Raw genomic sequence first — 111,471 nt, forward strand, 5'->3', positions numbered from 1 at the left:
ATGATGCCGACGACCGTGTGCAGGATCGTCGCGGCGACGCCGAGGCCGGCGAGGGCGGTGTCGCCCAGGTGGCCGACGAGGGCCGTATCGGTGAGGAGGAAGAGCGGCTCCGCGACGAGTGCTCCGAACGCGGGCACTGCGAGCGTCAGGATGCTGCGGTCGAGGGTGCGAGCGTCGGTGCGGTCACGCGGGGAGGGGCCGTCGGATGCGCGCACCAGGTCATTGTCGCAGAGCGTCGGCAAGCCGACCGCGCTACCTGTTCGCCCTGAGATGATCCCAGCGTCAGTGTCGGTGGTGTGTCCTAGCCTGAGAGGCATGTCACAGACGGACGACCTCGCCTCCACCGCTCCCGCATCCGAGCAGCTCCCCTCGGGCATCGACCTGGAGGCGCTCGACGCCTCGGTCCGCCCCGCCGACGACCTGTTCCGGCACACCAACGGCAAGTGGATCGCCGCCACGGAAGTGCCCGCGTACCTGCCGGCCTACGGCAGCTTCATCCAGCTGCGCGAAGACGCCGAGAAGGCGGTCCTCGACATCCTCGAGAGCGGCAAGGACGCCGAGCCGGGTTCAGAGCTCCGCAAGGCCGCCGACGCCTACGCGGCGTTCATGGATGAGGAGAAGCTCGAGGCCCTCGGCTTCGACCCGGTCCGCCCCGACATCGACCGCGCCCTCGCCGCCTCCTCGATCAACGAGTTCCTCGCCGTGCTCGGCGACCTCGAGCGCACGGGCCTCGGCTCCTTCGTGTCGGCGTACGTCTACCCCGACCTCAAGTCGCCCGCCGAGTACGCCCTCTACTTCGAGCAGTCCGGCCTCGGCCTGCCGGATGAGAGCTACTACCGCGAGGAGCAGTACGCGGAGATCCGCGAGCAGTACCGGGCGCACATCGCCCGCATGCTCGGCCTCGCCGGTCTCCCCGACGCGGAGGAGCGCGCCGCGCGGGTCTTCGCTCTCGAGACCGAGATCGCGGGGCTCCACTGGGACGTCGTGAAGTCGCGCGAAGCGGAACTCGCCTACAATCCGCGCACCTTCGACGAGCTCAGCGCCGCCTACTCCAACGTCGACTTCGCCGACTGGACGGGCCGCTGGGGTGCACCCGCCGGGGCCCTCGACCGCGTCATCGTGCGTCAGCCCGACTTCTTCGAGGGCGTTGCCGGCCTCCTCACCGAAGATCGCCTCGAGGCCTGGCGCGACTGGCTCGTCTGGGGCATCGCATCCCAGTACTCGGGCATCCTCGCCCCCTCGACCTCCGCAGCCAACTTCGAGTTCTACGGCAAGACCCTCCAGGGCACGCCGGAGCAGCGGGAGCGCTGGAAGCGCGGCACGGGCCACGCCGAAGGCAAGCTGGCGGAGGCCATCGGCAAGGCATATGTCGAGCGGCACTTCTCGCCGACCGCGAAGGCCAAGATGCTCGAACTCGTCGGGTACCTCACCGGCGCGTACCGCGCATCCATCACCGAACTCGAGTGGATGAGCCCCGAGACGCGTCAGCGCGCCCTCGACAAGCTCGAGAAGTTCGTCACGAAGATCGGCTACCCCGACCGGTGGCGCGACTACTCCGACCTCGAGATCAAGGACGACGACGTCGTCGGCAACTCGCGCCGCGCATCCGTCTACGAGGCCGCCTACGAGTTCGCGAAGCTCGGCACCCCTGTTCGGCGCGACGAGTGGATGATGCCACCGCAGACCGTCAACGCCTACTACTCGCCGGGCGAGAACGAGATCGTCTTCCCAGCCGCCATCCTGCAGCTGCCGTTCTTCGACGAGCACCGTGACCCCGCCGCGAACTTCGGCGCGATCGGTGCCGTCATCGGCCACGAGATCGGGCACGGCTTCGACGACCAGGGCTCGAAGTACGACGGAGACGGCCGCCTCGAGGACTGGTGGACCGCCGACGACCGCGTCGCGTTCGAGCAGCGCACGCGCGCCCTCATCGACCAGTACAACGAGCTCTCCCCGGAGGGCACCGAAGGTCAGAAGGTCAACGGCGAGCTCACGATCGGTGAGAACATCGGCGACCTCGGCGGACTCGGCATCGCCTGGAAGGCGTACCGCGCCTACCGCGCCCACGCTGGCTTCAGCCCAGACGACGAAGACACCATCGACGGCCTCACCGCCGCGCAGCGATTCTTCCTCAGCTGGGCGCAGGCCTGGCAGCAGAAGGCTCGGCCCGAATACGCCAAGCTGCTGCTCGCCGTCGACCCGCACTCGCCGGCCGAATTCCGCTGCAACCAGATCGTGCGCAACGTGGATGCCTTCTACGACGCGTTCGACGTCACCGAGAACGACGCCCTCTGGCTCGCCCCGGAGGCACGCGTCACCATCTGGTAGCAGGCCCAGGCGGCCCACGCCTCGACAAGGACACCCCTCGTGACGGAGCCGACTCCATCGCGAGGGGTGTCCTCGTCCCCGCGCGTACCTCGCCGACGAGGGGTTACTCGACGCCGTTCGGCGTCCAGATGTCACCGACCTTCGACAGCATGACCAGCGCCCCGGAGCCCAGGTAGGTGGATGCGACAGCATCGCCCGCGCACAGGTCCACCGAGTCCGCCGCGTACACCGCCGACGAGGTGATGCGGTCTTCTGCATCACCGAAGAGCAGCGCGAACGAGCCGTCGGCGACGGGAAGCGTGCCATCGGCCAGCTCGAAATTGCCCGCGTCGATGCCGGTGCTCTCGGCGAGCGTGTCGACCGTGTCAGCAGGGCAGGCGATGACGGCGCCAGTCGCACCGCTTGGCAGGAGCGCCCCGAAATCGAGCGTCCCACCCATCTCGTTCTCCGTCAGCGCGTCCGCAATCGCCGTGCCCGGCGCCTGCATCCCCTCATCAGGCGCGACGTCGCCATCCTGCCCGCCGCCCGCGCATCCGCTGAGCGCCAGCAGCGCAGTCAGGGCAGCGGCGGCAGTGAGCAGTTTCGAACGGTGATCGCGGAGCATTCGCAAGGGTTCCCATCGACGGAGCGTGCACCTGGCCGTCGGCTCGGAACGCTCGCCGCGGGTTCCGACGAGGCGCGGCGCCCGAGCTTGCCAGCGCCCGACGATTGTCCCTCGCGAGTTCGAGGATGAGCGTCAGCCGGTCCGCGTGGCCGTGCATTCGGCGGTCGAGCCGCTGCACCCGTCATCTCGGTCGCCGGCTGCGCTTTCGGGCTGGCAGAGTCACCTCGTTGAGGGAAACTTCCCACAAGACAGAGAGTTTCCCATCCCGAGTCGCGCCCGCGTCCGGTATGGGCATGGCACCGGAACGAAGATCGACGCGAGGACCGGGGCCTCGAGTCCGGGGCAGGCCGAAGGGCCGCGGAACGGGTCACCCGAGCCAGGGCGCGGGCAGAGGCTTCGGTGCTAGGACGTGTGGACGGGGCACTCGAGGGCCCCATCGTCTTCCGCGTCGGCGACGCGGGGAAGCGGCGTCGGGAGAGCGGGTGCTGCGGGCGTCTTCGGGGCTGCGCGCTCGACGGTGATGCCGAACAGCAGCTCGATGGCGTCGAGGTACTCGTCGCCGCGGCCGGCACGGGCGAGCTCCTTGGCGCGCACTGACGGGCTGTGCAGGAGCGTGTTCGCGAGGCGACGCAGGGCGGCTTCGGCGACCCCGGCATCGTCCTTGCTGGCAACGCGCTCGGTCTCTGCGCGTGCGATGTCGGTGATGTGCGAGCGGAGCGCGGCGATGCCCTCGGCAACGCTCGTCTCGGCCTGCTGCTCGACGAACTCGCTGGCGGCGCGCGAGACGATGCAGCGGGCTTCATCTGCTGCGCCGAGCTCCTCGAGGGGAGCGTGGATGCGGATGGTCTCGAGGTCGAGCACCGAGACGCCGTCGAGGCGCCCGACGGCCGGGTCGACGTTTCGGGGCATGCCGAGGTCGATGATGAGCGTCGACTCGGCGCAGCCGGGCGCGAGGCGGGCTCCGAGTATGAGGTCGTAGTCGATGACCACCGTGTCGGCAGTTGAGCAGGTGACGACGAGGTCGGCGTTCGACAGGTACTCGGGGAGGTTCTCGCGGTCGATGACGAAGACCCCGTCTCGCTCCGCGAACTTGTGGGCGCGGTTCGAGGGGGAGTAGACACCGACGCGCGTGACGCCGCGGTCCTGGAGCGCCTTCAAGGAGGCGGCGGCGTACGAGCCGGTGCCGACGAGCACAACCTGCGCTGTGCTCCAGTCAGCGATCTGAGACGCCGCGAGCTCGAGGGAGAGGCGAACCAGCGAGCGGCCGGCGCTCTGCAGCTTCGTGCCCGACTTGATGCCGCGCGACGTGGTGGACGCCGACTGGAAGAGGCGCTCGAGCTGGGAGGTCGACATTCCGGCGGCGCGCGATTCCTCGAGCGCTCGGCGAACCTGGCCGGAGATCTCGCCCTCGCCGACGACGACGGATTCGAGGCCGCTCGAGACTGCGAAGAGGTACTCGGGCACCTGGGTGTCGTGGATGACGGCCATGTTGGCGCGGAGCGTCTCGACCGAGACGTCGAGTGCCGATGCGATGGTCGGCATGAGCTCCGGGGCGACGGGCTGGGCCGTGTCGATGTCGAGGTAGATCTCGAAGCGGTTGCAGGTGGCCAGCACGATGGCTCCGTCGACACCGGGGGCGCCGCGGAGCGCGGACTCTAGTTCGCCGTCCTCGCGGGCCGCGAGCTTTTCAAGAACTGGGAAGCTCGCGGTGCGGTGATTGGCACTCAGACACAGCAACACGATTACTTATTGTAGAAGTTCTTGGCGCATCCGCTTCTGAGCCATACCTTCCCTTAATCTGCTTGCGGTCCGGGAATAGGTCGAGATGCGCGCGGTGGCAGGCTGTGTTCCCCGCTCGAGTGCCGGGTAGAGAATGGTGTGGTGACCGAGACAGCTCCCGCACCCCTCCCACTCAGCGATTCGCACCCCCTCTCTTCCGGCCTCACGGCCGACGCGCCGCTCATCCGGGCGGCACGCGGCGAGCGCCCCGAGACGCTGCCGGTGTGGTTCATGCGGCAGGCGGGGCGTTCGCTGCCGGAGTACCGCGAGCTGCGCACGGGGATCGAGATGCTCGATTCCTGCCTCCGCCCGGAGCTCGCCGCGGAGATCACGCTGCAGCCCGTGCGCAGGCACGGTGTCGACGCGGCGGTCTTCTTCAGCGACATCGTGGTGCCGCTCAAGCTCATCGGCGAGGCCGTCGACATCGTGCCGGGCACGGGCCCGGTCTTCGAGAACCCGGTGCGGACCTCGAAGGAGGCGCACGAGTTCGCGGCCCGCGTTCGGGAGCGCATCAGTCCGGAGCTGTTCGCTCCCATCTCGGACGCGGTGTCCCTAACGGTCGCGGAACTCGGCGCGACCCCGCTCATCGGCTTCGCAGGCGCCCCGTTCACGGTCGCCGCGTACGTCGTCGAGGGCGGCCCGTCGAAGGACCATCTCCGCACACGCACGCTCATGCAGGCGGACCCCGAGGCGTGGGCTGACCTCTCCGGCGCGATCGCCGAGCTCTCCGCCGCCTTCCTGGAGGCGCAGGTCCGGGCTGGCGCGAGCATCGTGCAGCTGTTCGACTCCTGGGCGGGGTCGCTGAGCCGCGACCGGTACCAGACGTCGATCGCCGCCTCGAGCGGGCTCGCGCTCGAGCGCGTGAAAGCCCTGCGGACCCCCGGCGGTGAGCGTGTTCGCACCATCCACTTCGGCGTCGGCACGGCCGAGCTGCTGCCGGACATGCACGCGATCGGCGCCGATGTCATGGGTGTCGACGACCGCATCACTCTGGATGCGGCCTCGCGTCGACTCGGAGGCAACGTGCCGCTGCAGGGCAATGTCGACCCAGCCGTGCTCGGCGCGGGTGACGCGGTGCTCCAGGCGCACGTGCGCGACGTGGTCCGACGCGGCAACTCCGCGCCAGCCCACATCCTCAACCTCGGCCACGGGGTCCCCCCTTCGGCAGACCCTGCCGTCCTGACCGGACTCGTGGAGTTCGCGCACTCCTTGCCGAATGGCGGTCGGGTCGAGTGAACCAGCGACACCCGGCGCAGCCCGAACTCCTCGTCATCGGCGGAGGCATCGCCGGGATGCTCGCCGCGAGGCGCGCCGCGAGCCGCGGCGTCCGGGTGCTTCTGGTCGAGGCCCGAGACCAGCTCGGCGGAATGATCCGCCGTGCCCACCTCGGCGACCTGCCGATCGACATCGGCGCTGAGGCGTTCGCGACGAAGGGTGGCGCCTTCGCGGCACTCCTCCAGGAGCTCGGGATGCTCGACGACGTCGCCGAACCGCGCGCGCTCGGATCCTGGGTGGTGACAGACGGCACGGCCGCGCCCATGCCGGCGGGGGGACTTCTCGGGATTCCCGGCGAGGCGTCGCTGCTCGACGCCGAGGCTCGGGCGGCCGTGCACGCGGCGGTCGGAGACGCAGGCATCGCCGAGCTCGAGCGCGATCGGCGGCTCGATCCGGAGATCGGTGCCGACGCGCGCAACCTCGAGGCGCTGGTCCTCGCCCGCATGGGGCCGATCGTGCTCGGACGGCTCGTGGCGCCGGTCACTCGCGGCGTCTACTCGCTCGACCCTTCGGACCTCGACCACCGAGTGCTCGTCCCCGGCCTCGCCGATCGCCTCCTCGAGCACGGCTCGCTCGCAGGCGCCGTCGCAGCGCTGCGCAAGAGCGCGCCCCCGGGTGCTGCCGTGCGCACCGTCACAGGCGGGATGCACCGGGTCGTGGCGCTGCTCGAGCGCGAGCTCGCCGAGCTCGGCGTCGAGGTGCGCCTCGGCACGCGCGTCGTGGTCATGCGGGAGCACGCGGGGCTGTCTTCCGGCGACGAGTCCTGGAGCGTGGAGCTCGAAGACGGGGCGAGCGTGCTGGTGCAGCGCATTCTGTCGACGGTCGCCGTCCCGACATCGGAGCCGGCGTCACCGGGCGAACGCCCCGTGCCGGCCGAGGTCGTCGCCCTGCTCGTCCGCGCCCCGCAGCTCGATGCCCGACCGCGTGGAACCGGAGTGCTCGTCGGCGACCCGAGCACGAGCATCCGCGCGAAGGCGCTTACCCACGTCACTGCGAAGTGGGCCTGGCAGGAGGCGGCGGCAGGCGCGGGGATGCACGTGCTCCGCCTCTCGTACGGCCCCGAGGTGAGCGGGGGAGCCGAGCCGCTCACCGGTGGACTCGACGACGATCAGCTTCTCGCCCTCGCCTGCGCCGACGCCGGTCGCCTGCTCGGAACCGCCATCGCCGCCGACGATGTCGTGGCCATGGCGAGGCAGGTGTGGCATCTTCCAGCTCCTGCGGCACGGCTCGGCCGCGCTGAGACGCTGCGCGGCGCACGCTCGGCGGCGGAGGCGTCGGTCGGTCTCGCGCTCGCGGGCACCTGGATCGACGGCACGGGGCTTGCGAGCGTCGTGCCCGGTGTGCTCCGTGCGGTCGACGGGCTGTTCCCCGCGGACGCACAGGCTTAGCGCGAGTTGAGATGCCGAGCGGGGCTAGGCTTGATTCGTGGCTTCACAGCGCCCGATCGACCGGTCGCGGGCGCACCGGCGAACGATAGGAGTTTTCATGAAGAAGTTCGTGTTTGTGCTTGGCCTCGGTGCCGGGTACGTCCTCGGGGCTCGCGCGGGACGCAAGCGCTATGAGCAGATCTCCTCGGTCGCGCACACGGTCTGGGACACCAAGCTCGTCCGCGCCAAGCGCGCCGAGGTCGACGAGATCTCCCGCAAGCTCGCTCCGAAGGTCGCAGACGCGGCCGTCAGCGGCGCGAAGCTCGTGACCGCGCAGGTCACGAAGGCGGTCAAGGACAACGGCAAGAAGGGCTCCTCCTCGAAGTCGAAGCCACCGGCCCCCACCGGCACGGTCGGCAACCCGAGCAGCGACGCATCCTAACCAGCACTCCCAGCAGAGAGCGACACACTCATGTCTGAGTCGTCAGAAAAGACGCCGATCCGCGGGCCCTTCCCCGGCATCGGCCGCACGAGGGCCAACCCGAAGTCGAGGGCGAGCCTCGGCACGCTCGTGACCGACGTCCCCAAGCTCCTCACGAAGCTCGTGCGCGACGAGGTCGAGCAGGGCAAGCGGGAGCTCATCTCGACGGGCACGAAGTACGGCATCGCGGTCGGCCTGTTCGCCGCCGCGGCGTTCTTCGCGCTCACCCTGTGGGCAGTGCTCGTGACCGCTGCCGTCCTCGGGCTCAACACGGTCTTCGCGCCGTGGCTCTCCGCGCTCATCGTGGCAGGCGCGTTCCTGCTGCTCGTCATCGTGCTCGGCCTCGCCGGCTACGTCGCGCTCAAGCGCGCGGGCAAGCTCGCGCCGGAGCGAACGATCGCCAGCGTCAAGCAGGATGTCAACGCAGTGAAGGGGCTCGGACAGTATGAGTGAGCAGAACGGCGAGGCGACCCTCGCGAAGAAGGAAGACAAGCGCAATGACGGCCAGCTGAAGGCCGATATCGAGAAGACCCGGCGAGAGCTGGCGGCGACGCTCGACGCGATCGAGGTGAAGGTCGACCCGCGCATCCGCGGTCGCGAGCTCCTCAACTCCACGCGGCACAGCATCCAGCGCCTGAAGGAAGACAATCCGCTGCTGCTCGCGGGTCTCGCGACCGGTGCAGCGGTTGCCGTGGCCGGCGGCATCACGGCCGCCGTCACGCTGTACCGCCGCTCGCGCTGAGCTGCCCGGCGCTCGTCACGCGCACCCCGAATCATTCCTCGACATTTCGTAGAATAGGACCATGACCCACTCGAACGAGGTCCCGGCTTACGCGGCCGAGCCCAACGCAACGTCAGCAGTCCCCGCAGAGCAGGCAGAGCAGGCCGCTCCAGAAGCGCATGCGGGCAACGAAGAGCAGGGTGGGGGCACGACGCTCACGGAGTACACGATGATCTCCGTGTTCCGTCGCGAGACCCTCAACGAGCTCGTGCTCTCAGGGCGAGACGCCATCAAGGCCGTCGACGAGCTCGATGGCATCGTGGCCGAGCTCGCAGAGAACGGCGTCAAGGTTCGCGGCTTCTACGACGTCTCCGGGTTCCGACACGACGGCGAGCTCATGGTGTGGCTGCACGGCGAGGCGCCGGAGAGCCTGCAGTGGGGTCTTCGACAGATCCGCCGCAGCGAGCTCATCGCACCGCTGACCCCGTCGTGGCAGATCGTGGGCGTGCATCGTGCGGCGGAGTTCAGCGCACGCCACATGCCCGCGTACATGCTTGGCAAGGAGCCGCGCCAGTGGGTCACCGTGTACCCGTTCGTGCGCTCCTACGAGTGGTACCTGCTTCCAGAGGATGAGCGTCGCCAGATGCTCGCCGAGCACGGGCGCGCAGGCTCGTCCTACACGTCGACGCTCACCAACACGGTCGCGGCCTTCGGCATCAGCGACTACGAGTGGCTGCTCGCCCTCGAGGACGACAACCTGCTCAACCTCGTCGACATGATGCGCGATCTGCGCCAGACGGACGCTCGGCGGCACGTGCGCGAAGAGGTGCCGTTCTACACGGGTCGCTTCGTGCAGACCTCCGAGATCGTCGAGGTGCTGCAGTGACCGACGTCGCCCCGCGGCAGACCGGCGAGCGCACTCCCGGACGCAAGCCCAACCCCGCGACGTTCACGCGCGTCGAGGTCAACGCGGCCGTCAGCGCAGCCTCCGACGCCGCCAGGTTCGGGCCGGAGCACACGACCGAGCCCGTCGCGTACGACGGCATCCTGCTCGCCTCCTTCGGCGGACCTGAGGGGCAGGACGAGGTCATCCCGTTCCTGCGCAACGTCACGGCCGGTCGCGGCATCCCGGACGAGCGCCTCGAGGAGGTGGCCCACCACTACCGCCACTACGGCGGCGTGAGTCCCATCAACGAGCAGAACCGCCAGCTGAAGGCGTCCATCGAGCGAGAGCTCGAGCGCCGCGGCATCGACCTGCCCGTCTTCTGGGGCAATCGCAACTCCGAACCGTACTTCAACGACGTGCTCCTCGATGCCCGCGAGGCGGGCTGCTCGACGCTCATCGCGATCGCCACGAGTGCCTACTCGTCGTTCTCGAGCTGCCGCCAGTACCGCGAGGACTTCGCGGATGCGCTCGAGGACTCGGGCCTCGGCGGTCAGCTGACCATCGACAAGGTGCGCGCCTTCTTCGACCACCCCGGATTCGTGGCGCCCTTCATCGAGGGTGTCCGCGACGCGGTGCTCAGCCTCGCGCAGGAGCACAGCGAACTCGACCTCGCCACCGAGGTCGAGGTGCTCTTCACGACGCACTCGGTGCCCATGGCAGACGCCGAGAACTCGGGCCCTCCCGGCGCCGGCTTCGGCGAGAGCGGCGCGTACGCAGCTCAGCACCTCGCTGTCGCCGAGGTCGTCGCCCTTGCGGCGCAGCAGGAGCTCATCGAGGACACCACGCTCGCCGGCCGGGTGCCGGAGCAGCTCTCCTGGCAGCTCGTCTACCAGTCGCGCTCCGGACCGCCCTCGCAGCCCTGGCTCGAACCCGACATCAACGACGTCATCGAGGAGCTGCCCTCGAAGGGCGTCAAGGCGGTTGTCGTCGTGCCGATCGGCTTCGTCTCCGACCACATGGAGGTGCTCTGGGACCTCGACAACGAGGCGAAGGACTCCGCGGCGGATGCGGGACTCGCGTTCCGCAGGACCCCCACGCCCGGCATCCACGCCAAGTACGTCGAGGGCCTCGTCGACCTCGTCCTCGAACGTCGCGACGCGATCCCCGTCGGAGAGCGCCCGGCGATGACCACCATCGGCCCCTGGTTCGACGTGTGCCGCCCCGGCTGCTGCGCGAACAAGCGCCTCGGCTTCAAGCCGGCGGTGTCCGGACTCCTGCCGTGACGCTCCGGATCGGCACGAGGGGCAGCGCCCTGGCGGTCGCGCAGACCTCGACCATGGCGCGGGAGCTCGAACGCATCACGGGCGAGCCGACCGAGCTCGTGCGCGTGACGACACACGGCGACGTGACCCGCGCGGCGCTGTCGTCGCTCGGCGGCACGGGCGTGTTCGCGAGTGAACTCCGCGACGCACTCCTCGCAGGTGAATGCGACCTCGTCGTCCACTCCCTGAAGGACCTCCCGACGGCCAAGGCCCCCGGCCTCACCGTTGCCGCCTACCCGGTGCGGGAAGACCAGCGCGACGCGCTCTGCTCGCTCGGTGGCGCATCCGGTCTCACCCTCGAGCAGCTGCCGCACGGCGCGAAGGTCGGCACCGGCTCGCCACGTCGCGTGGCGCAGCTGCTGACGCTGCGGCCAGACCTCGAGATCCGCGACATCAGAGGCAACGTCGAGCGGCGACTCCGCTTCGTGACCGACGGTGAGCTCGACGCCGTGGTGCTCGCAGCGGCGGGCCTGGAGCGCCTCGGGTTCGCAGCGGCGATCACCGAGCGCTTCGACCTCGAGACCTTCCCGAACGCCCCAGGCCAGGGATGCCTCGGCATCGAAGTTCGCGACGGCGAAACTCCTGCCGGCGTCTCCCAGCTCGATGACCCGACGGCGCGCGCTGCGGTCCTCGTCGAACGCGGCATTCTCGCGACACTCGAGGCCGGTTGCGCCGCCCCCGTCGGCGCCTCCGCGCGATACGCCGACGGAAAGCTCGAGGCGTGGGCTACCGTGTATGCAGTAGACGGATCTTCGCGGGTGTCCAGCAGACGTGCCGTGGAGGTCTCCGACCCCCGCGCACTCGACGCCGCCCAGGCAGAACTGGTCACGCTCATCTCGACGGACCTCTTCGATCAGGGTGCGCTCGCGCTGATGGCCTGAACGGAGGAGCCACGATGGATGCACCGCTGAAGGGCTGGAAGATCCTCGTTCCCCGTGGAGGCGTCTGGGGCGGCGACGTGGCCGAAGCTGTTCGGGCCCGCTCCGCCTTCCCGATCACTGCCCCCCTCATCAACTTCGCGAGCCCCAACGAGAGCGACTCGAGGGTGCTTGCCGAGAAGATCCGACTGCTCGAGAGCGGTCACTACAACTGGGTGGCCGTCACGAGCGCCACCGCAGCGGACGTCATGCACTCGCTTGGCGTGAAGGTGCCGGACCACACGCTCATCGCAGCGGTGGGGGAGACGACGGCCGCGTCGCTCACGACGGCTGGCTACCGAGTCGACTTCGTCCCCACGCACGACAACTCCGCGAAAGGCCTGCTGCTCGAGTGGACCGAGGCGGCGCGCCACCAACCTCCCATCTCCGTGCTCTGGCTGCGTTCGGAGGTCGCACGTCCCACGCTTGCTGAGGGGCTCGCGAGGCGCGGGCACCTCGTCGACTCGGTCGTCGCGTACCGCACGGTGGGCGTGCCCGCCGCGGAGAGCATCCAGTACGACATCCGCAACAGCCGGATCCGAGCGATCCTGGTGACGAGCGGATCCGTGGCCGAGCAGGTCGACAAGCAGTTCTCGCCCATCCCCGACGAGATCTACATCGCCGCGATCGGCCCGCGCACCGCGAAGGACGCCAGGCAGCTCGGCCTCCGCGTCGACGTCGTGGCGAAGCAGCGCTCGGTCGCGTCGCTGCTCGACGGCCTCGAGTGGCTCGCGAGCGGCAGCGACATGCCAGTGACCGAGGCGATCGATCTCAAGGCGGTCCGGGCGTTCGAGGCCGAGCTGCAGGCAGAGCACGACAACCAGCCCGTGCCGAAGGAAGACATCCCCGCGCTCGACGAGGGTCGCGGTCAGACTCCCGGCGACCGCTGAGCTGCTCGATCGCAGCACGGCGCCGGAATCGGAATGAAGGCAGGGTCGGATCGCGGTCGCGAAGCCGACGCTGAACGTTGAGGAAGGACACGATCGCATGATCTCCCCGAGCCGCAGGCCCCGCCGTCTGCGCCAGAGCGACGCCGTGCGCCGCCAGGTCCGCGAGGTGCGAGTGCACCCGAACGACCTCATCCTGCCCCTGTTCGTGCGCGAGGGGGTCAGCGAGCCCATCGACATCTCGTCGATGCCCGGCGTGCAGCAGCATTCGCTCGACTCGCTCCGTCGCGCCGTCGATGAGGCGGCGGGGCTCGGTGTGGGCGGGGTCATGCTCTTCGGCGTGCCGGAGACACGTGACGCGGTCGGTTCGGGCGCCACCGACCCGAACGGTATCCTCAACGTCGCGGCGCATGTGCTCGCGGAGGAGTTCGGGGATGCCATCGTCGTGCAGACGGACCTCTGCCTCGACGAGTTCACCGACCACGGGCACTGCGGGGTGCTGGATGCCGCCGGCCGCGTCGACAATGACACGACGCTCGAACGCTACGACGCGATGGCGATCGCCCAGGCAGACGCGGGCGCCGCGATGCTCGGCATGTCCGGGATGATGGACGGCCAGGTCGCCAGCGCGCGCGCGGCCCTCGACGCGGCCGGGCACACCGACGTCGCGATCGTCGCCTACTCGGCGAAGTACGCGTCCGCCTTCTACGGCCCATTCCGCGAAGCCGTGGACTCGCAGCTCCAGGGCGACCGCCGCACCTACCAGCTCGACCCGGCGAACCGTCGCGAGGGCATGCGCGAGGCGCTCATCGACATTGACGAGGGCGCGGATGTGGTCATGGTGAAGCCTGCGGGCTCGTACCTCGACGTGCTCGCCGACGTCGCCGCGGAGTCGATCGTTCCCGTCTGGGCGTATCAGGTCAGCGGCGAGTACGCCATGATCGAGGCGGCCGCCGCGAACGGCTGGATCGACCGCGACCGCGCGATCGCCGAATCCATCACCTCCATCCGCCGCGCTGGGGCCGACGCCGTGCTCACCTACTACGCGAGCGAGCTCGCCCGCACCCTGAACCTGCAGGCGGGCACTGGAGTGTCGGCGGCCCATGGCAGAGTGGACGCACGATGAACCACGCAGCCTCAGCAGCCCTGTTCGCCCGCTCCCTCGACGTCACTCCGGGCGGTGTGAACTCCCCGGTCCGTGCCTACGGCTCGGTCGGCGGCACCCCTCCTTTCGCAGCTTCGGCCACGGGCCCGTACCTGACCGACGTCGACGGCAACGAGTACGTCGACCTCGTCAGCGGATGGGGCCCCATGCTGCTCGGGCACGCGCACCCGGCGGTCGTCGCCGCCGTGCAGGACGCCGCGGCCCGCGGGCTCTCGTTCGGCGCGCCGACTCCGGCTGAGACCCAGCTCGCAGAGCTGGTCGTCGAGCGCATCGCCCCGATCGAGCAGGTGCGTCTCGTCTCGACGGGCACGGAAGCGACCATGACGGCGCTTCGCCTCGCTCGCGGGTACACGGGCCGCGACCTCATCGTGAAGTTCGCCGGCTGCTATCACGGGCACTCCGACGGTCTCCTCGCGGCGGCCGGTTCTGGGCTTGCGACGCTCGCGCTCCCCGGTTCTGCCGGGGTGCCAGAGGCCATCACGTCGCAGACCATCGTCGTGCCGTTCAACGACCTTGAGGCCGTGCGTGCCGCGTTCACCGAGCATCCGGGCGAGATCGCCGCCGTCATCACGGAGGCGTCGCCCGCCAACATGGGCGTCGTGCCGCCTGAGCCCGGCTTCAACCGCGCGCTCGCAGAGCTCTGCTCGGCCGAGGGTGCACTGCTCGTCTGCGACGAGGTGCTCACGGGCTTCCGCACGGGCCCTGCCGGCTGGTGGGGTGAGGAGCAGAAGAGCGAGGCCTCGGGTGGGTGGCAGGCCGACCTCTACACGTACGGCAAGGTCATCGGCGGCGGCATGCCCGTCGCGGCGCTCGGCGGCTCACGCGAGATCATGAGCCACCTCGCCCCTCAAGGCCCCGTCTACCAGGCGGGCACCCTCTCGGGGAACCCGGTTGCGGTTGCGGCCGGCATCGCGACGCTCGCGCTTGCCGACGCCGACGTGTACGCACGGGTCGACGCCGCCGCGGAGCGCATCCGCACTGCCACGTCGGAGGCGCTCACGGCAGCCGGAGTCGCCCACTCGGTGCAGAACGTCGGCAACCTCTTCAGCTTCACCTTCGGCGACGGCGCGGCGCTCGGCTGGACCGGCACCGGAGGAGGCCCGCGCAACGAAGACGAGGTCAAGCGCCAGGAAGCCTGGCGCTACCCGCCGTTCTTCGCCGCCATGCTCGACGCTGGGGTCAACCTGCCGCCGAGCGTGTTCGAGGCGTGGTTCGTGTCGGCTGCCCACGATGACGCGGCCATCGAGCGAGTCCTCGCGGCGCTGCCCGCCGCAGCGAAGGCCGCGGCAGACGCCGTGGCACCAGAGTAGGGGCGCGTGGAAGAGCTCTCGGAGTGGGTGCTCGGCCTCCGCGGCTCCGGGTGGAGCTTCGCGGTGGCCGCGCTCGTGCTGCTCATCGGCGGCGTCGTCACGTTCCTGCCCAGCCAGTCGCTGGTCGTCGCGCTCTCCGCGCTGACGGCCGGGGACCAGGGCTGGACGGCGCTCATCAACCTGTTCGGCCTCTTCGTCTTCTGCGTCGCCGGCATGGTGCTGGGCGACATCGGCACGTACTGGCTCGCGCGAGGCATCGGCTTCGGCAAATGGAGTTGGATGAACGGGCGACGGCTCACCGCCGTGCGCACACGGGTCGGCGACCAGCTCAAGACCCGGCCGAAGTGGGTCATGGTGACGGTCAGGCTCCTGCCGATGGGCCGCATCGCGACCGTGCTCGCCGCATCCGACGCCCGCATGCCCATGCCGCGGTTCCTGCCGCTCTCCGTGCTGGCCAGCGCCGTGTGGGTCGGCTACGCGGTGCTCATCGGCGCGGCGTTCGGTTCGTGGAGTCAGAGCAACCCGCTCCTCATGATGGCGCTTGCCGTGGTCACCGCCATCGCCCTTGGCGTGCTCGCGCAGCTCGTCAACGGCTGGTTCGAGAAGCTCGCGGAGCGCCGGAAAGCGCACCACGTCGCCAGCTGAGCCCGTCCCTGAAACCCATCCCGAAAGAGGCCACTCGGTGAGCGAGGCCCGTGGTCTGCCTGGCCGGCGGCCGGGCAGGGCGGGTGCGCTGCTTAGGCCGCGTCCGCCTTGCCGCGAAGCTCGGCGAGCTCACGCCCGGACTGGGTTGCCTTCGTCTCGGCGTCCGACTTGAGGTCGGCGGCGAGGTCAGCGAACTGGTCGAGTGCCGGGTTCACGCCGACGAGCGTGAAGGGGCGCTGGACGACGCGGAGGTCAAGACCCCAGACGTCCTCGAGCAGACGCGTGAGGTACGGCGTGGAGTGGTCCCAGCCGGCCTTCGGGGTGCCTTCGTCGTAGTTGCCACCGAGGACGGTCGCGAGCGTCGCCGGCTTGCCGTTGAGGGTCGTGCTGCCCGGGTTGGTGCGCGGGTCTGTGTAGGCGAGGTCGAACCAGAGCTTGAAGTGCTGGGAGACGCCGTAGTTGTAGAGGGGGACGGTGAAGAGCAGGGCGTCGGCGTCGATGAGCTCGTCGGCCAGCTGCGTGGCGAGGGCGACAGCGGCGCGCTGCTCCTCGGTGCGGTCCTCTTCCGGGGTGAAGCCTGCGTAGACGGCGTTCTGCCAGGCGTCGGCGGGGATGGGGGAGTCGACGAGGTTGCGGCGGGTCACGACGGAATCGGGGTGGGCTGCAACCCATTCGGCCTCGACGAGGTCGCCGAGCGCACGGCTCGCGGAGGTGGCGGGCATGAGGCTCGCGTCGATACGCAGCAGGGACATGGTGCTCCAATCTGACTCACAGAGTCACTCTGAAAACCAGAGCGACTCTGTGGAGGTTAGCACGGGTACACTGACGGCATGGCAGAGAACGTGCAGGTGCACAGCGCGGCAGCGTGCGACGGCGCCATCTCGCTTGCCTTCACCCTGCTCGGCAAGCGCTGGAACGGCATGATCATCGACGTGCTCGGCTCCCAGCCGCTGACCTTCGTCGCCCTGCGCCGCGCTGTGACCGGCATCAGCGACGCTGTCCTCTCCGATCGTCTCAGCGAGCTCGCGGCCGCGGGCCTCGTGGAAAGAACCGTCAGCAACGGGCCGCCTGTCTCGGTCAGCTACGAGCTCACGACGGCAGGCAAACGCCTCATCCCGGTGCTCAAGCAGCTCGGCACGTGGGCGTCAGAGAACCTCGAACCGGCACGCTTAAGCTGACTCGCACCCCGGGGCTATGGCCCCGAAGCGGGCCGAACGGGTCACAGGTCGCCGCGGACGCGCACAACCGTCCTGCCACGCACCTTGCCGTCCAGGATGGGCTGCGCGTGGTCGAGCGCCTCTTCCAGGGCGATGACCTCCGTCATCGACTCCAGCAGCTCGCTGTCGAGCTCGAGGAGCCGGTTCCACGCCTCCGCCCGCACCTCGACGCTCTGCACCACCGAGTTGATTCCTCGCAACGTCACGCCCCTGAGGATGAACGGCATCACCGTCGTCGGCAGGTCGGTGCCCTGTGCGAGGCCGCATGAGGTGACGATCCCCTCGCGTCTCGTCCGGGCGAGCACGTTGGCGAGTGTCGTGGAGCCGACCGCGTCGACGGCGCCCGCCCAGCGTTCGGTCTGCAACGGCTTGCCCACCGCATCCGACAGCTCGCGCCGGTCGATGATCTCGGCCGCGCCGAGCCTCCGCAGGTAGTCACCCTCCTGGTCCCCGCGGCCCGTGGAGGCCACCACTCGGTAGCCGAGGCCCGCCAGCAACGCGATCGCGACGCTGCCCACCCCGCCGGCCGCGCCGGTCACGAGCACGTCGCCATCACCAGGCTCGACCTGCTTCTCCAGTGCGAGCACCGAGAGCATCGCCGTGTAGCCGGCCGTGCCGATCGCAGCACCGTCGATCAGCGACATCGCCTCCGGCAGGTGGATGAGGGACTCGTCGTCCATGAGGCACAGTTCGGCGAGGCCACCGTGCCGGGTCTCGCCGAGCCCAGCGCCGTTCAGCACCACTCGATCGCCGGGCACGAAGTTCTGGGTGCGGGACTCGCGCACGACCCCGACGACGTCGATGCCGGGGACAAGCACATCCGCCCGGCTCACGCCGGGCTTCCCCGCGAGCAGCAACGCGTCCTTGTAGTTGAGGCTCGTATAGGCGACGTCGACCAGCACCTGGTCACGCCGCAGGTGACCGCCGCCGAAGAGCTCATCGTCGAGCTCGTCGAACGCGACATCGATGCGAGGCTTGCCCGCCGCGTCAGTGGACTTCGTCGTCAGGTATCCGCGAACCATGGCGCCATCGTAGGTGGCCAGTCTCCGAACTCCACCTCTGCGACACTGGCTGACATGATCACGGTTCGCACCTTCCCCGAACTCAGCGCGGCCGAGCTGTGGGGCATCCTGCACCTGCGCTCGAGCATCTTCGTCGTCGAGCAGGACTGCGTCTACCTCGACCCGGACACCGCCGACTTCGCAGAGGGCACCCAGCACGCGTTCGTCGGCGACGACCCCCTCTACCCCCACAGCTACGCGCGCCTGCTGCCGCTCGGCTGGCCGGACGAGCACCTCCCGACCGACGCGCGCGCGATCGGCAGAGTCGTCACCGCCGAGAACTCAAGGGGCCTCGGATACTCGGCCCAGATCATCCGTCACCTCATCGAGATCGCCGACAGCGAGGGGGTCGCAACGGCCCTCAACGGGCAGGCGCACCTCGAAGCCTGGTACGCGCGATTCGGCTTCGAACGGTGCGGCGACACCTTCATCGAGGACGACATTCCCCATGTCCCGATGGTGAAATACACATCGAGCCCCCACTCATGATTTACTCGCTCGTAACAAGCATGAATCAGTTCGTCGCAGTGCCGCGGCTAACTTGAGATCCGGGCGCCGCTGCGCGGCGCTCGCTCTCTGCTTACGTATAAAGGAGCACCATGAGTAACCTTGCCAAGTCGTCTCCCTCCAGGAAGCTGCGCATCACCACAGGAATCGCCGCCATGAGCGTCGGCGTGTTCATGCTGGCCGCGTGCTCTTCGACGACAGATGGTGGCGAACCAGCCGCGGACGGCGACGCCGCTGCCGCGGTCTGTGGCCCGGACACGGCTGAGACCGTAACCGAGGTCTCGCCCGTCGAAGCCCCGACCGCTCAGGAGCGCTCCGAAGCGCTCAAGATCGGCTCGCTGCTTCCGCAGACCGGAACCCTCGCCTTCCTCGGCCCGCCCGAGATCGCGGGCGTCGACCTCGCCGTCGCCGAGATCAACGCATCGCCGTCCGGCGTGCTCGGCGGCAACATCAGCGTCGTCCACCGCGACTCTGGCGACACGTCGACCGACATCGCCACGCAGTCGGTCACCGACCTGCTCAGCCAGAACGTGTCCGCCATCGTCGGCGCCGCATCGTCCGGCGTCTCCATGACGGTCATCGACCAGATCACCGGCGCGGGCGTCGTGCAGGTCTCCCCGGCCAACACGTCGGCCGAGTTCTCCACGTACGCAGACAACGGCTTCTACTTCCGCACCGCCCCCTCGGACATCCTCCAGGGTCGCGTCAACGGAAACACGATCGTCAACGACGGCAACGCATCCGTCGGCATCATCTACCTGAACGACGCCTACGGCTCGGGCCTGTCCGAGAGCATCACCACGGCCGTCGAGGCCGCCGGCGGCGAGGTCGTCGCCTCTGAGGCCTTCAACGAGGGCGACAGCCAGTTCTCGGCACAGATCGACGCCGTCACGGCAGCCGACCCCGACGCGATCGCGCTCGTCGCGTTCGACCAGACGGCGACCATCGTCCCGCAGCTCATCGGCACCAAGGGCTTCCCCGCCGACAAGCTGTACATGGTCGACGGCAACATGGCCGACTACTCCGCTGACTTCGAAGAGGGCACGCTGAACTGCGCCAAGGGCACCATCCCCGGCGTCGTCGCCTCCGACGACTTCCGCGCGAAGCTCCTCGGCATCGACCCCGACCTGAAGGACTACACGTACGGCGCTGAGTCGTACGACGCCGTCATCCTCGCTGCCCTCGCGGCGCAGGCCGGTGGGGCAGCTGACCCGACCACCATCAAGGACAACATGCAGAAGGTCTCCGTCGATGGTGAGAAGTGCACCACTTACGCCGACTGCGTCACGCTCCTCGAAGCTGGCACCGACATCGACTACGACGGCGTCTCCGGCCCGATCTCGTTCGACGAGAACGGCGACCCGTCAGAGGCCACGATCGGCATCTACCAGTACGGCAGCGGCAACACCTACTCCAACATCGGAGAAGAGGCTGGCCAGCTCTAAGCTGACTCGCTGAACGAGGGCCCGGGATGCACGCATCCCGGGCCCTTCCGTGTGCCCAGGAGGTGCATCCGCTCACCCCTGCCGTGCCGTGCCCTGCTCGCTTGCCACCACCGCTCCGCCACCGCTGCCAGCCGAATGGCCCCTCTGGTGCGCTGAGAAGGGCGATTCGGCTGGCAGCGGTGGGTCGTGATGGGTCGGTGGTGGAGCGCGCACGCAGAAGGGCGGGACGGACCAGCTCGCGCTGGTGTCCGCCCCGCCCTTGCGAGGGTGGATGCTGGCGGCTAGTGGGCCGCGTCGCCGTCCTTCGCCTGCTCGTCCGCGGCGAGGGTGCCGAGGTAGAGGGCGATGACCTTCGGGTCGTTGAGCAGCTCGCGGCCGGTTCCCGTGTACGCGTCCTTGCCCTGGTCGAGCACGTAGGCGCGGTCGCAGATCTGCAGGCAGCGGCGTGCGTTCTGCTCGACCATGATGACCGAGACGCCAGCGCGGTTGATCTGGCGCACGCGCAGGAACGTCTCGTCCTGGCGCACTGGCGAGAGGCCCGCGGAGGGCTCGTCGAGCAGCAGTACCGACGGGTCCATCATGAGGGCGCGGGCCATGGCGACCATCTGGCGCTCACCGCCCGAGAGCGAGCTGGCGCGCTGCTTGCGACGCTTCCCCAGCTCGGGGAAGAGGTCCGCGACGAACTCGAAGCGCTCGTTGAAGACCTTGGGTCGCAGGAAGAGCCCCATCTCGAGGTTCTCCTCGATGGTGAGCGACGGGAAGACGTTGTTGTTCTGCGGCACGAGGCCGACGCCCTTAGCGACGAGCTTGTCGGCGCGCAGGCCGGTGATGTCCTCGCCCTTCAGCATGACGCTGCCGCCGCGGATCTTGATCTGCCCGAAGATGGCCTTGAGCACCGTCGACTTGCCGGCTCCGTTGGGGCCGATGATGCCGATGAGCTCACCGGGGTAGGCGTCGATCGAGCATCCGTTGAGGATGTTCACGCCGGGCAGGTAGCCGCCGACGAGGTCGATGGTCGACAGCACTGCGTCGCCTCGCGGCGCGGTCGATGCCGGTGCAGCGGATGCGGTGGGCTGCGTCTCGCTCATTTGCCGTCACTCTCCTTCGTCTCGGGCGCTGTCTCGGCCTTGGTCTCGGCGATCTCCTCGGCGATCGAGGTCGTCCCGAGCACCTCGGCCTCGTACTCGGCGGCCGCCTCGACGCCTTGTTCCTCGGCGATGCGCTCGACTTCCAGTTCCTGGATGTCGAGGTCGCCGAGGTCCTGGTCGTGGTGCGCGCCGAGGTACGCGTCGATGACGGCCTGGTCCTTCATGACCGTCTCGGGTGGGCCCTCTGCGACGATCTGGCCCTCGGCCATGACGACGACCCAGTCGGAGATGTTGGTGACCATGTGCATGTCGTGCTCGACGAACAGCACCGTGGTGCCGTCGTTCTTGAGCTCCTTGACGTGGCCGAGCAGCGACTGCACGAGCGCCGGGTTGACGCCGGCCATGGGCTCGTCGAGCATGATGAGCTTCGGGCTGCTCATGAGCGCGCGGGCCATCTCGAGCAGCTTGCGCTGTCCGCCCGAGAGGGACGCCGCGTAGTCCTCGCGCTTCGCGTCGAGCTTGAAGCGAGCAAGGAGCTCGTCTGCCTTCGCCGTGATCTCGGTCTCGCGCTCGCGCCACAGCGGCTTGAAGAGCGCGCGCAGCATGCCCTCGCCGCCCTGCTGGTCGGCGCCGAGCAGCATGTTGTCGAGCACCGTCATGCGGCCGAGCGACTTCGTGAGCTGGAAGGTGCGGACCATGCCGGAGCGCGCCACCTTGAAGGCTGGCACGTTCGCGAGCGAGGTGCCATCGAACGACCAGGTGCCTGTGTTCGGCTTGTCGAAGCCCGTCAGCAGGTTGAACATGGTCGTCTTGCCTGCACCGTTCGGACCGATGAGCGCGGTGATCTTGCCGCGCGGGATCTCGAGGTGCTGCACATCTACTGCCGTGTTGCCGCCGAACTGGCGGGTGACGCCGTCGGCGATGACGATCGGGTCGACCTTCTTGCAGCCGGGTCCGACCTTGCCGTCGACGAACTCGTGGGTGGGGAGGATGCCCGCTGGTGGGCTCGTCTGCTCAGGCACTGAAGCTCAGCTCCTTCTTGTTTCCGAAGATGCCCTGGGGTCTGAAGACCACCAGCAGCATGAGCGCGATTCCGACGATGATGAAGCGGAGCTGGGCGCCCTGCGTCATGGAGAGGAAGGTGATCGCCCCGGATTCGATGAGTCCGTTGATCACGCCCTGCGTGAGGGAGAGGACCACCCAGAAGATCATGGCGCCCACGATGGGGCCGAAGATCGTCGCGGCTCCACCGAGGAGCATGATCGTCCAGATGAAGAACGTGAGGCCCGTCGTGTAGTTGGCGGGCTGCACGGCTCTCGGCAGGATGAAGATGATGCCGGCCAGCGAGCCGAGGAGACCTCCCGTGATGAGGGCCTGCATCTTGTAGGCGAAGACGTTCTTGCCGAGGCTGCGCACGGCGTCCTCGTCCTCACGGATGCCGCGGACCACGCGACCCCAGGGGCTGCGCATGAGGGCCCACACGAGGAGCGTCGCGAGGAGGACGATGCCCCAGCCGACGATGCGGGTCCACCAGTCGTACGCGTTGTACGTGAAGGGACCGAAGCCGTAGGTGCCGTCCGGGATCGGGTTGATCGCCGCGAAGGTGCCCTTGAAGCCGTTGAGGCCGTTGGCGGCACCCGTGACCGAGGTGAGGCCCGTCGTCGTCACGATGTACCGGAGGATCTCGGCGGAGGCGATCGTCACGATGGCCAGGTAGTCAGCTCGCAGCCGCAGTGTCGGGACACCCAGGATGAACGAGAAGATCACCGAGACCACGATGACGCACAGCACGGCGGCCCAGAGCGGCCAGCCGAGGCTGATCGTCGGGATCGCGAACGCGTACGCGCCGATCAGCATGTACGCGGCCTGACCGAAGTTGAGGAGGCCGGTGTAGCCGAAGTGGATTCCGAGGCCGATCGCGGCGAGCGCGTAGGCGGCGGTGGTGGGGCTGAGGAGCTCGCCGACGGCGTTGCTCAGGATGTTTGACCAGTCCATGTTCGTCTCCTAGCCGACTCGCTCGCGGCGGCCGAGAATGCCCTGGGGCCTGACGAGCAGGACCAGGATGAGGATGAGGAGCGCCGCCGCGTACTTGAGGTCGGCGGGGATGAAGAGGGTCGAGAGCTCGACGAAGATGCCGACGACGAGCGATCCGACGAGCGCGCCATACGCGGAGCCGAGGCCACCGAGGGTGACGGCGGCGAACATCAGCAGCAGCACCTGGAAGCCCATGTCCCACGACGACTGGCGGTACAGGGCGAGCATGACGCCGGCGAGGGCGGCGAGGCCACCTGCCGTGGTCCAGACGATGCGGATGATGCGGTCGACGTTGATACCGGATGCGCTCGCGAGCGACGGGTTGTCGGAGACGGCTCTGGTTGCCTTGCCGACCCTGGTGCGGGTCAGGAACAGGGCGACGAGCAGGAGGGTGACGATCGAGATGCCCATGCTCAGCAGCGAGCCTGTCGTGATGCGCACGGGGCCGAACTCGACGGCCCCGCTGAGACCCACGGAGCTCATCGGGAGGATCGCTCCGCCGAAGAACAGCTGGTAGATGTAGCGCAGCGCGAGGCCGAGGCCGATGCTCACGATCATGGCGGGCACGAGGCGCACGCCGCGCTTGCGCAGTGGCTTCCAGAGCGTCGCATCCTGAACCCAGCCGAAGGCCGCGCCGAGGAGGACGACGATGATCATCGCCACGAAGATGTTGAGCCCCATGGAGACGGAGAAGAGCCAGGCCATGAGGCCACCGAACGTGACCAGCTCGCCGTGCGAGAAGTTGTTCAGCCCGGTCGTGCCGAAGATCAGCGTGATGCCGATCGCGCCGAGCGCGATGAGCAGGCCGAAGTTGAGCCCCGCGACGAGGCGCTCGATGAGCTGCGAGCCGAAGTTGCTGCTCTGCCTCGTGTCCTCGCCGAGCGCGAAGAGGCGACCGACGTTGGTCGTCGACCACTCGTCCTCCGTGACCTCGGCCGTCGCCCCGTCTTCGTTGCGGAGGTCCACGCCGTCCGGCAGCGTCTCCGTGTCGAGCGTCACCGTGTAGTTGCCGGGGCCGGGGACGGGGACGCGCCAGCGTCCGTCCTCACCCGACTCCACCGTCTCGGTGTAGCCGTCGCCTTCGACGGTGAGCGAGACGCCCTCGACGGGTTCGCTCTCGAAGTTGAGGATGCCGCTGATCGAGTACGCCGACTCCTCCGGGGGCTCGGACTCCGCGTTTGCGGGTCCGGCCATCGAGAAGACGCCGAGGAACGCGAAGAGCGACATCGCGAGGGCCGCGAGCATTCGGTGCGTTTGGGTGAGCCGGGAACGCCCGGCGGTCGCTGAGCGCGATCCGGCTGGCGGAAGCGGACTGAGGAGAAGGGGCACGGAGTACCTCCAGTGCGAGTCGGGCTGGGCACGACGACTGAACGAGATTCTGGAACTGCTATTGCTGCGAGCGAGGATTCGCCACTCTGCGAATCTACGGATGATTTGTATCGGCAATGTTTCTTTGCCGCTACACACGATAGCGGTGCGGGCGTGCCGCTGTGCGCCGTGAGCCGCGCGAACGCGCAATTTTGTTCTACGTCACCACAAATGTGGCGGTCCGGCGCGTTCCAGTGTGCCGCCGCCGCCAAGATCGGGGATGTCTGAAGATCGCCCACGTGCTCGGCGTGTCACCGACCGGAAGGTGGTCCGTCAGGTCGTCGAGAGGGTCGGCGGATGCGGCCGACTCGGCCCTGGCCCGATCCTCCGGTCAGGAAACCGCCCTGTCTGGGACCGCCGCGAGCTGGTGCTCGGCGCAGAGCAGCTCGTTCGCGCCGCAGTCTTCGCAGGCGACGAAGCGCTCGCGGCACGAGGCGTCGCTGCAGTTCTGCGTGCGGTGCGTGGGCGCCGCGCACTCCCGGCAGCGCCCGAGAATCTCGGTGTTCGGCCCGAACTCGAGGTGCTCGCGCGCGTCGAAGACGGCGAGCGATCCCTTCCAGAGGCCTTCGTCGCCGAACTGCTCGGCGTAGCGGACGATGCCGCCGTCGAGCTGGTACACCTCGCTGAAGCCGCGCTTCATCATGAGCGCGGAGAGGACCTCGCAGCGCACGCCTCCCGTGCAGTAGGTGACGACGGGCTTCGACTTCAGCTCGTCGTACTTGCCGGACTCGAGCTCGGCGATGAAGTCACGGGTTGTGCCCGTCTCTGGCACGACGGCGCCCTCGAAGCGGCCGATCTGGGCCTCGATGGCGTTGCGTCCGTCGAAGAAGACGACGTCGTCGCGCGACTCGACCAGTGCGTGGAGTTCGTCAGGGGCAAGGTGGGTGCCGCCGCCGACCACGCCGTGCTCGTCGACCTCCAGTTCCCCGGGCGCCCCGAAGCTCACGATCTCGTCCCGCACCTTGACGCTGAGGCGCGGGAAGTCGAGGCTCTGTCCGTTCTCATCGAGGCCGGTGCCCTCCGACCACTTGTAGTCGGCGTCCTTGAATGCCGCGTACTCGCGGGTGGTGCGCACGTACCGCTTGAGCGCGTCGAGCTCCCCGCCGAGGGTGCCGTTGATGCCGTCCTTCGAGATCAGGATGCGCCCGCGCAGCCCCAGCGACGCCGCGAGGTCTCGCTGCCAGAGGCGGATCGCCTCCGGATCGGCGAGGGGCGCGAAGGCGTAGTAGAGCACGATCTTGGGGACAGCCATGCGGTCGATTTTAGGTGAGCGGCGGGGCTCCGAGCGTCGAGGGGGCGCGGATGTCGGTGGGTCTGCGTACCCTTGCCGCATGCCAGATCGGGTCATGACGCTCTATCGGCCGGCGCTGCCGGTCGATGTCGTGCAGACCCTGTCGCCGCTCATGCGGGGCCGGCGCGACCCGACCTGCTGGATGCACCCGGTCTCGAGGGACGTGTGGCGCACGTCGCACGCGCTCGCGGGCGGGGCGACGACCGTCTTCCGGCAGGCGCGGGACGGGGTCCGCATCGTGTCGTGGGGCGAGGCCGCGGAGATCGCGGTCGACGAAGCCCCGGTCCTCCTTGGTCGCGATGACGACTGGAGCGAGCTGCGCCTCGAGGCGCTCCCCGAGCTGGCGGATGTGCGGCGTCGCAACGAGGGGCTCCGGCTCCCGAAGTCGGGGGCGGTCTTCGAGGCGCTCAGTGCCGCCATCATCGAGCAGAAGATCACGGGCCTCGAGGCGCATCGAGCGTGGGACATCCTGCACCGCGACTACGCGGATGCCGCGCCCGGCCCGGCCGGCCTTGTGCCGCGCCACCTGCGGCTTCCGCTCACACCGGAGCAGTGGCGGCGCATCCCGAGCTGGGACTGGCATCGGGCGGGCGTCGATCACTCCCGGACGGGTACCGTCATCCGCTCCGCGACGGTCGCGTCGGCGCTGGAGCGCACGGCGAGCCTGCCAACCGGGTCGGAGGAGCCACTGCGCCGCCTCCGCTCGATCGTCGGCGTCGGCGTGTGGACGGCAAACGAGACCGTGCAGCGCTCGCACGGTGACCCGGACGCGCCGAGCTTCAGCGACTACCACATCCCCAACATGGTGGGGTGGGCGCTCGCGGGCTGCGACGTCGACGACGACGGCATGCGGGAGCTGCTCGAGCCGTGGCGGGGGCATCGCGAGCGGGTCGTGCGCCTCATCAAGCTGGCTGGCAACCCGCGCCCGAAGCATGGCGCGCGCATGACCGTGCAGGACCACCGCTTCCACTGACGGGGGTCGTTCGCCCACGGCTGACGCGGTTTTCAGCAAACTTTCTGGCACTCGGCCTGGTCGAGTGCTAATTTTCTGAGCAAGGAAGTTGACACCAGTCGACTCAATTTCACCGCAGTCGCTCACGATCGTGAGAGTGCGTACAAGGAAGGGAAAACGACATGGCACGCGTCTTCGATCCGTTCCAGGAGATGGAACGACTTTTCCAGGGAGCGCCGAACAGTCCGCGTTCGATGCCCATCGACCTCTACCGTGAGGCCGACCACTACATCCTCACCGCCGACCTGCCCGGCATCGACCCCAGCTCGATCGACGTCGACCTCGACGGCCAGCAGCTCACGATCCGCGCCGAGCGCAGCACCGTGAACGCCGAGGGTGCCAAGTGGCTCGTGCGTGAGCGCAACGGCGGCAGCTACCTGCGCCAGTTCACGCTCGGCCAGGGCCTCGACACCGAGCGCATCGCCGCGAGCTACGAGCACGGCGTGCTGACCGTGACGGTTCCCGTCAGCGAGCGCGCGAAACCGCGCAAGATCGAGATCGAGACCGGCACGAAGGTCGAGACCATCCAGGCGTAGCCGACAGGCGACGCAGCAGAAGGGGGGCAGTGCGATCTCACACTGCCCCCTTCGCGATGTCTCAGACGGAACGCAGGCCCTTGCCTGACTCCTCGGAGTCCCGCGCGAGTTCCGCGGCCGCCGCGAACCGGGCTCGAAGCGCCGCATCAGGCGCCGGCTCCAGGTGGGCGATGGTCTCGACGGGCCAGTCGGGGCGGCTGCCGGTCGCGATCCAGGCGGCCTGGCGGGCTGCGCCGTCGGCGACGTACTCGCCGGGCGCGGGGATCTCGACGGGAACCTCGAAGAGGGTCGGGGCGACGGCGCGCACGCCCTCGCTCAGAGCGGCGCCGCCGATGAGCATGACGCGCTTCGCGTCGACGCCGAGCGCGCGGTGCGCATCGAGGGCCTGTGCGAGGCTGCCGAGCATGCCCTCGACCGCGGCGCGGGCGAGGTTCTCGCGTGTGAAGGATCCACGCGTCATGCCGAGCAGGGATGCTGTCGCGTCCGGCAGGTCAGGAGTGCGTTCGCCGTCGAGGTACGGCACGAACGCGAGCCCGCCGGAGCCCACGGGGGCGGACGCGGCCAGCCGGCCGAACTCTGCGTGGTCCACGCCGAGCACGGTTGCGGTCGTGTCGATGACGCGCGCCGCGTTCAGCGTGGCGGACAGGGGGAGGAACTCGCCCGTCGCGTCGGCGAATCCCGCAAGACCGCCGTTCGGGTCGACAACCGGCCGCTCGGCGACCGAGAACACGGTGCCGGAGGTGCCGATGGAGACGACCACGTCGCCGGCACGGGCGTTGAGACCGAGCGCGGCACCCGCGTTGTCACCGGCTCCCGCGGCGACGAGCACGCCAGCCGGGGTCTTGCCGGCGACCTCGGACGGGCCGAGCACGCGCGGGAGGATGACGTCGTGGCCGAGCGCCGCGACGAGCAGCTCGCGGTCGTAGTCGCCGGTGAACGGTGACCAGTAGCCGGTTCCGGAAGCGTCGGAGCGGTCGGTCGTGAGCTTCGTCAGGTCGGGGCCGAGGGGGCTCTCGTCGGCGGGGCCGTAGCCGAGGAGCCGCCACGTGAGCCAGTCGTGGGGGAGTGCGACGGCGGCGACACGCGCCGCGTTCTGTGGCTCGGCATCCCGAAGCCAGCGGAGCTTCGTGATGGTGAAGGAGGCGACCGGTACGAGGCCCGTGCGCTCGACGAGCGTCTCCTGCCCGAACTCCGCGATGAGGTCACGGGCGGCAGCCGCGCTGCGCGTGTCGTTCCAGAGCAGCGCGTCGCGCACGATGTGGCCATCGGTGTCGAGCGCGACCATGCCGTGCTGCTGGCCGGCGACGGACAGCGCTGCGACGTCCTCGAGCCCGCCAGCCGCTGCGGTCGCGTCCTGGACGGCGGCCCACCAGTTCTCCGGGTCCACCTCCGTGCCGGGGGCGTGCGACGCGCGACCCTGGCGGATGAGCTCGCCCGTCACGGCGTCCCGGATGACGAGCTTGCAGCTCTGCGTACTCGAGTCGAAGCCGGCGACGAGCATGGTGGTCTGCTTTCTGTAGTGCTGGGGTGGGGTGCACGACAGAGCTGGGGCGGATGCATGCGCGTCGTTGGACGTGCGTGCATCCGCCACAGCTCTGTCAGGGGGACGGGGGAGTCCGTCGGGCGAGGGGCGGGACTAGCCGCGGGCGCCCATGAGGTGCTCGAGTGCGAGCTGCTGCAGGCGCACGAAGCCGAAGCCCTTGCCGTTGAAGTACGCGTTCGCGTCGAAGTCCTCGTATGCGGAGCGGTCGGCGAGGAAGTCGTCGTACGTCTCGCCCTCGCCGAGCGTGTTGGTGGAGAGCTCGTCGACGCGGGACGCCGCGAGAGCCTCCTGCACCTCGGGGTCGGCGCGGAATGCCGCCGCGCGCTCCTTGAGGAGCAGGTAGGTGCGCATGTTCGCCGCTGCCGACTCCCACACGCCCGTCTCGTCCTCGGTGCGCGAGGGCTTGTAGTCGAAGTGGCGCGGGCCCGTGTAGGTCTGGCCGCCGTTGGGGCCGCCGTTCTCGAGCAGGTCGACGAGCGCGAACGCGTTCTGCAGGTCGCCGTGACCGAACACGAGGTCCTGGTCGTACTTGATGCCGCGCTGGCCGTTGAGGTCGATGTGGAAGAGCTTGCCCTGGTAGAGGGCCTGCGCGATGCCGGCGGCGAAGTTGAGGCCAGCCATCTGCTCGTGTCCGACTTCAGGGTTCACGCCGACGAGCTCTGGACGCTCGAGCGTCTCGATGAAGGCGAGGGCGTGGCCGACCGTGGGGAGGAGGATGTCGCCGCGGGGCTCGTTCGGCTTCGGCTCGATGGCGAAGCGGATGTTGTAGCCCTTGTCGGTGACGTAGTCGCCGAGCAGGTTGACGGCCTCGCGGTAGCGCTCGAGGGCCTGGCGGATGTCCTTCGCGGAGTCGTACTCGGCGCCCTCACGGCCGCCCCACATGACGAACGTCTCGGCGCCGAGCGAGGCGGCGAGGTCGAGGTTGCGGAGCACCTTGCGCAGCGCGAAGCGGCGCACGTCGCGGTCGTTCGACGTGAAGCCGCCGTCCTTGAAGACGGGGGCGGAGAAGAGGTTCGTGGTGACCATGGGAACGACGAGGCCCGTCGCGTCGAGTGCTCCGCGGAGGCGGGAGATCTGGGAGTCGCGCACCTCGTCGGTCGAGCCGAACGGGAAGAGGTCGTCGTCGTGGAACGTGAGTCCGTAGGCGCCGGCCTCGGCGAGCTTCTCGACGACGTGCACGACATCGAGGTCGGCGCGCGTCGGGCCGCCGAACGGGTCGGTGCCGTTGTAGCCGACGGTCCACAGACCGAACGAGAACTTGTCTGCGGGGGTGGGGGTCAGAGGCATGAGGGTCCGTTCCAGATATCGTCGTTGATAAGTTCTAGAGAGCAACATATAGCATTCTGCGGTCGCAGATCCACCATCAGTTGTCGTTGAGATGCATCTCAGCCGCCTGCGACCGCCAGTTTTGTCACGAATCCGAAACGGGGTTGCACAACTGCACCCAAGTGGGTATATGTTTGGCGCGACAACTTAGGGCAAGACATTTCAGAGAGGAAATGACCTTCATGTCAGCAACGAAGAAGTTGCTCGGTCTCGCAGTCGTTGGAGGCCTCGCACTCGGCCTCACCGCCTGCGACGCGCCAGCAGACCCAGCAGCAACCGGCGAAGCAGGAGCAGCAGTCGAGGTCGAGAGCGTCGGCATCTCCATGCCGACCCGCGAGCTCGAGCGTTGGATCAACGACGGCGCGCAGCTCCAGAGCAAGCTCGACGAGGCCGGCTTCACCACCGACCTCCAGTACGCCGAGAACGACCCGGACACGCAGATCTCGCAGATCCAGAACCAGATCGCCTCCGGAGTCGACGTGCTCGTCGTCGCCGCCATCGACGGCTCGGTGCTCGCACCGGTCCTCCAGGACGCGGCTGACGAAGGCATCACGATCATCGCCTACGACCGCCTCATCAACGACACCGAGAACGTCGACTACTACGCGACGTTCGACAACTACGCGGTCGGCAAGCTGCAGGGCGAGTACATCGTCGACACGCTCGACCTCGAGAACCAGCCGGGCCCGTTCTACCTCGAGCCGTTCGCCGGCAGCCCCGACGACAACAACGCGAAGTTCTTCTTCTCTGGCGCATGGGATGTCCTCAAGCCGTACATCGACGAGGGCAAGCTCGAGGTCGCCTCGGGCAAGGCGCCCGCGTCGAACGACGACTGGGCCTCAGTCGGCATCCAGGGCTGGGAGAGCGCTGGCGCTCAGGACGAGATGGAGAACCGTCTCGCCTCGAACTACAGCGACAAGAAGGTCGACGTCGTCCTCTCCCCGAACGACAGCCTCGCCCAGGGCATCTCGGAGGCGCTCGTCTCCTCCGGCTACACGCCCGGCTCCGAGTGGCCCATCCTCACGGGTCAGGACGCTGACAAGGCCTCCGTCGTGAACATCCTCGCCGACAAGCAGTCCATGACGGTCTGGAAGGACACCCGCCTCCTCGGCGACCAGGTCTTCGCCATGATCGAGTCCCTCAAGGCCGGCACCGAGGTCGACGTCAACGACACCGAGAGCTACGACAACGGCGTCAAGGTCGTCCCCTCGTACCTCCTCGACCCCGAGGTCGTCACCAAGGACAGCGTGCAGGAGAAGCTCATCGACAGCGGCTTCCTCAAGGCATCGGACGTCGGACTCTAACGAGTCACCGACACACACACGGAACGCGCTCGGGCTGGCTGTGCCCCCACACCAGCCCGAGCGCGCTTCCGTGACAGCTCGCGCCTGAACGCGCAGAGCAACACCGAGCGTTGCAGCTCGGAAAGCGAGACGGAGCAATGGTGCAAGACGACAAGATCCTGAAGATGTCGAACATCGTGAAGGAATTCAGCGGTGTGCGGGCCCTCTCGGGCGTCAACATCGAAGTCCAACGCGGCGAGGTGCACGGCATCTGCGGCGAGAACGGCGCTGGCAAGTCGACGCTCATGAAGGTCCTGAGCGGCGTCTACCCCCACGGCACCTTCGAGGGGACCATCGAGTTCGATGGCCGCGAGGTGCGGTACAAGAACATCAACGACAGCGAGCACGACGGCATCGTCATCATCCACCAGGAGCTCGCCCTCAGCCCCTACCTGTCGATCGCGGAGAACATCTTCCTCGGCAACGAGGTGCAGCGCTTCGGCATCATCGACTGGGACGAGACCAACCGCCGCGCGGCAGAGCTGCTGAAGCGGGTCGGCCTCAACGAGAACCCCGCCACCGTGATCCGCGAGATCGGCGTCGGCAAGCAGCAGCTCGTGGAGATCGCCAAGGCGCTCTCCAAGGACGTGAAGCTCCTCATCCTCGACGAGCCCACCGCCGCCCTCAACGACGAAGACTCCGCCCACCTGCTCGGCCTCATCGAGCAGCTGCGCGAGCAGGGCATCACCTCGATCATCATCTCCCACAAGCTCAAGGAGATCCGACGCATCGCAGACCGCGTCACGATCATCCGCGACGGAGCCACCATCGACTCCATCGACATGAGCGAAGAGGACGCGACCGAGGGGCGGATCATCCGCGCCATGGTCGGCCGAGAGCTCAGCTCCATGTTCCCGCCCCGCGACGCGGTCATCGGGGAGGAGAAGCTGCGCGTCGAGAACTGGACCGTGCACCACCCCGCCGACCCGAGCCGCAAGGTCGTCGACGACATCTCCTTCCACGTGCGCGCCGGCGAGATCATCGGCTTCGCGGGCCTCATGGGTGCGGGCCGCACGGAGCTCGCGATGAGCATCTTCGGCCGCAGCTACGGCACCAACATCTCCGGCGAGGTGTACAAGTCGGGCCAGCTGATCTCGACGAAGACGATCGACGAGTCCATCAAGAACGGCCTCGCCTACACCACGGAGGACCGCAAGCACCTCGGCCTCAACCTCATCGGCGACATCCAGGCGAACATCTCCGCCGCCGCCGCCAAGAAGGTCGCCCGCTGGGGCGTCGTCGACGGCATCAAAGAGAACGGCGTCGCCGAGGGCTACCGCAAGTCCATGAACATCAAGACGGCAAGCGTCGCGACGCTCACGGGCAAGCTCTCCGGAGGAAACCAGCAGAAGGTCGTGCTCAGCAAATGGCTGCAGACCGACCCGGACGTGCTGTTCCTCGACGAACCCACGCGCGGCATCGACGTCGGCGCCAAGTACGAGATCTACGGACTCATCAACAAGCTCGTCGAACAGGGCAGAGCCGTCGTCGTCATCTCCTCCGAGCTCCCCGAGCTGCTCGGTCTCGCCGACCGCATCTACACGATCTCCGAAGGCCGCCTCACCGGCGAAGTCACCAAGGAGAACGCAACCCAGGAACTCCTCATGCAGTACATGACCGCTGGAAAGGACGAGTCGTGACCACCACGAACACCGAGGCCGCGAGCGAAGCAGGCACCCGCAAAGTCAGGATGTCCGTCGACGTCCGCCAATACGGGATCCTCGGCGCACTCGCCGTCATCATCATCCTGTTCCAGATCCTCACCGGCGGAAAGCTGCTGCTCCCCGCCAACATCAACAACCTCATCCAGCAGAACGCGTACGTGCTGATCCTCGCGGTCGGCATGATCATCGTCATCATCGCCGGCCACATCGACCTGTCAGTGGGATCGGTCGTCGCCGTCGTCGGCGCCATCACGGCCATCGCCATCACCCAATGGGGCCTGCCGTGGTTCGCGGCCGTGCTCATCGGCCTCGCAGCCGGGGCGGTGATCGGCGTCTGGCAGGGATTCTGGATCGCCTACGTGGGCATACCCGCGTTCATCGTGACGCTCGCCGGCATGCTCCTCTTCCGAGGCCTCACGCTCGTGCTCCTCACCGGCGGCACCATCAACGCCCTCCCCGACGAGTTCGTCGCCATCGGCAAGGGCTCCCTGCCCCAGTCCATGGGCACCATGCTCGGCGGACACGACGTCGTCACCATGCTCATCGCGCTCGTCGTCGTCGCAGCCGTCATCGGAAGCCAGCTGCGCACCCGCGCCCGCCGCAAGAAGCTCGACCTCCCCGTCGAGCCGGGGGCCGCCCTCATCGCGAAGCTCGCGATCGTCGCGGTCGCCGTCCTCGCCTTCGCGTGGCTCCTCTCCGCGCACAAGGGCCTGCCGATCATCCTGATCATCCTGGCCGTGCTGATCATGCTCTACACGTTCATCCTCCAGCGCACCGTCTTCGGCCGGAACGTCTACGCCATGGGTGGCAACCTCTTCGCGGCCAAGATGAGCGGTGTGCGCACCGAGCGCGTAAACTTCCTCATCTTCGTCAACATGGGTGTGCTCGCCGCCCTCGCTGGCATCGTCACGACCGCCCGCGCAGGAGGCGCCGTCGCCTCCGCCGGAAACACGTACGAGCTCGACGCCATCGCCGCTGCCTTCATCGGCGGCGCGGCCGTGACCGGTGGAGTTGGTACGGTTATCGGCGCAGTCATCGGCGCGATGATCATGGGCGTCCTCAACATGGGACTTTCGATCCTCTCCGTCGACTCGGCGTGGCAGTCGGTCATCAAGGGCCTCGTGCTGCTGCTCGCAGTCGCCATCGACGTCCTCGGCAAGCGCCGGGGCGGACGCAGCTGATCAGTGCTCCGCCGCCCGCGCCCACCCGGCGCTGGCGGCGGAGCGGCTCGGCCGAGCGCCGACGTGCACGAACCAGGACAGCAGAAGACCAGCATCACCACGACGACGAGCGAGAGAAGAGGACGCGCATGCCCACCGATCGCGTCGCGTCGTCGAACCTCTCCCTCATCCTCGAGCGCCTCCACCGCGGCGGCCAGGCCTCCCGAGCCGAGCTGACCCGCGAGACAGGCCTCAACCGCTCCACCATCGCCGCGCTCGTCGCAGAGCTCGCGGATCGGCGCATCGTCGAGGAGCAGGAACCGGTCGCCACGAACCTCGTCGGACGGCCCAGCCCCGTCGTCAACCTGTGCGACAAGATCGTCGCCGTCGCCGTCGTCCCCGAAGTGGATGCGCTCAACGTCGGCGTCGTGAGCTTCCGCGGCGAGCTGCTGAAGCGCATCCGCTTCGAGACCGAGAAGCCGCCGACCGCCAAAGAGGCCGTCGCCATCGTCAAGGCGCTTGTCGAGGGCCTCAGCGAGAGCCTCGACACCCTCTACGAATGCGTCGGCATCGGCGTCGCCGTGCCCGGCCTCGTCCGCGCCTCCGACGGCTTCGTGCGCTGGGTGCCGCACTTCGAGTGGCGCGACGTGCCACTCGCCGAGCAGCTGCAGCAAGCCACGGGCCTCCCCGTCCTCGCCGCGAACGACGCCAACCTCGGCGCCGTCGCCGAGCACATCTTCGGCGCGGGCCGCGGCATCAGCAACATGCTCTACATGAACGGCGGCGCGAGCGGCATCGGCGGCGGCATCATCGCCGACGACCGACTCCTGCACGGTGTCGCCGGGTACGCGGGCGAGTTCGGCCACAACCTCGTCGCCACCCCCGCGGCGCTCGGCAACTCAGGCGATGACGAACTCGAACGCGTCGTCAGCAGGCGCCGACTCCTGGCCGCGCTCGGCACGAAGAGCGCGAGCGACGACGAGCTCGAGCGCATGCTCCAGCAGAGCATCGACCCCGCAGTGAAGCTCGAGACGCACCGCCAGCTCGGCGTGCTCAGCGTCGGCGTGCGCAACATGATCAACATCCTCAACCCCGAACGCGTCGTCCTCGGCGGGTTCCTCGGCGTGCTCCTCGACCTCGAACGCGACTACTTTCTCGAGATCCTCGCCGAGCACACCCTCGCCCCGAACTACGGCGAAGTCGAAGTGGTGCGCGCCGGACTCGGCAGCGACCTGCTCTTCATCGGCGCCGCGGAACTGCAGTTCCAGGCGCTCATCGAACGCGCCCACCTGCACCGCTGACGCGGCGCGGCTCTGCGCCGCGCGCTCGGCCACGGCGCCTCGCCCGCTTCTCGGGATGGGTTTCTCGCTCTATTGCGGGAAACTTCCCCCAACGAAGCGAGATTCCCATCCCGAGATTGCGTGATCCGGCTCCGAGGCGGATCCGTCATCGCGCCCTGCGACTCGGGATGGCATGCACGCATGCGGATGGCGTGCACGCCATCCGGAAGCGCGAAACCCATCCGCAGACGGCATTGGCGGCGTCCGCCCCGGTGCGGCCGCGCGCTTGGCCACGGCGCCTCGCCCGCTTCTCAGGATGGGTTTCTCGCTTTATTGCGGGAAACTTCCCCCAACGAAGTGAGGTTCCCATCCCGAGGGCGGCGGACCGTCGGGACTGGAGGCCGAAAACCCGGCCGACACTCCCGACTAGGCGGGGTTGCGGACCTCGGGGAACGCGATGACCTGGCCGGAGTAGCAGAAGCCGCCGCCGAATCCGAGGAGCAGGGCCGGCCCACCTGGCTCGGCGACGCCCGCTTCGACCTGCTTGGCGAGGGCGATGGGGATGGATGCGGCTGAGGTGTTGCCCGAGTAGACGACGTCGCGCGCGACGACCTCGTCGGCCAGGCCGAGCTGCTTGCCGAGCGCGTCGATGATGCGCAGGTTGGCCTGGTGCGGGACGAACGCGACGAGCTCGTCCGCTCGCACGCCGCCCTTCGCGAGGGCGTCGATCGCGACGTGCTGCGCCTGGGTGATGGCCCAGCGGAAGACGCTGCGCCCTTCCTGCTCGAAGCGGCCGGAGGGCTGCTGGATGCGCACCAGGTTGCCCAGCTCGGGCTGCGAACCCCAGGCGACGGGTGCGATGCCGGGCGTCTCGCTGCGCTCGAGGACGACGGCGCCTGCGCCGTCGGCCATGAGGATGGCGGTGGTGCGGTCGGTCCAGTCCATGAAGTCGCTCATGCGCTCTGCACCGATGATGAGGGCACGGCTCGCGGAGCCCGCTTGGATCGCCTGGTCGGCGACGGCGAGGGCCTGCGAGAAGCCGGCGCACGCGGCGTTGAGGTCGAACGCGACTGGGTGCGTGGCGCCGATGCGCGTCGCCACCTGGGCGGCCGTCGACGGCGAGCGGTCCATGGCCGTCATCGTGGCGACGATGACCATGTCGATGTCGGTGCCATGCACGTCCGCCGAGAGCAGCGCCTTGACGCCGGCGGCTGCCGCGAGGTCGGTGACGCTCTGCCCCTCTGCGGCCAGGCGTCGCTCGCGGATGCCGACACGCGAGGTGATCCACTCGTCGCTGGTGTCGAGAGTCAGCGACAGCTCGTCGTTGGTGACGACGCGCTCTGGCGACTCGTAGCCGACTCCGACGATGCGCGAGTGCACTGGCTGAGGCTGGGAGAAGGAAAGCATGATCAACGCAGAATCCTACCCTCCGGTCAGTGATCGTCTCTGTGGGTGGTGTTCGGAGCGTGGGGGCTCACCGGATTGCGCGCCGGAGCGGCAGGCGGCGGGCCAGAACGCGGCAGCTTGGCAGCCCGGTAGCGCGTCCGCGCGTCAACCGCGGGGCAGTGTCCCGATCTGGTCACCGGCCTCGTTGAAGACCACGAGCGAGTCGCCGTCGACCTCGGCGGTGCTCGCACCGAGCAGCCAGGTGTCGACGCCCTCGCAGAACATCATCGTCGAGGCGAGCGCCCCGAACTCGACCGTGCCGTCGGTCTCCGTCCACTCGCCCATGAGTCGGTTGCAGCCGTCGTTGCCCGTGACCTTGCCGTCGTCGGCGAGGTTGAGGCCCGGCTCGCCCTGGCCGCTCGAGTTCGGGGTGCCCCAGGTGCCGGCTGCGGATGCGGCGGGAGCCGCACATCCGGTGAGGAGCAGGAGAGCCGCTGCCGCGACTGCGATGCTGACGCCGATGGTCTTCACGAGGACTCCGATGCTCAAGGGGGATGGCCACATCGTAGCGATTAGGCGCGGACGATCGGAGGGCCCCTCGCGGGCATCGTGTGACGGAGCGGACGCACTCCTCGGGCGCGCAGGCCGTGCGGTTCACCGCGGAGGAACCGCCCTCCCAGGGGCACACGAGCGAGCGGATACCCTGTCGGCATGCCCGAACTGACCCCAGAACAAGTGGTGGCCCTCAAGGAGCTCGCGATGGGGTGTGCTCGCCGCGGGGACAGCCAGACGCTGCTGGAGCTCATCGACCAGGGCATGCCCATCGATCTGCAGGATGCGGCCGGCAACACCGCGCTGATGCTCGCCGCGTACAGCGGTCACGCGGGCACGGTCGAGGCGCTCATCGGTCGCGGGGCCGACGTCGACCTGCGCAATGCGCGTGACCAGTCGCCGATCGCTGGTGCTCTCTTCAAGGGCGAGGATGAGATCGTGCGGCTGCTTCGGGATGCGGGTGCCGACCTCGACGCGGGGACGCCGTCCGCGCGCGCGACCGCGGACATGTTCGGACAGGCGCACCTGCTGGCCTGATCACCCCAGGGCGGTGGGCGAAACCTGACCGGCCGGACTGTGTCGTCGCGTTCGGTGAGCCCGGAACAAGCGCTTGCCCCCGGGCGTTCGAATGAACGTGACCACTCTGACGCCGCACGCACCCCCGAGCGATGCCCTCGATCGGGCCCTCGCGTCGCTCGAATGGACGCTCGTCGCCTCGTACCGGCACCAGCTCACGTCCGGCGAGCCGTTCGCGCGACGCCACGATGGGCCGGGATTCGTCTACGTCTTCGACGGTGTCGCGCGTCTCACGGTGCAGGGCGCGCCGAGCGAGGATCTCGCGGCGGGGGAGCTCGTGTTCTTCCCGCGCGCGCACTCGACGTCGGTGCTGGCGACGGGTGACGTCGAGTTCATCGACGTGGGTTTCGAGGCGGCCCCGCTCGCGCACGCTGCGGCCGAGACGCTGCCCGCCGCGTTGGTCGTGCGCGACTTCGCGCGGCAGGAGCCGTCGATGGTGGCCCTCATCGATGGCATGGCGTGCGCCTGGGGCCGTGACAGCGAGTCCGCTCGGCGAGGGGGCGCGACCGGGCACCCTCGCGCGGGCGACGCCGTCATCTGCAGCCGCATCGCGACGACCATCGTGTCGACGGCCCTTCGGGCCTGGAACGAGGCGGGATGCGCGCCGGCGGGCTGGCTGCGTGACGTCACCGAGCCGCGCATCGCGGCCGCGCTCGAGGCACTCCACCAGGAGCCGGGCCGCCCGTGGACGCTCGACGATCTCGCGAGGGTCGCGAGGATGTCGCGTTCGGCGTTCGCCCTTCGCTTCCAGGAGGCGGTCGGGGAGACACCCATCGGGTACCTCACGCGTGTGCGCATGGAGACGGCGAAGGGGCTGCTGCGGAGCGAGCTGACGATCGGCGCGGTCGCGAGCGGGCTGGGCTATGAGTCGCAGGCTGGCTTCAGCCGCGCGTTCCAGCGCCACACCGGGTCGACTCCGGGTCGCTGGCGGGTCGAGGCGCGGTCGGGGGCAGTCCAGCGGGGGCGCGCGAGCGCGTAGCGGGCATCCGCTCCAAGGCGTGGCCTGGACGCCGCGCGAGTGGATGCTGGCGCCCGCGGCACCCTCGCGCAGCCGACGCCAGCATCCGGAGCGACCTCAGTCGGCGCGGCCCGGGAACCGCGCGCTGCCGAAGATCAGGCCGCCGACGACCGCGGACGCCGAGGCGACGACGAGCGCGGGCGTGACGCCGATCAGGTCGATGAGGAGCCCACCGACTCCGGCGCCCAGGGTGATGGCGAGCTGGAACCCTGCGACGGAGAGCCCACCGCCCGACTCCATGCGGTCGGGCACGAGCCGGCCCATCCAGGTGCCGAGCGTCGTCAGCCAGCCGCCGAACCCGATGCCCCACGTGGTGACGGCCACCGCCACGAGCCACACTTCGCCGGGCGCGAGCGCGACGACGCCGATGGAGACGCCGATGAGCAGCGGCACGGCGAAGCGGAGCACCGCGAGGTGCCGGTCGACGAGGAGGCCGACGAGGAAGTTGCCTGCGACGCCTCCGACCCCGAACGCGACGAGCAGCGCGGCCACGCCGACGCTGTCGAGACCTGGGACGCGGTCGATGGCGAGGCGGATGTACGTGAACGCGACGAAGTGCCCGAGGACGGTGAGGATGTGCCCCGTCAGGCCGACGCGGATGCCCGGGACGCGCAGGGTGTCGACCAGCGAGCGCAGGCCGCCGCTCGACGCGGTCGGCGGCACGTGGGGCAGCGCGACGCGCAGGGCGATGGCGACCGCCACGGTCACGATGGCGACGCTCGCGAAGATGAGGCGCCAGTCCATGATCGTCCCGAGGTAGCTGCCGAGCGGCACGCCGGCGACGGTCGCGACCGTCGTCCCCGTGTTGACGAGCATGATGGCGCGCCCCAGGTGCCTGGGCTGCGAGAGGCTCGCGGCGATCGCGATCGACATGGCCCAGAAGGCGCCGAGCGCGGCGCCGAGCAGGAGGCGCGCGACGAGCAGCAGCACGAAGCCGGGCGCGACGGCCACGATCGCGCTCGAGAGCGCCGCGGCCCCGGCGAGGATCACGAGGAGGGTGCGGCGGTCGAGGCGGGGGACGAGGATGCCGATGGTCGGGGCGGTGAGGAACCCGACGAACGCGGTCACCGTGACGGTCTGACCCGCCTGCCCCTCGGTGATGCCGAGCGACGCGGCCATCGAGGGCAGCAGGCTCGGTGGCAGGAACTCGGCGAGGACGAGCACGAAGCTCGTCGCCATCATGGCCGCGATGGCGGCCCACGCCGTCTTCGCGGGAATCTGCGTCCGTGGCGCCTGCGTCGCGGGGACGATGGGGATGGTTCCGGTGGTCATGCCCTCACCCTCGCCGAAGACGGCGTCTCGTGGTTGATCGTGCGTCCGCGGGAGGTAACCGAACGTCCCGCATCCCGAGTGGCGCAGGAACTGGAAAGCGCCCGCAGGTCAGTTGCGTGCCTTGCGGGGGATGACGACCTCGCGGATGAGCAGGATGATGCCTGCGGAGATCGGGATGGCGACGAGCGCGCCGAGCAGGCCGAGCAGCGTGCCGCCCGCGAGGGCCGCGATGAGCACCACGGAGCCGGGGATCTGCACGGCCTTCGACATGACGCGCGGCGTGAGGATGTACGCCTCGACCTGCATGTAGACGAGCATCGAGATGAGCACGATCAGCGCCGAGATCGGCGACGCGAAGAGCGCGATGATCGTCATGACGACGGTCGTGATGATCGTTCCGATGAGCGGGATGAGCGTGATGAAGAACACGACGACGGCGACGATGAAGGGGTACGGGGCGCCGACCGCCCACAGCAGCAGGCCGCTGAAGACGGAGTTGATGAACGCGAGCACGACCATGCCGCTCAGGTAGGAGCCGACGGACGCCATGATGCGCTCGGCGTAGTCCTCGAAGCGCGGTCGCACCGACGCGTCGATGAGCGAGTAGCCGGCCTGCTTCATCTTCCCGAGCGTCGCGACGAAGTTGATGACGAGGATGAAGATGAAGATGCCGCTCGAGACCCCGTTGACGATGGTCGTTCCGACTTGCAGCGCGCCGCCGCCGACGGTGGCCCAGGTATTGGGGTCGACGAGCGTGTCCTGAGCCCAGTCGAGGGCGTTCTGGGCGGCGCCGTTGGTCGCCTTGTTGACGTCGTCGAACCAGCCCTCCGCGATGAGGCGGTCGATCTCCTGCGGCACGGTCGTCGCGAGCTGCGTGATCTGCGAGACGAGGATGGGGACGACGACCCAGACGAGGCCGACGACGATCGCGGTGAAGGCCAGGATGACGACGACGATCGCCATCCCGCGCTTCAGTCCCTTTCGCTGCAGCCAGCGCACCAGCGGGTCGAGGCCGAGCGTGATGAAGAACGCCACGAAGATCGACACGAGCACGGAGGACAGCTGCATGACGGTGGTCGCGAGCAGCGCCGCGAGCAGCAGTCCGATGGCGACCCAGAAGCCCCACATGACGGGGTTCCTGCGGAACAGGTCGGCGGACGTCTTGGACAGTGCCGGTCGGGTTGGGTCGGACATCGGTGCCTCCTCGGCAACAAGGGGATGCGCTCACCAGGGAGGGCGTCTGCTCGCCAAGGCTAGGGCACGTTCGGGGCGCACGGTTATGTATGCACAAGCTGGCAATGCCTGGGAGGTGCTTGCCCGGAAGCCACCTAATGCATACATTGAGGGGTGTTCGACCGAGGAGGTTCCATGCGCGCCAGTGATCGGGTCTACGCGGTGCTCCGCGAGGAGATCCTCGCGGGCGCGCTCCCACCCGGCACCGTCCTGACCGAGGTGGAGCAGGGACGTCGCCTCGATGTCTCCCGCACACCGGTCCGCGGCGCCTTCACTCGGCTTCTCGCCGACGGCTTGGTCCGCAGTCAGTCGCCCAGGGTCCTCGTCGTCTCCGAGATCAGCACCGAGCGGGTCGTGCAGCTCTACGAGCTCCGAGAGGCGCTCGAGACGCAGGCCGCGGCGCTCGCGGCCATGCGCCGTGAAGCAACGCAGTTCGAGGCCATCCGCACCCGGCTGCTCGGGGCGCCGCAGCTGCTCGAGCTCGGTGACGCAGGTGTCATCGAGTACTTCGAGTTGGTGGATGCCCTCGACCGCGCCATCGACGAGGCCGCCGCCAGCGAGTACCTGAGCGTGGCGCTCGAGTCGTGCCGCCTCCACTCATCACGAGTACGCAGGCTCTCAAGCCATAATCCGGAACGACTCCGGGAAGCGGCGAGCGAGCATCTCGGCGTCGTCGACGCGATCCTCGCGAGAGATCCGCGCCTCGCGTCGCACGCGACCCACTTCCACCTGCATCGCAGCCTCACGACCGCCCTCGCCTCACTGCAGGCGCATGAGCCGCCGCCGACCGCGCCGCACCCGACCCTGTCTCAGCCATCTCCTTCCGAAGGGATCCTCTCCACGTGAACCTCCACGACGTCCGAGTCCACCGCAGCGACGAGAACCTCGAGCGCCACGACCAGCTGGCGTGGAAGATCGCCGAAGTCGCGGCCGACCCCGTCACCGTCCAGGCAGACGTGACCGACATGGTCATCAACCGGGTCATCGACAACGCCGCCGTCGCAGCAGCCTCCCTCACGCGCGCCCCGATCGTCGCGGCCCGTGACCAGGCGCTCGCGCACGGCGTCTCCCGGCACGGCGCCGGTTCGACGCTCTTCGGGCTCGAGGATGCGCAGCGCACGTCCCCGGAGTGGGCGGCCTGGGCGAACGGCGTCGCCGTGCGCGAGCTCGACTACCACGACACGTTCCTCGCCGCCGAGTACTCGCATCCGGGTGACAACATCCCGCCGATCCTCGCCGTCGCCCAGCACCTCGCCGGCCAGCGGGCGATCTCCGGCGAGCAGCTCGTGCGCGGCATCGCGACGGGCTACGAGATCCAGATCGACCTCGCCAAGGGCATCTGCCTCCACGAGCACAAGATCGACCACGTCGCTCACCTCGGCCCGTCGGCCGCGGCCGGCATCGGCACGCTCCTCGGCCTCGACACGGAGACGATCTTCCAGGCCGTCGGGCAGGCGCTCCACACGACCACGGCGACGAGGCAGTCGCGCAAGGGTGAGATCTCGACGTGGAAGGCGCACGCGCCGGCCTTCGCCGGGAAGATGGCCGTCGAGGCCGTCGACCGCGCGATGCGCGGACAGACCAGTCCGACCCCTATCTACGAGGGCGAAGACGGGGTCATCGCCTGGCTCCTCGGCGGCGTGGATGCGCGCTACCAGGTGCCGCTCCCCGCCGCGGGGGAGTCGAAGACCGCGATCCTCGACAGCTACACGAAGGAACACTCGGCCGAGTACCAGGCGCAGGCCTGGATCGACCTCGCCCGTAAGCTCCACAACGAGCACCCGCAGCTCGCGACGGCTCCCGACCGGATCGAGCGCATCCTCATCCGCTCCTCCCACCACACGCACTTCGTGATCGGCTCCGGCGCGAACGACCCGCAGAAGTACGACCCGACGGCCAGCCGGGAGACGCTCGACCACTCCATCCCGTACATCTTCACCGTCGCGCTGCAGGACGGCGCCTGGCACCACGTCGGCTCCTACGCGCCCGAGCGCGCGGGGAGGCCGGACACGGTCGAGCTGTGGAAGCGCGTCGTGACCGAGGAGGACCCGGAGTGGACCCGCCGCTACCACTCGCTCGACATCGCCGAGAAGGCGTTCGGCGGCAGCGTCGAGATCACGCTCACCGACGGCACCGTCATCCGCGACGAGATCGCGGTCGCCGACGCGCACCCGCTCGGCGCGAGGCCGTTCGCGCGGGCCGAGTACGTCGACAAGTTCCGCACCCTCGCGACCGGAGTCGTCGACGAGGGCGAGATCGAGCGGTTCCTCGACACCGCGCAGCGCCTCCCGGAGCTGGCACCCGGGGAGCTCGGCCAGCTCGGCTTCGTCGCCCTGCCCGGCACGATCGAGTACACCGAGGGTGGGGGGATCTTCTGATGCTGTACGCCAAGACCAGCCCCGCCGACAAGCGTGCCGCGTTCCGCGCGAGCCTCGCGAGCGGCGATCTGCTTCGCTTCCCCGGCGCCTTCAACCCGCTCTCGGCCCGCCTCATCGAGCAGAAGGGCTTCGAGGGCGTCTACATCTCGGGCGCCGTGCTCTCCGCCGACCTCGGGCTGCCCGACATCGGCCTCACGACGCTCACCGAGGTGGCCGGTCGCGGCAAGCAGATCGCCCGCATGACGGAGCTGCCCGCCATCATCGATGCCGACACGGGCTTCGGCGAGCCCATGAACGTCGCGCGCACCGTGCAGGAGCTCGAGGATGCGGGGCTCGCCGGCATGCACATCGAAGACCAGGTCAACCCGAAGAGATGCGGACACCTCGACGGCAAGCAGGTGGTCGACGAGGAGACCGCGCTCAAGCGCATCAGAGCGGCGGTGGATGCGCGGCGCGACGACAACTTCCTCGTCATGGCACGCACCGACATCCGGGCCGTCGAGGGGCTCGACGCCTCCATCGACCGAGCCAAGAAGCTCGTCGATGCGGGCGCCGACGCCATCTTCCCCGAGGCCATGGCCTCGCTCGAGGAGTTCGAAGCCATGCGCGCCGCGGTGGACGTGCCGCTGCTCGCCAACATGACCGAGTTCGGCAAGAGCGAGCTCTTCACGGTGCAGCAGCTCGCCGACGTCGGCATGAACCTCGTCATCTGGCCCGTCTCGACCCTGCGCATCTCCATGGGCGCGACGGCGGGCGCGCTCGACGAGCTCATCAGCAACGGGACCCTCACCGGCAAGCTCGACGAGATGCAGCACCGCTCGGAGCTGTATGACCTTGTCGACTACGAGGGGTATAACCACTTCGACAGCGGAGTATTCAATTTCAGCGTTCAGGAAAGGCCAGGTCAACGATGACTGAGCAGGAGATCTACAAGGGCCTCGCAGGGGTGCCCGTCGACTACAGCGCCATCTCGAAGGTCAATCCGGAGACGAACTCCCTGCTCTACCGCGGCTACCCGGTGCAGGAGCTCGCGGCGCAGAAGAGCTTCGAGGAGGTCGCCCTGCTGCTGTGGGGCGGTGAGCTGCCGAGCGAGGCCGAGCTTGCCGAGTTCGTGGCGCAGGAGCGGGCGGGTCGTGCGCTCGCGGACAATGTGCGTGCCGTGATCGACGCGCTGCCGACGTCGGCGCATCCCATGGACGTGGTGCGAACGGCCGTCAGCATCATCGGCGCCAACGACCCGGATGCGGAGGACCCGTCGGCGGATGCGGAGCTCGCGAAGGCGAAGGCGCTGTTCGCCGCGCTGCCCGCGATCGTCGCGTATGACCAGCGGCGCAGGCACGGGCTGGAGCTCGTCGAACCGCGCGATGATCTCGACTACTCGCAGAACTTCCTCTGGATGACGTTCGGTGAGGAGGCCGCCCCCGAGGTCGTCGACGCCTTCCGCGTCTCGATGGTGCTGTACGCCGAGCACTCGTTCAACGCCTCCACCTTCACCGCCCGAGTGATCACCTCCACGACGGCCGACCTCTACTCGGCGGTCGTCGGCGCCGTGGGCGCGCTCAAGGGTGCGCTGCATGGCGGCGCGAACGAGGCCGTCATGCACACGTTCGACGAGATCGGCGAGGCCGCCAACGTCGAGGCGTGGCTCGACGACGCGCTCGCGAGCAAGAAGAAGATCATGGGCTTCGGGCACCGCGTCTACAAGAACGGCGACTCACGCGTGCCCACCATGCACGCGGCGCTCGAGCGGCTGGTCGAGCACTACGACCGCCGCGACCTGCTCGAGTTGGCCGAGGCCCTCGAGAAGAGCTTCGGCGAGCGGAAGGGCATCAAGCCCAACCTCGACTACCCGGCTGGCCCCGTCTACCACCTCATGGGGTTCGACACCCAGACCTTCACGCCGCTCTTCGCGGCGGCGCGCATCACCGGATGGACGGCTCACATCATGGAGCAGGCGGCGGCCAACTCGCTCATCCGCCCACTCGCGGTCTACAACGGCGTCGATGAGCGCCACCTCGACGGCTGACCCGCGGCGCTCGCTCAGCGCGGACGGATGCTGGCCGACGTCTCGAGGAGCCTCGGCGCGTCGAGACGGTACAGCCCCCACGTGCCGCTGCGCTCATAGCTGAGGTATCCGCCGTCGACGAGGATCCGCAGGTGGTGCGAGGCGGTCGACTGCGCGCATCCGAGGGCGGCGACCAGCTCGGTCACCGTCGTCGGCCGGTCGGGGTTCGCCGCGACGAGCGAGAGGATGCGCAGCCTCGTCGGGTCGGCGAGCACCTGGAGTCCGTGAGCCAGCGCGTTGGCGCCCGCAGCGTCGAGCGGAGCCGCGGATGCGGCACCGGGCCACGCGAAGTCAGGAGTCGGAGTCACGACCGCGCCCGCCTGCCTGCCCGAGGCGCAGCTTGGTGCACAGGTACTGAAGCGTGCGCAGCTCGTCGGGATCGAGCGCGCTCGTCATCCGGTCCTGGATGTTGCGCATGTGGGTGCGCGCCGCGCGTGTGAACTCGGCGCGGCCATCCGGGGTGATCTCGATGAGCGTGGAGCGCAGGTCGAGGCGGTCGTCGATCTTGACGAGGAGGCCGCGCTGCACGAGCCGGTCGACGAGCCTCGAAACGGACGACTGTGTGATGAGCACGTTGCGGTTCAGGTCTCGCAGGCGGATGCGTCCCTGCGGTTCGCGGACGACGTTGAAGAGCACGTCGTACTCGTTCATCGACATTGAATTGCTCGCGAACTCGCCACGCAGCTCACGCATGATGGAGACCTGCGCACGAAACAGCGATTCCCAAGCCTCTACCGGGTTGCTTGTCGTCGGCATCGGGCCTCCTGCTTCTTCGTCTCGGCAGCTTCCGTCGAGTGTACTGGCCAGTACATTGCTCGGCTGAATCCGGCGCGACGATGGGGCAGGACTGCCCGTATCCGGGTGCTCCGATGCGGAGTAGCGACCGGTTCGGCGTGCGCTCAGAGGCGGTCGGGTGACTGCGCGTTCGGGTACAGGACATCGACGTCGGCGTGGCGGTCGAAGCGGTACCCGGTTCCGCGCACCGTGCGCACGATGTCGCCATACGCGCCGAGCTTCGAGCGGAGGCGTCGGACGTGCACGTCGATGGTGCGCTCGTTCGGTCGTTCCTCGTCGCTGTCGCGCCAGAGGATGTCGATGATCTCCGTGCGGTCGACGGTCCGGCCCTCGCGAAGCACCAGCGCCTGGAGGAGCTCGAATTCCTTGTAGGTGAGGCCGGCGTTCTCGCCGGAGACGCTCACGCGCTTGCGGGTCGTGTCGATCGTGACACCCTCGGCCGGGTCCGGCTGGTGGTCCTCCTCGACACCGCGCGCGGCGAGCGCCTGCGGGTCCTGGAGCGCGAGGCGGACGACTTCGACGTCGCGACCGCCCGCGCCCTTTGGGGCGAGCGCCACGGCTGCGTGCGTCTCAGCGTGCGGCGCGACCTCGGCCGTGACGCGCTTGAGCGCTTCGACGAGCTCGGTGAGCGTCGTTCCGTCGAGGGTGGCCTTGGCCTCGTCGAGGCCGACGTAGAGAACGAAACCGCGCGCTTCAGGCGCGGCGGGGACCGCCTGGACGTAGGCGGGGCGGGGGGTTTCTGGGATCTGGGTCACGGCATTCAGGGTGCGGGGGCGGCGGAAGTCGGTTGCGAGAGACATTGGATGGAGTCCTTGGAGGTGATGATGCTCGAAGCGCCCGCGTGTCGGCGGGGCTGGTTCGCGACGGTTCGCGAACGATGCCGAGGGGCTGGAGCCTCGGCGGGATGCGACCGGGTGCAGAGAGCAGGGCGGTCACGCTGGCACAAGGGGCGCAGTGTTCCTTCTTCGAGAGCGAGCTTCACGGAGAAGGGGGCGAAGAATGCGGCGACTCGACGAGCAGAATTCGGAGTCAGCGACACATTCGACAGGACATCGCGGTGCTGGGCATCATCATGCCAGCGGTTCCCGTCGCCGAGAAGGCGGTCAGGGTGCGCGATGGGTTCGTCATGCGGCCAGTATGTTTCTTCGTGACCGCGCATGTCAACAGGTGACGTGAAGTTTATTCCGCGACACCGTAGAGGCGGTCGCCAGCGTCGCCGAGGCCTGGGACGATGAAGCCGTCCTCGTTCAGTCCCTCGTCGAGCGCTCCGACCACGACGGTGACGTTCCGGCCGTCGAACGCCTCGCGCATCCGCTCGATGCCCTCCGGCGACGCGACGATGCAGATCGCCGTCACGTCGACCGCGCCTGCGTCGAACAGGAAGTCGATCGCGGCGACAAGTGAACCGCCGGTCGCGAGCATCGGATCGAGTGCGAAGCACTGGCGGTTCGCGAGATTCTCGGGAAGTCGCTTCGCGTAGGTCTCCGGCTGCAGCGTCTCCTCGTTGCGACGCATCCCGAGGAAGCCGACCTCGACGTTCGGGACGAGCTTGAGGAAGCCGTCGAGCATGCCGAGGCCAGCGCGGATGATCGGCACGACCAGCGGGACGGGATCGGTCATGCGGAGCCCCGTGGTCTTCGCGACGGGCGTCTGCAGTTCGTAGGACTCCGTGCGCACGTCACGGGTCGCCTCGTAGCTGAGCAGCGTCACCAACTCCTCGACGAGCGAGCGGAACTGCTGCGACGAGGTCTTCTGGTCCCGCAGCACCGAGAGCTTGTGGGTGATGAGCGGGTGGTCGGCTACGTGCAGGCGCATGAAATACAGAGTAACGAAGCCGGAGGCATTCCGGTGACATCCGCGCAGGCCGGCGGCCCCCGGCGGTGGGAGGATGGGCGGCGTGTCACTTCACGTCGACGAGCGCCTGCACGAGCTCATGGGAATCGCCCTTGGCGAGGCCGAACTGGCGCTCGCGAGCGAGGACGTGCCCATCGGGGCCGTCGTCACCGACGCATCCGGCGCCGTCATCGCGACGGCCCACAACGAGCGCGAGCTGACCGGCGACCCGACGGGTCACGCCGAGGTGCTCGCCCTGCGCCGCGCAGCTGAACGGCTCGGCACGTGGCGGCTCGACGGATGCACGCTCGTCGTCACGCTCGAGCCGTGCGCCATGTGCGCGGGCGCGATCCTCTCCGCCCGTATCGGCACCCTCGTCTACGGTGCCTGGGACGACAAGGCGGGTGCCGTGGGGTCGCGCTATGACCTCGTGCGCGATCGACGGCTCCCAGAACGCGCCGTCGTCATCGCGGGAGTGCGCGAGGTGGAATGCGCGGCCCTCGTGCGGGGATTCTTCCGTGACTGACTCCCCGAGTGCTGTCGGCTAGTCGACGGAGCGGATGACGATCGACTCGGTGCTGACGTGCACGTTGTGGCGTTCCGTCACGTCCGGCTCCACGAAGATCGCCTCCGCGTGAGGCGCCGCCTCACGGACGAGGGCGCGCAGCTGGGCGAGGACGGGGGGAAGGTCGAGCACCTGGGGGAGGTTCAGCACGGAGACGCGCACGCCGACGAGCGTGACTCGGTCATCGACTTCCACGCTGCGCACCTGGAGCACTTCACCCACGTGCGGGTTTTCGAGCAGCAGTTCGCGGATGTGTGCGGCGAGTTCCGGATTCGGCACGAGTTCCCCTTCGACGGTGACGAGTAACGGCCAGCATACCGAGACCACCCTGACGGCTGTCAGAGCAGGTGCTGCATTCGAGCGTTGTCGGTGGTGCATCCGTACAATCCGGGTATGACGGCACTGACATACGCGTTCCTCGGCGGCGGCAACATGAACGGCGCGATCCTGCGCGGGCTGCTGGATGCGCCCCTCGGCGAGGGCGCGCGCGTCCACGTCACGACGAGGTCGGCGGCTTCGGCCGCCGCCGCTGAGCGCGACGATCGGGTCTCGACGACCGCGCTCGAGAACGACCCGCGGGCGAACCTGGCCGCAGTCGAGCGCGCGGACGTCGTCGTCCTGGGCGTCAAGCCTTACCTCATCGGGGAGCTCCTCGACGAGATCGCGTCCTCGCTCAAGCCGGATGCCGTGGTCATCTCCGTGGCGGCCGGCGTGCGCCTCGAGAGCCTGGCCGCCCGGTTGCCGGAGGGTGCCCAGATCGTCCGATCGATGCCGAACACGCCCGCGAGCATCGGACTCGGCGTGACGGGTCTCGCCGCCAACGCGTCGACCAGCGAGGAGTCGCTCGCCGTCGCGGTCGCGCTCTTCGAGAGCGTGGGACGCGTCGCCACCGTCGGCGAAGACCGCATCGACGCGCTCGCGGCTGTCTCGGGCTCTGGGCCCGCGCACGTCTTCCTGCTGATCGAGCAGTACCTCGAAGCGACGAAGCGCCTGGGCTTCGATGAAGACCTCGCCAAGGAGCTGGTGGTCGGAACGTTCGAGGGGGCCGTCGGCATGGTCGTCCGCGACCCGGACACCGAACCGGCCGAGCTGCGCCGGCGCGTGACCAGCCCCAACGGCACCACCGAGCGCTCCGTCGCCGAGCTGCAGGACGGCGACCTCGCGGGCCTCTTCGAGCGGGCGTTCGCCGCCAACCAGCGACGCTCGGCCGAGCTCGCCGCGGAGAACTCCTGAGCGTCCCCACGCTTCTCCCGCACGGCGGCGGGCCGTGGGGCCAGGGATGCGTAGGCTTGATGACTTGAACGAACAGCGGGAGGGGCGGCCATGAGCGGTCGGAAGCATGTCTTCACGGAAGACCTGTACCTCGTGCTCGGCGTCTCCCGCAGCGCGTCATTGGAGGAGATCCGACGAGTCGGGCGCGCGAGGCAGCGGGAATCGCATCCCGACCTCGGTGGAAGCTCCGACGACTTCGTGCGGGTCCGCCTCGCGGTCGAGGTGCTCACCGAGGAGAGCACTCGCCGAGAGCATGACGCCTGGCTCTCCGGCGGGGGCTCGCGCCGCGTCCGCTCACAGCAGCGAGCTCAATGGGCTCCGACGAGCAGACGCTCGGCGGGCGGCGGCGGCCGATTCCGCACGCCGCCTCGCTCCGGAGCGACGAAGGAATCCGCCACCTCAGCCCCGCGCCGCAGCGCGCACGCGGAACCCGCGACCCGCGACGCCCCGCCCCCTGCCCGCATCCCAGCCCAGAACTTCGACGTCCGACGCATGGCCTGGTTCCGCACGCGCTGGCCGGAGCACCCCGTGTACTGGCCGCCGGCGGCGGCCGCTCCGCGTCCGTTCACGCGGCGCGAGCTGACGGCAGTCTCGGTGCACGCGGCCATCGTCGTCATCGGCGCCCTCCTCCTCGTGCTCGACGTGTCGTTCGCCCGGCTCACCGTTCCGACGTTCGGGCCTGGCGCGGAGCCGACGATGTGGCCCGCCGTCCTCCTCTACGTGGGGTTGAGCGCGGCCTGGCTCGTCCTGCGGCTCAGGGTCCGCGCGAATCGCTGGGCACTGACCATGTGGCTCGCGACCCTCGTCATCGCCATCGCGGCGGGCGTGCTGTCGGCGACCCTCGGCGTCATGTCCCTGTTCGCCACGACGGCAGGCATGCAGAACCCGGCCTTCGCGAGCCTGCTCGTGCAGGCCGCCATCTACCTCGCCGCCGCCGTGTCCGGCTACTTCGCGTGGTCGAGTCTCGCGCAGCGGCGCATCGCCGTCACCAGGGAACGGCTGCTGGTGCAGCTCGCGAACGAGTCAGCCCCGCCTGCCGCTGGTGGCAGGCGGGTCTGGGGTGAACCAGGCCAGACGGCCATGGATGCGGGCGGCACCGCCGGCGGAACGAACCCCATGCGCGCCTTCCTCGCCCAGCGCTCCGTCGGCGAGCCGCTCGCTCAGCTTCTCCGCATCCCGGGCGTTCGCGTCGTGCACGGGCTGCGCGTCCCCGGCCAGAATGCCGGTTCGATCGCGCACGCCATCGTCAGCGGACGCAGGGTCGCGCTCGTCAACGACGAGCTGTGGGCGCCCGGCACGTACGGCATCTCGCGTGACGGTGAGCTCACGCACAACGGCGTCGCCTTCTCCTCACCCGCGGCCGAGTTCCCGCACGCCGTCGAGCGCTTCCACGAGCTGTTCGGGGAGATGTCCGAGGTTCGCGGCTGGATGACGGTCGTCGCGGAACGCGAGGGGCCCCTCGAGGTCGACAACGCGCTCACCTGGCAGCGAGTTCGCCTCGCCACGACGGAGTCGCTGCTGCGCGAAGTCGGCGACTGGCTCGCCGGCGACGGCAACCGGGTCGACCGGCTGCTGCTGCGTGACCTGATCGCGCACAAGCGCTGACCCGGCCTCCGTCGCGCAGCCGACAGACAGCGCCACGGAATCATTCGTGCGACCGATCCCACGGCATCCACCGCTGAGTAGCGTCGAAGCATGAGCAACCACAGCATGACTCCGACCCCGACCGGCAGTGCTCCGCTCACCGAGCAGTCCGCCTCCGGCAGCAGCAGACTCACGTACGACCACGCGTTGAGCCCGATCGGCCGCGGGAAGGGGTGGTGGAGGGGCGTCCTCTTCATCGCGTTCCTCATCGTCGGCTTCTTCGTGACGTCCATGACGATCGGCGCCGTGGGCATCCTCATCTCCACCCTCACCGGTGAACTCAGCCCGGAGGCGCTCGGAGACGCGGTTGAGAGTGGCGTCATCCCCATGACGCCCGCGATCTTCGTCACCAACAACCTCGCGCTCGCGGCGCTCCTCCCGCTGGCCTACCTCGGCCAGCGGATGCTGTTCGGCGTCCGGCCTGGCACCATCTCGTCGGTCACCGGCCGCTTCCGCTGGGCCTGGTTCCGCAGGCTCGCCCTGGTGATCGTTCCGGTCTTCGCCGTCTACTCGGCCGCGCTGTTCCTGCTCGAGCCCGCCGAGCTCAACATCGATGGCACGGCGATGCTCATGCTCGTCTTCGTGCTGCTCACGACGCCCTTCCAGGCCGCCTCCGAGGAGTACGTGGCCCGCGGCGGCTTCCAGCGCGCGGCCGGCTCGTGGTTCGCTGGCCCGCAGCTTTCCTTCATCGTCGGAACCGCCGTCTCTGCGACACTCTTCTGCCTCGCGCACGGCGCGGGTGACTGGTGGCTCATCGGGTACTACTTCTTCTTCGGCGTGATCATGTCGGTCACCGTCAAGTACACGGGCGGGCTCGAGAGCGCCGTGCTCATCCACTCCGCGAACAACGTCATGCTGTTCATCCCGGCCGTGCTGACCGGCCAGCTCAGCGAGGGCATCGACCGCTCCGCGGGTGCGGGTGGACCGATCATGCTCCTCCCGGCCGCGTTCCTGGCCATCGTCGCCGCCTTTGTGATCTGGCGTGCGAAGAAGGACGGCATCGAGACCACGACGGCCCCGCTCGTCACCGCGAAGCAGCGTCGCGAGGCCGAGGCTCGGGCCGCCTACGAACTGCACGCTCAGCAGCAGGCGCAACTCGCACAGCAGGCCGCGCAGCAGCCGATGCAGACCTACGGCGACGCGCCGAATCAGGCCTACGGTCAGGCTGCGAGCCAGCAGCCCGGCCAGGTGCCGAACCAGCACTACGGCCAGGCCCCGAACCAGGGTCAGCCGCAGCCGGGTTCGACGACGCCGGCTGGCACGAACCAGCGTCCCGAGTAGCGCCGGTCGCCCGGCCGAACCCCCGGTACGACGAAGCCCCTCGAGATGGAACCAACGTCCGTCGCGAGGGGCTTCTCCACGTCAGCGGGCGTCGAACGCGTGCTTCGCCTCGGCCGCTAGGCTCGGTTCGCGGAACACGGCGAGGGCGGTCGCCGCGAGCATCCGAGCCCCGTCAGCGATGGTCGCCGAGGCGTTCGGACCATCCGCGGCCTCGGCGAACTCCCTCGTGTGGGTGACCCCGCCAGGGATGAGCTGGATCATCGGGTGAATCGACGGGACGACGTGGCTGACGTTGCCCATGTCGGTGGACCCGGTGATGGGCTCCTCCGTGACCGGCCGCCCGATCCGCTCGTAGGCCGAGTGGGCGAGATCCGCGAGCACCGGGTTCGAGATGAGCGAGTAGTAGGCGGGGGTGTTCTCCTCGATCAGCACCGAGGATCCCGTCGCGAGCGCGGCACCTTCGAAGCAGGCACGCACCCTGGGCACGATGTTCTCCAGCAGATGGTCCCGCTCGTTGGCGCGCACGAAGATGCGAAGCGACGCACGCTCGGGGATGATGTTGGGCGCCTGCCCACCGTCGGTGACGATGGCGTGCACGCGGGCATCGTCGGTCAGCTGCTGCCGCAGCAGGCCGATCGCCGTCAGCGACAGCGTGGAGGCGTCGAGCGCGTTGATGCCCAGCTCCGGGCTCGCGGCGGCGTGGCTGGCGCGCCCCGTGAACGTGACGTCGAGCGCCACCCGGGACAGCGTCGAGCCGCCGACGGTGTTCGTCGCCGCCGGATGCACCATGATCGCGAGGTCGATGCCGTCCAGCACCCCTCCCTCGATCATCGGGACCTTGCCAGCGGCCCCCTCTTCGCCTGGGCTGCCGATCACGACCAGGTGCGCAGGGGTCCCGGGGGTGGCCGTGAGCGCGTCCTTCAGCAGGATCCCCGCGCCGAGCCCGCTGGCCGCGATGATGTTGTGTCCGCAGGCGTGGCCGATGCCCTCGAGGGCGTCGTACTCGCAGAACACGGCGATCGTGGGGGTCTCGTCGCCCGCATCCGGGGTCGACCAGCGGCCGACGAATGCCGTGTCGAGGCCAGCGAACCCGCGTTCGACCGCGAACCCGGCCGACTCGAGCTCGGACGTGAGCCGCGCCGCGGCGTGCACCTCGGTGAAGCGGATCTCCGGGTTGGCGTGCAGGTCGGCGGCGACGTCGACGAGCAGGGGCAGTCGGGCCGGCAGGTGTGCGCCGAGCTCGTCGACGATGGCGGGCACGTGGTCGGTGCGGATGTTCATATTCGGTGTTCCTCCACTTGGTTCGGGGTCGGAGTCGGGTCGACGGGCGCGCAGATCAGCCGCCCATCATGAGGGAATGGCCGGGGCCGACGGGCAGCTCGAAGAGGCCCCACACGAGCAGCTGCAGCAGCCAGACGCCCCAGATCGCGATCGTGAACGGCATGACCAGGCTGAACAGGGTGCCGAGGCCGCCCTTCGGCGCCCACTTCTGCATGAGGCCGAGGACGACCGGGAGCAGCGGGTTCATCGGCACGAGCGGGTTCGAAGCCGAGTCGGTGATACGGAACGCCGCCTGCACGTAGGCGGGGTCGACGCCGTTGAGCATGAACATGGGCACGAAGATCGGCGCGAGCAGGGTCCACAGTGCGGAACCGCTCGTGAGCAGCAGCGCGGGGACGAACACGAAGACGCTGAAGATCATGAGGCCGCCGATGCCGCCGAGGCCTGTCGCCTCCAGCGCGTCCGCCCCGCCGGTGGCGAGGAGCAGGCCGATCTGCGACCACGAGAACCAGGCGATGGCCTGGGCCGCCGTGAAGATGACGACGATGAACGGCACGAGCTCCTTCACCGCATCCGTCATCATGCTGGGGATCTGCGCCCAGCTCGTGAGGGTTCCTGCGATGACGCCGTACGTGATGCCGCCGATGAGGAACATGAAGAGGATGAAGATGAGGATGCTCGACATGAATGGCGAGCGCAGGATGGCGCCGCCCTCGCCCTGCAGGGCTGAACCCGGCAGCAGGAGGAGGACCACGAGGACAGCCAGGTAGGCGACGATCGCGACCGCCGCGATGAGGAGCGCGCGACGTTCCGTGCTGGTGACCGGCTTCGTGGTGGAGTCCGGAGTGAGCGAGCCCGGGAGGAGCTTCGTCTCCGGGGGCACGTACGTGCCGAGCTTCGGTTCGAGGAACCGCTGGCAGACGAACGTGATCGTGATGGACAGGATCACGGTCGACGACGCGAAGAAGTAGTAGTTCGCGAGCACCGACACCTCGGCGCCCGGGTCGACGATCTGGGCGGCGCTCGTCGTGATGCCCGACATGAGCACGTCGGTGCCAGCGGGGACGACGTTCGCGCTGAAGCCGGCGATGACGGCGGCGTACGCGGTGATGAACCCGGCGAGCGGGTGCCGACCCGCGGCGAGGAAGGCCGCGGCTGCGAGCGGGGGCAGGATGATGACGGCCGTGTCCGACGCCAGGTTGCCCATGAGGCTCACGAAGACGACCACGTACGTCACGGCCCACTTCGGCGCGGAGAGCACCGTGGCGCGCATGAACGTGCTCAGCAGGCCCGTGCGCTCCGCGACGCCGATGCCGAGCATGACCGTGATGATGAGGCCGAACGGCGGGAAGGTGATGAAGTTCTCGATCGCCGTCGAGACCGCGTACACGAGGCCCTCCGCCGAGAGGATGCTGCGGATGGGGATGACCTCGCCCGTCGCCGGGTCGATGGTGCTCGCCCCCAGTCCTGCCGCGATGGCCGACGCGATGGCGACGAGGCCGGCGAGGATGAGGAAGAGGAAGAACGGATGGGGGAGTCGGTTGCCGATGCGCTCAACGCCGCGCAGCATCCTTCCGCTGAGCCCTGGCGCCTCCGCGAGCGTCAGCTCCGTGGTGTCAGTCCGAGTCATGTGCACTCCGATGTTCGAGGGGACTTCGCTGTCCTGAGTGTTCTGATTCTGCTTTACGGCTTTGTTACGGTGGTCGCATCGGGCCAGATATTGGTCCAATATGTTCGATATGGATCTCCAGACGCGAGAAGTGTCCCCGGTGCTGTCCGAATCGGACCTCGCGCTCATCGACGTCATGCAGGAGGATCCGCGCGCACCGTGGGCGCAGATCGGTCAGACCATCGGGGTCAGCGCTCCCACCGCCCGCCGCCGCTGGGAGCGGCTCCAGGCCGACGATTCCGCCTGGGTCACGACGCACGTCGGCTGGAACTCCGGGGTCGTCACCGCCATCGTCGCGGTGCAGTGCCGACCAGGGGCCGTCGAGACCGTCATCGAGGCCTTCGTCACGCATCCGCGGGTCGTGACGATCGCCGAGATCACCGGCGACCACGACCTCATGCTCACCGTCCTCGTCCCGGACGTGCACGAGCTGCGCCGGTTCCTCCGTCTCGGACTGACCTCACACGCCGACGTCGCCCGCATGCGCACCATGCTCGTGACGCGGATGTTCCTGGATGGCTCGCACTGGCGGTCCGGGTTCGGCGCCTCCTCCCGGCAGGTGGAGGCCCGAGACGGCAGCACGTCCCCCGCCGCGCCGCTCTCGCCCGCCCTCGCGAAGGCCATCAGCATCCTCGAGCGCAACGGACGAGCGCCCAGCAGCGAGCTGGCGTCAGCGCTCGGCGTCTCTGAGGCGCACGCGAGGCGGTTCGTGCACCGCGCCGTGCGGTCCGGGCACATCGTGCAGCGCATCGACGTGCAGCTCGAGCAGCCCCGCTGGCCGTACTCGCTGGTGCTGTGGATGGTCGTCCCGGCCGGCCGGCTGTACGCGGCCGCCGCGCGCATCAGCGAGCGGCAGTCCGTGCGCGCGTGCGCCGCGCTCGCGGGAGGCAGCGCGAACCTGTACGTCGTCGTCTGGCTGAGCTCGTTGGCGGAAGCGCCAGAGGTGGAGATGCAGATCGTGCAGGACGCCGACGTTCGGGTCGTCGAACGCAGCATCATGCTCCACTACAGCAAGCGCATGGGGCACGTGTTCGACGGCAGCCAGCGCCGCACCGGCCACGTGCCCTGGGTCGACGGTGCGGCTACGTGAGGGCGGCGAAGCGCTCCACGTCGGAAGCCGAACCCGAGACGATCACGAGGTCGTGGTTCGATACCACGGTGTCGGCCATCGCGTAAGTGAACGGCTTGCCGGGGCTCTTCACGCCGACGACCGTCACGCGGTACTTCGTGCGCACCCCGGACTCCATGAGCGGCACCCCGCGGATCGCCTTCGGCGGGTATAGCTTCACGAGCACGAAGTCGTCGTCGAACTGGATGAAGTCGAGCATCCGACCCGAGAGCAGGTGCGCGATGCGCTCGCCGGCCTCGCGCTCCGGGTAGATGACGTGGTGCGCGCCGATGCGGCCGAGGATCTTGCCGTGCGTCGCCGACATCGCCTTCGCCCAGATCTGCGGCACCTTGAGGTCGGACAGGTTCGCCGTCACGAGCACGCTCGACTCGAGCGATGTGCCGACGGCGACGACGGCGACCGCGAACTCGTGCGCGCCGATCTGCCGCAGGGCCTCGATGTTGCGCGCATCCGCCTGGACGGCGTGCGTCACCCGCTCCGCCCACTTCTGGACGAGTCCCTCGTCGGTGTCGACCGCGAGCACCTCTCGCCCCTGACGCTGCAGCTGGCCCGCAGTCGCAGCGCCGAATCGGCCGAGGCCGATGACGAGCACCGGCGCATTGTGTGGAATCGGCTCACCCAACGATGATCCTTTCTTCGGGCAGCCGGAAGAGCTGCTTGTGCTCGCTGGAAGCGAGGGCTGCGGCCATGGTGACCGTGCCGACGCGGCCGAGCCACATGGTGATGGAGAGAATGTACGCGCCCTGCTCCGGCAGGTCGCCGGTGAGGCCCGTGGAGAGGCCGCAGGTCGCGAACGCGCTGATCGCTTCGAAGAGCGCCTCGTCGAACGGCACCGAGGCGAAGTGCATGAGCGAGATGGACGAGACGGCCACGATCGTCGCGCCCCACAGCGTCACGCTGACGGCGAGGCGGAGAACGTCGTTCGGGATGCGGCGACCGAACGCCTGGATGTCGTTGACGCCCTTGGCCTCGGCGAACGCGGCGAGGAAGAGGATGGCCAGCGTGGTGACCTTGATGCCGCCAGCGGTGGATGCACTGCCACCGCCCACGAACATGAGCATCTGCATCGCCAGCATCGTCGCCGGGTCGGCGTTCGCGAGGTCGATCGTGGAGAACCCGCCTGAGCGGGTCATGGCAGACATGAAGCCCGCCGTCATCGGACGGAACACGGGCTCCTGCGCCCCGATCGTCGCGGGGTTGTCGCCTTCGAGGACGTAGATCGCGATCGCGCCGAGAACGAAGAGCAGCACCGTCGTGGACAGTGTCAGCTTCACGTGCACGGAGATGCGCTGCTTCGTCTTCACCCAGCGCGTGAGCGCGAAGATGACGGGGAAGCCGAGGCTGCCGAGGAACACTGCGGTCGCGAGGCAGGCGAGCATCCACGCATCCGTCGCGAACGGCTCGATGCCGGTGCTCGTCGGCATGAAGCCCGTGTTGGTGAACGCGGACGTCGCCCAGAAGAAGCCGTCGAGGATCGCATCCCACAGCGGCTCCCCGGCGATGAGCAGGCGGGGGATGATGAGCAGCGCGATGAACGTCTCGATGATGACGAGCGAGATCGCGACCGTCGCGAGGATGCCGCCGATGTCGCCGAGCTTGACGGCCTGCGACTCGGAGACCGGGCCAGCGTGCGTGCGCAGCGCGTTGCTGTCGCTGGCGGCGACGAGCTTCTGCCGCAGGCCGAGGCGCCGGGTGACGATCGCGCCCATGATGCTCGCCAGTGTGAGCACGCCGATCGCGCCGACCTGCATGCCCAGGAACACCATGAAGTGGCCGAAGCCGGACCAGTGCGTCGCCATGTCCACCACGGAGAGGCCCGTGACGCAGATCGTCGAGACCGCCGTGAAGAGCGCCTCGTGGAACGGAGTCACCGTTCCGTCGGCGGACGAGATGGGCAGCATGTAGATCGTCGTCCACAGCAGGATGATGCTCGTGAAGATGATCACCGCGAACCGCGACGGCGTGTGGTGGGCGAAGTCGTCGATCTTCCGGCCGACGGCGGAGACGATGCGCCGCAGCAGCCCATCCGTGTCCACGGGAGCGGGGATGCTCGAGGCCCGCGGTGTGCGCATCACATCCCCACTTCACAGCACAGTCGACCGACGCCTCACGTGCGCGAGGCGTCGGTCATGCTACTCCTCGCGCGTGGAATCGCGAATACGTGGCACGGGATGATTCGCTCTGCACCTTGTTTCTGCAGTGCTCTGGGCCATAAGGTATTCAACTGACACTCACTTCACTTCCGTAACGCGCGGATCATCCGTCACCTTGGAGCTGCAACACATGGCAAACGACCTGTCTGATGTGCGGTTCCTGACCGTTGCCGAGGTGGCGGAGCTCATGCGGGTCTCGAAGATGACGGTGTACCGACTTGTGCACTCCGGTGAACTTCCCGCGGTGCGGTTCGGCCGCTCGTTCCGGGTGCCGGAGTCGGCAGTCTCCGAGGCCATCAAGCAGTCCGGCCGCGGTGACGAGTTCGGTCAGCACACCGCTTGAGTCCTGCTGGACCCTGGGTTTTCTTTCGAACACAGGGTTACCGCCAGGTGACGTGTAAGCTGGCGCCAGCGATGCCGCAGCCCACCGCTGCGCGCACCTCGTACTTGTAGATAAAGGATGTTCCTATGGGTTCAGTAGTCAAGAAGCGCCGCAAGCGCATGGCGAAGAAGAAGCACCGCAAGCTGCTTCGCAAGACTCGCCACCAGCGTCGCAACAAGAAGTAGTCGCGACGACGCAGAGCGCCGGGCCCTCGGGTCAGGCGTTTTCTGCGTTAAGGCGCGGGTTTGCTCTGGCCGTGAGCGGGCTTGTGGTCGCTCCCGCGCGTCTTGACGACCACAAGACCGCTCTCGTCCGCGTGGTGTCTGCGAGACTCGAGGGCATGACGGATGCACGCGTTCCGACGATCACCTTCCTGGGCAAGCCGGGTTGCCATCTCTGCGAGGACGCGGAGCCGGTGGTGCGGGAGGTCGCCGCCCGCCACGACGCTGAACTGTCGGTGCTGAGCATCCTCGACGACGCAGCCTTGCAGCAGCGCTTCGGTGAGCTCATCCCGGTCGTGCTGATCGATGGCGTGCAGCATTCGCAGTGGTTCGTCGAGCCCGAGCGGTTGGATGCGGCGGTGGCTGCCGCCGCTGCCCGGGGGTGAACGCGGGCCGATCTCGAGGGGGCCGGTCATCGGCCTCAGCCCGTCAGCGCGGGCTCGGTGCTGACACGGCAGACGACGTCGCCGAGGCGAAGTCGGGCGCCGCTCGGAACGCGGTAGACGACGCCTGGCGAGAAAGTGGAGTTGCTGGCACCGCTGAGGTGCACTCCGTGCGTCGAGTGGTAGTCGGTGACGAGGATGCGTCCGGACCGGTCGAGGTCCACGAGCGCATGGGTGCGCGACACGGTGTTGTCTCGACTGTCGACGCGGACCGGGATGCGGCCGTCAACGGGTGACGGGTTGCGGCCGACCGCGGCGCTGCCGACCAGTACCGCACGGGAGCTGTCCTCGAACTCGATGACGAGGGCCCGGGGCGCTGTGGGCAGCCGTGCCGTCGTTCGGCGCGACCATCGCCGCGGCCGTCGCTCGGGTCCAGGCCTTGAGATCGGCTCGGTGGTGGGTCCGGCATTCGGCCCGGTCTCCGGGTCGGCCCTCGTCTCGGTTCCGTTGGCTCGCGCGAGCGCCGGTGCCCCTGCCGTCCCGGCATCCAGCCCGGCGCCCGTCCCTGCCCTCGACGCCTGCGACGATGCACGACGCAGCGCCCGGCGCCCGGAGCGCGGCTCGGTGACGGCTGGCTGGTCCGGCTCGGGGTCAGCGCGCCTCTGCAGGGAGATGCCGCCTCGAAGCAGCGGTTCTGGTGTGCCGCACCTCCGGCACCTGGTCTCGGCTGCCGACGCGGCTGCGGCGCAGGCGACGCACGTGCCGGTGATGACGGTGAGGTCGGGCTCGCTCCCAGCATCGGTCTCCGGCAGTCCGTCGGCGCTGATCGCCTGCATGATCGCAGATGGATGCACGGCGAACTCCTGCATCCGGTTCCCCTCGTGCAGCTCGAGTCGGATCGCGCGGGCGAGGGTCTGCGCGAGGCGTGTGCATCGGGCGACGACGGCTGCAAGCGCGGCATCACGGTCGTCCGCGGAGATCTCAGCCGGGGTCGAGCTCCACGACAGCATGCCGCCGCCACTCGCATCGAGGCGCGCGGTGACGCGCGGCCACGTGGGGACGGCCTCGCCCGGTTCTGGCCGGCGACTCGTGCGTCTTCCCGCCATCAGAAGCTCACCCCGCGCGCGTCGAGGAACGGAAGCGGATCGACGCGTTCGCCGTCGACGAGCACTTCGAAGTGAAGGTGGCAGCCGGTGGACTGGCCGCTTGTACCCGTGATGCCGATCTGCTGACCGGCGGTGACGACCGCCCCCACTCCGACGAGGTAGCCGTCCGATTCCATGTGGAGGTACTTCGTGACGAGCCCTCCGCCGTGGTCGACTCGGATGGTGCCGTTCCCGGAGCTGTCGGGTTCGGCTTCGACGACGGTCCCGGACTGCGCGGCCCAGATCTGCCCGCCGCAGCCGCCCGCCGCGAGATCGATGCCGTTGTGCATGCGCCATTCGAAGTCGGTGGGGTGGAACCGGTTCCCGAACGTGTCGGTGAGCCCGCCGTCACCGGGTGCCGCCCAGCCCGAGGGGCTCAGGTTCGCGGTGCTTCCACCGGCGGCCGCGGCAGCCGCGCTTGCCGCCCCACACCCTCCGTCTGCGTCCGGACTCGCTCCGCTCGCGGGCGGCATCCCCGTGCCCAGCCCAGTGCTGGTTCCGCTGATGGTCTCGCTCACGGCAATGGCGGCCTGCCAGTACTTGGCATAGTGCTGCGGGTCTGCGTTTCCCTGGACGCGATGGGCGGCCTCCGACGGTGCGAGCGCGTCACGCTCGGCAACTGCGAGCAGGGCGTTGAAGAAGCTGCCGGCGCTTGCGTGCGGGTCCATTCGGTCGGCGTAGCTTCCCCACGCGCCGTTGTCGCGTTGCTGGAAGAGCCCTCGTGAGTCGGGACCGGCCGCGTCGCCGTGGTCGAGCACCTGCAAGGTCGATTCGCCGATGGCGGTCATGACCCCGATGACCTGGTCGCGGACCCCGAGGCCGGCCTCGCGACCCGCGGTCAGGATGTGTGCGGCATTCGAGAGCTGCGCGCCAGCGAACTCGGCCGGCTCGCCGTCGATCGTGGTGCTGACGGTGAGCCGCGACGCTGAGATCGGGTCGGCTTGGATGGCACCGGCGGCGCCTCCTGAACCGACCGTGCCGGTCTCCGTCTCAGTGCCGAGCGGAACGACCGGCACCGAGAACCCGGAGGTGGCGCAGGCCGCCGCACTCGCGAGCGATGCGCTCGCGATCGTCGTGAGGACCAGGGCCCCGAACAGCAGCGCCGGCGCGAGCAGGATCACGATCGCGATTCCCCACCATGCACCGGTTCGCGCGCTCACGAGGCTCCGTCCGGTGGCGCGATCTGGCTGACGAGCCAGGGCCCGGAGCCGTCGCGCACGAGCAGGAGCCGATAGGAACCGCCCTCGGTCGAGACGGCGACGCGGGCGAGGTAGCCGCTTGCGTCGCGTTCGACCGCGATGTTCCCGGCAGCGGTCAGCGCGGGGATGGATGCCGGGTCGACGGAGCTCAGCGCGACGACCGCCGCCGTGGTGAGGTGGGGTTCGAGCCCCTCGAGCCAGTCCCGCTGGGAGACATCGCGACGCAGGTACGCCGCCATGGTCGCGGCAGCGACGCTGATCGCGTCGGCATCCGACTCGTCATCGTGTGTCGGCGACGGCTCTGGGTCCTCCGCTTCGATGTGCTCGCCCCGCGACCCATCCGTGAGCTCAGACGACCGGTCCGACAGCGTCTGCCGGCTCGGCGATGTCGTTGGCGGCCCGTCGGCTGTCGAGCATCCGCTCACTCCCACGGCCAGCGCTGCCAGCGCAGCAACTGCGATCTTCCGGCGCATCGAACACCCCTTCCCAGCCACAGCTCGGCTGCGACGAGCACCAATCTAGGTCGCTCGGAGCGCCCCGAATTCGGCCTGTGGATAACTCCCTGCGGTCCCTTCGGCCGTGCGTAGAGTCCATTCCTGTACCGAGCCGGCACCAGCACCGACGAGCCATCTGAGGGCGTCGACGGTTCGGCTCAGACACCGGGGCGAGGCACGGCGCGCAGACTCGATCGCTTGTGGTCCGACCCCGGCGGCGCCCGACCCCGCCTACCTGGGTCGCTCTTCGGCGCGCGTTCTCGCGCCTTCATCTCGACAGGAGACCTCTGATCATGACGACCGTCGCACTCGCGATCTTGCTCGACACCACCGCGCACCTGGCGACGCTGCCCGACCCTGACCCGGTGCAGCCTCCGGGCACCGAGGGCCTCACGACCCTGCTCGGCTGGGTGAAGTGGATCGGGCTCGCGGTGTGCGTGCTTGGCCTCATCGCCGCCGGCACGATGATGGCCATCCAGTCGCGCAGAGGCGAGGGCGGCGAGCACGCGGGCAAGATCGGCATGGCGCTAGGCGGGGTCATCATCATCTCGGCGGCGACGAGCCTCGTCGGCTTCTTCGTCTGACATGCGGCGGGCGAGCATCATGCCGAACAGCAGGCAGAGGCCGCGCCGATCTGGCCGCCTCAGCTCGGGCACGTCATGGGTACGTCCTGGCTTCGTCGTGGCCGCCCTCGGCGTCGCGCTCCTTGTGGGTGCCGGTGTCGTCGTCTCAGCCCTCGCGGCGTTCGGGGGTGAGGCTCCCGGTGGGGGTGCGGATGCGCGGGCCGAGTCCGCGACCTCCACGCCGACGCTCGACGCGAGCGTCGGTCCCCAGCCCGTCGCGGCTGGCGACACGCTGTCACCCAGCCATTGCGGGCTGCCCGAGCCTGGGGCGCCGGGCCCCGCCGAGGCGGGGGAATGGCGACTCGCGATCGCGCCGGAGACCGACTGGCGGGATGTCGACGTGAACCTCGCCCCGAGCGCACCGGCCGCGGGTCCGGGAGAGACGCACGAGGATGGGTTCGCATCCTGTTTCCAGCGTTCGCCGGAAGGTGCGCTGTTCGCGGCCGCAAACTTCCTCATGCAGTCGAACACCGCGGGGCTTCGGGCCCCGCTCCTTGAGTACGCCCTGGCGCCTGGACCCCACCGAGACACGATCCTCGCAGAGTCGAAGTCGGGGGCTGAGTCGGGCTCCGAGGGTGAGCTCATCCGGCTCCAGATCGTGGGCTACCGGATGCTCGCCTTCGACGGCCAGGCCGCGCGTGTCGACGTCGCGCAGCGCGTCACCGTCGATGGCATGAGCAACTTCATCGCCGCCGTCGTCGACCTCCAGTGGGTCGGTGGCGACTGGCGGATCCCGACCGACGAGCCGCATCCGGTGCGCCTGCAGGCGCTCAGCGACGTCGGCGGCTACGTGCGGTGGGGCGCCTGATGGCTGACTGCGGGCTCGGCGATTTCGAGTGCTATTCGAAGGAGATCGCCTCGACGGTGTGGAGCCGAACACGTGAGGCCCTCCAGAACGACGTCAACGAGTGGGTGGCCGAGCAGATCTCGACGCTCGGCACCATGTGGGTCGACGTGCCGACACCCGACCTCGGGACGACGGGGGCCGCGGCGGGTTCAGCTGTCGCCGCGCCGACCGGCGACGTCGAAGCGCACCTCGGCACCGTGCTCGGGTACGTCGGCTGGATCTCTGGCACGGTCGCCGTCATCGGGCTCGTGTTCCTGGCCGTCATGGTGGGGCTCCGCATCCGCTCCGGCGACGGGGTTCCGTTCCACGGCCGCCTGTTCGCCGTGCTCGCGGGCGGTGTCCTCATCGCGGGCGCCTCCTCATTGGTGTCTGCGCTCATCCCCACGGCCCCGGCGGCGTCGACCAACACCGCGACGTTCCTGCAGTCCTCGACGTGGTGGATCGCGGGTGTCTGCGCCATCGTCTCCGTCATGATCGGCGGCGCGCGCATGGCGTGGGAGCAGCGGGCGCGGCCGGGGCAGGAACTCCTGAAGAGCCTGCTCACGCTGGTGGTCGTCGCAAGCGTCGGCCTCACGATCGTGTGGCTGCTCGTGCGTGCGGGGGACTCGTTCTCGACCTGGATCATCGACGAGTCGCTCGAGTGCGACCTCGACGGGGCCCCGAACTGCTTCAAGGACAACGTCGGCGTCATGCTCGGGGGATCCGTCGCGGGCCTCGCCGGCGGTGCTGCCGGGAGCTCCGGCGGAGCGATCGCGAGTGGGGTCAGCAACGGCCTCTTCATCGGCGTGATCGTCGGGCTCGTCTCGGTGGTGCAGGTGCTCCTCATGATCGTGCGAGGCGGGATGCTCGTCATCCTCGCCGGAATCCTGCCGCTCGCCGCCTCTGCGACGAACACGGAGCTCGGCAGAGGGTGGTTCCAGCGCTGCGTGGCCTGGCTGACCGCGTTCATCCTCTACAAGCCGGCCGCGGCAGTCGTCTACGCCGCCGGCTTCCACATGAGCGGGGCCGCCCCGACCTCGGAGGGCAGCGCCGTTCTGACCACCTACACGGGGCTCGTCATTCTCGCCCTCGCCATCGTCGCGCTCCCCGCGCTCATGCGCTTCGTGACGCCCATGGTCGGGGCGCTCGCCTCGAGCGGCGGGGGCGCATCCATCGCCAACGCGGTCGCGGACCGCGTACCGGAAGGCGCGCGACCCCGGCCGAGCACTGCGCCGCAGGGCAGCAGCGCTTCGCGGGCGGTAACCGGGGCGCCACGGAGCGGGGCGCGGGCACCAGGGGCACCGGCGACGCCGCCCCGATCTCCGTCGACCCCGGGGTCACCGGTGCCGTCGCCGGGGTCCGCGAGGACCCCCGCGTCCCCGGGAGCAGGGTCAGGAGGCGGTGCGGTGGCGGCAGTCGGCAAGGCCGCGGGTGGTCCATACGCTGCGGCGGCGCTCACGGCCGTCCAGCCCGTGAAGAAGGCGATCGAATACGGCACGGACGCCGCGATCACAGTCGCGGAGCGGACCACAGGAGAGGAGCCGAGCGGTGGTCGATAGCTCGATGGCACGACAGGTGCGCACGTACGGGAACTGGCGGAAGCCGACCTCCGCAGGCCTCCTCGGGCTCGGCTCCGTGGGCACGGCGCTCCTCCTGGGCGGGCTGGTGCTCGTGGTCGTCGCCGTCATGATCTCCGGCATCGTCGCGGCGCTGATCGTGGCGACGGCGATCGGCGTGTGCCTGCTGCTGCTCGTCGTGCGTGACGCGCACGGCGAGAACACGCTGTCCCGCCTCGGGGCCCGCTCAGGGTGGGCGCTGTCACGGGCGAGGGGCGAGGCGAGCTACCGGTCCGGCCCGATCGGCCGCGTGCCGTGGGCGACCTTCCAGCTGCCCGGCATCGCGGCGCCGACGAGGCTGAGCGAGCACAGCGACTCGCACGGACGCCGGTTCGCCCTGCTCCTCACGCCGGCCGCCGGCAGCTACACGGTCGTGTTCGGCACGGAACCGGATGGCGCGGCGCTCGTCGATCAGGAGCAGATCGACTCGTGGGTCGCCGAGTGGGGCCACTGGCTCTCGAGCCTCGGTGACGAGCAAGGGATCGAGGCGGCCTCGGTGACCATCGAGACCGCGCCGGACTCCGGCACGCGCCTGCGGCGCGAGGTCGCCATGAACATCGACCCGAACGCGCCAGCCTTCGCGCGCGCAGTGCTCGAGGAGACCGTCGCCGACTACCCGGAGGGGTCATCCACCGTGAAGGCATTCGTCGCGCTCACCTTCCAAGGGTCGCTGAGAGCCGGAGGGCGCCGGCGGGCCCCCGACGAGATGGCGCGAGAGCTCGCGGCCCGCCTCCCCGGCCTCAGCGCGGGACTGCAGGCGACCGGCGCCGGCGCCGCGCAACCGCTCACGGCGCAGGAGGTCTGCGAGATCGTTCGAGTCGCCTATGACCCCGCCGTCGCCGTGCTCATCGACGAAGCGCACGCCGCCGGCGAGACCCCGCAGCTCAGCTGGAGCGACGTGGGTCCGGCAGCAGCCCGAGCAAGCTGGGGTGGCTACCGCCACGACTCCGCCTACTCGACGACATGGGCGATGACCGTGGCACCGAGGGGCAGTGTGCAGTCGAGCGTGCTCGCCCGGCTGCTCGCGCCGCACCGCGACATCGCCCGCAAACGGGTGACGCTGCTCTACCGGCCCATCGACGCGGCCCGCGCTGCCGCCCTCGTCGAGGCCGACCTCAGCGCCGCCCAGTTCAGGCAGACGTCGAGTTCAAAGCCCGCCGCCCGCGACGCGCTCGCCGTGCGGGCGGCGGCGGCGACCGCCAGCGAGGAGGCCTCCGGAGCAGGCCTCGTGAATTTCGGGGCACTCGTCACGGCGACGGTGCTCGACGCGGAGCACGAGCTCGACGCGCGAGCGGCCATCGACAACCTCGCCGCGACCGCACGCCTCCGCCTCCGACCCGTCTACGGATCCCAGGACTCGGCCTTCGCCGCGGCGCTGCCGCTCGGCCTCGTCCTCAGCAAGCACCTGCGAGTGCCAAGCGAACTGCGAGAGAAGCTATGAAGCGATCACACCAGAAGACGGCGAAGCGACCCGCGCAGGCGCGCCAGAGAACCCAAGCGCGCCCGGGCGCGCGAGGCTGGAGCGGCGCCGGCAGCGGCGCATCCACCTACGTCCAGGCCCCGGATGAATGGCGCGGCACGACCGTCCAGGTCTGCGGGCTCTGGCCGTTCGCGGTCGGGACGGGCACCCCGATGATCGGGGTGCCCCTCGGCCGCCACACGCAGACCGGGGCCACCCTCTGCTGCGACCCCATCTCGTGGTTCCAACGAGCCAAGCTCATCAGCAACCCGTCCGCGTTCATCCTCGGCAAACCAGGCCTCGGCAAGTCGTCGTTGGTTCGGCGCATGGCAACGGGTCTCGCCGGCTACGGCGTGATGCCGCTCGTGCTCGGCGACCTGAAGCCCGACCACGTCGACATGATCACGGCCCTCGGGGGCCAGGTCATCTCGCTCGGACGCGGACGTGGCTACCTCAACGTGCTCGACCCCGGCGAGGCGACGGCGGCCGCGAAGCGGCTCAGGGCCCACGGCTTCGAGGCCGAGGCCAGCCAGGTGCTCGCCGACGCCCACGGTCGCCGGCACACGATGGTCGCCGCTCTCCTCACGATCATGCGGCTCCAGCCGCCGAGCGACCGCGAGGAGACGATCATCGACCGCGCCCTCAAATGGCTCGACGAGCACCACGACGGGGTGCCCGTGCTCGGCGACCTCCTCGAAGTCGTCCAGGCAGGGCCACCGGAGGTGCGCGCGGTCGCGCTCGACCGAGGAGACGACAGCCGGTACAAGGCGATCACGGAAGACCTCGAGGCGTCGCTCATCGGACTCGTCGGTGGCGGCAGGCTCGGCGAGACCTTCTCGCGGCAGACCACCAACCCGATGCGACGCGATGCGCCCGTCGTGTACGACGTCTCCTCGATCGACGACTCCGACGTCGACCTGCAGGCGGCGGCGCTCCTCGCCTGCTGGTCAGCGGGGTTCGGCACCGTCAACGTCGCCAACGTGCTCGCGGATGCGGGGCTCGAACCCCGCAGGCACTACTTCGTCATCCTCGATGAGCTCTGGCGAGCGCTCCGTGCAGGGAAGGGCATGGTCGACCGCGTCGACGCGCTCACCCGCCTCAACCGGCAGCGAGGGGTCGGGATGGCCATGATCTCGCACACCATGAGCGACCTCCTCGCCCTGCCCACCGAATCAGAGCGGATGAAGGCGAAGGGGTTCGTGGAACGCGCCGGCATGGTCATCTGCGGCGGCCTGCCCGGGGCCGAGATGCCGCGCCTCACCTCGGCGGTACCGCTGTCGCAGGCCGAGCAGGAGCTGCTCATCGGCTGGCAGGACCCACCCGCCTGGGACCCGACCAGCGGCCGGGAGGCCGAACCGCCGGGACGAGGCAAGTTCCTCGTCAAGGTCGGCGGCCGGCCAGGCATCCCGGTCGACGTGCAGCTCACCGCCGCGGAGGCGAGCATCAACGACACGAACAAGCTCTGGCACGAGGCGAGCAGGGTGACCGGCGACGCTCCGGGGATCGACCGCGGGCACGAGCCGGATCGAGCGAGATCGTGAGCGCGCCGCGGAAGCGCGGGCCGGGCGGACTGGCGACCGAGGCCGTCATGCTGTGGGTCGCGCTCGGCACGGTCGTCGTCGCCGTCGGCGGCACCAACGTCTGCGTGCGCGCCGCGAACGCGGTCGATGGCACGGGGTCCGCCCTGCCGGACAACCTCTTCGCCCTGTTCTTCGAGGTGCTGCGAGGCCGCATCCACTGGACGGAGACCGCGACCGCGCTCGCCGTCGTGATGAGCCTCGGGCTCCTGCTCGCGGGCACCGCGGCGACGCTCATCAGCCGGCGCCGGCGATCCGGCGCTCGCCGACTCGACCGCGCCGCGGCCCTGCTCGGCCGGGGGAAGGAGATCGCTGCCATCAGCGCTCGCGGAGCCACGGCCAGCAGCCGGCGCCTCGTCGTCGACGGCCCGATCGGCGTCCGCCTCGGCACGAGCATCCCGGGCCCGGCTCCGGTGTACGCAGGATGGGAGGACATGCAGATCAACATCAGTGGCCCGCGCACCGGGAAATCGACCGCCTTCGCCATCCCCGCCATCGTCGAGGCACCAGGTGCGGTCATCGTCACCTCCAACAAACGCGACGTCGTCGACGCGACCCGCGGAGTGCGCGCTGCCACGGGCCGAGTGTGGGTCTTCGACCCGCAGTCCGTCGCGGGTGAGGTCGCCCGATGGTGGTGGGACCCGCTGAGCTACGTCACCGACGAGGTGCAGGCAGGCAAGCTCGCCGACCACTTCGCCAGCGGGTCGAGGGAGCCCGGCTCCAGGGCCGACGCCTTCTTCGACCCCGCCGCGAAGGACCTCCTCGCGGCGCTCCTGCTCGCTGGCGCGCTCGCGGGCAAGCCCATCACCGAGGTGTACCGGTGGGTGACGCGACCCGGCGACGACGAAGCCATCGGCATCCTGCAGGACAACGGCTTTCGGCTCATCGCCGACCAGCTCGAAGGGGTCATCAGCGCACCCGAGCGGCAGCGCGGCGGCATCTACGGCACGGCCCAGCAGATGGCCTCGTGCCTGACCGGCAGGGCCCTCGCCTCCTGGATCACGCCGGGGACCGGTTCTGACGGCCGACCGCGGTTCGACCCTCACCAGTTCGTGCGTGGCACCGACACCCTCTACTCGCTCTCCCGCGAGGGGCAGGGGAGCGCGGGTCCGCTCGTCACGGCCCTCACCGTCGCCGTGGCGGAGGCAGCGGAAGAACTCGCCGCGGTATCACCGGCCGGTCGACTCACCCGGCCGCTGCTCGGCGTGCTCGACGAAGCCGCGAACGTCTGCCGGTGGCGCACCCTCCCCGACCTGTACAGCCACTACGGCTCGCGCGGCATCGTGCTCATCACCATCCTCCAGTCCTGGTCGCAGGGCGTCGAAGTCTGGGGCGAGGGAGGCATGCGAAAGCTCTGGTCCGCCGCGAACGTCAAGGTCTACGGCGGGGGAGTCAGCGAGGCGGCCTTCCTCGAGGAGCTGTCCAAACTCGTCGGAGACCACGACAGAGAACTCTCCTCGCTGAGCTACGGCCGAGGCCACCGCACCGTCTCGAGGCAGCTCCACCGCGAACGCATCCTCGACGTCTCCGAGCTCGCCGCGCTCCCGCGCGGGCGTGCACTCGTCCTCGCATCCGGCGCGCGCCCGACCCTCATCAAGACCAGATCGTGGATGCAGGGCCCGCACGCGACCCGTATCCGCGCCTCGATCGCGCAACACGGCCCCGGTGAGGATCCCGCCCCAGCTCTGGACGCACCCGCACATGCGGGGGAGCAGCGATGAGCGACGCGGAAACGCAACCAGGCGGTGGGAGCGCGTCCGCCAGCCAGTTCGCGTGCCTCGACGACTTCGTGCGCCAGTTCGTGAGCCGAGCGTGCGCCCGCCGAGTGGACGGGCGCACGCGAGTCTGGTCGGCTCGCTGGTGGGACTCACCGGAGGCGGTGTTCCGCCTCCGCGGGCTCTGGGAGGCGTGGGAAGAGCTGAAGGACTCGCCAGGCGGGGCCTGCCTCTGGTTCCGGGACCATGCCGACTACCACCTCGGCGTGCTCTTCAGCCCCGATGGCCCCTTCGAGTCGAGCCCTGACGTGCGCGACAGCACCAGCCGTCGCGGTGACGACCTGCCCTGCACACCACCCCCGCCAGGCCATGAGGTGACGCAGTGCGGCTGACGTCGGACGCAGCAGAGCCGCCCGCGAGAGATCGCGGACGGCTCTGAGGTCGCTGCCTGGTTGCGCGCAGCGCGATGAGACCTACGGCTGCAGGCGGTTCGGGCCGCGGAACAGGTACGTGACCTCGCGCAGCGTCGTCTGGTGCAGCATCAGCATCAGAATGCGCGCGAAGCCCATGCCGAACCCGCCGTGGGGCGGTGCTCCGTAGCGGAAGAAGTCGAGGTAGAAGCCGAGCTCGTCGACCTCCATGCCCTTCTGCTTCGCCTGCTCCTCGAGCACGTCCACACGGTGCTCGCGCTGGGCGCCCGTCGAGATCTCGACGCCGTTCCAGATGAGGTCGTAGCTCTTCGTGAGCGACTCGTCGCCCTCGTGGCGCATGTGGTAGAACGGGCGGATCGATGCCGGGTAGTCCGTGAGGAACACGAACTCGTGCCCGAACGTCTCCTGCACGTGCGCCGCGATCTGACGCTCACCCTCGGGGTCGAGGTCGAGGTCGTTGCGCTCCAGCTTGTGGCCACGCGCCTCGACGATCTCGCGAGCCTCGAGCAGCGGGATGCGCGGGAACGGCAGCGACGGAACGACGATGTCGACGTCGAAGAGCGCCTTGATCTCCTCGCCGTGCGCATCCTTGACCGCCTGCAGGCCAGCAACCATGAGCTGCTCCTGCATCTGCATGACATCCTCGTGCGACTCGATCCAGCTCACCTCGGCGTCGATGCCGGTGAACTCGGTCGCGTGGCGCGACGTGAACGACGGGTCGGCCCGGAACACGGGCCCGATCTCGAAGATCTTCCCGAGGCCCGAGCTCATCGCCATCTGCTTGAAGAACTGAGGGCTCTGCGCGAGGTACGCGCTCGTCTCGAAGTAGTCGACCTTGAAGAGCTCCGCCTTCGACTCGGACGCCGACGCCATGAGTTTCGGCGTGAAGAGCTCGACGTAGCCGTTCTCCACCCAGTACGTGCGGAACGCGTGCGCGAACGTCGTCTGGATGCGGAAGATGAGGGCGTTGCGCGGGATGCGCAGGTCGAGGAAGCGCCAGTCGAGGCGCTTGTCGATCGACGTGTCCTCGGCGATGGGCGTCTCGGGGAGCGCGGCGGTCTCGACGACGATCTCGTCGACCTTGACCTCGAGCCCGCCGAGCTTCACGCGCTCGTCGGCCTTCTTCTGGCCGCGCACGGAGATGAAGCTGCCCTGCGCGAGCGCGGAGATCGTGTCGGAGATCGCCTCACGGCCCTCGGCACGCGGGTTCACGAGCTGCACGGCGCCGCTCTCGTCACGGAGGACGACGAACTGCACCTTCTTCTGGTCTCGAACCGTATCGACCCACCCCTGCACAAGCACGGGGCCGTCTTCGAGCGTGGAAAGGGAGGAGATGAGGGCGCGATCAGTCACCGGTCAAGGGTACCCGAGGCGCACGTGCGTGCGAGCGGGAAGAGAACAAGGCACGGCTTGGGTCGCGGATGCGCATCCTGTGCCTGAGTGTCGGCGGCGGTTCGTAGACTGGATTGCATGGCGGCACAGCGAATCCACCTCGTCCGCCACGGCGAGGTCGAAAACCCCAATGGGCTCCTCTACGGGCGGCTCCCAGGCTTCGGGCTCTCGGAGCTCGGCGCCCGCATGGCGCGCGTGACCGCAGAAGACCTGCACGCCCGTGCCGTACCGGCGACCCGACTCGTCGTCTCTCCGCTGCAGAGGACCCGCGAGTCTGCGGCGCCCATCGCCGAGCTGTTCGGGCTCGAACCGGTCATCGACGAGCGGGTCATCGAACCCACGAACGCGTTCGAGGGCAGGCGCATGACGGGCAAGTACGGCGCGCTGCGTCGCCCAGGATCGTGGCCGAAGCTCGTCAACCCGCTGCGTCCCAGCTGGGGGGAGGCGTACAAGTCCATCGTCGCCCGCATGCGCGAGGCGGTGCTCGACGGCGCAGAGCTCGCTGACGGCGGCGATGTTATCGTGGTCTCTCACCAGCTGCCGATCTGGATGGTGCACCGAGCGCTCTCGAAAGAGCCGCTCCCGCACAACCCGAAGCACCGGCGGTGCTCGCTCTCGAGCATCACGACGCTGGAGTACCACCCCGCAACCGGCTTCGTGGAAGCCGACTACCGCGAACCGGCGGCGCAGGAACTCAGCGCCGCCACCGATGAGGGAGCCGTGTGACCATCCGCTCAGAGAGCGTGAAGATGTCGCGCTCTGCCCGACCCCTCCGCGTCGCGTTCGCCTCGTTGGGTGTTGCGGCGATGCTCCTGCTGGCCGCGTGCGCCCCGAGCGAAGATCTCGCCGATCAGGCACGCGACGCTGGAGCAGGCACCGTGGCGAGCGACGGCAGCTACGAGATCTTCCCAGCGGAAGAGCGCCAGGCGCCGATCGAATTCGGTGGCATCACCGAGTTCGGCGACGAGCTGTCGAGCGAGGACCTCGCAGGGTCGGTCACCGTTGTGAACTTCTGGTACGCGGCGTGCCCACCGTGCCGCCTCGAAGCGCCCGATCTGCAGGCGCTGTGGGAAGAGCACGAAGGCGACGGCGTCGAGTTCGTCGGCGTGAACATCTACGACCAGGCCGCGACGGCCAAGGCGTTCGCCGAGACGCAGGGCATCACCTACCCGTCGATCCTCGACGTCGACGACGCCAGCGTCCGCCTCGCCTTCGCGGACAACGTGCCACCTCAGGCCATTCCGTCGACGCTCGTGCTCGACGCCGAGGGCCGCGTGGCGTCGGTCATCCGAGGCCCCATCGACCCGTCGATCCTCGGCTCGATGATCACCGACACCCTCGCCGAGAGCAGCAAGTGACCACTGCCCTCTTCGCTGCATCCGCACTGACCGCCATCGCACCCGGCAACGCGGTCGGCGAGACCATCGTGAGCGGGCAGCTGCTCCTCGCGATCCCCCTCGCCCTCCTCGCGGGCCTCATCTCCTTCGCGTCTCCGTGCGTGCTCCCGGTCGTCCCCGGGTACCTCGGGCTCGTCGGGGCTGTCGCTCAGGATGCGCCAGCCAAGACCACCTCGCGCACCCCGATCGGAGCAGTGGCCGCAGGGGGCACCGGAGGAGGCGCGGCTTCTGCTGCAGCAGCGGTGGGCGGTGGCTCGAGCACAGGCTCCACCGCAGCGTCGACCGCGCCCGCGAAGCCCTCCCTCGTCACCCGCCTCACCACCGGTCGAGGCCGGGTCGCGTTCGGCGCGACACTCTTCGTGCTCGGGTTCTCCGTCATCTACGTGCTCTCCGGCGCAGCGTTCGGGCAGATCGGCATCTGGCTGATCCAGTACCAGGGCGCAGTCATGCGGGTGCTCGGCGCGATCGTCATCCTCATGGGTGTCGTCTTCATCGGCCAGGTGTCGTTCATGCAGCGCACCGCGCGCCTGAAGTTCGCCCCATCCGGGTTGCTGGGTGCACCGCTGCTCGGCGTGGTCTTCGGCATCGGGTGGACCCCGTGCCTCGGCCCGACGCTCGCCGCGATCATGGCCCTCGGGGCGCAGACGGCCTCCCCGTCCAGGGGCGCTCTGCTCGCGTTCTTCTACTGCGTCGGGCTCGGCCTGCCGTTCATCCTCATCGCACTCGGGCTCGGCCGCGTGACCACGGGAGTCAACTGGCTCCGCAAGCACATCCGAACCATCAACCTGATTGGCGGAGGCCTCCTCATCGTCCTTGGATTCCTGATGCTCATCGGCGTCTGGCAGCAGATCATGTTCGCGTTCGCCGCGATGCTCCCCGGTTATGTCGCGCCCCTCTGATCATTTCGACGCGGGCAAGGACGGCTTCGAAGCCCGCGATCGGCAGCCGAAGAAGACCGCATCCGGAGCCGCGGGCGCGACGACGTCCAACAGGCCTGGCGGCGTCAAGAAGCCCGGCCGTGCGTCCGCCCTCGTCGCTTGGCTGCGCACCGCCTGGCGTCAGCTCACGAGCATGCGCACCGCGCTCCTGCTGCTTCTGCTCCTCGCGATCGCGGCCGTGCCTGGCTCGCTCGTGCCGCAGCGCTCGAGCGACCCGAACGGCGTCATCGTCTACCAGGACACGTACCCCGAGATCGCTCCGTTCCTCGACGACATCGGCATGTTCGACGTCTACAGCTCGCCGTGGTTCACCGCCATCTACCTGCTGCTGTTCGTCTCGCTCATCGGCTGCATCATCCCGCGCATCAAGCACCACTGGGACGCGCTGCGCTCGAAACCCCCGAAGACCCCGGCGCGCCTCTCGCGGCTCGACGCCTACTCGACGCAGGTGCTCGACGCCTCTCTCGACCCGAAGCGCGGTGCCGTCATCGACGAAGCCGCCAAGGTGCTGCGCGACAAGAGGTACCGCACGGTCATCTTCGACGACGGCAGGCGCGGGGTCTCGGTCTCCGCGGAGCGCGGGTACATGCGTGAGACCGGCAACCTGGTGTTCCACTCCGCCATGGTCGGCATCATCGTCGCGGTCGGCATCGGCGGCGGCTACACCTGGTCAGGGCAGCGGGTGCTCGTCGAAGGCCAGACCTTCGTGAACGGGCTCGTCAGCTACTCGTCGTTCAACCCTGGCCGCTTCTTCACCCCGGACGCGCTCGCGCCGTTCTCCATGCGCCTCGACTCCTTCGACATCACGTACGAGGAAGAGAACCAGAACGCCATCGGGCAGGCCACCGACTACGCGGCGAACGTGACCGTCAACACGCCGGGCGGCGAAGCCAGGAACGAGACCGTCCGCGTCAACGACCCCCTTCGCTTCGCGGGCACCGACAGCTACCTCCTCGGCAACGGGTACGCCCCGGAGATCACCGTGCGAGACCCAGACGGCAACGCCGTGTTCTCCGACTTCGTGCCGTTCCTTCCGCAGGACTCCTTCCTCACCTCCATGGGCGTCGTGAAGGTTCCGGATGGACTCGACGAGCAGATCGGCATGCTCGGCTTCTTCTACCCGTCGGCGGTGGAGCTCGAGTCGGGTGCCCTCACCTCCAACCACCCCGACCTTCGCGACCCGATGCTGACGCTCAACGTCTACTCGGGCGACCTCGGCCTCGACGAAGGGGTGCCGAGGTCCGTCTACACGCTCGACACCGACACGCTCACACCGATCGCCGCCCGTGATCTCGACATCAAGCCCATCGAGCTGCGCCCCGGGGAGACGGCCGAGCTCCCGAACGGACTCGGCACCATCGAACTCGGCGAGGTTCCCCGCTACGCCTCGTTCGACGTGCACGACGACCCGACGCAGATCCCGGTCCTCATCTTCGCGGTGCTCATCATCGGCGGGCTCTTCACGTCACTGCTCGTGCCACGGCGCCGCCTGTGGGTGAAGGCCACCACGCGCGCCGACGGCACCGTGCTCGTCGAGTACGCGGGCCTCGCCCGCGGCGACGACCCGCAGCTGGCAGCGGCCGTCAACGATCTCCTCGACCTGCACACGAGAAAAATCGTAGGCTTAGCCGAACCCGCGTCGCCGGCCCGCGACTCGTCGGGCTCTCAACGAACCGAGCCCACCCAAAGCTCAGAACCCGGCGCCGGTAACCAAGGCGCGGCGCTCGCCTCTTCTCCCACTCAGGAAGCTCCATGATCGAAACGCTGTCCAGCTGGTCGAACCTGCTCCTCTACATCGCCATGGCGGTCTACGCGGTCGCGTTCATCGCGTTCTCCCTCGATCTGGCGGGACGCAGCGCGCGGGCCGCTGAACGCACCGAGCGGCAGTCCGCCGTCGGAGCGACCGCCGCGCGTCGCAACGCACTCGTCGGCGCGGCCGCCGGTTCGGCGGGCGCGAGCACGTACGACACAGCAGCGCGCGAGCGAGAGATGGCGGAACCGGCCAGCTACACGACGGAGGACCCCTCGAGCTCCGTCTCGCTCGCATCCACTCGCACCGAATCGGGTGATGCCTGGCGCGACACAAGGGCGACCCCGTCGCTTCGGATCGCCATGTGGCTCACGGTCGCGGCCTTCCTCGTGCACCTCGCGGCCACGGTCCTTCGCGGCATCGCCGCCGACCGTGTGCCCTGGTCGAACATGTTCGAGTACTCGATGACCTCGACGCTGCTCATCGTGCTCGTCTTCCTGCTCGCCCGCTTCTGGGCGGACGTGCGCTTCCTCGGCACCTTCATCACGGGCTTCACCGTTATCACGCTCGGCATCGCCACGCTCGGCTTCTACGTCGACGTCGTGCCGCTCGCACCCGCACTCCAGTCCGTGTGGCTCGTCATCCACGTGTTCGTCGCCTCCCTCGCGACCGGGTGCCTCGCCATCGGTGCCGGCCTGAGCGTTGCGCAGCTCTTGCAGACGCGTCGCGTCGCCCGCGTGCGCGCCGGTCTCCCGTCGCGGCTCAAGCTCCTCTCGGCGCTGCCGGATGCGGTGCGCCTCGAGAACCTCGCCTACCGCATCAACATCGTCGGCTTCATCCTCTGGACCTTCACCCTCATGGCTGGTGCGGTCTGGGCGGAACGCGCCTGGGGTCGCTACTGGGGCTGGGACACCAAAGAGGTGTGGACCTTCATCATCTGGGTGGTCTACGCCGGCTACATCCACGCCCGCGCGACGCGCGGCTGGCGCGGTTCACCCTCGGCGTGGCTAGCCATCGCCGGGTTCGCCACGGTCATGTTCAACTTCGGTGTCGTCAACGTCTTCTTCAAGGGGCTGCACGCCTACTCGGGCCTGTAGGCCCGCGAGCCCTCAGGCCGACCTCCGGCCGAGGCCAGGCCGAAGCGGCGAGCAGCGCGTGGCAGCGACTGATGCGGGCGCGCCACCAGTCCTGACGCGGGGCCGGGGACGCGAGGCGGTCGAGCGCGGCTTCGTCGATCGTCACCGGGGCAAGCGGGATGCGCCCGGCGCGTGGGCGGAGGGGTTCCGCCACGACGTCGTCCGCAAGGAGCGAGGCCGTGCCGAGACCGGCATCGTGCCTCGGCTCGGGGAGGGCCGCGACGAGCTGTGCGCCCATCGCGATGCCGACGGACGAGTCGAGGGCACTCGACACCGTGGCCGGGAGCCCCGTCGCGCGCACGATCTCGGCAGCCCGGCGAACGCCTCCCAGGGGCTGCATCTTCACGACGATGACGTCCGCCGCACCGAGACGCGCGACCTCGAGCGGGTCCTCGGCCTTGCGGATGGACTCGTCGGCGGCGATCGGCACGGCGATTCCCTCGCCAGCGAGGCGCCCCCGAAGCTCCACGAGCTCCAGGGCGGTCGAGCAGGGCTGCTCCGCGTATTCGAGGTCGAAGCGCGAGAGCGAGCGGAGCGCTCGGACCGCCTCGTCGACCGACCAGCCGCCGTTCGCGTCGATGCGCAGCCGTGCGTCGGCGCCCAGTCGCTGGCGCACCCCTCGCACCCTCGCGACGTCGTCGGCGAGCACCTGTCCGCGCTCCGCGACTTTGATCTTCGCCGTGCGGCAGCCGTCGAAGCGCGCGAGCACGCTGTCGAGCTTCGACGTCTCGACGGCAGGCACGGTCGCGTTGACCCACACCTCCCCGTCAGAGCACCGAGGCAAGGAAGCGTCGAAGCCGAACTCGAGGGCCGCGCGCAGCCAGTTCGCGGCCTCCGCGTCTTCGTACTCGAGGAACGGCGAGAACTCGCTCCAGGCTTGGGTGCCACGGATGATCGCGGCCTCCCGCGCATCCACGCCCCGGAAACGCGTCACCAGGGGGAGCGTCACGATGTGCGTGCGAGCGAGGAGCTCGTCCAGGTCGGGCAGCTGCATGGGCTCATTCTCTCGCGCTTCTCGACGGCTGGCGCGGCGGTCACTGGTCCGAGCCGCAGCTGCTGGCTCGTGCCGCTGTCGCGCCGGACGGGAACAAGCTGCCGAGCTGGGTGCGATCCGTCCGGATCGCGCTAGGCTGAGGCATCGATCCGTCACACCGGACGCGAAACCCTTATGTCTACGAATCTCTCCAGCCCCGCACCTCGCTTCAGCCCGCCGCCGGCTGACGAGGACTTCGACGACGGCCTCCTCGGCCCGGCGCCGGTGGCACGACAGCCCGCGCGCTCTGTGTCGGTCGTCGGCAAGCCTGGATACGACAAGCCCCAGCACCGGCATGGCACGCTCGTCCAGCGCACCTGGTACGAGATCGCGTTCAACCCGCGCCGTTGGTCGGCAGGGCACTGGGCGCTGCTCGGTGTGCTCATCACTGTGCTGGCGGACGTGTTCGTGTTCTTCTACGCGTCGAACCTGTTCGGCATCGACCGCAAGTTCGAGATCGAGATGTGGCTGCTCACGGCGGGAATCGCCGGATTCCTGACGATCGCTCTGGCGCTCTGGGGCATCATCTTCAACAGCGCGAGGGGGGCTGCGATCTTCGCGCTCATCCTCGGCTTGCCGTTCGGTGCGCCGCCCGCGTGGCTGGTCGGCAACACGCTGGTCCAGCTCATCGCAAACGGCGGCACGCTGCCCGTTGCGCCGCCTCTCTGGTAGTTCCTGACGGAGCCGGGCCCTGTTCGGCCGACAGCCGTCTGGTCACGGCCGCGAGTCGGTTAGCGTTGGGGCATGACTGCCTTCGTCTCCGAACTCTTCGACGCCGAGCGCTGGCGCACCGTCCCGGGCTTCGAGGAGCTCACCGACCTCACGTATCACCTGGATGTCACGGGGCGCATCGCCCGTGTCGCCTTCAACCGGCCTGAGGTCCGCAACGCGTTCAGGCCGCAGACGGTCGACGAGCTGGCGCGGGCGCTCGATGACGCGCGCATGAACCCACGCGTCGGCGTGGTGCTGCTGACCGGCAACGGGCCGAGCCCGAAGGACGGCGGCTGGGCGTTCTGCTCGGGTGGCGACCAGCGCATCCGCGGTCGCGACGGGTACAAGTACGCCGACGGTGAGACGCGCGACACGATCGACGTGGCCCGCAACGGGCGCCTGCACATCCTCGAGGTGCAGCGCCTCATCCGCTTCATGCCGAAGGTTGTCATCGCGGTCGTCCCGGGGTGGGCGGCCGGCGGCGGGCACTCCCTGCATGTGGTGTGCGACCTGTCGATCGCGTCGCGCGAGCACGCGAAGTTCAAGCAGACGGATGCGGACGTCGGGTCGTTCGACGCCGGTTACGGCTCCGCGTACTTCGCGAAGCAGGTCGGGCAGAAGTTCGCGCGCGAGGTGTTCTTCCTCGCGGAGGAGTACTCGGCGGATCGGGCCATGGAGATGGGCACCGTGAACCGGGTGGTGCCGCACGCGGAGCTCGAGGTCGAGGCTGTGCGCATGGCGGAGACGATCCTGACGAAGTCGCCGACGGCGATCCGCATGCTGAAGTTCGCGTTCAACGCGGTCGATGACGGCCTCGTGGGCCAGCAGGTGTTCGCCGGCGAGGCGACTCGCCTCGCCTACGGAACCGATGAGGCCGTCGAGGGTCGCGACTCGTTCCTCGAGAAGCGCGAGCCTGACTGGTCGCCGTTCCCGTGGCAGTTCTAGCGCCCGCCGGCCGGCGCGGTTCGGCGGTGGGGTCCTCGCGATGACGGCCGCACCATCGGGCGGCGCAGGCCTGCGGCGGCTTGTTCGGGTGGATGCGCGCGACCCGGCCGCCGTCACCGCGGCGCTCGAGCGGGCCCTGGATGGCGGGGGTCCGGCCGTCCTGCCGACGGCAGGCCCGTCGCAGTCCTCACGCGCCTCGGCAGCGACGCCCAGGCTGGACGCCGACCGTCCCGATCACGATGTCCTCCAGCCTGTCCCGGGCGACGTGGTGCTCGTCATCGAGACGAGCGGCTCGACGGCCGAGCCGAAACGGGTCATGCTCGCGGAGAGCGCACTGCACGCGTCCGCGGTGGCCACGTACGCCAGGTTCGATGAGCTCTTCGGTGCCCCCGATCAGCCAGCCGATCCCACGCGACAGTGGCTGCTGACGCTGCCGGCCTCCTACGTCGCGGGCGCCCAGGTGCTCATGCGGTCGATCATCGCTGGAACCGAGCCTGTTGTGCTGGGCGATGAGCACTTCACCGCCGAGGGCTTCGCGCGCGCGGCGGGTGAGCTGACCGCCGAGCGGCGCTACGTGTCTCTCGTCCCGGCACAGCTCGTGCGGCTGCTCGACGCCGCCGAAGCCGAGCTGGGCGCTGGTCCGATCGCGGGCGCCGTCGCGCGCTTCGACGCGATCCTCGTCGGCGGGCAGGCGCTGCCACCAGCCCTCCGGTCGCGGGCGGAGGAGCTCGGTTGGAACCTCGCGACGAGCTACGGCTCGAGCGAGACGAGCGGCGGCAGCCTCTACAACGGGGAGCCGCTCGACGGAGTCAAGGTGCGCATCCGCGACGGCGAGGTGCAGTTGGCGGGCCCCGTGCTCTGCGCCGGCTACCTCGGTGACCCGCGCCGGACCGCGGAGGCGTTCGTCGAGGACGACGGGGTGCGCTGGTACCGCACGAGCGACGGCGGCCGCTTCGAGATCGACGAGGCCACGGGCCGCGAACGACTCGTGGTGACGGGTCGACTCGACAACGTCATCGTCTCCGGGGGCGAGAAGGTGCTGCTCGACCGGGTCGAGGGCATCGTGCGTCGCCTGCCCGGCCTGGAGGGGGCCGTTGTCGTCGCCGCGCCGTCCGAGCAGTGGGGGCAGGTGCCCGCGCTGGTGGTGGAGACGTCCGCGTGGGCGCCCGACACGTCCCAGCGTGGCGTCGTGGCGACGTTGCTGGATGCGCGTGAGCTCGCAGCCGACGAGCGTTGGCGCTCCATCCGCGAGGCGACGGCGGGCGCCGGCCGTGCGGCTCGTCCGGCGCTCCTTGTGGTCGCGCGCAGCATCCCGCTCCTGCCCAGTGGGAAGCCGGACCGTCGATCGCTGGAGGACCTGGTCGCGCGGCTCGCCCACGGAGGCGCCGACGAGGCCTGAGCCTGTCGCCGATGCTGGCCGTGGGCGGCTGCACCATGGGCTGCACCATGCTGGTGTTGCACAGCGGCCGGATGATGAACCTGAGGGGGATCGATCCGCCCAGGTCGCGGCGAACGACGGCCTTGCGCTCGGCGGAGTCAGGCCTCGGGGGCGTGCTTGTGTGTGCGGTTGGCGGCGGCCGATCGTCGTCGGACGAGGATTGCCGTGCCGATTCCGGCTCCGAGCAGGACCAGCACGCCGACGATGACCAGTGGCGCGGCCGGCGCGGCCGGTGCCGGGGCCGTCGGCTGGGCGGTGGCGGTCGCACTGGCCGCGGGAGTCGGCGCGGTCGCCTCTGGCGTGCCCGGCTCGAAGATCGCCTGCAGCTCGGCCCCGACGGCCTCCGCCAGGTAGGCGACGCCGGCCTCGTTGGGGTGGAGGGCGCCGAGCTTGAGGGATGCGCCGGGTGTGGTCGGCGTTCCCTCGCCGGGTTCCAGCGTGATGCCGTTCATGTACGGGTCCGTGGTCCTGCAGGCGGAGTGGGCGGCCGTCGCCTCGAGGGTGGAGATGAAGGTGGCGCCGATGGCCTCGGCCGCCGTCTGTATGGCCGCGTCGAGGCGCACTTCCGTCTCATGCAGGTATGCGGTGTCGACGTCGGTGAACGGGAAGGAGTTCTCCGGGTAGCCCGCCGAGGTGAAGGCTGGGGAGAAGCAGCCGCCGACCGGCGTGTTCGTGGGGTCCGGGGTGATGGCGGGGTACCCGACGACGACGATCTCGGCGTTGGGTGCCTTCTCGGTGATGAGGGCGAACGTCGAAGTCAGAGCAGGGGCGACCAGCGAGTCGATGCGGTCCTTCAAGGTGTCGACTTCGACGCCTCCTCCGCTGACGACGTACTTCGAACGGCAGTTGGGCGTGGTCTGATCGGCGACGAGGGGCCCGAGGGAGCTCGCTGCGATGCACGAGGCGGCGATGTCCGAGAACTGCAGGTCGTTGCCGCCGATTGACAGGGTGACGATCTCGGTCGTGGCGGACAGGCTCGCCGACTGCACTGGTGCGCTCGCCCCAGCCCCGGTGACCTGCTCGACATCGCGGATGTCGGCGGTGACGGCGCCGCTGCACGTGCGGTCGTCGAGGGTCAGGCCGAGCGAGTCGGCGATGCGGTGCGGGAAGTTCGCGAGCGCCTGGAAGCAGCCGGCGGCGGGCTCCTCGCTGAACGGCACGAGCCCGAAGCCGGCCGAGTACGAGTCGCCCAAGGCGATGTACTCACGCCCCTGCGTGCCTCCGTTTACCGTCGGATCGCCGAGGAGCGCCGCGAGGGCCCCGGGGGCCACGAGGAGGGCGATACCTGCGGCCGCGAGGCAGACGGCCGCCGCGCGAACGCGTGATCGGGAAGTCATGGATCTCCTGTGGAGCGGACGTCGTGCGGGGGATGGGAGGTGATGGTCTCATAGTGCCACCGTGACGCTGGCCGGGAACGGGATGGCGAGCTCGCTTCTCGGGGCCGCGAACCGTCGTCCCAGGGATGCGGGCCCCGCGCGGCCCTCTAGAATCGCTCCGTGGCGCAGAAACAGAAGCAGAGACAGCGGAAGCAGCAAGCGAACCCGACGCAGCGGCCCCGGCCGAAAGCCGGCGAGGTGCGCAAGCTGGATGCGCGCGCCTGGATCTCCGGTGCCCGGCTGCGCACGCTGCCGCTCGCCATCGCACCTGTGCTGCTCGGCACGGCTGGCGCGATCGTCGACGGGCCGCTCGGCGAGTACCACTGGGTGCGCGCGCTCGCCTGTCTCGCGGTCGCTCTCTGCCTGCAGATCGGCGTGAACTACGCGAACGACTACTCCGACGGCATCCGCGGTACCGACGCCTATCGCGTCGGCCCCGCCCGTCTGACCGGTTCAGGCCTCGTCGACCCGAAGCGCGTGCGACTCGTCGCGTTCATCTTCTTCGGCCTCGGCGCCCTCGCAGGTCTCTTCCTGGTCGTCACTTCCGGACAGTGGTGGCTGCTGGCCGTCGGCGCGGCCGCGATCCTGGCGGCCTGGTTCTATACGGGGGGCAAGCGTCCGTACGGATACGCGGGGCTCGGCGAGGTGTTCGTCTTCGTGTTCTTCGGCCTCGTCGCGACCGCCGGCACGACGTTCGTGCAGATCGGCAGCGTCTCCACGAACGTGTGGATCATGGCCACCGCGATCGGCCTCTTCGCCTGCGCCGTGCTCATGGTCAACAACATCCGTGACATCGAGCAGGATCGCCTCGCCGGCAAGCGCACGCTCGCCGTGCTCGTCGGCCCCGTCGTCTCGCGCTGGCTCTTCGGCGTCTTCACGCTGGCGCCGTTCGTGCTGGCCATCCTCTTCGCCATCGCGTACCGCAACGCGATCTTCACGTTCTTCGCCCTGCTGCTCGCCGCTCCCGCAGTCCTCATCGCATCGACTGCCCGCAAGCCGAAAGAGCTGATCCTCGCGCTCATGCTGACGAGCCTCGCGACGCTCGCCTACGCGCTGCTGCTCGGCTTCGGCATCGTCTTCAGCGGGTACGTGCGCTAGCTGCTCGGTGAGCGCTGCGGCGAAGAGTCGGGCGTCGGCTCTTCACCGGGGTCGGCCTCGGCAGGCTCGGTCTCGGAGGTGGCCTTGCCTGGTTCGGCCGCTTCGGTCTCAGCGGTGGAGTCCAAGGCCACGTCCTCGTCCTTGTCGTCGGCGGTGCGCGCATCCTTGCGCTCGGTGAGGCGCTGCAGGTCGTCGCCCATCTGCTGGCGTGTGCCGCGCAGGAAGATGACGGAGATGCACGCGCTGATGACGGCACCGATGAGAGCGCCGGCCAGCCAGTTCCACTGCCAGGCGGGCAGGGCCAGCATGACGACGGCGAATGGCACCGCGAACGCGAGCAGTCTGATGACGGAGTAGACGAGCCAGGCGCGCTTCGAGTTCATCCCGCAATTCTACGAGCGACCGGGTGATCCAGGTTCGCCCAGGGCACAGGCACCACCAGGTCGGGTGGAGGCAAGTCGCGTATCCTCGGGGGACCATGTCTCGCCTCCTCATTACTGCCGCAGTCATCGTCGTCGCGGTGACCATCTTCGCCGTGGTCGATTGCGCGATGACGGACGCAAAGCGCACTCGTGCGCTGCCGAAACCCGTCTGGGTCGTCGTCGTCTTGCTGGTCCCCGTGGTCGGCCCGCTCCTGTGGCTGTTCTTCGGCAAGGTCCGCGGCAACGCGACCGCCGTCAAGCCCGTGCAGACGACGCCGGACGACGACGAGACGTTCCTGAAGTCCATCGGCATCGAGTCCGACAGCGAGGAACGCATCCGGAAGCTGGAGGAAGAGCTCAAGGCCCTCGATGACGTGGAGTTCCCGGCCGCCGCGCCGAAGGGCCCCGTGACCGAAGGTGGCGCTGCGACGGCGCTGGAGGATGCGGCAGACGAGCCCGTGAAGGGTGAGCGGGCCTCGAAGGCGGATAAGACCGAGAAGCCCGCCAAGCCGGAGCTCGGCGGCAAGAAGCCGCGCAAGGGTGACGCCGGCGACGCCGGCCATGATGGAGAACCCATCGAGCACAAGGACGACTGGACTCAGGGTGACGGGTCGTCCCGTGCCTGATCGGCACGCCGAATCCGAACCTCCCCACTCGCAGCACCCCGCAGGGGGCGATGCGTCGGCCGCCTCAACGCCGGTGGCCGCTTCGCTGCCCCGCACCGGAAACCCGGCGACGGACTTCAGTCTCGACTTCCTGGCCCAGCTCGTCCAGCGCGGGGTCACTGATCTCGTCGTCTGCCCTGGGTCTCGCTCGCAGGCGCTGTCGCTGGTCGCGGCCGAGCTGGAGCGCGTCGGCGCGGTTCGGCTGCACGTCCGCATCGATGAGCGCTCCGCCGGCTTCTTCGCGCTTGGCCTCGCCGCCGAGACCGGGCGAGCGGTCCCCGTCATCACGACGTCCGGGACAGCGGTCGCCAACCTGCTCCCGGCAATGCTCGAGGCGTTCCATGCCACCGTGCCGCTGGTCGCCGTCACTGCGGACCGCCCGGAGGAGCTCCTCGGAATCGGCGCGAACCAGGCCACGACGCAGCCGGGCATCTTCGGCCCCAACGTCCCGCACGATGCCGTGCAAGCGCCGGTCGGGGCCGCCGATGAGGTATCGCTCGCCGAGCGCCTCGCGATGCGGGCAGCCGCGACGCGTGGGCCGCTGCACCTGAACCTCGCCTTCCGCGACCCGCTGAGCGTTGCCGTTCCTGAACTGGACGCGTGGGCCGCCGGGGCGGCAACCCTCGCCCCCGCCGACCGAGACGCGGCGGACCAGGGTCGGGCTGCACCAGGGCAGGACGAGCCACCCGCATCCGGAGCCGAGACGCTCGACATCGAGGCGGCCGAATGGCCCCGCACGCTCGTCATCGCAGGCGCCGCTGCCGGCCCAGAAGCGGAGAAGGTGGCGCACGACGGTGGCTGGCCGCTCATCGCCGAGGCCACGAGCGGTTCTCGCTACGGCCGCAACCTCGTGCTCGCCTACCGTCAGCTCCTCGGCCCGACCTCCCCGCGCCCAGACCTCCGCGACGCCATCGAGCGGGTCCTGGTCTTCGGCCATCCGACGCTCAGTCGCGAGATTCCCCAGCTCATTGCACGCGATGACGTCCACGCGGTGGTCGTCGGGCCGACCGGCGGCGAGCCGTACAACCCGGGGCACGCGGTCGCGGCGCACGTCGACGCCGTGCGCGTGCATCCGGTGCCGACGGCCGACGCGCATGCCAGAACCGAATCTCGCGCGTGGCTCCGCGAGTGGGTGCTCGCGAGTCGAAAGCTGATGGAGGCGGATGCCGAGCAGACTCCCGCACCCGACATCGAGGCGTCTCGTTCCAGTGACACCGCGGTGCGGGGCCGCTTCGCGAAGCAGGAACTGGCGGTCGCTCGCACCAAGGTCGACCGGCGGATGCTCGCGGAGGCGGTGTGGAGCGCGACGTGGCCGCACGACCGCCTGGTGCTCGGAGCGTCGACGCTCATCCGCTCGCTCGACGCCCAGGTGGCGGGCAAGCCCATCCGGGTCCACGCCAACCGCGGTCTCGCGGGAATCGACGGCACGATCGCGACGACGCTTGGCGTCGCCGTCGGCAGCCAGCTCGGCGGTCCGGTGTCAGCTCAGGGCGGCGTGACGCGGGCGCTGATCGGCGACCTCACGCTGCTGCACGACGCGTCCTCCTTGCTGATCGGGCAGGGGGGCGAGTGGGCCCCACGCGTGCAGCTCATCGTCGGCAACGACGGCGGGGGCACCATCTTCGACGACCTCGAGGTGGCTCGGACCGCAGCCGCCGAGGCGCACACCCGGGTGCTCTACACGCCCACCAGGGTCGACCTCAAGGCGCTGGCGACCGCGTACGGCTGGAGCTACTGCCGAGCGGAGACGCGCGCGGACCTCCAGGGCGCGCTTGTCTCGCGCGAGCACGAGCGCATCATGATCGAGGTTCCCCTGTCTCGAGGCTGAGGCCCGAAGCAGGCGCGCAGCAGGCCGCGCCACCGCGGTTCAGGCGGGCGGAAGATCGCCGTCCATCACGACGGATTGCGTCGCCGCATCCCACGCGAAGGTGGCGACCGCCTCGCCCGTCGGGGCAGCGTTCGGCTCGCCGGGCAGCGGGTAGCGGTAGGTGACAGTGATGAGGGTGTCGGAGAGCTGGCCGATCTCGGGCAAGAAGCCGTAGGCATCGGCCGTCGCCGTGCCGACGTACTCACCGCTGTGGAAGAGCAGGATGTGGTGCGGGGTGGACGCGGTGCCGCCCTCGAGCGTGACGACCACGTACGAGAGGGGCGCGCACGCATCCCAGGTCTCGCGGTCGGGTTCGGCCGCGACCCACGGCAGGTCGGGGAAGTCCGGGTATGCCTCCACCTGAGGCAGTGCGGTCTCGAGGGCCGCGGCCTGTGTCGAGTCCGTGCAGGCGGTCTCCGGCGCGGGTGCTTCGCTCGGCTCGCTCTCGGGGGCGGGTGTCGTCGTCGCGGTCACGGTGACCGTGGCGGCTGGTGTCGTCTCAGCGGTCTGTGGCGTGGCGGTCGCCGCGCACCCGCTGATGCCGAGGGATGCGGCGGCGAGGAACGCGATGGCGGCGGGGATTCGTGCTGATCGTGGGATTCGCATGGTGGAGCCCTCCTCAGTCGACATTCCCGAAGGCTAATGAGCGAGGCTTGACGGATCCAGGGAGTGCTTATGTCAGGACATATGCTGGCCTGGCACGTCCAACGATGATTCCGGAGGAACGATGGCCCCCTCATCCACGAACCCAGAGGCACCCGCGGCTGCGGACGGTGCCATGAACTTCCACACGAGGAAGTGGGTGCGCCCCGAAGACCTCAACGCCAACGGCACGCTCTTCGGCGGCAGCCTGCTGCGCTGGATCGACGAAGAGGCCGCGATCTACGCGATCATCCAGCTCGGCAACTACCGGTGCGTGACGAAGTACATCTCGGAGATCAACTTCGAGGCGTCGGCCGAGCAGGGTGACCTCATCGAGATGGGCCTCGTCGCGACCCACTTCGGACGCACCTCCATGACGATGCGAGCCGTCGTGCGCAACATGATCACGCGCCGCACGATCCTCTCCATCGAGAAGATCGTCTTCGTGAGCCTCGGCGACGAGGGCACCCCCGAGCCGCACGGCTACTCGACCATCACCTACGCCCGCGACCGGATGCCGACGACGCACCCGAAGACCGGCACCATCGCGGTCCCGACGGCGGGCGAGGAGCGACGCTGATCACGCGCAGGAGGGCACCCGGTCTCCCGGTGCCCTCCTCGTGCAGCTGAACCGCTGCGCTACTGGTTGCCGACCTGCTTGTCGGCCGCGTCCCGGGCGCCCTTGATCTGATCGGTGAACTTGTCACCGGTGGCCTTCTGGGCCGCATCCGCGACGCCGTCGAGGATCTTGTCGCTCACGTCCTCCGCCTGCTCGCTCTTCAGCGCTTCGGTGACTCGCGGGTCCTTCAGGAACTCCTGCGCCTTGCCGGTGATGTCTTCGATGCCCATGTGGTTCTCCCTCGCTCGAGCGCCGCTCCCGCTCCGTCGTGGAAGCCGTCGCGGTGCCAAAGCCTAGTGCCAGGCGGTGGCGTTAGCCTGGTCTCATGCCTCACTTCACCACCGAAGACGCCGCAGTGCTGCGCGTTGCCCCCGACTTCGATCTGGGCTCGGTCGACCCCGACTCGACACCTGGTTTCACTGGCAAGAAGGCAGACGCGGCCGCCCTCTTCACCGAGCACGACGAGGAGATCGCCGAGCTGCAGGAGCGCATGTTCGCGAACGCGCGGGCCGGCCGGGCGGCACCTTCCGTGCTCCTCCTCCTGCAGGGGATGGACACGTCAGGCAAAGGTGGAATCGTGCGTCACGTCATCGGCGGGGTCGATCCGCAGGGCGTGCAGATCGCGTCGTTCAAGGCGCCGACGCCTGAAGAGCGTGAGCAGGACTTCCTCGTCCGCATCCGCAAGCAGCTGCCCGCGGCAGGCAAGATCGGCGTGTTCGACCGATCGCACTACGAGGACGTCCTCATCCAGCGCGTGCGCTCATTCGCACCGCCGGAGGAGATCGAGCGGCGCTACGGGGCGATCGTCGATTTCGAGGACGAGCTCGCCGCATCCGGGACGAAGCTCATCAAGGTGATGCTGCACATCTCGAAGGACGAGCAGGGTGCTCGCCTCGCGGAACGGCTCGAGCGTCCGGACAAGCACTGGAAGTACAACCCCGGTGACGTCGATGAGCGCCTCCTCTGGGACCAGTACCAGGATGCCTACGAGATCGCGCTGCGACGCACGTCGACGGAGACGTCCCCGTGGTACTGCGTTCCGGCGAACAGGAAGTGGTTCTCGCGGCTTGTCGTGAAGGGGTTGCTGCTGGATGCGCTGCGCGGCTTCGACCTGCAGTGGCCTGCCGCGGACTTCGACGTCGAGACCGAGAAGCGGCGCCTGGCGGAGAGCGCCTGACACCCGCTCAGACGGCGGGGCTCGCTCAGTCGGCGAGCTCGGGCGGCCAGACGACGCTGAATCGTTCGAGGACGATCTCGTGCTCCAGAGTGAACTCCCGGCCGGCGGCGGCGCGCGTGCGCTCCCAGTAGCGGAGGTGCTCGCGGCGCCAGCTGTCGAGGCTGCGGTCGTCTTCACCCTCGTCGTAGGCGAAGGCGGCGTCGACGCTGTCGAACGTGCCGATGCGCAGCTCTGTGCTGCGGATCACGGCGACTGGCGCGCCTCGGCCATCGCAGGCGATCCAGTGCGAACCGATGCGGGGGAGCGGCTCGCTCTCCTCAGCGAACTCCTCGACGAGTCCTGCGGTCGCGCGCTTCGGGCCGTGGGTCACGAGCGCGAGCAGCTCGTCGGCGAGCTCGACGCTGTCCCCGAAGTACTCGACCGTGTAGTCGGACGCCGACGCGGCGGCGCCCTGGTTGGCGGCGCGGTACTCGTCCCACATCACGGCGGCGGCCGCACGGTCGACGCTCGGGAGCTCGGTGCGTCCGAGCGCCTGGTTGCTGTTGCTGCCGCTGCTGGTCGCGTCCGTCACCGCGTCATCTCCCCGCCGCGAGGCCGCGACTCGTCCTCCGCCTCGCCGCGCAGCGCCTCCACGATGGGGCGGAACTTCAGCTGCGTCTCGCGGTACTCGTCCGATGCGTCCGAGGAGGCCACGATGCCGCCGCCCGCGTATGCCGTGATCGACCCGCTCGCGTCGATCTCCGCACCGCGGAGTGCGACTGCCCACTCGCCGTCGCCGCCAGCGCCGACCCAGCCGACGGGGCCGGCGTAGCGCTGCCGGTCGAACGGCTCCAGAGCCAGGATCGCGTCGAGGGCAGCCGGGGTGGGGGTGCCGCCGACCGCCGCCGTCGGGTGGAGGGCGTCCACGAGATCCAGCACCGTCACACCGGTCGGGAGGGTGCCGCGGATGTCGCTCGCCAGGTGCCAGAGATTCGGCAGCTTGAGCGTGAAGGGGACGCGGCTGCTCGTGAGACCTGTGCCGGGGTCGTCGTGCGTGTCGAGCGTCTCGAGGGACGCGAGCGCGCTCTCGACGGCGTAGCGGTGCTCGGCGAGGTTCTTCTCGCTGTGGCGGAGCCGCGCCTCTGCGCGTGCATCCGCTTCCTCGTCGGCACCGCGCGGTGCAGTGCCGGCGAGCACACGAGCCGAGACCTGACGCTCGAGGACCCGGACGAGCGTCTCGGGGCTGGTGCCGGTGAGGCCGTCGACGGCGTAGGTCCAGCACTCGGGATACGCGGACGCGAGGCGCGCGAGCAGGCGGCGGCGGTCGGCGCCAGCTGGGAGCCTGCCGTGCTGTTCGCGTGCCAGGACGACCTTCGAGAGGTGGCCCGTGTGGATGAGGTCCAGTGCCCGGTCGATCGCGCGGCGGTGCTCGTCGGACGACATGAGGCCGTCCTCGAGGATCGCCGTTGCGTCCGTCTCGCCGAACGGCTGAGCCTCAGGCAGGCGTGGCTTCGGCTCGGATCCGTCCGCGGTGATGGCGGTCACGAAGGAGACCGCGCCGCGGCGACCGACGATGAGCTCTGGCACCTCGAGCACGCTGCGCGCCCCGGACTCGGCCGCGAACGCGAACGCCCCGAAGGCGACGAGGCCGGAGCCGGTGGTGTTGACGGTGTCGTCGATGTCGGCCGACTCGACAACCTGCCGCCAGGCCTCGGCGGAGTCTGGGATGCGCGCCTCGCCGGTGAACTCGCCCCGCCAGGCACGTCCCGAAGCGACGATGCCGTCGCCCTGCCGAAGCCACACGAGGGGGGAGGTCGGGGAGGCGAAGCGGAGGAGATCGCCGGAATGCGGCACCTCGATGGTCCGCGCGCGCAAGCGGGGAGCGTTGACAGCTGGCACGACCGCAAGCCTAGACCCGGCGCGAAGGGCGGCCCCGGGAGTCCGCCTGAACGCGGCCAGGGCGAAGCCTGCGCCGCAACGTAGGATGATCCGGTGACCAAAGCCGACCTGAACAAGCGACCCGAGCAAGTGTCGTCGATGTTCGACCGTGTTTCCAAGAAATACGACGAGACGAACGACATCCTGAGCATGGGCAACGCGCCGCGCTGGCGTGTGCAGACCCGCCACGCGATCGCCCCGCAGCCGGGTGAGAAGATCCTCGATGTCGCCGCAGGCACCGGCACGGTCAGCAAGGTCCTCGCCGACGCTGGTGCCAAGGTCACCGCCCTCGACTTCTCCGCCGGCATGATCGAGGAGGGCAAGCGCATCCACGGTGCCAACCCACGCATCGAGTTCGTGCAGGGTGACGCGACCAAGCTCCCCTTCGACGACAACACGTTCGACGCGTCGACGGTGAGCTTCGGCCTGCGCAACGTGCAGGAGCCGAAGGTCGCACTGCGGGAGATGCTGCGTGTCACGAAGCCGGGCGGACGCCTCGTCATCGCCGAGTTCTCGACGCCGCCGCAGGCCATCATCCGCACGGGCTACCGCGCCTACATGCAGCTCGCGATGCCGAGCATCGTGAAGCTCGTGAGCAGCGACCCCGAGGCATACACGTACCTGAACGAGTCGATCATCGCGTGGCCCGCGCAGCGTGAGCTGGCATCCTGGCTGCGGGAGGCGGGCTTCGAACGGGTCAAGTATCGCAACCTCTCGGCTGGTGTCGTCGCGCTGCACAAGGCATTCGTCCCGCTCGCCGAGACCGGCAGCGCCCCCAGCTAGGGGAGACGGAAGCCAGCAGGCACCGGCCCAGCGCCACCTGCACCCCAACCCAGTTCGTGCGGAGATCTCCTTCGGACGGAACACCTGAACCACCAGGAGACATGAGCGTGGAGCTCCCCAAGACCGAACAGCGCCGCAAGGCGCGAAGCACCGTGGTGCCGGGCGGAACCGACGACCTCTTCGACGGTCCGAAGTCCGACGTGCTGCGAGAGCGGCTCGACGCTGGATTGGCCGCGGTCGAGGCCCGCCTCCGCGCCGAGGTGCAGTACGCCGACGAGATCGCCGACGTCACCGCCCGCTACCTCCTCAACGCCGGCGGGAAGCGCCTGCGCCCCATGCTCACGGTGCTCTCGTCGCAGTTCGGCGAGACGCCGGGCTCCGACGATGTCATCACGGCAGCTGCCGCGGTCGAGCTCACGCACCTCGCGTCGCTCTACCACGACGACGTCATGGATGAGGCCGAGCTGCGTCGAGGCGTCGCCGCCGCGCACCTCCAGTGGGGCAACTCCATCGCGATCCTCGCCGGCGACCTGCTCTTCGCCCGTTCGAGCCTGCTTTTCTCCGAGCTGGGCCTTCGCGCCGTCCGGCTGCAGGCTTCGATCTTCGAGCGGCTCGTGCTCGGGCAGATGCGTGAGACGACCGGGCCGTCGGCCGGCACCGACCGCATCGACCACTACGTGGGTGTCCTCGCCGACAAGACGGGCTCCCTCATCTCCGCCGCCGCTCAGTTCGGCGCGATCGTGTCGAACGCACCAGAGCCGGTCGTCGCGGCGCTTGCCGAATACGGCGAGCGGGTCGGCGTCGCCTTCCAGCTCGCCGATGATGTCATCGACCTGCAGCAGAACCCGGACACGACGGGCAAGCTCGCGGGCACCGACCTGCGCGCGGGTGTCGAGACCCTCCCTGTGCTGTTGCTGGAACGCGAGGCGGCGACCGACGAAGCGAGCCGCGACCTGCTGGAGCGCATCCGCACCTGCGTCGCCGGCGTCAACGAGCAACCGGAGGAGACTCGCGCGAGCGAAGAGGAGATCTCGAGCATCATCACCGAACTCCGCGAGCACCGCGTGACGCAGCTCACGATCGACGAAGCCCAGAACTGGGTGACGCTCGCCGTCGAAGCCCTGCGGCCGCTGAAAGCCGGCCCGGCGAAGAACGCGCTCGAGCGCTTCGCCGCGGAGGTCGTCAGCCGCGATCGCTGACCGAGGCGTCCCGAGACGGCTCACCCCTGACCCCTTCCGGAGGACGACACCTCGCGAGCCTCCACCTCGACCCGTCCTGGAGGACATGTGACCACGCTCCGCCTTGCCATCGTCGGCGCAGGACCAGCCGGCATCTACGCGGCCGACATCCTGCAGAAGATGGAGCGCCAGTTCGACCTGTCCATCGACCTGTTCGACAAGCTGCCAGCGCCGTACGGGCTCGTGCGGTACGGGGTCGCCCCTGACCACCCGCGCATCAAGGGCATCATCAACGCCCTGCGCGAGGTGCTCGAATCCGGTGTCATGCGGGTGTTCGGCGGAGTGGAGTTCGGCAAGGACATCACGCTCGAGGACCTCAAGCAGCACTACCACGCGGTGATCTTCTCGACGGGAGCCATCCGCGACGCCTCCCTCGACATCCCAGGCATCGAGGCGCAGGGAAGCTACGGGGCCGCGGACTTCGTGAACTGGTACGACGGGCACCCCGACGTGCCCCGGACGTGGCCGCTCGACGCTCGCGAGGTCGCCGTCATCGGCAACGGCAACGTGGCGCTCGATGTCGCGCGCATGCTCGCGAAGCACCCGAAGGACCTCATGTCCACCGAGGTGCCGCAGAACGTGGTCGAGGGCCTCGAGGCGAGTCCCGTCACCGACGTGCACGTCTTCGGGCGACGCGGGCCCGCGCAGGTGAAGTTCACACCCCTCGAGCTGCGTGAGCTCGGCGAGGTGCCCGACGTGGACGTCATCGTGTACGAGGACGACTTCGACCGCGACCCGGCGGCCGCCGAACTCGCGAAGACGAACAAGCAGCTCATGGTCATCGGGCGCATCATGGGCAAGTGGCGCGGAGAGCGGGAGCTCACCGCCTCGCGCCGCCTGCACCTGCACTTCTACTCGAAGCCGGATGCGGTGCTCGCGGAGGACGGGCCAGACGGTGAGCGCGTCCGGGCGCTGCGGATCGAGCGCACGGAGCCGGACGCCGAGGGCGGCGTGCGCGGGACCGGCGAGTTCGTCGAGTACCCGGTGCAGGCCGTCTACCGGGCCATCGGCTACTTCGGCTCGCCGCTCCCCGGCGTGCCGTTCGACGAGCATCACGGCGTCATCCCGAACCGTGAGGGGCAGGTGTGGGACGACGACAACCAGCAGGTCAACGGGATGTACGCGACGGGGTGGATCAAGCGCGGCCCCATCGGCCTGATCGGGCACACGAAGTCGGACGCACTTGAGACGGTGACGCACCTCGTCGCGGATCAGGGCAACTGGTGGACTCCCGCCGATGCGAGCGAGGCCTCCGTCGTCGAGCTGCTCGAAGCGCGTGGGGTGCGCTTCACCGACCTCGCTGGGTGGCGTCGTCTCGATGCGCACGAGCTTGCCCTCGGCGAGGCGAATGGCCGTGAGCGGATCAAGGTTGTGGATCGAGACGAGATGACGAGGATTTCCCGGGGCGAATAGGGGTTTTGGTCGTCGTTCAAGAAGTGGGGAGTTCTGCCCATCGCGGAACGCTCGTTCACCTCGTACGCTCGGAGTACGCACAGAGAGCGGAAGAGATTTCGGGCCTGAACCGGTCCGAGTCAACACTTCAGCCGGCGGCTGAGCCGCGTCGCAATGGTCGTTCTGACCGCGGCGCGACACTGGGGGAGCTCGCCGTCGGCTGGAGATTTTTTGCCGGGACGGTTCCGGGAATCGTTCGGCGAGATCAGCGCAGTTGGCGCAATGGGGCGGCGCTACTGGATGACGCTGGTGAGGCGGGCGACGTTGTCGAGCGCGCGGGTCAGGATGGGCCGCTGCCGCCACTCGTCGAGGGTCAGTTCGAAGCTGCGCTGCCTGTATCCGTTCTCGACTTCGCGCATCCGGTTCACGAACTCTTCGCCGTGCACCATGAGCATGAGCTCTGCGTTGAGGGTGAACGAGCGCATGTCCATGTTGCTGGAGCCGATGAGGGTGACGGAGTCGTCGAAGGTGATGTGCTTCGAGTGCAGGATGTAGGGGCGGCGGTACAGCATGATCTTGACGCCGGCGCGGAGGAGCGCCTCGTAGTAGGACCGCTGGGCGTGGAAGACGAAGAACTGGTCGGCGATCTCGCCCACGAAGAGTTCGACGCTGACGCCTCGCTGCACGGCCGTAGTGATGGCGTACATGAGTGAATCGTCTGGTACGAAGTAGGGGCTGACGATGACGATGCGCTCCCGCGCTGCGTAGAGCAGCTGGTTGAAGAGGCGCAGGTTGTTCTCGTTCTCGTAGCCGGGGCCGCTTGGGACGAGCTGGCACGGGAACACGTCGTGCTGGTCGCCGGATTCGATCTCGGCTTCCGCCTCGTCGGGTTCCGGGGTGACCGGGTCGTTCTCGAAGACGTCGGTGAGGAGCTCTTCTGTCTCGGCGTACCAGTCGGAGATGAAGACGGCGTTGACGCCGGTGACCATGGGCCCCTCCATGCGGAGCATGAGGTCTTTCCACTTGAGGTCGTCGCCGCCCGGCTTGGGGCCGCGGTGGTAGTCGCGGGAGATGAGGTTCTGCGAGCCGAGGTAGGCCGTGCGGCCGTCCACGACGAGCAGCTTGCGATGGTTGCGCAGGTCGACGCGCTGCATGCCGCCCTGCCACGGGTAGAGCGAGAGCATCCGGTGCCAGTCGGCGCCGATCTGGGTGAGGCGGTGCTTCATCTTCTTGTAGCCGCGGTAGCGCATCGAGCCGACATGGTCGAAGAGGACGCGGACGGTCACGCCGCGCTGCACGGCGCGGTCGAGCGCGTCGAAGAACGGGGCGGTGGCGTCGTCGTGGCTCATGGCGTAGAAGAGCACGTTGACGTAGCTCTCGGCTTCGTCGATCTCGTCGGCCATTCGACGGATGGCCCGATTGTAGGTGCCGTGCAGCTCGAGGCGGTTGCCGTCGGCGAGGGGGATCGCGGTGAGGTGCTCGCCGAGCTTGGTGACCTGGGCGAACCACGAGGGGCTCGTGATGACCTGCTCGGCCGGGGCGATCTGGTCGGTGGCGTCGCGGATGATGCCGTCGACCTGAGCCTGCATGCGTCGGCGGCGAGTTGGCAGCTGGTTCGTGCCGAACAGGAAGAAGAGGACGACGCCGAGGTAGGGGATGAGGATGATCGTGATGATCCAGGCGAGTGCCGTCGTGGGTCGCCGGTTTCGGGGGATCACGACGACCGACGTGACGATGATGAGCACGTAGACCGTGGCGACCGCGCCGAGCCAGAATCCGGTGAGGCCGAGTTCCGGGTACCAGGGCATGAGCGCGCCGATGGCCGTGCTCGGGTCGAGCGCGGCCATCGGCGCCCCCGGGGGCACTAGCGGCGGTTGACGAACTGGAGGTCGACGTCGACGTCGGCGCCCTTGAGCAGCGCCATAGTCGCCTGCAGATCGTCACGGCTCTTCGACGAGACACGGAGCTCGTCGCCCTGGATCTGCGCCTTCACGCTCTTGGGGCCTTCGTCGCGGATGAGCTTCGTGAGCTTCTTCGCGCTCGGCTGGTCGATGCCCTCCTTAAGGGAGGCTTCGATGCGGTACTCCTTGCCGGAGGCGTACGGCTCACCGACGTCGAGCGTCTTCAGCGAGAAGCCGCGCTTGATGAACTTGGTCTGCAGGACATCGAGCACCGCCTTCACGCGCTCTTCGCTGGAGGCCTTGAGGAGGAGCTTCTCGCCAGACCAATCGACCGTGGCGCCGACGCCCTTGAAGTCATAGCGCGTCTCGAGCTCCTTCTGCGCCTGGTTGACGGCGTTGTCCGCCTCCATCTTGTCGACCTTGTTAACGACATCAAACGAGGAATCTGCCATGCCCACCATGGTAGCGAGGACCGCCGACAATCTCGTGAGCGGGGGTGCGTCCGCGTCGTTTCGACAAACCGGGTGGAAGTCGGTAGTCTCTAGCCTGCACGTTTGCGCTTCGCGCTGTGCACTGGCGAGTTACCCAAGCGGCCAAAGGGATCTGACTGTAAATCAGACTGCTCAGCATTCGGGGGTTCGAATCCCTCACTCGCCACGAACGCCATGACGCGAGACATCCACCGGATGTCTCGCGTCATTGCTATCTGGGCCTGGTCAGGCCGACGTCCCGGACGCCATCACGCCTGCGACGCCATCACGCCAGCGTGCCAGGCGTCGAGGAGACGCGCGACCGTGCGCGTCTGCTCCCACGGCATGGCGCGTGACTCGAGGCGACCGTCCCTCAGCGCGCGCGACACCGCATCCGCCTCGGCCGCGAACGGGTGCACCTGCGCCACCTCGATGCGACGCCTCTGCCCCTCGTGGATGTGGCTGAGCACGTTCGGCGACAGGTCGCGGTCGCCGAAGGCGTTCTCGAGGGTGATCCAGCCGCCATCTCCGACGATGTCGGCGCGCTTCGTGAGCTGGGTGTCGATGGAGCATTCGACGAAGGCGGTGAAGCCGTCCGCCTCGACGCTGGCGGAGGAGTAGACGTCGACTCCAGCCTCGATGCGTCCGTGCGGGTTCGCGAGGTGCAGCTCCGGAAGCGCGATGCCGGCGGAGGCCGCGGCGCTGACGGCGAAGGAGACGGGGTAGCCGCCGACATCGAAGATCGCTCCGCCCGCGAGCTTCGGGTCGAACAGGCGTCCGTCCCTGCTGCCGGCCGCGAAGCCGAACTGGGCGTGCACGTGCAGGGGCGCGGCGACCTGGCCCCACTTGAGGCGACGGTCGACGGCACGGGCAAGCGGGCTGAAGCGGTGCTTGTAGGCCTCCACGACGGGCAGGCCGGCGCGCTCGGCAGCCTCGAGGACCCGTTCCGTCTCGGCGGCGCTCGGGGCCAGCGGCTTCTCGCACAGCACTGCCTTCCCGGCCTCGAGCGCTGCGATCGCGAGCTCCGCGTGCGTCGTGTGCACGGTAGCGACGTAGACGGCGTCGATGTCATCGCGCGCCAGTACCTCGGAGTAGGTCCCGGAGACCGCTGCCCCGTAACGGGCGGCGAAGGCCGATGCCCGTTCGGCGTCGCGGCTGGCGACCGCTCGCAGCTCGCCATGTTCGGAGCTCGGCAGCCACGTCGCGAACGACTCCGCGATCGCACCCGGCCCGAGGATGGCCCACCTGGTCTTCTGCATGACGCGAACCTACCCGAGCGGTCCGTCGAGCATCCACTCGTGGTTCTCGTGGGTGCTCTGCGAGGAGCCGCCCTCGCCGACGCTGGCCGGGAGCACGCCGATCCCGCACCTGGGCGTCACCCGCACAGACGCTGATCGTTCACTCGCGAGGACCAACCGCGGCGACGGCCGGGCCAGAATTGGCGCACAGCTTTCGACGAGGACCGGAGAAGACCGTGACCGCACCGCGTTCATGATGACGGGCATCGCTCTGGGCGTCGGCTTCGCGATCGCCCTGCAGGCCGCCTTCGACGACATGGCGAGCAAGAAGAAGTAGCAGTCACACCGTCGCGGCGAGTGCCAGCGTCGCGAGGGGCACGATGATCGCGACCCCCACGAGCCCGAGCGCCACGAAGCGCATCCAGGAGATCGTCACGCCGAGCGACACGAGACGCTCGTGCCAGAGCAGTGTCGCGAGCGAGGCCCACGGCGTGACGAGCGGGCCGAGGTTGACGCCGATGAGCAGAGCGACCAGCCGGGCAGGACTCTCGGCGACTGGTTCGAGGGCGAGGTAGGCGGGCAGGTTGTTGATGCCGTTGGCGCTCGCGGCGCCGATCGCCGCCAGCTGCAGGAGGCTGAGCGGGTCGTCGCCGCGTCCCGAGACGGCGGCGAGCAGCTCGCTCAGCCCGTGCGCGTGGGCGGCCTCGACGAGCACGAACAGCGACCCGGCGATGCCGAGCGCCTGCCAGGGCACGAGGCCGAAGCGCACCGCATCCCGCCGACGCGCGGCGAACGCGCCGACGAGCAGGAGCGCGGCGGCGCCCGCCGGAACCGCCACGTCGACGCCGGAGACCAGCAGTGGCAGCAGCAGGGCAGTGACGACCGACGAGAAGATCAGCAGCGGCCGGTCCGGAATGCTCGTGGGCGTCGGCATGCGGTACCGACGGTCGAGCTGGCGGCGGAAGACGAACGACAGGATGGCGGCGCTCGCGACCACGCCCACGAGCGCCGGTGCCCACGTCAGCGCGAGGAACTGGAGAGGCCCGCCCTCGAACGACCGAGCCGCGAGCAGGCTCGTGAGGTTCGAGACCGGGAGGAAGAGGGATGCGGTGTTCGCGAGCCAGACGGTCGCGAGCGCGAACGGGATGGGTGAGACGCCGACGTGCACGGCGAGCAGCACGACCACCGGGGTGACGAGCACGGCGGTCGTGTCGAGAGAGAGGAAGGCGGTGCTCACGACAGCGAGCAGGAGCACGAGCATCCACAGCAGCCACAGGCGGCCCCGGCCGAGCTTCGCGAGCCGGTCGGCGAGCGCCGAGAAGACGCCGGCCTCGCTCGCCAGCTCCGCGACGATCGTGATGCCCACGACGAACGCCAGCACGGGTATCACCCGCTCGCCCAGCTCCAGCAGCTCGGGAGCTGGCAGCACACCGGTGGCCGCGACGACGACCGCCGCGACGACGAGCACGGCGGTGGCGATGAGTGGGGCGACGCGGGACGCGGGGGACTCGGCCATGGCTGAGCAAGTTTAGGCCCGCGATACGGCCCCGATGTCGGTGCTCGCTCGTAGGATTCGAGCATGAGCGCGAACGATGACGTTGCGAGCCGCGAGGCGGCCGTCGTCGTGAGCGCGCTGCGTGTCAGACGCGGCGGCAAGGCGGTGTTCGACGGGCTGGACCTCTCTATTCCCCGCGGGCAGATCACCGGTCTCCTCGGGCCATCCGGATGTGGGAAGACGACCCTCATGCGCGCCATCGTCGGCGTGCAGAAGACGGCGGGTGGCACCGTGACGGTGCTCGGCGAGCCCGCCGGATCGCGGCAGCTCCGCTCCCGCGTCTCCTACGCGACGCAGGCCGCATCCGTCTACGACGACCTGACCGTGGCGCAGAACCTCAGCTACTTCGCGAGCCTGCTCGGAAGCAGGCGGGCTGACCTCGGCGCGCTCATCGACCGCGTCGGGCTCACCGGGCAGGCCAGGCAGAAGGTCGAGTCGCTGAGCGGCGGGCAGAAGAACCGCGTCTCCCTCGCGGTGGCGATGCTCGGGGACCCGGAGGTGCTCGTGCTCGACGAACCCACCGTCGGTCTCGACCCCGTGCTGCGCCAGGACCTGTGGGCGCTGTTCCGCTCACTCGCCGACGATGGCGCGACCCTGTTCGTCAGCAGCCACGTCATGGATGAGGCCATGCGCTGCGACCGCCTCATCCTGATGCGGGATGGCCACCTCATCGCCGACACCACCCCGCCGGAGCTCCTCCGTGAGACAGGCGCCAGCGACGCGGATGCGGCTTTCCTCGCCCTCATCGAACGCGGCGATACGAGCCACGGGCGACACGCGGGGTCCGAGGAAGGGGCCGCATCGTGAGCCCCACCAGAACGTTCGCGACGGCCGGGCGCGTGCTCAGGCAGCTCCGCCACGACCCGCGCTCCATCGTGCTCATGGTCGTCGCCCCGAGCCTGCTCGTCGGCCTCTTCGCCTGGCTGTTCTCCGAGCAGGACGGTGTGTTCCAGCGGCTGGGCCCGGCGATCCTGGCGTTGTTCCCGTTCATCATCATGTTCCTCATCACGAGCATCACGACCCTCAGGGAACGCCGCTCGGGCACGCTCGAGCGGCTTATGACGACGCCGCTCGCGAAGGGTGACTTCATCGTCGGCTACGCGCTCGCGTTCGCCGTCGCGGCGGTGGCGCAGGCCATCGTCACCGTGGCGTTCGCCGTAGTCGTGTGCGGCCTGAGCGTGGAGGGCCCGCTGTGGCAGCTTGGCCTCGTCGCGGTCGCGGATGCGCTGCTCGGCACCGCGCTGGGGCTGCTCGCGAGCGCGTTCGCGCGCACCGAGTTCCAGGCAGTGCAGTTCATGCCCGTGCTCGTCATCCCGCAGATCCTGCTCGGCGGTATCCTCATGCCCCGCGACCAGATGCCGGACGCGCTGCAGGCGATCTCCGACTGGCTGCCGCTGAGCTACGGCATCGACGCCATCAACGCGGTCACGGCGGGGAGCTCGGCATGGGACCTGTGGGCGCCCGTCCTTGTCATCTTCGCGTTCGCGGTCGGCGCGCTCATCCTGGGCTCGCTCACCCTTCGCCGTCGAACCGGGTAGACGCTACTTGGCGGCGACGCTGTCGAGATGCTCGCGGAGCGCGATGATGATGTCGTCGCGCGTCGTGTTGCGGGCGTGGGCGAGCTCCTCGATGAGCCAGTCGAGCGTCATGTAGTTGGCGTGCAGCAGGTTCGACAGCTCGATGTTGACCTTCACCTGGTTGGGGCCGCCGTCAGCCGGCAGCTCCGCATCCGGGTCGCCGTCGGAGTCCAGCCCCTGCCCCTGCTCGACCTGCACGACGAAGGCACCGACTTCGACGAGTCGCTCATAGGCGAGCGCCGCGGCATCTGGCGACACCTCCGTGACGGAGACGGCGTCGAGCAGCACGTGCGCTGCCTCTCGGCTGGTAGCTGGAGTGGACATGCAACGAGGATAAGCGCGCACTTCGAACAGACAGTCAGGGTCCATCCATGCAAGGCACAATCGGGGACATGAGCAGCAAACCCACAGCGAAGGCCCGCCCCACTCCAGACGCGCCTGTCGTGGTCATCGGGGACGCCATCGTCACGGAACTGCAGGAGACGGAGGCGCGTGGGGGACTCACCCGCCGCAGCTACGTGAGCGGCTCAGCCCTCAACGTCACCATGGCGCTCGCGCGCCTGGGGGTGCCCGTCGCCCTCATCGCGAGCATCGGCGACGACCCGGACGGACTTCGCATCCGCGACCACCTGCGGAAGCGGGGCATCCAGTTCGCGCCGTCGGTGTCGCTCGCGGGCACCGGGCGGGCCGTCGGCGAACCAGCCGACGGGGAGCCCCTGTACACGTTCGACGACGCGGCCCGGGCCCGCCGCATTCGCTTCGACGACGAGCAGGTGGCGCTCATCCGCGCGGCGCCGTTCGTCGCGATCTCCGGCTTCGCGTTCGACGACAAGAAGCAGCACAGGCGGCTCCTCGAGGCCGTGATCCGACCGCAGGAGCGTCTGCTCCTCGACCCGAATCCGCGCCTGGGGCTCGTCGAGGACCCAGGCGCGTTCCTCGACAACTTCGAGCGGCACGTGTCCAGCGCCCTGTTCGCGCACCTGTCCGACAACGACGCCGACCTGCTCTTCGAAGCGCCCCTCGACGAGGCGACCAGCGACATGCTCGACCTCGGCGCCACCCACGTGCTCGCCACGGAGGGCACGCGCGGCGGGCGATGGGTCAACCGGGCCGGCATCGATGTGGCCGAGCCGATCGTCGAGCTGCCAGGTGAGATCGTCGACACGATGGGGGCCGGCGACGCGGTCTTCGCGACCGCGGTCGCCTCCATCGCGCAAGGCGGGGTGCCGCACGAGGCGGCGGATGCGCGCCGAGTGCTGCAGCGAGCGATGACCGTCGCTGCCGCCACGGTGCGCGTCACGGGCAGCTTCCTCGCCGCGGACGACGACCTGCCGCCCGCCGCCGACGCGTAGGCCGCGACCTCCCGGCGGTCTCGGGATGGAGAAGTCGCTTCGTGCTGGGGAACTTCCCGCAACGAGGTGATTTCCCCATCCCGAAACCGTGGGCCGGTGGGGCAACTACTCCGACGAGGCCGCTGACGCCGGGCCCGAAGCCGAGCTCGACGCAGGCGCCACTGCTGCCGCCGCGCGCTCGCGCTTCTGCTTGCGTTGCACGGAGACGCCCGCGACGATCGAGATGCCCGCGATGATGAAGCTCGTCGTGACCTCGATGAGGCGCGTCTCGCCCGCGAAGAACATGTAGATGAGCAGCGCGGAGAGCGCGACGATGACCACCCAGGTGAGCCACGGGAAGCCCCACATGCGGATGGCGCCCTTGGTGATCGCGTTCGGGTCCTCGCCGGCGGCGACGGCGTCTTCCGCGAGGATGCGGCGCGAGCGCAGCTGGGAGACGGCGATGACGATCCACACGAAGATCGCGACGGCGCCCGTCGAGTTCACGAGGAACGAGAACACGTACTCGGGGGTCGTGTAGTTGAGCACGACCGAGAGCAGGCCGACGACGGCGGATGCGAGGATCGCGACGTACGGGGTGCCGCGCTTCGAGACCTTGCGGAACGCCTTCGGCGCCTCGCCGCGACGCGACAGCGAGAACGCCATGCGGGACGCGGTGTAGAGCGACGCGTTGAGGGTGGAGAGCAGCGCGGAGAGCACGATGATGTCCATCGCGAGGGCTGCCCAACCGATTCCGGCGGTGTTCAGCATCGTCACGAACGGGCTCACGCCTGCCGTGATCTGGTCCCAGGGCAGCACGATGAGGACCACGAGGATGGAGCCGATGTAGAAGAGCAGGATGCGCCACACGACCGAGTTCACGGCCTTGCGCACCGCCTGGGCTGGCTGCTCGGACTCGCCGGCCGCGATGGTGGCGACCTCGGCGCCGAACATGGAGAAGATGACGGGGAGGAGCGCGGCGAGGATGCCAGCGACGCCGAACGGGGCGAAGCCGCCGTCGGCCGGCGCGAGGTTCCCGAACGTGGCCGTGTTGTTCGGGATGACGTGCGCGATGAGGAGCGCGCCGACGATGATGAAGATGATGATGGAGACGATCTTGATCGACGCGAACCAGAACTCGAACTCGCCGAACGACTTCACGCTGATGAGGTTCGCGGTGAGGAACACGAGGGTGATGATGAGCGCCGGGATCCACTGGGGAACCTCAGGCAGCCAGCCGCTGATGATGACGGCGGCGGCCGTGGCCTCGATGCCCACGACGACCACCCAGAACCACCAGTAGAGCCAGCCGATGGAGAGGCCGGCCCACGGCCCGATGAATCGCGTCGCGTAGGCCGAGAACGATCCGGTCTCGGGCGAGATGGAGGCCATCTCGCCGAGCATCCGCATGACGAGCACGACGACGACGCCCGCGAGGGCGTAGGCGAGGATGACGGCGGGGCCGGCCGCGAGGATCGCGGTGCTGGAGGCGACGAGGAGGCCCGCGCCGATGACGCCGCCGAGGGCGATCATCGACAGGTGGCGCGGCTTGAGCGTGTTGGCGAGGGCCTCGCCCTGCTCGACGGCCGGGCCGCGGCGCGACTGGTGGCCACGCTCGCTCAGGTCGCGGCCCTTCTCGGTGAAGACGGCCTCGGTGTGGGGTGCTGCGGCACCCTCTGGAATCTGGCCGTCAGCGCTTGGGGACGTCATGGATCACGTTTCTCCTGGTGAAGGGAACCCCGGGCGTCGCGCGTTCGCTGAAGAGTCAGCACATGAGGGAGGAGCGCGCTGGGCGCCTCGAGGTCGGTACTGAGCAAGGGTAGGGGGCGTCACACGTCCCGTTCACCTTGTGTTCATAAGTGACGTGGGTGATCCCGTCAGCTCGCCGGGGAATCGCCTGGCAGGGTCTCGGGGTCGCTGGGTTCGACGCTGCCGCGTGCGTCCCGTTCCGCGGTCGTCTGCGCTTCGGTGGCGCCGCCGATGTCGACCGTGAACCAGCGGATCGTGACGCCGCAGATGGGGCCGATGAGCAGGGCGAACGCGACGGTGCCGATGCCGACGTCGCCGCCGAGCATCCACCCGATGGCGAGCACGATGACCTCGAGGCTCGTGCGCACGATCCAGATGCGCCAGCCGGTGACGCGGTGCAGGCCCGTCATGAGCCCGTCGCGCGGCCCCGGCCCGAAGAGCGCGCCGATGTAGAGGCCCGTCGCGAGCCCGAGGGTGAGGATGCCCCCGGCCAGCAGGAGGATGCGCCACCAGAGATCGAGGCCCTCGGGGATGAGCCAGAGCCCCAGGTCGGCGCAGGGCCCGACGAAGAGCGCATTGAAGAGCGTCCCGAACCCCGGCCGCTGCCGGAGGGGGATCCAGATGAGGAGCACGACGACGCTGATGAGCACCGTGATGAGCCCGAAGGGCAGCCCCGACTGCACCTGGATGCCGAGCGTCAGCACATCCCACGGGGAGACGCCGAGCTCACCCCGCACGATCATCGCGATGGCGAGGCCGTAGAGGACGATGCCGATGACGAGCTGCGTGGCGCGACGGGGCAGGCGGACGATGGAGCGCATCCGCTTATCTAAGCCCCTCGCGCGCGGCGGCATCGCGGTCCACTCGGGAACAGTGGATGGGTGCGGGCGCCGGGCTGGCGGGCTTAGCTGACGGAGCGCACCGTGGAGCGGATCTCCTCGGCGGACGCGAGGAACTTCTCGAGCTCGCTCGGCGACATGGGGGTGTCGAGGATGCGCTCGACGCCGTTGGCGCCCACGATCACGGGGGTCGAGATGGCGACGTCGTCGATGCCCCACTGCCCCTGCAGGAGCGTGGAGACGGGCATGATGGCGTGCTCGTCGTTGACGATGGCCTCGGCGATGCGGGCGCCGGACAGGCCGATCGCGTAGTTCGTGGCGCCCTTGCCCTCGATGACCTTGTACGCGGCCGTCCGCACATCGTGGGTGATGCTCTCGAGGGTCTCCTCGGTGAAGGGGCGTTCGCCGTCGCGCTCCCAGTCGAGGATGGGGATGGGGCCGATCGTGGCCTGCGACCACAGCGCGAACTCGCTGTCACCGTGCTCGCCGACGATGGTGGCGTGCACGCTCGTGGGCGCGAGACCGCCAGCGAGCTTCGCGATGATCCAGCGCAGGCGGGAGGTGTCGAGCACCGTTCCCGACGAGATGACCCGGCCGGGCGGCAGGCCGGAGATGCGCTGGGCGACGACCGTGAGCACGTCGCACGGGTTCGTGACGAGCACGAACACGGCGTTGGGTGCGAGCTCCACGAGCTGCGGCATGAGCGACTCGAGGATGCCGACGTTCACGCCGACCAGGTCGAGGCGCGTCTGCCCGGGCTTCTGCTTGGCGCCCGCCGTGATGATGACGACATCGGCTCCCGCGACGGTCGTGATGTCGCTGGAGCCGGTCATGACGCTCGAACCCGTGAACTGGGTGCCGTGCGCGAGGTCGAGCACCTCCGCTTCGACCTTCTTCGTGTCGATGTCGTAGAGGGTGATCTCGCGGGCGACGCCACGGATGAGGCACGCGTACGCAAGCGAGGTGCCGACGCTGCCAGCCCCCACGATCGCGACCTTCGACTGCTTCTGCACGGGCATGGTGCTTCCTTTCGGGAAGATCAGCAACCCTCTGATCGTATGGGCGCTGGCCTGATCGCTGCGGCGTGTCGCGGCGCGGCTCGGGTTGCGCTGAAGGTGCGCTGGTTACGCTCGTTCGCATGCGCATCCCGTCGGAATCAAGTGAAGGATCACGGCACGACGGCGCGACTCCTCCACCGAGCGGATCGGCTGGCGGTGCCAGTTCGAAGGATGGTGGCGGCGCGGGCGGCCGCGGTGGCACCGACCGACGCGCGCGCGGACTCGAGGAGGTCGACGCCAGGCGGGTGCAGCGCGCAGATTTCGTGAAGCAGGTGCTCGCGAAGCGCGACGGTGGCGCGGATGATGGCGACGCCACTCAGGATCCCGGCGATGCGACGGCTGACGGCTCTGCAGCCGACGGCTCTGCGGCCGATGGCCCTGCAGCCGACGGCGATGGCTCAGCCGATGGCGCTGCCGCCCCTCATGCTGCAACCACCGGCGCTTCGACTCCCGGCGAGCCAGTCACCAACGCCCACGCGGATGCGAACGCGGGCGACGTGGAGACGCCGGCAGACGGGGAGACGACCCGCGAACCCAGGGGAGCGGATGCGGTCGCGCAGCCCTCCTCGAATGAGACCGTCGCCGTCGACGACTCGATCGTGAGCGCGCTCCGCGCCGAGGGGCGAACCGCGACGGGCGATCGAGATGCTGGACGGGGCGCCGTACCGCGTCCAGACCAGACCGTCGCCGTCGACGACTCGATCGTCGCGGCGCTCCGGGCGGAAGGCCGCACGGCGACGGGGGACCGTGACACCGGTCATGCCGGCGTCGTAGCGCAGGGCCCGGCCACGGGCACCCAGCCCGGTCAGGCGACGGCTCGGCCGCCCGCCGACGCGGCCCCGCCGACCGCGGCTATGCCGGTCGTGACGCAGCTGCGGGACGTCCCCGTCTCCGAAGCGCTGCCGGCTGCGCTCGCCCTGCTCCGCGGCTGGCGCGAGCAGGTGGCCGACGCCGACGCGAAGCGGGCCGCCGCGGTCGAGGCGGCTTCGAGCACTCGAGCGAAGCGGCGAGCCGACACGACCTCCGAGCTCGACCGTGTGCTCAGCGGGTCGGACGGCGAGGTGTTCCTCCGCTCCCTCATCGACGAGGTCATCCGCCCGGACGACGCGATCGCGGCCGGCAACGGCCTCGGCGACCTCGCCCCGAAGCTCCCCGCGAGCCTCTCGACCGGCACGAAGCGCGTGTTCCAGCTCGGTGCCTTCGCCGGCCCCGGAGTCCCATGGCTCGCGGTGCCGCTCATGCGTCGGGCGACAGCGGCGTTCTTCGGAGAGGACACCGTCCGGAACGCACCAGCCGACCTCTCGGCCGCCGTCGAACGAGCCGCGTCTCGAGGGGCCGTCTCCCGCATCCGCCTGCTCGGCGACGAGGTGCTCGGCGAGCGCGCCTCGAACGCGCGCCTCGAGACCTACACGCAGCTCCTCGCAGCCGGCCAGATTCGCGAGCTCGAACTTCGTGTCGTCGACATCGAAGCGCAGCCAGCCCTCTGGGACTTCGACGGAACGCTCGAGCGCGTCGTCTTCAAGCTGTCCGCGCTCGGCCGGGCGGCTCTCACCGCGCCGACGCCTCCGCTGCTCATGCTGCGAGCTCAGTCGTCGACCGATCTCGAGCTGACCGTGCAGGCGTTCATGCGCGCCTTCGAGCAAGAGGAGCTGCGCGGCCTGCACGTGGGCATCTCCCTGCCCGCCCAGTTCCCCGAGACGCCCGGCCTGCTCCGCCGCATCGGCGGATGGGCGCACATGCGCCGCGAGGACCTCGGCTCCGACATCACGGTCGCCATCACGCGAGACGCGAACCACGACCTCGAGCGCGCCGACGCCGTCATCAACGGCTGGCGCCTCGCAACCTACGCGTCGGACGCCGACGTCGACGCCAACTTCGCGCGCCTCCTCGACGAGGCGCTCGCGATCGACCACGTCGCAGCGTTCCGGGTCGAGGTCGAAGCGGATGCGCGCCGCGACGTGGCACTCGCCGCCGCGATCGCGAACGCACGAGGGCTGCCGAAACCGGTGAGGGTCGTCGTTCCTCGCTCGGCAGACGACGCGACCCTCGCTCGCATCCGCTCGGCCGGTGTCGAACTCGTCGAGCGCACCCCCGTCGTCGACGGAACCACGCAGCGCCACGCGGCCAGCTACCTGCAGCACCGGGTCGACGTGCGGGCCAGGCAGCTCGGCGCGGAGCCGGCCGACGCAGCATCCGCGACCGCCGCCGTCACGGCCGGTGCGGGTGCCGACGCCGTGCATCCCGATGACGAGCGACTCCTCAGCGCGACTGCCCGCATGCGGCAGATCGACTCAGGCCCGAACCGCGAACAGGACCGCGTGCTCGCCGACGACGCCGCCACCGTGACGGCGAGCATCCAGCTCGAGCTGTTCCCAGATGGCCTCTTCGAGGACGAGGAGCCCGCGGCCGAACGGCCGGCGCGCGTGAAGAAGCTGAAGCCGGCCTCGAAGCCCGTCATCGACGACGAAGAAGTCACCGAGAACCCGGCCGACACGGGCCCCAGCCCTCGCCTCACCGAAGTCGTGCTCGGGCTGAAGCGCGGCCGACTGCTGCGCAACACGTTCCGCAACTCGCCCGGCACCGACCCGTCGCTCGCCAGCAACCGCGACTGGCTCCTCTCCATACAGCGTCGAGTGCCTCGCAGCGAGCTCGGCATCGACGAGGTCGAGCGGCACCTGCTGCACGAGCCTGGCGACGTGGATGCGCTGCTCTCGCGCGCAGAGCGCGCAGCCGAACCCTGGGCCCAGAAGCCGGGCTGGGAGCGGGCAGCCGTGCTCGAGAAGGTGGCGAAGGCGCTCGAAGCGAACCGAGCGCGTCTCATCGAGGTGGCCGTCTCAGAGACGGGGACCCCACTCCCCGACGTCGATGCCGACGTGAGCCGCTGCATCGACCTCGCCAACTACTACGCGCACCTCGCCCGCCAGCTCGACCGCATGCAGGGCGCCGACTTCGAACCCGTCGCCGTGACCGTCGTCACGCCGTCCTGGGTGCCCGCCGTCGCAGGCAGCGCGGGGCACACGGCGCAGGCGCTCGCGGCCGGCAGCGCGGTTGTCCTGAAGCCATCGCCTCGCACGCGCCGCACGGCGGCCGTCTTCGCCGAGGTGCTGTGGGATGCGGACATCCCACGCGACCTCGTGCAGCTCGCGATCTGCGACGAGAGCCTCCTCTCGGACAAGCAGCTCGGACAGATGCTCATCACCGACGACCGCGTGCAGCGGGTGCTGCTCAGCGGCAACTGGGAGACGGCGCGCTCGTTCCTGCGGTGGCGCCCCGACCTGCCGCTCATCGCGGCGACAAGCGGCAAGAACTCCATGATCATCACGCCGAGCGCCGACCTCGACCGGGCCGCCCTCGATGTCGCCCGCAGCGCGTTCCTCAGCGCGGGTCAGCGGCCCGGCCACGCCGGCACGGTCATCCTCGTCGGCTCGGTTGCTCGTTCGAAGCGCTTCCACGAGCAGCTCGCCGACGCCGTCGCGTCGCTGCGCATCGGCTACCCGAGCGACCCCGGCGCCGTCGTCGGCCCCCTCGTCTCCCCGCCCGACTCGCAGCTGCGCTTCGCACTCACCTCCCTCGGCGAGGGCGAATCGTGGCTCGTCGAGCCGCGGCAGCTCGACGACACCGGCCGACTCTGGTCGCCCGGCATCCGCGTCGGCGTCAAGCCGGGCAGCTATCAGCACGTCACCGAGTTCTTCGGCCCCGTGCTGAGCGTCATGCACACGCACACCCTGGATGAGGCCATCCGCCTGCAGAACTCGACCCAGTACGGGCTGACGGCGGGCATCCACTCGCTCGACCGCACCGAGATCGCCGAATGGCTGCGCCGGGTCGAGGCCGGCAACCTGTACGTGAACCGCGACATCCTCGGCAACACGCCCCAGCGTCAGCCGTTCGGCGGCTGGCTCCGCTCCATGGTCGGCACGGCCACCAAGTTCGGGGGCCCCAACTCGCTGCTCTCCCTCGGCGCGTGGCGCCCGAACCACGGCGAGCAGTCCCAGACCCTCCACCTGCGCGGCATCGATGAGCAGGCGACGGCGCTCATCGAGTCGGCGGCCCCGTTCATGGACTACGAGACCTTCGACCGC

The 111,471-nt window shown here is 69.3% G+C and carries 108 protein-coding genes and 1 tRNA gene (2 of these 109 running past the window's edge); 65 read left to right on the forward strand and 44 right to left on the reverse strand.

Translation table 11 applies throughout. The annotated features are described in order from the left end of the window. A protein-coding gene (locus tag ABVF28_RS05630; protein WP_258067927.1) for an MATE family efflux transporter crosses the window boundary here: on the reverse strand, positions 1-215 show its 5' end (the start). The gene continues 1,147 nt to the left of window position 1, outside the view; the window shows 215 of its 1,362 coding nt (coding positions 1-215); the start codon lies at positions 213-215; its stop codon lies off the left edge, out of view. A gap of 100 nt (positions 216-315) precedes the next feature. Here ABVF28_RS05630 and ABVF28_RS05635 point away from each other — a divergent pair, with 100 nt between their 5' ends. After that, positions 316-2,328 carry a M13 family metallopeptidase gene (locus tag ABVF28_RS05635; protein WP_371029771.1) on the forward strand — a complete coding sequence of 671 codons (2,013 nt, stop codon included), beginning with the start codon at positions 316-318 and terminating at the stop codon, positions 2,326-2,328. Between the two features lie 103 nt (positions 2,329-2,431). Here the strand turns inward: ABVF28_RS05635 and ABVF28_RS05640 are convergent, their stop codons facing one another. Both ABVF28_RS05640 and ABVF28_RS05645 read right to left on the reverse strand, forming a co-directional pair. Further along, positions 2,432-2,932: a hypothetical protein gene (locus ABVF28_RS05640; RefSeq protein WP_179555450.1), complete on the reverse strand. Its 501-nt coding sequence runs from the start codon at positions 2,930-2,932 to the stop codon at positions 2,432-2,434. A gap of 402 nt (positions 2,933-3,334) precedes the next feature. Then, positions 3,335-4,672 (reverse strand): glutamyl-tRNA reductase, encoded by a 1,338-nt coding sequence (locus tag ABVF28_RS05645; protein ID WP_371029772.1) that lies wholly within the window; start codon positions 4,670-4,672, stop codon positions 3,335-3,337. A gap of 141 nt (positions 4,673-4,813) precedes the next feature. Between ABVF28_RS05645 and hemE the strand changes: the two genes are divergently transcribed. The 12 genes from hemE to ABVF28_RS05705 all read left to right on the forward strand — a co-directional run bounded on the left by hemE (position 4,814) and on the right by ABVF28_RS05705 (position 15,687). Beyond that, complete coding sequence (gene hemE, locus ABVF28_RS05650) at positions 4,814-5,947, forward strand: uroporphyrinogen decarboxylase (RefSeq protein WP_371029773.1); 1,134 nt, start codon at positions 4,814-4,816, stop codon at positions 5,945-5,947. Continuing rightward, complete coding sequence (locus tag ABVF28_RS05655; protein ID WP_371029774.1) at positions 5,944-7,374, forward strand: NAD(P)/FAD-dependent oxidoreductase; 1,431 nt, start codon at positions 5,944-5,946, stop codon at positions 7,372-7,374. The genes hemE and ABVF28_RS05655 overlap by 4 nt, the downstream gene beginning before the upstream one ends. Positions 7,375-7,471: 97 nt before the next feature. Then, on the forward strand, positions 7,472-7,795 hold the full coding sequence (locus ABVF28_RS05660) for a hypothetical protein (RefSeq protein ID WP_104310827.1): 324 nt from the start codon (positions 7,472-7,474) through the stop codon (positions 7,793-7,795). A 30-nt stretch (positions 7,796-7,825) separates the two neighbouring features. Beyond that, positions 7,826-8,287, forward strand: coding sequence for a phage holin family protein (locus ABVF28_RS05665; protein WP_104310828.1), 462 nt, complete (start codon positions 7,826-7,828; stop codon positions 8,285-8,287). Continuing rightward, positions 8,280-8,576, forward strand: a complete 297-nt coding sequence (locus ABVF28_RS05670) for a DUF3618 domain-containing protein (RefSeq protein ID WP_371029775.1) — start codon at positions 8,280-8,282, stop codon at positions 8,574-8,576. The genes ABVF28_RS05665 and ABVF28_RS05670 overlap by 8 nt, the downstream gene beginning before the upstream one ends. Before the next feature lie 61 nt (positions 8,577-8,637). Further along, entirely contained in the window at positions 8,638-9,441 is an 804-nt protein-coding gene (gene hemQ, locus ABVF28_RS05675) for a hydrogen peroxide-dependent heme synthase (RefSeq protein ID WP_371029776.1), read from the forward strand. Then, positions 9,438-10,724 carry a ferrochelatase gene (locus tag ABVF28_RS05680; RefSeq protein WP_211891221.1) on the forward strand — a complete coding sequence of 429 codons (1,287 nt, stop codon included), beginning with the start codon at positions 9,438-9,440 and terminating at the stop codon, positions 10,722-10,724. Before hemQ ends, ABVF28_RS05680 begins: the two co-directional genes overlap by 4 nt. Further along, entirely contained in the window at positions 10,721-11,644 is a 924-nt protein-coding gene (hemC, locus tag ABVF28_RS05685; protein WP_308807208.1) for a hydroxymethylbilane synthase, read from the forward strand. The genes ABVF28_RS05680 and hemC overlap by 4 nt, the downstream gene beginning before the upstream one ends. Positions 11,645-11,658: 14 nt before the next feature. Continuing rightward, on the forward strand, positions 11,659-12,570 hold the full coding sequence (locus ABVF28_RS05690; RefSeq protein ID WP_371029777.1) for a uroporphyrinogen-III synthase: 912 nt from the start codon (positions 11,659-11,661) through the stop codon (positions 12,568-12,570). Positions 12,571-12,667: 97 nt separating this feature from the next. Further along, positions 12,668-13,693: a porphobilinogen synthase gene (hemB, locus tag ABVF28_RS05695; RefSeq protein WP_371029778.1), complete on the forward strand. Its 1,026-nt coding sequence runs from the start codon at positions 12,668-12,670 to the stop codon at positions 13,691-13,693. Further along, positions 13,690-15,042, forward strand: a complete 1,353-nt coding sequence (gene hemL, locus ABVF28_RS05700; RefSeq protein WP_371029779.1) for a glutamate-1-semialdehyde 2,1-aminomutase — start codon at positions 13,690-13,692, stop codon at positions 15,040-15,042. The genes hemB and hemL overlap by 4 nt, the downstream gene beginning before the upstream one ends. A 6-nt stretch (positions 15,043-15,048) precedes the next feature. After that, complete coding sequence (locus ABVF28_RS05705) at positions 15,049-15,687, forward strand: DedA family protein (protein ID WP_104254478.1); 639 nt, start codon at positions 15,049-15,051, stop codon at positions 15,685-15,687. Positions 15,688-15,779: 92 nt separating this feature from the next. Here the strand turns inward: ABVF28_RS05705 and ABVF28_RS05710 are convergent, their stop codons facing one another. Beyond that, on the reverse strand, positions 15,780-16,439 hold the full coding sequence (locus ABVF28_RS05710) for an FMN-dependent NADH-azoreductase (protein ID WP_371029780.1): 660 nt from the start codon (positions 16,437-16,439) through the stop codon (positions 15,780-15,782). Positions 16,440-16,517: 78 nt separating this feature from the next. Here ABVF28_RS05710 and ABVF28_RS05715 point away from each other — a divergent pair, with 78 nt between their 5' ends. Then, a complete protein-coding gene (locus tag ABVF28_RS05715; RefSeq protein ID WP_371029781.1) occupies positions 16,518-16,865 on the forward strand; it encodes a winged helix-turn-helix transcriptional regulator in 348 nt (115 codons plus the stop codon). 41 nt (positions 16,866-16,906) lie between these two features. Here ABVF28_RS05715 and ABVF28_RS05720 read toward each other — a convergent pair whose 3' ends face one another. Then, on the reverse strand, positions 16,907-17,926 hold the full coding sequence (locus ABVF28_RS05720; protein ID WP_371029782.1) for an acryloyl-CoA reductase: 1,020 nt from the start codon (positions 17,924-17,926) through the stop codon (positions 16,907-16,909). 54 nt (positions 17,927-17,980) lie between these two features. On the opposite strand from ABVF28_RS05720, the gene ABVF28_RS05725 reads away from it, so the two are divergent. Together ABVF28_RS05725 and ABVF28_RS05730 are read left to right on the forward strand one after the other, a co-directional pair. Then, the gene (locus ABVF28_RS05725) at positions 17,981-18,454 is read left to right on the forward strand and encodes a GNAT family N-acetyltransferase (protein ID WP_104310837.1); all 474 of its coding nucleotides are present in this window, start codon (positions 17,981-17,983) and stop codon (positions 18,452-18,454) included. A 110-nt stretch (positions 18,455-18,564) separates the two neighbouring features. Then, positions 18,565-19,917 (forward strand): ABC transporter substrate-binding protein, encoded by a 1,353-nt coding sequence (locus ABVF28_RS05730; protein ID WP_371029783.1) that lies wholly within the window; start codon positions 18,565-18,567, stop codon positions 19,915-19,917. 281 nt (positions 19,918-20,198) lie between these two features. Here ABVF28_RS05730 and ABVF28_RS05735 read toward each other — a convergent pair whose 3' ends face one another. The 5 genes from ABVF28_RS05735 to ABVF28_RS05755 all read right to left on the reverse strand — a co-directional run bounded on the left by ABVF28_RS05735 (position 20,199) and on the right by ABVF28_RS05755 (position 25,659). Then, positions 20,199-21,005: an ABC transporter ATP-binding protein gene (locus ABVF28_RS05735; protein WP_104310839.1), complete on the reverse strand. Its 807-nt coding sequence runs from the start codon at positions 21,003-21,005 to the stop codon at positions 20,199-20,201. After that, on the reverse strand, positions 21,002-22,027 hold the full coding sequence (locus tag ABVF28_RS05740; RefSeq protein ID WP_371029784.1) for an ABC transporter ATP-binding protein: 1,026 nt from the start codon (positions 22,025-22,027) through the stop codon (positions 21,002-21,004). Before ABVF28_RS05740 ends, ABVF28_RS05735 begins: the two co-directional genes overlap by 4 nt. Next, on the reverse strand, positions 22,020-23,000 hold the full coding sequence (locus tag ABVF28_RS05745; protein WP_104254485.1) for a branched-chain amino acid ABC transporter permease: 981 nt from the start codon (positions 22,998-23,000) through the stop codon (positions 22,020-22,022). Before ABVF28_RS05745 ends, ABVF28_RS05740 begins: the two co-directional genes overlap by 8 nt. A gap of 9 nt (positions 23,001-23,009) precedes the next feature. Continuing rightward, on the reverse strand, positions 23,010-24,284 hold the full coding sequence (locus ABVF28_RS05750) for a branched-chain amino acid ABC transporter permease (RefSeq protein WP_104310840.1): 1,275 nt from the start codon (positions 24,282-24,284) through the stop codon (positions 23,010-23,012). A 454-nt stretch (positions 24,285-24,738) separates the two neighbouring features. Then, complete coding sequence (locus ABVF28_RS05755) at positions 24,739-25,659, reverse strand: rhodanese-related sulfurtransferase (RefSeq protein ID WP_371029785.1); 921 nt, start codon at positions 25,657-25,659, stop codon at positions 24,739-24,741. Between the two features lie 79 nt (positions 25,660-25,738). On the opposite strand from ABVF28_RS05755, the gene ABVF28_RS05760 reads away from it, so the two are divergent. After that, on the forward strand, positions 25,739-26,671 hold the full coding sequence (locus ABVF28_RS05760) for a DNA-3-methyladenine glycosylase (protein WP_371029786.1): 933 nt from the start codon (positions 25,739-25,741) through the stop codon (positions 26,669-26,671). Between the two features lie 161 nt (positions 26,672-26,832). Then, the gene (locus ABVF28_RS05765) at positions 26,833-27,246 is read left to right on the forward strand and encodes an Hsp20/alpha crystallin family protein (RefSeq protein WP_104254489.1); all 414 of its coding nucleotides are present in this window, start codon (positions 26,833-26,835) and stop codon (positions 27,244-27,246) included. A gap of 61 nt (positions 27,247-27,307) precedes the next feature. Here the strand turns inward: ABVF28_RS05765 and ABVF28_RS05770 are convergent, their stop codons facing one another. Both ABVF28_RS05770 and xylA read right to left on the reverse strand, forming a co-directional pair. Further along, complete coding sequence (locus tag ABVF28_RS05770) at positions 27,308-28,747, reverse strand: xylulokinase (RefSeq protein ID WP_371029787.1); 1,440 nt, start codon at positions 28,745-28,747, stop codon at positions 27,308-27,310. Positions 28,748-28,882: 135 nt separating this feature from the next. Then, positions 28,883-30,076: a xylose isomerase gene (gene xylA, locus ABVF28_RS05775; protein WP_151423927.1), complete on the reverse strand. Its 1,194-nt coding sequence runs from the start codon at positions 30,074-30,076 to the stop codon at positions 28,883-28,885. A gap of 221 nt (positions 30,077-30,297) precedes the next feature. Between xylA and chvE the strand changes: the two genes are divergently transcribed. From chvE to ABVF28_RS05795, 4 genes are all read left to right on the forward strand, one after another. Further along, complete coding sequence (gene chvE, locus ABVF28_RS05780) at positions 30,298-31,419, forward strand: multiple monosaccharide ABC transporter substrate-binding protein (RefSeq protein WP_151423928.1); 1,122 nt, start codon at positions 30,298-30,300, stop codon at positions 31,417-31,419. Positions 31,420-31,556: 137 nt separating this feature from the next. Then, positions 31,557-33,098, forward strand: coding sequence for a multiple monosaccharide ABC transporter ATP-binding protein (mmsA, locus tag ABVF28_RS05785; protein ID WP_104310851.1), 1,542 nt, complete (start codon positions 31,557-31,559; stop codon positions 33,096-33,098). A gap of 50 nt (positions 33,099-33,148) precedes the next feature. Then, complete coding sequence (gene mmsB / locus ABVF28_RS05790) at positions 33,149-34,303, forward strand: multiple monosaccharide ABC transporter permease (protein WP_104310968.1); 1,155 nt, start codon at positions 33,149-33,151, stop codon at positions 34,301-34,303. A gap of 128 nt (positions 34,304-34,431) precedes the next feature. Beyond that, on the forward strand, positions 34,432-35,583 hold the full coding sequence (locus ABVF28_RS05795) for an ROK family protein (RefSeq protein WP_179555439.1): 1,152 nt from the start codon (positions 34,432-34,434) through the stop codon (positions 35,581-35,583). Positions 35,584-35,988: 405 nt separating this feature from the next. On the opposite strand, the gene ABVF28_RS05800 is transcribed toward ABVF28_RS05795, so the two are convergent. Continuing rightward, the gene (locus ABVF28_RS05800; protein ID WP_104310969.1) at positions 35,989-36,969 is read right to left on the reverse strand and encodes a beta-ketoacyl-ACP synthase III; all 981 of its coding nucleotides are present in this window, start codon (positions 36,967-36,969) and stop codon (positions 35,989-35,991) included. Positions 36,970-37,113: 144 nt separating this feature from the next. Further along, positions 37,114-37,497: an META domain-containing protein gene (locus ABVF28_RS05805; protein WP_371029788.1), complete on the reverse strand. Its 384-nt coding sequence runs from the start codon at positions 37,495-37,497 to the stop codon at positions 37,114-37,116. Between the two features lie 162 nt (positions 37,498-37,659). Here ABVF28_RS05805 and ABVF28_RS05810 point away from each other — a divergent pair, with 162 nt between their 5' ends. Together ABVF28_RS05810 and ABVF28_RS05815 are read left to right on the forward strand one after the other, a co-directional pair. Continuing rightward, on the forward strand, positions 37,660-38,037 hold the full coding sequence (locus ABVF28_RS05810; RefSeq protein ID WP_371029789.1) for an ankyrin repeat domain-containing protein: 378 nt from the start codon (positions 37,660-37,662) through the stop codon (positions 38,035-38,037). A 91-nt stretch (positions 38,038-38,128) separates the two neighbouring features. Then, a complete protein-coding gene (locus tag ABVF28_RS05815; RefSeq protein ID WP_371029790.1) occupies positions 38,129-39,055 on the forward strand; it encodes a helix-turn-helix domain-containing protein in 927 nt (308 codons plus the stop codon). Positions 39,056-39,151: 96 nt separating this feature from the next. Here ABVF28_RS05815 and ABVF28_RS05820 read toward each other — a convergent pair whose 3' ends face one another. Beyond that, positions 39,152-40,366, reverse strand: coding sequence for an MFS transporter (locus ABVF28_RS05820; RefSeq protein WP_371029791.1), 1,215 nt, complete (start codon positions 40,364-40,366; stop codon positions 39,152-39,154). A 108-nt stretch (positions 40,367-40,474) separates the two neighbouring features. Next, positions 40,475-41,560, reverse strand: coding sequence for an AI-2E family transporter (locus ABVF28_RS05825; protein WP_104310856.1), 1,086 nt, complete (start codon positions 41,558-41,560; stop codon positions 40,475-40,477). A gap of 174 nt (positions 41,561-41,734) precedes the next feature. Between ABVF28_RS05825 and ABVF28_RS05830 the strand changes: the two genes are divergently transcribed. From ABVF28_RS05830 to ABVF28_RS05845, 4 genes are read left to right on the forward strand one after another with little or no spacing between them, the layout of a single operon-like run. Continuing rightward, positions 41,735-42,445 (forward strand): GntR family transcriptional regulator, encoded by a 711-nt coding sequence (locus ABVF28_RS05830; protein ID WP_371029792.1) that lies wholly within the window; start codon positions 41,735-41,737, stop codon positions 42,443-42,445. Further along, positions 42,442-43,977 (forward strand): MmgE/PrpD family protein, encoded by a 1,536-nt coding sequence (locus ABVF28_RS05835; RefSeq protein WP_371029793.1) that lies wholly within the window; start codon positions 42,442-42,444, stop codon positions 43,975-43,977. The genes ABVF28_RS05830 and ABVF28_RS05835 overlap by 4 nt, the downstream gene beginning before the upstream one ends. After that, entirely contained in the window at positions 43,977-44,891 is a 915-nt protein-coding gene (gene prpB, locus ABVF28_RS05840; protein ID WP_371029794.1) for a methylisocitrate lyase, read from the forward strand. Before ABVF28_RS05835 ends, prpB begins: the two co-directional genes overlap by 1 nt. Continuing rightward, entirely contained in the window at positions 44,888-46,003 is a 1,116-nt protein-coding gene (locus tag ABVF28_RS05845; protein WP_104310860.1) for a bifunctional 2-methylcitrate synthase/citrate synthase, read from the forward strand. Before prpB ends, ABVF28_RS05845 begins: the two co-directional genes overlap by 4 nt. Positions 46,004-46,017: 14 nt before the next feature. Here the strand turns inward: ABVF28_RS05845 and ABVF28_RS05850 are convergent, their stop codons facing one another. The 4 genes from ABVF28_RS05850 to upp form a co-directional block, all read right to left on the reverse strand. Beyond that, positions 46,018-46,350, reverse strand: a complete 333-nt coding sequence (locus tag ABVF28_RS05850; protein ID WP_371029795.1) for an ArsR/SmtB family transcription factor — start codon at positions 46,348-46,350, stop codon at positions 46,018-46,020. Then, positions 46,334-46,798, reverse strand: a complete 465-nt coding sequence (locus ABVF28_RS05855; RefSeq protein ID WP_179555429.1) for a MarR family winged helix-turn-helix transcriptional regulator — start codon at positions 46,796-46,798, stop codon at positions 46,334-46,336. The genes ABVF28_RS05850 and ABVF28_RS05855 overlap by 17 nt, the downstream gene beginning before the upstream one ends. Before the next feature lie 143 nt (positions 46,799-46,941). Next, complete coding sequence (locus ABVF28_RS05860) at positions 46,942-47,637, reverse strand: winged helix-turn-helix domain-containing protein (protein WP_104310863.1); 696 nt, start codon at positions 47,635-47,637, stop codon at positions 46,942-46,944. Positions 47,638-48,016: 379 nt separating this feature from the next. After that, a complete protein-coding gene (upp, locus tag ABVF28_RS05865) occupies positions 48,017-48,652 on the reverse strand; it encodes a uracil phosphoribosyltransferase (RefSeq protein ID WP_371029796.1) in 636 nt (211 codons plus the stop codon). Positions 48,653-48,725: 73 nt separating this feature from the next. Here upp and ABVF28_RS05870 point away from each other — a divergent pair, with 73 nt between their 5' ends. Continuing rightward, positions 48,726-49,196, forward strand: coding sequence for a nucleoside deaminase (locus ABVF28_RS05870; RefSeq protein WP_371029797.1), 471 nt, complete (start codon positions 48,726-48,728; stop codon positions 49,194-49,196). A gap of 18 nt (positions 49,197-49,214) precedes the next feature. Here ABVF28_RS05870 and ABVF28_RS05875 read toward each other — a convergent pair whose 3' ends face one another. Next, complete coding sequence (locus ABVF28_RS05875) at positions 49,215-49,514, reverse strand: hypothetical protein (RefSeq protein ID WP_146079215.1); 300 nt, start codon at positions 49,512-49,514, stop codon at positions 49,215-49,217. Between the two features lie 114 nt (positions 49,515-49,628). On the opposite strand from ABVF28_RS05875, the gene proC reads away from it, so the two are divergent. The 3 genes from proC (at position 49,629) to ABVF28_RS05890 (ending at position 53,432) form a co-directional block, all read left to right on the forward strand. Further along, a complete protein-coding gene (gene proC, locus ABVF28_RS05880; RefSeq protein WP_179555427.1) occupies positions 49,629-50,468 on the forward strand; it encodes a pyrroline-5-carboxylate reductase in 840 nt (279 codons plus the stop codon). A gap of 90 nt (positions 50,469-50,558) precedes the next feature. Further along, positions 50,559-52,112, forward strand: coding sequence for a DnaJ domain-containing protein (locus ABVF28_RS05885; RefSeq protein WP_371029798.1), 1,554 nt, complete (start codon positions 50,559-50,561; stop codon positions 52,110-52,112). A gap of 90 nt (positions 52,113-52,202) precedes the next feature. Beyond that, positions 52,203-53,432 carry a lysostaphin resistance A-like protein gene (locus tag ABVF28_RS05890; protein WP_371029799.1) on the forward strand — a complete coding sequence of 410 codons (1,230 nt, stop codon included), beginning with the start codon at positions 52,203-52,205 and terminating at the stop codon, positions 53,430-53,432. Positions 53,433-53,513: 81 nt separating this feature from the next. On the opposite strand, the gene ABVF28_RS05895 is transcribed toward ABVF28_RS05890, so the two are convergent. Together ABVF28_RS05895 and ABVF28_RS05900 are read right to left on the reverse strand one after the other, a co-directional pair. Then, positions 53,514-54,713, reverse strand: coding sequence for a M20 family metallopeptidase (locus ABVF28_RS05895; protein WP_371029800.1), 1,200 nt, complete (start codon positions 54,711-54,713; stop codon positions 53,514-53,516). 55 nt (positions 54,714-54,768) lie between these two features. After that, positions 54,769-56,343 carry an AbgT family transporter gene (locus ABVF28_RS05900; protein WP_371029801.1) on the reverse strand — a complete coding sequence of 525 codons (1,575 nt, stop codon included), beginning with the start codon at positions 56,341-56,343 and terminating at the stop codon, positions 54,769-54,771. Positions 56,344-56,452: 109 nt separating this feature from the next. Here ABVF28_RS05900 and ABVF28_RS05905 point away from each other — a divergent pair, with 109 nt between their 5' ends. After that, positions 56,453-57,472, forward strand: a complete 1,020-nt coding sequence (locus tag ABVF28_RS05905; RefSeq protein WP_371029802.1) for an Lrp/AsnC family transcriptional regulator — start codon at positions 56,453-56,455, stop codon at positions 57,470-57,472. On the opposite strand, the gene ABVF28_RS05910 is transcribed toward ABVF28_RS05905, so the two are convergent. Further along, positions 57,465-58,133: a TrkA family potassium uptake protein gene (locus tag ABVF28_RS05910; RefSeq protein ID WP_068478414.1), complete on the reverse strand. Its 669-nt coding sequence runs from the start codon at positions 58,131-58,133 to the stop codon at positions 57,465-57,467. The genes ABVF28_RS05905 and ABVF28_RS05910 overlap by 8 nt on opposite strands. Next, complete coding sequence (locus tag ABVF28_RS05915) at positions 58,126-59,583, reverse strand: TrkH family potassium uptake protein (RefSeq protein ID WP_371029803.1); 1,458 nt, start codon at positions 59,581-59,583, stop codon at positions 58,126-58,128. The genes ABVF28_RS05910 and ABVF28_RS05915 overlap by 8 nt, the downstream gene beginning before the upstream one ends. Before the next feature lie 211 nt (positions 59,584-59,794). Between ABVF28_RS05915 and ABVF28_RS05920 the strand changes: the two genes are divergently transcribed. The 3 genes from ABVF28_RS05920 to ABVF28_RS05930 all read left to right on the forward strand — a co-directional run bounded on the left by ABVF28_RS05920 (position 59,795) and on the right by ABVF28_RS05930 (position 60,653). Next, the gene (locus ABVF28_RS05920; RefSeq protein ID WP_104254521.1) at positions 59,795-60,007 is read left to right on the forward strand and encodes a helix-turn-helix domain-containing protein; all 213 of its coding nucleotides are present in this window, start codon (positions 59,795-59,797) and stop codon (positions 60,005-60,007) included. Positions 60,008-60,132: 125 nt separating this feature from the next. Then, positions 60,133-60,231: a 30S ribosomal protein bS22 gene (locus tag ABVF28_RS05925; RefSeq protein WP_082775156.1), complete on the forward strand. Its 99-nt coding sequence runs from the start codon at positions 60,133-60,135 to the stop codon at positions 60,229-60,231. Between the two features lie 71 nt (positions 60,232-60,302). Then, positions 60,303-60,653 (forward strand): glutaredoxin family protein, encoded by a 351-nt coding sequence (locus ABVF28_RS05930; protein WP_308807202.1) that lies wholly within the window; start codon positions 60,303-60,305, stop codon positions 60,651-60,653. A 35-nt stretch (positions 60,654-60,688) separates the two neighbouring features. On the opposite strand, the gene ABVF28_RS05935 is transcribed toward ABVF28_RS05930, so the two are convergent. Genes ABVF28_RS05935 through ABVF28_RS05945 form a run of 3 tightly spaced genes read right to left on the reverse strand, consistent with a single transcriptional unit; the run spans position 60,689 to position 63,467 of the window. After that, positions 60,689-61,756, reverse strand: a complete 1,068-nt coding sequence (locus ABVF28_RS05935; protein WP_371029804.1) for an FHA domain-containing protein — start codon at positions 61,754-61,756, stop codon at positions 60,689-60,691. Continuing rightward, the gene (locus ABVF28_RS05940; protein ID WP_371029805.1) at positions 61,756-62,955 is read right to left on the reverse strand and encodes a M23 family metallopeptidase; all 1,200 of its coding nucleotides are present in this window, start codon (positions 62,953-62,955) and stop codon (positions 61,756-61,758) included. Before ABVF28_RS05940 ends, ABVF28_RS05935 begins: the two co-directional genes overlap by 1 nt. Further along, positions 62,952-63,467: a hypothetical protein gene (locus ABVF28_RS05945; protein WP_371029806.1), complete on the reverse strand. Its 516-nt coding sequence runs from the start codon at positions 63,465-63,467 to the stop codon at positions 62,952-62,954. Before ABVF28_RS05945 ends, ABVF28_RS05940 begins: the two co-directional genes overlap by 4 nt. A gap of 221 nt (positions 63,468-63,688) precedes the next feature. Between ABVF28_RS05945 and ABVF28_RS05950 the strand changes: the two genes are divergently transcribed. The 7 genes from ABVF28_RS05950 to ABVF28_RS05980 all read left to right on the forward strand — a co-directional run bounded on the left by ABVF28_RS05950 (position 63,689) and on the right by ABVF28_RS05980 (position 71,696). Further along, positions 63,689-64,072 carry a TrbC/VirB2 family protein gene (locus ABVF28_RS05950; protein ID WP_368845302.1) on the forward strand — a complete coding sequence of 128 codons (384 nt, stop codon included), beginning with the start codon at positions 63,689-63,691 and terminating at the stop codon, positions 64,070-64,072. A gap of 97 nt (positions 64,073-64,169) precedes the next feature. Continuing rightward, entirely contained in the window at positions 64,170-64,919 is a 750-nt protein-coding gene (locus ABVF28_RS05955) for a hypothetical protein (protein ID WP_371029807.1), read from the forward strand. Next, entirely contained in the window at positions 64,919-66,496 is a 1,578-nt protein-coding gene (locus ABVF28_RS05960; protein ID WP_371029808.1) for a hypothetical protein, read from the forward strand. The genes ABVF28_RS05955 and ABVF28_RS05960 overlap by 1 nt, the downstream gene beginning before the upstream one ends. A gap of 4 nt (positions 66,497-66,500) precedes the next feature. Beyond that, positions 66,501-67,994 carry an SCO6880 family protein gene (locus ABVF28_RS05965; protein ID WP_371029869.1) on the forward strand — a complete coding sequence of 498 codons (1,494 nt, stop codon included), beginning with the start codon at positions 66,501-66,503 and terminating at the stop codon, positions 67,992-67,994. Continuing rightward, complete coding sequence (locus ABVF28_RS05970) at positions 67,991-69,553, forward strand: ATP/GTP-binding protein (RefSeq protein WP_371029809.1); 1,563 nt, start codon at positions 67,991-67,993, stop codon at positions 69,551-69,553. Before ABVF28_RS05965 ends, ABVF28_RS05970 begins: the two co-directional genes overlap by 4 nt. Further along, positions 69,550-71,310, forward strand: a complete 1,761-nt coding sequence (locus tag ABVF28_RS05975) for a type IV secretory system conjugative DNA transfer family protein (RefSeq protein WP_371029810.1) — start codon at positions 69,550-69,552, stop codon at positions 71,308-71,310. Before ABVF28_RS05970 ends, ABVF28_RS05975 begins: the two co-directional genes overlap by 4 nt. After that, positions 71,307-71,696, forward strand: a complete 390-nt coding sequence (locus ABVF28_RS05980) for a DUF4913 domain-containing protein (RefSeq protein ID WP_371029811.1) — start codon at positions 71,307-71,309, stop codon at positions 71,694-71,696. Before ABVF28_RS05975 ends, ABVF28_RS05980 begins: the two co-directional genes overlap by 4 nt. Positions 71,697-71,777: 81 nt before the next feature. Here ABVF28_RS05980 and aspS read toward each other — a convergent pair whose 3' ends face one another. After that, positions 71,778-73,088 (reverse strand): aspartate--tRNA(Asn) ligase, encoded by a 1,311-nt coding sequence (gene aspS, locus ABVF28_RS05985; RefSeq protein WP_104310882.1) that lies wholly within the window; start codon positions 73,086-73,088, stop codon positions 71,778-71,780. A 117-nt stretch (positions 73,089-73,205) separates the two neighbouring features. Between aspS and ABVF28_RS05990 the strand changes: the two genes are divergently transcribed. From ABVF28_RS05990 to ccsB, 5 genes are read left to right on the forward strand one after another with little or no spacing between them, the layout of a single operon-like run. Beyond that, positions 73,206-73,853 (forward strand): histidine phosphatase family protein, encoded by a 648-nt coding sequence (locus ABVF28_RS05990; protein WP_104310883.1) that lies wholly within the window; start codon positions 73,206-73,208, stop codon positions 73,851-73,853. Further along, the gene (locus ABVF28_RS05995; protein ID WP_307852808.1) at positions 73,850-74,485 is read left to right on the forward strand and encodes a TlpA disulfide reductase family protein; all 636 of its coding nucleotides are present in this window, start codon (positions 73,850-73,852) and stop codon (positions 74,483-74,485) included. Before ABVF28_RS05990 ends, ABVF28_RS05995 begins: the two co-directional genes overlap by 4 nt. Beyond that, on the forward strand, positions 74,482-75,423 hold the full coding sequence (locus tag ABVF28_RS06000) for a cytochrome c biogenesis CcdA family protein (protein ID WP_371029812.1): 942 nt from the start codon (positions 74,482-74,484) through the stop codon (positions 75,421-75,423). The genes ABVF28_RS05995 and ABVF28_RS06000 overlap by 4 nt, the downstream gene beginning before the upstream one ends. Continuing rightward, the gene (locus ABVF28_RS06005) at positions 75,407-77,218 is read left to right on the forward strand and encodes a cytochrome c biogenesis protein ResB (protein ID WP_371029813.1); all 1,812 of its coding nucleotides are present in this window, start codon (positions 75,407-75,409) and stop codon (positions 77,216-77,218) included. The genes ABVF28_RS06000 and ABVF28_RS06005 overlap by 17 nt, the downstream gene beginning before the upstream one ends. Beyond that, positions 77,215-78,309: a c-type cytochrome biogenesis protein CcsB gene (gene ccsB / locus ABVF28_RS06010; protein WP_104310885.1), complete on the forward strand. Its 1,095-nt coding sequence runs from the start codon at positions 77,215-77,217 to the stop codon at positions 78,307-78,309. The genes ABVF28_RS06005 and ccsB overlap by 4 nt, the downstream gene beginning before the upstream one ends. Here ccsB and ABVF28_RS06015 read toward each other — a convergent pair. Further along, positions 78,278-79,342, reverse strand: coding sequence for an o-succinylbenzoate synthase (locus ABVF28_RS06015; RefSeq protein ID WP_371029814.1), 1,065 nt, complete (start codon positions 79,340-79,342; stop codon positions 78,278-78,280). The two genes, ccsB and ABVF28_RS06015, sit on opposite strands and share 32 nt — an antisense overlap. Positions 79,343-79,516: 174 nt before the next feature. Here ABVF28_RS06015 and ABVF28_RS06020 point away from each other — a divergent pair, with 174 nt between their 5' ends. From ABVF28_RS06020 to ABVF28_RS06030, 3 genes are all read left to right on the forward strand, one after another. Continuing rightward, the gene (locus ABVF28_RS06020) at positions 79,517-80,053 is read left to right on the forward strand and encodes a hypothetical protein (RefSeq protein ID WP_104310887.1); all 537 of its coding nucleotides are present in this window, start codon (positions 79,517-79,519) and stop codon (positions 80,051-80,053) included. Between the two features lie 72 nt (positions 80,054-80,125). Next, positions 80,126-81,037, forward strand: coding sequence for a 1,4-dihydroxy-2-naphthoyl-CoA synthase (locus ABVF28_RS06025; protein WP_371029815.1), 912 nt, complete (start codon positions 80,126-80,128; stop codon positions 81,035-81,037). Positions 81,038-81,077: 40 nt separating this feature from the next. Next, positions 81,078-82,436, forward strand: a complete 1,359-nt coding sequence (locus ABVF28_RS06030) for an AMP-binding protein (protein ID WP_371029816.1) — start codon at positions 81,078-81,080, stop codon at positions 82,434-82,436. A 137-nt stretch (positions 82,437-82,573) separates the two neighbouring features. Here ABVF28_RS06030 and ABVF28_RS06035 read toward each other — a convergent pair whose 3' ends face one another. Continuing rightward, the gene (locus tag ABVF28_RS06035) at positions 82,574-83,812 is read right to left on the reverse strand and encodes an SGNH/GDSL hydrolase family protein (protein ID WP_371029817.1); all 1,239 of its coding nucleotides are present in this window, start codon (positions 83,810-83,812) and stop codon (positions 82,574-82,576) included. 159 nt (positions 83,813-83,971) lie between these two features. On the opposite strand from ABVF28_RS06035, the gene ABVF28_RS06040 reads away from it, so the two are divergent. Next, on the forward strand, positions 83,972-84,949 hold the full coding sequence (locus ABVF28_RS06040; protein WP_371029818.1) for a 1,4-dihydroxy-2-naphthoate polyprenyltransferase: 978 nt from the start codon (positions 83,972-83,974) through the stop codon (positions 84,947-84,949). On the opposite strand, the gene ABVF28_RS06045 is transcribed toward ABVF28_RS06040, so the two are convergent. Beyond that, positions 84,946-85,332: a DUF4229 domain-containing protein gene (locus ABVF28_RS06045; RefSeq protein WP_371029819.1), complete on the reverse strand. Its 387-nt coding sequence runs from the start codon at positions 85,330-85,332 to the stop codon at positions 84,946-84,948. The genes ABVF28_RS06040 and ABVF28_RS06045 overlap by 4 nt on opposite strands. A 95-nt stretch (positions 85,333-85,427) precedes the next feature. On the opposite strand from ABVF28_RS06045, the gene ABVF28_RS06050 reads away from it, so the two are divergent. Both ABVF28_RS06050 and menD read left to right on the forward strand, forming a co-directional pair. Then, positions 85,428-85,997 (forward strand): PLDc N-terminal domain-containing protein, encoded by a 570-nt coding sequence (locus ABVF28_RS06050; RefSeq protein ID WP_104310893.1) that lies wholly within the window; start codon positions 85,428-85,430, stop codon positions 85,995-85,997. Beyond that, positions 85,990-87,864, forward strand: coding sequence for a 2-succinyl-5-enolpyruvyl-6-hydroxy-3-cyclohexene-1-carboxylic-acid synthase (gene menD, locus ABVF28_RS06055; protein ID WP_371029820.1), 1,875 nt, complete (start codon positions 85,990-85,992; stop codon positions 87,862-87,864). Before ABVF28_RS06050 ends, menD begins: the two co-directional genes overlap by 8 nt. Positions 87,865-87,903: 39 nt before the next feature. Here the strand turns inward: menD and ABVF28_RS06060 are convergent, their stop codons facing one another. After that, positions 87,904-88,509 (reverse strand): LppP/LprE family lipoprotein, encoded by a 606-nt coding sequence (locus tag ABVF28_RS06060; RefSeq protein ID WP_371029821.1) that lies wholly within the window; start codon positions 88,507-88,509, stop codon positions 87,904-87,906. 121 nt (positions 88,510-88,630) lie between these two features. Here ABVF28_RS06060 and ABVF28_RS06065 point away from each other — a divergent pair, with 121 nt between their 5' ends. Beyond that, positions 88,631-89,125: an acyl-CoA thioesterase gene (locus tag ABVF28_RS06065; protein ID WP_371029822.1), complete on the forward strand. Its 495-nt coding sequence runs from the start codon at positions 88,631-88,633 to the stop codon at positions 89,123-89,125. 59 nt (positions 89,126-89,184) lie between these two features. On the opposite strand, the gene ABVF28_RS06070 is transcribed toward ABVF28_RS06065, so the two are convergent. After that, complete coding sequence (locus ABVF28_RS06070; RefSeq protein WP_104254545.1) at positions 89,185-89,394, reverse strand: Rv0909 family putative TA system antitoxin; 210 nt, start codon at positions 89,392-89,394, stop codon at positions 89,185-89,187. Between the two features lie 95 nt (positions 89,395-89,489). On the opposite strand from ABVF28_RS06070, the gene ABVF28_RS06075 reads away from it, so the two are divergent. Beyond that, the gene (locus tag ABVF28_RS06075; protein ID WP_371029823.1) at positions 89,490-90,341 is read left to right on the forward strand and encodes a PPK2 family polyphosphate kinase; all 852 of its coding nucleotides are present in this window, start codon (positions 89,490-89,492) and stop codon (positions 90,339-90,341) included. A gap of 25 nt (positions 90,342-90,366) precedes the next feature. Here ABVF28_RS06075 and ABVF28_RS06080 read toward each other — a convergent pair whose 3' ends face one another. Together ABVF28_RS06080 and ABVF28_RS06085 are read right to left on the reverse strand one after the other, a co-directional pair. Next, positions 90,367-90,822 (reverse strand): ASCH domain-containing protein, encoded by a 456-nt coding sequence (locus ABVF28_RS06080; RefSeq protein WP_371029870.1) that lies wholly within the window; start codon positions 90,820-90,822, stop codon positions 90,367-90,369. An 86-nt stretch (positions 90,823-90,908) separates the two neighbouring features. Next, positions 90,909-92,219: an isochorismate synthase MenF gene (locus tag ABVF28_RS06085; protein ID WP_371029824.1), complete on the reverse strand. Its 1,311-nt coding sequence runs from the start codon at positions 92,217-92,219 to the stop codon at positions 90,909-90,911. A 93-nt stretch (positions 92,220-92,312) separates the two neighbouring features. Here ABVF28_RS06085 and ABVF28_RS06090 point away from each other — a divergent pair, with 93 nt between their 5' ends. The 3 genes from ABVF28_RS06090 to ABVF28_RS06100 all read left to right on the forward strand — a co-directional run bounded on the left by ABVF28_RS06090 (position 92,313) and on the right by ABVF28_RS06100 (position 95,692). Next, on the forward strand, positions 92,313-93,041 hold the full coding sequence (locus tag ABVF28_RS06090; RefSeq protein WP_104310978.1) for a class I SAM-dependent methyltransferase: 729 nt from the start codon (positions 92,313-92,315) through the stop codon (positions 93,039-93,041). Between the two features lie 101 nt (positions 93,042-93,142). Continuing rightward, positions 93,143-94,240 (forward strand): polyprenyl synthetase family protein, encoded by a 1,098-nt coding sequence (locus ABVF28_RS06095; RefSeq protein WP_371029825.1) that lies wholly within the window; start codon positions 93,143-93,145, stop codon positions 94,238-94,240. A gap of 87 nt (positions 94,241-94,327) precedes the next feature. After that, complete coding sequence (locus tag ABVF28_RS06100) at positions 94,328-95,692, forward strand: FAD-dependent oxidoreductase (RefSeq protein WP_371029826.1); 1,365 nt, start codon at positions 94,328-94,330, stop codon at positions 95,690-95,692. Between the two features lie 272 nt (positions 95,693-95,964). Here ABVF28_RS06100 and cls read toward each other — a convergent pair whose 3' ends face one another. Together cls and ABVF28_RS06110 are read right to left on the reverse strand one after the other, a co-directional pair. Continuing rightward, a complete protein-coding gene (gene cls / locus ABVF28_RS06105; protein ID WP_371029871.1) occupies positions 95,965-97,479 on the reverse strand; it encodes a cardiolipin synthase in 1,515 nt (504 codons plus the stop codon). Between the two features lie 56 nt (positions 97,480-97,535). Beyond that, on the reverse strand, positions 97,536-98,024 hold the full coding sequence (locus ABVF28_RS06110; RefSeq protein WP_371029827.1) for a YajQ family cyclic di-GMP-binding protein: 489 nt from the start codon (positions 98,022-98,024) through the stop codon (positions 97,536-97,538). Between the two features lie 123 nt (positions 98,025-98,147). Between ABVF28_RS06110 and ABVF28_RS06115 the strand changes: the two genes are divergently transcribed. Continuing rightward, positions 98,148-98,229, forward strand: a tRNA-Tyr gene (locus tag ABVF28_RS06115). 82 nt (positions 98,230-98,311) lie between these two features. Here ABVF28_RS06115 and ABVF28_RS06120 read toward each other — a convergent pair. Continuing rightward, positions 98,312-99,301 (reverse strand): Gfo/Idh/MocA family protein, encoded by a 990-nt coding sequence (locus ABVF28_RS06120; RefSeq protein ID WP_371029828.1) that lies wholly within the window; start codon positions 99,299-99,301, stop codon positions 98,312-98,314. On the opposite strand from ABVF28_RS06120, the gene ABVF28_RS06125 reads away from it, so the two are divergent. After that, entirely contained in the window at positions 99,300-99,617 is a 318-nt protein-coding gene (locus ABVF28_RS06125) for a hypothetical protein (protein ID WP_371029829.1), read from the forward strand. The two genes, ABVF28_RS06120 and ABVF28_RS06125, sit on opposite strands and share 2 nt — an antisense overlap. A 3-nt stretch (positions 99,618-99,620) precedes the next feature. Here the strand turns inward: ABVF28_RS06125 and ABVF28_RS06130 are convergent, their stop codons facing one another. Further along, positions 99,621-100,796 (reverse strand): SLC13 family permease, encoded by a 1,176-nt coding sequence (locus ABVF28_RS06130; protein WP_371029830.1) that lies wholly within the window; start codon positions 100,794-100,796, stop codon positions 99,621-99,623. 63 nt (positions 100,797-100,859) lie between these two features. Here ABVF28_RS06130 and ABVF28_RS06135 point away from each other — a divergent pair, with 63 nt between their 5' ends. Together ABVF28_RS06135 and ABVF28_RS06140 are read left to right on the forward strand one after the other, a co-directional pair. Beyond that, positions 100,860-101,642, forward strand: coding sequence for an ABC transporter ATP-binding protein (locus tag ABVF28_RS06135; RefSeq protein ID WP_371029831.1), 783 nt, complete (start codon positions 100,860-100,862; stop codon positions 101,640-101,642). Further along, positions 101,639-102,373, forward strand: coding sequence for an ABC transporter permease (locus ABVF28_RS06140; protein WP_371029832.1), 735 nt, complete (start codon positions 101,639-101,641; stop codon positions 102,371-102,373). Before ABVF28_RS06135 ends, ABVF28_RS06140 begins: the two co-directional genes overlap by 4 nt. A 3-nt stretch (positions 102,374-102,376) precedes the next feature. Here ABVF28_RS06140 and ABVF28_RS06145 read toward each other — a convergent pair whose 3' ends face one another. After that, on the reverse strand, positions 102,377-102,736 hold the full coding sequence (locus ABVF28_RS06145) for a hypothetical protein (protein WP_146080713.1): 360 nt from the start codon (positions 102,734-102,736) through the stop codon (positions 102,377-102,379). Between the two features lie 68 nt (positions 102,737-102,804). On the opposite strand from ABVF28_RS06145, the gene ABVF28_RS06150 reads away from it, so the two are divergent. Beyond that, on the forward strand, positions 102,805-103,764 hold the full coding sequence (locus ABVF28_RS06150; RefSeq protein ID WP_371029833.1) for a carbohydrate kinase family protein: 960 nt from the start codon (positions 102,805-102,807) through the stop codon (positions 103,762-103,764). A gap of 105 nt (positions 103,765-103,869) precedes the next feature. Here ABVF28_RS06150 and ABVF28_RS06155 read toward each other — a convergent pair whose 3' ends face one another. The 3 genes from ABVF28_RS06155 to ABVF28_RS06165 all read right to left on the reverse strand — a co-directional run bounded on the left by ABVF28_RS06155 (position 103,870) and on the right by ABVF28_RS06165 (position 107,350). Next, complete coding sequence (locus tag ABVF28_RS06155) at positions 103,870-105,453, reverse strand: amino acid permease (RefSeq protein WP_371029834.1); 1,584 nt, start codon at positions 105,451-105,453, stop codon at positions 103,870-103,872. 167 nt (positions 105,454-105,620) lie between these two features. Beyond that, positions 105,621-106,313, reverse strand: a complete 693-nt coding sequence (locus ABVF28_RS06160) for a YitT family protein (RefSeq protein ID WP_211891172.1) — start codon at positions 106,311-106,313, stop codon at positions 105,621-105,623. Between the two features lie 83 nt (positions 106,314-106,396). Continuing rightward, on the reverse strand, positions 106,397-107,350 hold the full coding sequence (locus ABVF28_RS06165) for an L-lactate dehydrogenase (protein WP_371029835.1): 954 nt from the start codon (positions 107,348-107,350) through the stop codon (positions 106,397-106,399). A gap of 119 nt (positions 107,351-107,469) precedes the next feature. Between ABVF28_RS06165 and ABVF28_RS06170 the strand changes: the two genes are divergently transcribed. Further along, positions 107,470-111,471, forward strand: partial view of a proline dehydrogenase family protein gene (locus tag ABVF28_RS06170; protein ID WP_371029836.1) — the 5' portion only. Its footprint extends 585 nt past the window's final position; only the first 4,002 of its 4,587 coding nucleotides appear in the window; its start codon is at positions 107,470-107,472; the stop codon falls past the right edge of the window.

The sequence above is a fragment of the Pseudoclavibacter sp. JSM 162008 genome, from assembly GCF_041366455.1.
Classification (GTDB): Bacteria; Actinomycetota; Actinomycetes; order Actinomycetales; family Microbacteriaceae; genus Pseudoclavibacter.

Bases quoted from the DNA above. Each gene is read 5' to 3' on its own strand.
- ABVF28_RS05635 (WP_371029771.1), top strand. From the start codon at position 316: ATGTCACAGACGGACGACCTCGCCTCCACCGCTCCCGCATCCGAGCAG.
- ABVF28_RS05640 (WP_179555450.1), bottom strand. From the start codon at position 2,932: ATGCTCCGCGATCACCGTTCGAAACTGCTCACTGCCGCCGCTGCCCTG.
- ABVF28_RS05660 (WP_104310827.1), top strand. From the start codon at position 7,472: ATGAAGAAGTTCGTGTTTGTGCTTGGCCTCGGTGCCGGGTACGTCCTC.
- ABVF28_RS05665 (WP_104310828.1), top strand. From the start codon at position 7,826: ATGTCTGAGTCGTCAGAAAAGACGCCGATCCGCGGGCCCTTCCCCGGC.
- ABVF28_RS05670 (WP_371029775.1), top strand. From the start codon at position 8,280: ATGAGTGAGCAGAACGGCGAGGCGACCCTCGCGAAGAAGGAAGACAAG.
- hemQ (WP_371029776.1), top strand. From the start codon at position 8,638: ATGACCCACTCGAACGAGGTCCCGGCTTACGCGGCCGAGCCCAACGCA.
- ABVF28_RS05690 (WP_371029777.1), top strand. From the start codon at position 11,659: ATGGATGCACCGCTGAAGGGCTGGAAGATCCTCGTTCCCCGTGGAGGC.
- hemB (WP_371029778.1), top strand. From the start codon at position 12,668: ATGATCTCCCCGAGCCGCAGGCCCCGCCGTCTGCGCCAGAGCGACGCC.
- hemL (WP_371029779.1), top strand. From the start codon at position 13,690: ATGAACCACGCAGCCTCAGCAGCCCTGTTCGCCCGCTCCCTCGACGTC.
- ABVF28_RS05710 (WP_371029780.1), bottom strand. From the start codon at position 16,439: ATGTCCCTGCTGCGTATCGACGCGAGCCTCATGCCCGCCACCTCCGCG.
- ABVF28_RS05715 (WP_371029781.1), top strand. From the start codon at position 16,518: ATGGCAGAGAACGTGCAGGTGCACAGCGCGGCAGCGTGCGACGGCGCC.
- ABVF28_RS05720 (WP_371029782.1), bottom strand. From the start codon at position 17,926: ATGGTTCGCGGATACCTGACGACGAAGTCCACTGACGCGGCGGGCAAG.
- ABVF28_RS05725 (WP_104310837.1), top strand. From the start codon at position 17,981: ATGATCACGGTTCGCACCTTCCCCGAACTCAGCGCGGCCGAGCTGTGG.
- ABVF28_RS05730 (WP_371029783.1), top strand. From the start codon at position 18,565: ATGAGTAACCTTGCCAAGTCGTCTCCCTCCAGGAAGCTGCGCATCACC.
- ABVF28_RS05735 (WP_104310839.1), bottom strand. From the start codon at position 21,005: ATGAGCGAGACGCAGCCCACCGCATCCGCTGCACCGGCATCGACCGCG.
- ABVF28_RS05745 (WP_104254485.1), bottom strand. From the start codon at position 23,000: ATGGACTGGTCAAACATCCTGAGCAACGCCGTCGGCGAGCTCCTCAGC.
- ABVF28_RS05750 (WP_104310840.1), bottom strand. From the start codon at position 24,284: ATGCTCGCGGCCCTCGCGATGTCGCTCTTCGCGTTCCTCGGCGTCTTC.
- ABVF28_RS05755 (WP_371029785.1), bottom strand. From the start codon at position 25,659: ATGGCTGTCCCCAAGATCGTGCTCTACTACGCCTTCGCGCCCCTCGCC.
- ABVF28_RS05760 (WP_371029786.1), top strand. From the start codon at position 25,739: ATGCCAGATCGGGTCATGACGCTCTATCGGCCGGCGCTGCCGGTCGAT.
- ABVF28_RS05765 (WP_104254489.1), top strand. From the start codon at position 26,833: ATGGCACGCGTCTTCGATCCGTTCCAGGAGATGGAACGACTTTTCCAG.
- ABVF28_RS05770 (WP_371029787.1), bottom strand. From the start codon at position 28,747: ATGCTCGTCGCCGGCTTCGACTCGAGTACGCAGAGCTGCAAGCTCGTC.
- xylA (WP_151423927.1), bottom strand. From the start codon at position 30,076: ATGCCTCTGACCCCCACCCCCGCAGACAAGTTCTCGTTCGGTCTGTGG.
- chvE (WP_151423928.1), top strand. From the start codon at position 30,298: ATGTCAGCAACGAAGAAGTTGCTCGGTCTCGCAGTCGTTGGAGGCCTC.
- mmsA (WP_104310851.1), top strand. From the start codon at position 31,557: ATGGTGCAAGACGACAAGATCCTGAAGATGTCGAACATCGTGAAGGAA.
- mmsB (WP_104310968.1), top strand. From the start codon at position 33,149: ATGTCCGTCGACGTCCGCCAATACGGGATCCTCGGCGCACTCGCCGTC.
- ABVF28_RS05795 (WP_179555439.1), top strand. From the start codon at position 34,432: ATGCCCACCGATCGCGTCGCGTCGTCGAACCTCTCCCTCATCCTCGAG.
- ABVF28_RS05800 (WP_104310969.1), bottom strand. From the start codon at position 36,969: ATGCTTTCCTTCTCCCAGCCTCAGCCAGTGCACTCGCGCATCGTCGGA.
- ABVF28_RS05810 (WP_371029789.1), top strand. From the start codon at position 37,660: ATGCCCGAACTGACCCCAGAACAAGTGGTGGCCCTCAAGGAGCTCGCG.
- ABVF28_RS05815 (WP_371029790.1), top strand. From the start codon at position 38,129: ATGAACGTGACCACTCTGACGCCGCACGCACCCCCGAGCGATGCCCTC.
- ABVF28_RS05820 (WP_371029791.1), bottom strand. From the start codon at position 40,366: ATGACCACCGGAACCATCCCCATCGTCCCCGCGACGCAGGCGCCACGG.
- ABVF28_RS05825 (WP_104310856.1), bottom strand. From the start codon at position 41,560: ATGTCCGACCCAACCCGACCGGCACTGTCCAAGACGTCCGCCGACCTG.
- ABVF28_RS05830 (WP_371029792.1), top strand. From the start codon at position 41,735: ATGCGCGCCAGTGATCGGGTCTACGCGGTGCTCCGCGAGGAGATCCTC.
- prpB (WP_371029794.1), top strand. From the start codon at position 43,977: ATGCTGTACGCCAAGACCAGCCCCGCCGACAAGCGTGCCGCGTTCCGC.
- ABVF28_RS05845 (WP_104310860.1), top strand. From the start codon at position 44,888: ATGACTGAGCAGGAGATCTACAAGGGCCTCGCAGGGGTGCCCGTCGAC.
- ABVF28_RS05855 (WP_179555429.1), bottom strand. From the start codon at position 46,798: ATGCCGACGACAAGCAACCCGGTAGAGGCTTGGGAATCGCTGTTTCGT.
- ABVF28_RS05860 (WP_104310863.1), bottom strand. From the start codon at position 47,637: ATGTCTCTCGCAACCGACTTCCGCCGCCCCCGCACCCTGAATGCCGTG.
- upp (WP_371029796.1), bottom strand. From the start codon at position 48,652: ATGCGCCTGCACGTAGCCGACCACCCGCTCATCACCCACAAGCTCTCG.
- ABVF28_RS05870 (WP_371029797.1), top strand. From the start codon at position 48,726: ATGGGCGGCGTGTCACTTCACGTCGACGAGCGCCTGCACGAGCTCATG.
- proC (WP_179555427.1), top strand. From the start codon at position 49,629: ATGACGGCACTGACATACGCGTTCCTCGGCGGCGGCAACATGAACGGC.
- ABVF28_RS05885 (WP_371029798.1), top strand. From the start codon at position 50,559: ATGAGCGGTCGGAAGCATGTCTTCACGGAAGACCTGTACCTCGTGCTC.
- ABVF28_RS05890 (WP_371029799.1), top strand. From the start codon at position 52,203: ATGAGCAACCACAGCATGACTCCGACCCCGACCGGCAGTGCTCCGCTC.
- ABVF28_RS05895 (WP_371029800.1), bottom strand. From the start codon at position 54,713: ATGAACATCCGCACCGACCACGTGCCCGCCATCGTCGACGAGCTCGGC.
- ABVF28_RS05900 (WP_371029801.1), bottom strand. From the start codon at position 56,343: ATGACTCGGACTGACACCACGGAGCTGACGCTCGCGGAGGCGCCAGGG.
- ABVF28_RS05905 (WP_371029802.1), top strand. From the start codon at position 56,453: ATGGATCTCCAGACGCGAGAAGTGTCCCCGGTGCTGTCCGAATCGGAC.
- ABVF28_RS05915 (WP_371029803.1), bottom strand. From the start codon at position 59,583: ATGCGCACACCGCGGGCCTCGAGCATCCCCGCTCCCGTGGACACGGAT.
- ABVF28_RS05920 (WP_104254521.1), top strand. From the start codon at position 59,795: ATGGCAAACGACCTGTCTGATGTGCGGTTCCTGACCGTTGCCGAGGTG.
- ABVF28_RS05925 (WP_082775156.1), top strand. From the start codon at position 60,133: ATGGGTTCAGTAGTCAAGAAGCGCCGCAAGCGCATGGCGAAGAAGAAG.
- ABVF28_RS05935 (WP_371029804.1), bottom strand. From the start codon at position 61,756: ATGGCGGGAAGACGCACGAGTCGCCGGCCAGAACCGGGCGAGGCCGTC.
- ABVF28_RS05945 (WP_371029806.1), bottom strand. From the start codon at position 63,467: ATGCGCCGGAAGATCGCAGTTGCTGCGCTGGCAGCGCTGGCCGTGGGA.
- ABVF28_RS05960 (WP_371029808.1), top strand. From the start codon at position 64,919: ATGGCTGACTGCGGGCTCGGCGATTTCGAGTGCTATTCGAAGGAGATC.
- ABVF28_RS05965 (WP_371029869.1), top strand. From the start codon at position 66,501: ATGGCACGACAGGTGCGCACGTACGGGAACTGGCGGAAGCCGACCTCC.
- ABVF28_RS05970 (WP_371029809.1), top strand. From the start codon at position 67,991: ATGAAGCGATCACACCAGAAGACGGCGAAGCGACCCGCGCAGGCGCGC.
- ABVF28_RS05980 (WP_371029811.1), top strand. From the start codon at position 71,307: ATGAGCGACGCGGAAACGCAACCAGGCGGTGGGAGCGCGTCCGCCAGC.
- ABVF28_RS05990 (WP_104310883.1), top strand. From the start codon at position 73,206: ATGGCGGCACAGCGAATCCACCTCGTCCGCCACGGCGAGGTCGAAAAC.
- ABVF28_RS06005 (WP_371029813.1), top strand. From the start codon at position 75,407: ATGTCGCGCCCCTCTGATCATTTCGACGCGGGCAAGGACGGCTTCGAA.
- ccsB (WP_104310885.1), top strand. From the start codon at position 77,215: ATGATCGAAACGCTGTCCAGCTGGTCGAACCTGCTCCTCTACATCGCC.
- ABVF28_RS06015 (WP_371029814.1), bottom strand. From the start codon at position 79,342: ATGCAGCTGCCCGACCTGGACGAGCTCCTCGCTCGCACGCACATCGTG.
- ABVF28_RS06020 (WP_104310887.1), top strand. From the start codon at position 79,517: ATGTCTACGAATCTCTCCAGCCCCGCACCTCGCTTCAGCCCGCCGCCG.
- ABVF28_RS06025 (WP_371029815.1), top strand. From the start codon at position 80,126: ATGACTGCCTTCGTCTCCGAACTCTTCGACGCCGAGCGCTGGCGCACC.
- ABVF28_RS06030 (WP_371029816.1), top strand. From the start codon at position 81,078: ATGACGGCCGCACCATCGGGCGGCGCAGGCCTGCGGCGGCTTGTTCGG.
- ABVF28_RS06035 (WP_371029817.1), bottom strand. From the start codon at position 83,812: ATGACTTCCCGATCACGCGTTCGCGCGGCGGCCGTCTGCCTCGCGGCC.
- ABVF28_RS06045 (WP_371029819.1), bottom strand. From the start codon at position 85,332: ATGAACTCGAAGCGCGCCTGGCTCGTCTACTCCGTCATCAGACTGCTC.
- ABVF28_RS06050 (WP_104310893.1), top strand. From the start codon at position 85,428: ATGTCTCGCCTCCTCATTACTGCCGCAGTCATCGTCGTCGCGGTGACC.
- ABVF28_RS06060 (WP_371029821.1), bottom strand. From the start codon at position 88,509: ATGCGAATCCCACGATCAGCACGAATCCCCGCCGCCATCGCGTTCCTC.
- ABVF28_RS06065 (WP_371029822.1), top strand. From the start codon at position 88,631: ATGGCCCCCTCATCCACGAACCCAGAGGCACCCGCGGCTGCGGACGGT.
- ABVF28_RS06070 (WP_104254545.1), bottom strand. From the start codon at position 89,394: ATGGGCATCGAAGACATCACCGGCAAGGCGCAGGAGTTCCTGAAGGAC.
- ABVF28_RS06075 (WP_371029823.1), top strand. From the start codon at position 89,490: ATGCCTCACTTCACCACCGAAGACGCCGCAGTGCTGCGCGTTGCCCCC.
- ABVF28_RS06080 (WP_371029870.1), bottom strand. From the start codon at position 90,822: ATGTGGGACGAGTACCGCGCCGCCAACCAGGGCGCCGCCGCGTCGGCG.
- ABVF28_RS06095 (WP_371029825.1), top strand. From the start codon at position 93,143: ATGAGCGTGGAGCTCCCCAAGACCGAACAGCGCCGCAAGGCGCGAAGC.
- cls (WP_371029871.1), bottom strand. From the start codon at position 97,479: ATGCCCTGGTACCCGGAACTCGGCCTCACCGGATTCTGGCTCGGCGCG.
- ABVF28_RS06110 (WP_371029827.1), bottom strand. From the start codon at position 98,024: ATGGCAGATTCCTCGTTTGATGTCGTTAACAAGGTCGACAAGATGGAG.
- ABVF28_RS06125 (WP_371029829.1), top strand. From the start codon at position 99,300: ATGACGCGAACCTACCCGAGCGGTCCGTCGAGCATCCACTCGTGGTTC.
- ABVF28_RS06120 (WP_371029828.1), bottom strand. From the start codon at position 99,301: ATGCAGAAGACCAGGTGGGCCATCCTCGGGCCGGGTGCGATCGCGGAG.
- ABVF28_RS06130 (WP_371029830.1), bottom strand. From the start codon at position 100,796: ATGGCCGAGTCCCCCGCGTCCCGCGTCGCCCCACTCATCGCCACCGCC.
- ABVF28_RS06135 (WP_371029831.1), top strand. From the start codon at position 100,860: ATGAGCGCGAACGATGACGTTGCGAGCCGCGAGGCGGCCGTCGTCGTG.
- ABVF28_RS06145 (WP_146080713.1), bottom strand. From the start codon at position 102,736: ATGTCCACTCCAGCTACCAGCCGAGAGGCAGCGCACGTGCTGCTCGAC.
- ABVF28_RS06150 (WP_371029833.1), top strand. From the start codon at position 102,805: ATGAGCAGCAAACCCACAGCGAAGGCCCGCCCCACTCCAGACGCGCCT.
- ABVF28_RS06155 (WP_371029834.1), bottom strand. From the start codon at position 105,453: ATGACGTCCCCAAGCGCTGACGGCCAGATTCCAGAGGGTGCCGCAGCA.
- ABVF28_RS06160 (WP_211891172.1), bottom strand. From the start codon at position 106,313: ATGCGCTCCATCGTCCGCCTGCCCCGTCGCGCCACGCAGCTCGTCATC.
- ABVF28_RS06165 (WP_371029835.1), bottom strand. From the start codon at position 107,350: ATGCCCGTGCAGAAGCAGTCGAAGGTCGCGATCGTGGGGGCTGGCAGC.